Source organism: Arthrobacter sp. zg-Y238 (assembly GCF_024385525.1).
Taxonomy (GTDB): Bacteria; Actinomycetota; Actinomycetes; order Actinomycetales; family Micrococcaceae; genus Arthrobacter_B; species Arthrobacter_B jinronghuae.
Window position 1 is genome coordinate 57,672 of the sequence record NZ_JANFLU010000005.1, and the last position, 113,747, is coordinate 171,418.

A 113,747-nucleotide genomic window follows, 5' to 3' on the forward strand; every position below is an offset into this window, starting at 1 on the left:
CGCAAGGAAACGGAAGAAGCCTACGCGCTGACCCAGACCCTTGCGGCGGACCTGCCTGCGCTGCGCGCCAAGGTCCAGGACGTGGCCGAGCACTCCGAAATCCGCCTCGGCGAAACATTCGCCCAGTGGGGTGAACAGCTGGAACTGCTGGTGGCCGTGCGGGAAAGCCTGGACAAGTTCACCCCGGACATTTTCGACCGCCCGGTGACTGACCTGATCTCGGCAACCGCGTCTTCTTCCTGGCGGCGGGAGCGCGGCATCGATATGAGTTCCATGACCCGTTCCCGCCTGCGGCGCGTGGCCAAGGAATACGTCCGGCCCGGTGTGCATATTTCCGACCTGCACGCCTCCCTGGCCGAGGTCCAGCAGCAGCGTGCCGTCTGGACCCGTTACGCCACCACCCAGCGTCACCCCTCGGTGCCCACCGGCCTGGCCGAGATCAACCGTTCCTACCTGCTGGTCAAGCGCCAGCTGGATACCCTGACCGGCATCCTGGCCGAGACGCCGCTCCACCCCGACCTGGCATCCCTGCAGCTCGATGAACTCGAGAAGCAGCTCAGCCAGCTGGCGGGGGACCGGGAAACCCTCGAAACGCTGCCCGAACGGACCCTGCTGCTCGACGAGATGCGGGCCCAGGGCCTGGGTGAACTGCTGGATGACCTGAGCGCACGCGAGGTCCAGCCCCGCCACGTGGGCTACGAGCTGGAACTGGCATGGTGGCAGTCCGCCCTCGAAGCCATGATCAGCGGCGACGATTACCTTGCCATGTCCGACGGCAACAGCCTGCGCCGCCTGGAAGCGGAGTACCGGCTGGCGGACAACGCCCACATTGCCTCGGGTGCAGCCCGGCTGCGCTGGAGCCTGGCTTCGCGCTGGCGCTCAGGCGTTCAGGCCGCGAAGGGTGCTGCGGAAGACCTGCGCGAGCTGCTTAAGGACGGCGAGTTGTCCTTGGAGAGCCTGAGCCTGCAGTCCGAGGAACTCGTGTCCTCGCTGCTGCCGGTGTGGGCTGCGAGCCCCCTGGTGCTGCCGATGGTACTGCCCGAACACCGCCGCTTCGACACCGTGGTCCTCCTCGATGCCGAGTCCACCAGCCTGCAGTCCGCAGTCCCGGCGCTGGCCCGTGCCTCGCAGGTTGTTGCCTTCGGTGACAGCTGCCTGGGCGGACCGCGACCGTTCACCATCGGTGTTGAACCGGCCGGTTCAGCACAGCAGCATGTTGAGCTGCTCAGCGCCTTCGAGGCGCTTGAACGCGTCCTGCCTACACGCTGCCTGTCCACCGTTTACCGCGGCACCGACAAGGCACTGCTGCGCCAGCTCAGCGAGTCCTTCTACGGCGGGCGCCTTTCCATGGTCCCGAGTGCAGACGAGGTCACCACCGGCCACCGCGCACTCTCCGTGGAGTACCTGCCGGACGGAACCGGTATGCCCAGCGCAGACCATGAGGGCGTGGAAAGTGTCGCAGCTGAGGTCAACCGCGTGGTTGACCTGGTCTTCGAACACATCCGCCGCCGCCCGCACCAGTCCCTCGGCGTCATCACCGCCAGCCCGCGCCACGCCGTGCGGGTAGCCGAGGCCATTCGCGTCCAGATGGCCAACTTCCCCTGGGCCGCGGACTTCTTCACGGCGAAGTCCGAGTCCTTCCGGGTAGTGCCGGTGGACCGTGCCGTGGGCATGGTCCGGGACTGCGTGATCTTCTCCCTCGGGTTCGGGCGCACCCCGCACGGGCGTGCCCTGCATAACTTCGGCCCGTTGTCGGCACCGGACGGACGCAAGAAATTCGTTACGGCCATGACCCGGGCACGTTACAAGCAGCATGTGCTGACCTGCTTCCAGCCGGCAGACCTGGACCGCACTCGCCTGGGCTACGGCGCCCTTGACTTCTACGAGCTCATCAAGCGGGAGCTCGATCCGGAAGCCGCCAGGGAGGAAATCCCCGCTGCCGGAGGCATCATGGAGGAGGATCCGCTGGTCGCGGATCTGGTGGGCCGCCTGCGGGAACGCGGCGCCAAGGTCTGGGACCACTACGACGGTGCGATCGACATTGTCGCTGCGGCTCCCCACTCGGCCGGTCCGACCGGCACGCCGGCCCCGCTGGCCATCGAGTCCGACGGCACCGAACGGTACCGTGCCATGTCCGTCCGTGAACGCAGCCGGCTCCGGCCGCAGCTGCTTGAGCGGCGTGGCTGGCGCTATATGCCGCTGTGGACCATCGAGGTGTTCAGCGACCCGTCCGCCTGCGCCGACCTCGTGAGCCGCTTCCTCGAGCTGCCGGATCCTCCTGTGGGGCAGAAGCCCGTTCCCCGCAGCACGGATACCGCAGAGACGGAAACGGATGAGGCTGCCGGCCCGGCTCCGCGGGTAACCGTGACTCCGCACGGAAGCAGCCGGATGCGCGAACGGAGGTCGGGATCCGTCCCGGACGACGCAGCAGGAGAGTGAGCGATGACTGAGGAACCCGTTCCCGGGAAGGCCGCGGCGGAGGAGACCGCCGCGGCCGAGCGGAGCCGCGAAACGGCAGCCGCGGCCAAGGGGACCGGCAAGGTCCCAGCAGCGGGGGAACATCCGTCCACGGACGGCAGCACGCACGGCACCCCGGATGGCGGCACCACACACGGCCCCACGCACGGCACCCGTAGGCGCGGAAACCGCCGGGCCGTTTCGCCCGGGACCGGCGGGCCTGCCGGGCTGTTGCCCATCATCGCCAAGGAAGATGACCCCCGGGCGTGGGGCGACAGCACGGAAGACAGCGAGTCCTGGCTGCGGGAGCAGCGTCCTCCGCACTGGGGGTAGGCGGCATCCCGCGGCTATGGAGGTAGAGCACTAGCGCCGCGGTGTAACTAAAATCCTGTCCCAGTACGGCTAGCCGTCCGTCAGGACAAGGTAGATCCCGTCGTTCCCGGAAGCCGCCGTGAGGCGGGCTGCGTTCTCCCGATCCGCAGCCACCACCACCAGGCCCTCACCGCCGCCGTTGCCCGGCCAGCCGACTCCTGTGGGCTCTCCGCCGGACACCCACAGCACCGGTACCGAGGAGGCCAGCACCACCGCGCTGCTGCCGCCCTCCGCGGTCTGTCCCGGTTCCCCGCCCGTCCACGCCGCTTCGGCACCCGCAATAACGTTGACGAGTTGTCCGGGCCCCAGCAGATCGAGGACGGAGGGGTCGGCCGGGCGCAGCGGCACGGCCACGGAACCGGGCGGGGCACCGGCCAGCAGACCGGGGCCGGCCAGGGAAATGTCCGTGACCGGGCTGCCGCGCAACAGCGGCGTAGCGAGCCGCCGGCCCACCAGTGCGTCCGGCTGTCCATGGGCACCCGGAGGGACGGCTTCAGCCGGTAGGCGTACTGTTTCCAGCGTTCCGGATTCCAGCACCGTACCGGCCGGCAAATCCCGGGAGGCACTCACGATCGTCGTCCGTTCCGCCGCCGCCGGTACCAGCGCTTCGACCGCAGACCCGACGGCAGCGCAGCACGCCAGGGCAGCCAGGAGGCGGCGGTGGCGGACAATAAAGCGGCGCATCCTCGAGAACGAACTGCCGGACACTGACGGCTGTCCCCGGTAGGCAGCGGTGGCGGGGGACACCTTGGCTGAGAGGCGGCGAAAAGGCATGGCACGACGCTAGCCGCAGGCGCTGCGCAACCGGGGCGGCGCTTCGCAGGCCTTAGCCCGCACGTGGGCCGCCCGGTGGGAAGGGGCGGTGTGGAGGGAAAGTGGGTGCGACGTTAACCCGGGCCGGTAAAACGCCGGTCCGCAGGTCTGAAGGGGAAACTGCGACGGCGGGCCATAAGCCCGGCGGCACGGCTTAGGACTGTGCGCCGCCTGAGTTCGCGGTGGCTGCAGGCGCGGACGTCCCGCTGCCGGAAGTTGTTGCCGGTGCCGCGGAGCTCTCGGTCTTGGCGGGGGCAGCAGGAACCGTGGAGGCAGCGTCGCGTGAATCGGTGCGGTAGAAACCGGAGCCCTTGAAGACGACTCCGACGCTGTTGAACTTCTTGCGCAGGCGGCCGCCGCACTCGGGGCAGACCGTCAGGGAGTCTTCACTGAAGGACTGCTGGATATCGAACGAATGGGAGCAATCCTTGCAGGCGTAGGCATACGTGGGCACTCTGGTAATCCTCCTTGGGGCACTCTCAAAGCTGGCACTCTCAAGCCTTGAGTGCTAAGTATACATGTGCTCCGACGGCACCGCCCGCCAAGCTTCGGGGGTAAGCACGGCGTCCACGGGCGCGTCCAGGGGAGTGGTTTCGAAGTTGCCGACGGGGACGTATTCGTGCTCGAACACCACAGCGACGGCAGCGGCAGGATTGCCGTCCGCCCGCAGCCTGGCCAGGAACCGGTCATAGTAGCCGCCGCCCTTGCCCATCCGTCCGCCCGCGGAATCGGCGGCCAGCGCGGGAACAAGGACAAGGCCCAGCTCCGGCAGGTCGGAGGCGGCGTAGCGTTGTCCGGCCGGTTCCAGCAGGGAGCCATGCAGTCCGGGCACCAGCTCTGTCTCCGGTGTCCAGTCGCACCACGACAGCTGCCATTCGGGTTCACACACCGGAACCACCACACGGTACCCGGCCATTACCAGACCCGGGAGCAGCGCGCCCATGCCGGGTTCGGTCCCCACGGAGAGATAGCCGGCCACCGTTCCGCCGCGGGGTACCCGCTGCTGAACCCCTTGTAGTCCGACGCGGGCCAGCCCCTGGACGGCTTCGGCCCTGTCCTCCGCGGTCAACTCCCGCCGCAGCCGCAGGAAGTCCTTTCGGGCCTGGTCCTTTGCACGCGCACACATAGCCCCCATTGTCTATAAGCGTGCCTATTTGGTGCAATCAAAGACCTCTTAGGTACGCTTACGACTATGACGACGTCACGCCCCTCCATAACCAAAGCCGTAATCCCCGCAGCCGGTCTGGGTACCCGCTTCCTCCCAGCTACCAAGGCGATGCCGAAGGAAATGCTTCCGGTGGTGGACAAGCCAGCGATTCAGTACGTGGTTGAAGAAGCCGTTAATGCAGGCATGCCGGACATCCTGATGATCACGGGGCGGAACAAGCGCTCCCTCGAGGACCACTTCGACCGTGTCCCCTTCATCGAGAAGACGCTGGAAGACAAGGGCGACCACGAGAAGCTTGCGATGGTGCGGGCGGCCTCCGAGCTCGGCGAAATCCATTACCTCCGCCAGGGCGATCCCAAGGGCCTGGGCCACGCGGTGCTGCGTGCCAAGCTGCATATCGGCGACGAGCCCTTTGCCGTCCTGCTGGGCGATGACCTGATCGACGCCCGCGATGAGCTGCTGGGCAAGATGGTCGAGGTCCAGGCAAAGACGGGCGGCTCAGTCATTGCCCTGATCGAGGTTGATCCGGAACAGATCAGTGCCTACGGCTGTGCCGACATCTCCGTTGTCGAGGGCGAGGACTACGTCCGGGTCAACAAACTCGTCGAGAAGCCCGACGTCGACGACGCACCTTCCAACCTCGCCGTGATCGGCCGCTACGTGCTGCACCCCTCGGTCTTCGGAGTGCTCGAAGAAACCGGCCCCGGCCGCGGCGGCGAAATCCAGCTGACGGACGCGCTGCAGACGCTGGCCGCAGCCGACGGCGAAGGGGCCGGGGTCTACGGTGTGGTCTTCCGCGGCCGCCGCTACGACACCGGTGACAAGCTGAGCTACCTCAAGGCAGTGGTGTCCCTGGCCTCCGAACGTGAAGACCTCGGCCCGGCCCTGCGGGACTGGCTGAAGGATTTCACCGGCACGCTCGAAGATTAATTCCCCCCATGCGGGCTTCATGGCCGGTGACGCTGGAGAGTGACGATGTCATTCTCCGGCCCATCCGGCACCGGGACCGGCGGGAATGGACGGAGGTCCGTTCCCGGAACGCCCGCTGGGTAGGGCCGTGGGAGGCCAGCAATCCCGTCCCGGGCGGCGAACCGCCGACCTACGGCGACATGGTGCGCAGCCTCAACCGCCAGGCACGGCAGGAATCTGCCCTGCCGTTCCTCATTACCGAGCGGCAGGATCCTGCGCGGCCGCCGGCAATTGTGGGGCAGCTGACCGTGTCCACCATCGTGTGGGGGTCGGCGCGCATGGCGACCCTCGGATACTGGGTGGACCAGGCAAGGGCAGGGCTCGGAATTGTGCCCACGGCGGTGGCGCTGGCAACGGACCACTGTTTCCAGGCCCTGGCCCTGCACCGGATGGAAATCAACATCCGGCCGGAGAACGGACCGAGTCTCCGGGTGGTTGAAAAGCTCGGATTCCGGGACGAGGGACTGCGCGAGCGCTACCTGCATATCGACGGAAAATGGGCCGACCACCGGAGCTTTGCGCTCACCGCGGAGGAGGTGCCCGAGGGCCTGTTGAACCGCTGGAAGTCCCGCCGGGCACGTTAGGCAACAACTTTCACAGCAGACACGCCGACACACCGGACGTAATGCACGTGCCGGGCGCCCGGAGCTTCTACGGTCGTAAGTGTGGACTTCCCTCTTAACAGCTCACTGATCGGGTCACTGACCGGGTCACTGAACAGCTCACTCGTGCTGGCACTGGCCGTTGCACTGTGGCTGGTTTGGGTAGGTCCGTATTTCCTCCGTCGTCCAGCTACTTCCGCGGCCGAGACAATCGCACAGACAGCAGCACCACAGGCAGCACCACAGGCAACAACACAGACAGCAGCACCGTCTACGGCACGGGCGGCAGTTACCGCCGACCGTCCAGCCGCCAACACCATCCGCCCGCCCGCCTCACCGGACAAGGGGTCCCAGGGGATCATCATGAACAACATCAGCACTACACCCAGCGGGGGCGGGGCAGCACAGTTCCAGAGCCAGGAGCAGCCGGACGTTCGCCCGGAGCAGCCGGGACCCGCTTTCCGGATCCGCACCGGCCGGACCGTCCTGGCGGCCAGCGGCCTTCTTGGCATCCTCGCCGTTGTGGTCGGCACACTGCTGGCAGCCTTCACCTCCGTGTCATGGTTCCTTCCCGTAGCCGGCCTGGCAGTCGTGGCCGCGGTGGTTGCGATGCTCCGCTCGCTCGCCCTGCGGGACCGCAGGCGTCGGGTGGAAGACGCTTTCCGTGCCGCCATGGGCCCGGAGCCCCGCTATATGCAGAACCGGGCCGCCGCGGAGCCCGACGACGTGCAGGCACCCGCGGCACCGGAAACTGAGCCGCAGCCCGAAACCGTTCTGTTTGACCGCGAGTCCGCTGCCGTACCTGACGAAAGCACAGCGCCCCCTGCCCGCGTTACTGCCGAGGAACTGCGCACGGAGGCCCTGAAGGTGGCTGCAGCCCCCGTCCAGCCCCCGGCCAAGCCCAGCACCACGCCGTGGCAGCCCGTAGAACTCCCGAAACCCATTTACGTAGATGCGCCCAAGGCAGAGCGACCGGCGCCCGAACCGATCGTCCTTCCTGAAACCCCCCGGCCCCTGACCAAGACACCGCTGCGTCCCGCCTCCACACCCGCTCCCGCCACCGCGCAGGCGCAGCAGGCGCGCCCGGAAACCGGCAAGATCAACCTCGACGACGTCCTGTCGCGCCGGCGGGCCTAGGCGCCGAGACGCAGGCCACGGCACCCGCCGCCGTGCCAGTCGAGTCCAGGCCCGGCCGCGGACGGGCCGCGGAAGCTGTCGCCGTCCTGGCGGGCCCGGCGATGCGGGGACCCCTGCAGGACCTGCTTCGGTCCCACGGGCTGGCGCTTCAACGCTGGGAACACCTGCGGAGCCACCACCGGCCGGGAGGAGCTGTCTCGGCCCTTTACCGGGTGCAGTGCCGCCGGACGGGGCCGGGACCGGCAGAAGATGACGCCCTGACCCTGCACCTCGGTGCCACGACAGGGGACGTCGCCGCCGCACCCGCCGGACCCGAGGTCGCCACGGCACGGATTGCCGGGCTGGACCTGCGCCTGTGGTTCCACCCGCATGACCCCGTACTTAGGTCCCTGCCCTGGGCCACCGACGCCGATGCCGTGGCGAGGGACGTGTTTGGTACCGGCGAACCGGCGAGGTTATCGCTCGTTGCCTACCGGCCGCTGAGACGGGCAGTAATCCGGGCGCAGCACTTTGACGAAGCCGCTTATCTGAAGCTCCTCCCGCGGGAGCAACTGCCTGCCCTGCGCCGGCGCCACCGGCTCCTCGAGGGCAGCGGCGTGCCGGCTCCGCGGCTCCTGCCCGGCGCTTCCGGCCCGGACCGTGAGGCGGTCATCCTCAGCCCGCTGCCCGGCACCTCCCTCTTCCGGCTGCTGGTTGAGGATACCGAAGCCGCGGTGCGGCCCGAAGCCCTGCTGGACCTGCTGGAGGCGTTGCCGTCCGGTGCGCTGGACCTGCCGATGCGCCGTTCCTGGGCCGACCGGGCCGAGGATTATGCCGCAGCCGCCGCCGCAGTCCTTCCCGGGGAGCAAAACAGTATCTTCGAACTGGCGCGGCGCATCCGCGGCGTGGTGGAATCGGCCCCGGCCGGACCCCTGGTGCCGGTCCACGGCGACTTCCATGAGGGAAACCTGCTGCTCAGCGGGGGCAGGGTCACCGGGCTGCTGGACATTGACGGTCTGGGCCCCGGCCGCCGGGTCGACGATCTGGCCTGCCTGCTGGGGCACCTGGCCGTCCTGGCGGCAGCCAATCCAACACGCCCGCAGCTCGGACGGGCACTGGCCGATTTCCGCCGGGTCTTCGAGGACGCGGCGGACCCGGCCGCGCTGAATGCCAGGGCGGCCGGCGTCGTACTGACCCTCGTGTCCGGTGCCCGCGCCGCGAACGGCAGAAGCCGGACACGGAATGCCGGGATCCGGCTCGAAGCAGCACAGCAACTGCTTCGTGCCGCTGATCGATAGCAGCGGCAGCCGCCGGACTCAGGGGGCCGGCGGGACCAGTTTTTCCAGCAGCGGTTCGGTGCGGTACGGGATGTGCTCATGCAGGGCCAGGACCGTTTCCGTACGGATCACGCCCTTGATCCGAAGGACGGAGCGCAGGGCCTGCTGCAGCTGCTGGGTATCCGTTGCGGTCAACCGGCACCACACGTCACCGCGGCCGGAGATCTCATGCACTTCCAAAACCTGGGGGAGGGTGCGGAGACCGGAGATGACGCCGTCGAGTTCACGGTGGTTCACCTCGATGGTGACGAATGCCTGCACGTCATAGCCCAACTGCGTCAGATCGACGTCGCGCCCCGACCGGCGGATGACCCCGGCCCGCAGAAGGTGCCGGACGTGGGCCTGGGCGGTGTTGCGGGCCACACCGAGCCGCTCGCTCAGGTCGCTGATCTGTGCCCGGGGATCGCGCACCAGTTCCAGCAGCAGCCTGCGGTCCAGCGGGTCCAGATTGGCCATCTCGCGCATCTCCTGTCAGCTGCTCGTAACGATATTGAACAATTCGCTCAAAAGAACACTCTAATGTGCCTACCCTGCTCCGAGACACTTCATCCTGTAGAGGCATTAGCTACAAATAGGATGGAAGTGCCCCGTGACAGTGCTCAGTGAGCTGCGCATGCAGCCCGCCGCCCGCACCAGGCGGAAGGAGTGGGACGCGGCCATCCGCCCCCGGCTGCTCCTGACGCTGGCCGTAATGAGCACGCTGTTGATCGGCGCCAACCTCGCAACCCCGCTGTATCCGCTGCTCGGCCAGTCCCTGGGCCTGTCCTACTTCGGCGTGACGATGGCGTTCACGTCCTACGTGCTGGTCCTGGTTGCCGGCCTGCTGCTGGTGGGCCACTGGTCCGACTACATCGGCCGCCGCGCCGCAATGGTACTGGCCGCCGTTGTTTCCCTTGCCGGCGGATTGATCTTCGGCACCGCCACCGGAGTCGGCACCCTGATGCTCGGGCGGGCGCTGCAAGGCGCCTCGGTTGCCCTCGCCACCGGAGCCAGTTCGGCTGCGCTGCGGGAACTGCTGCCGCACCGGCCGGAATGGGCCACCCGCTTTACCCTGCTGGTTTCGGCGGGAGGTGTGGCGGCCGGGCCGGTCATCGGCGGGCTCCTGTCCCTGCTGCCCGCGCCAACCATGACTCCCTTCCTGATCCACTCGGCGGTCCTGGCAGTGCTCCTGATTCCGCTCTGCATGCTGAAGGCCCGCCCGGCCATTTCCCTGGCGGAAGGCCGGCCGCTGGCCATGCTGCGTCCGCGCAAGCCCGCAGTCTCCCACCGTGCACGCAGCCAATTCTGGATTGCCTCCACCACCGGGTTCCTCAGCTTCGCGGCCTTCGGGTTCTGCCTGTCGCTGGCACCTACCTACTTCTCCTCCATCGCGGGCACCACGTGGCGGCCCGCCATCGGACTGCTGGCCGCCCTTGCTCTCGGAGCGTCTGCGGTCAGCCAGCTCACCGGGATCCGCGGGCGGTACACGGCACCCGTCGGACTGACGGCCATGGGCACCGGCATCGCGTTGATTCCGGTGGCCGGTGCCACCGGAAGCCTCGTGCTCCTGACCGTTGCCTGCCTGATGGCCGGCTTCGGGCAGGGCATGGCGTTCCGCGTGGTCTTCAACGAAGTGGCCGCAGCCGTTGAGGCAGCCGAACACGCCCGGATCATCAGCACGGTCTATGTCATCACCTACCTCGGCAGCGCCATCCCGGTGCTGGGACTCGGAGCGGCAGGCGGGATCTGGGGGCTGGACGTCTCGGTGGCCTGGTTCTCAGGACTGATCACCGCCGCCTGCCTGACCCTGGCCGTCCTGAGCCTGCGGCGGAACCGGCGCCGGAGCACCGCCGGCTAGGTTCGCCCGGCGGCCGCGGGAAAGTAGGGTGGACGAATGCAAGCATTCCCTCCTCCGGCCACCAACGACGCCGGCCCCGACACCATCGGCCTCGACATCGGCGGTACCAAGACCCACGGCATCCGCCTGCACGGGGGCACCGTTAAAGCCGACGTCGTGGCCGGCAGCGCCAACGTGCAGAACGTCCCGGTGGAGACGGCACGGGAGTGCCTTGCGGAAGTTTTCGCCGCGCTGGGAACCGACGGCGTCGGCCGGGTGATCGCCGGGTCCGGGGGAGTGGACACCGCGCAGGACGCAGCCGCCCTGCGCGCACTCATCGCCGAGCACGTCCCCGGCGCCGTCGTGGACGTCATTCATGACACGCGGCTGATCCTCGCGGCAGGGCAAGCCTCGGAGGGCATTGCCGTCATTGCCGGCACCGGCTCCGTGGCCTGGGGCATCAACGGCTCCGGGCGGCAGGCCCGGTCGGGAGGCTGGGGCTATCTCCTCGGAGACGAGGGCAGCGGCTACTGGATTGGCCGCGAAGCCGCCCGCCACACCCTCCGCCGCAGCAACCTGGAACTCGCGCCGGATTCCCTCAGCCTTGCCCTGCTGAGCGCATGCGGCGTCGCGGACCCCGACGCGCTGATCGGCCTGTTCCACGGCGCCACCGACCGCCGCTACTGGGCCGGGAAGGCAGGACTGGTCTTCAAGGCGGCGCTGGAAGGAAACCAGCCGGCCATCGAGATCGTCAACGAGTCCGCGGAACACCTGGCCGGGCTCATCCTCGACGTGGCCGGTCTGCTGCACATCGGCGGCCCCGTAGTGATCGGCGGCGGGCTTGGCATGCACCAGCCGCTGCTGCAGGAACTGCTGACCGGCCGGCTCCCCGCAGCCGGGCTGACGGACATCCGCTTCCTCACTGCCGATCCCGTTTTCGGAGTGGCTTACCTGCTGGGGAACGGTTCCGCCGATTCTCTCCGCACCGGTTCCGCGGGCGGCGGCGCCGCCGGCACAGGCAACGGCAATGGCCGCTGACTTTGACGTCCGCGTCGGGGCGTACGCGGTGATCGTCCGTGACGGGCAGCTGCTCCTGGCGCACTGGAACCAGCACGGCAACCGGCGCTGGACCCTCCCTGGCGGCGGATTGGAACGGGGTGAGACTGCCCCGGTAGCGGCAGTACGGGAGGTCCGGGAGGAAACCGGCTACGAGGCCCGGCTCCAAGGGCTGCTGGGAGTGGACAGCATTTTCATCCCCGCGGAAAAGCGCATGCGCGGCGAACCCCGCATGCTGCATGCCCTGCGGATCATTTACCGGGCCACGCTCACCGGCGGCTCCCTGCGCCACGAACTAGGCGGCAGCACGGACGAGGCCGCCTGGATACCGCTGGACCAGGTTCCTGCCCTGGACCGGACCGAACTGGTTGATACGGGACTGCGCCTGCTGGACGCCGGACCTCCTTGACGCTGGACTACCGCCGCACGTGTGAAATACCGTGATGCTTCACGGCACGTCGCGAGCTGCACCTGCACACCGGAGCCCCCACGGAAGGCATGCACCATGACTGAGCCGCGAGAACCCGCTACCCGCCAAGGAACCGAACCCGGCACGCGGTCCAGCGCTGCCGGACAGCCGATGATCCGGTTCCGTTCGGTGACCAAGACCTACGGTGATGCTGCGCCGGCGGTCCGGAACCTGGACCTGGACATTGAGCGCGGTTCCATTACGGTCTTCGTCGGCCCGTCCGGCTGCGGGAAAACCACCTCCCTGCGCATGATCAACCGGATGGTGGAGCCGACGTCGGGCACCATCGAAGTTGACGGCCAGGACATCTCCACCGTCAAGGCCGCGCAGCTGCGGCGTTCCATGGGGTACGTCATGCAGTCCTCCGGCCTGCTGCCGCACCGGACCGTGCTGGACAATGTGGCCACCGTGCCGCGCCTCAACGGCACCCCGCGGCGGGAGGCACGGCGCCGGGCCGCGGAACTGCTCGACGTCGTCGGGCTCGCGTCCAGCCTCGGGACCAGATATCCCGCCCAGCTTTCCGGCGGCCAGCAGCAGCGCGTGGGGGTTGCCCGTGCCCTGGCCGCGGATCCGCCGGTGCTGCTGATGGATGAACCCTTCAGCGCCGTGGACCCGGTGGTCCGGGCCGAGCTGCAGGACGAGCTCCTGCGGCTGCAGCAGGAACTGTCCAAGACCATAGTCTTCGTCACCCACGACATTGACGAAGCCACCATCCTGGGGGACAAGGTGGCCGTCTTCGCCACCGGCGGCAGGCTCGCCCAGTATGCCGCTCCCGAGGAGATCCTCCGGGCGCCGGTCGATGACTTCGTGGCGGGTTTCGTAGGGAGGGACCGCGGCTTCCGGCACCTGTCCTTCCAGGACGGAAACGCCGTGCCCCTGCATCCGGTGCAGGTGATTGCCGCTGACCGGCTGGCGGACCGGAGTGCGGACCGGAGCGTAACGGCCGACGGCGGCTGGGCGCTGTGCGTGGATGCCGACGGCGCGCCGCTGGGCTGGGTGCCGCCCGGAGGCCGCCACGCAGTCACCACCACCGCGGACCTGGTGCCGGGCGGCTCCCTCTACCCGGCCGGCACCAGCCTGCGCCGCGCACTGGACGCTGCCCTGTCCTCCCCGTCCGGGCTGGGCGTGGCCGTGGACGCGGACGGGCGCGTAACCGGCGTCGTGCAGGCCACGGAAATCCTGGCCCTGATCGAGGCAGCCCGCCTGCAGCGGACCGGGAGCTGAGATGGAATGGTTCCTGGCCCACACCGACGACGTCTTCCGGCTCGGCGGGCTGCACCTCTACCAGTCGGTACTGCCCCTGGTTCTCGGCGTCCTGATTGCCCTTCCCCTGGCACAGCTGGTGCGCGGCCGGCGGAAGATCCGGGGCTTCGTCCTGTCCGCAGGCTCGCTGCTGTACACCATTCCGTCGCTGGCCCTGTTCGTTACCCTCCCGGCCATCCTGGGCACCCGGATCCTGGACCTCGCCAACATCATCGTGGCCCTGACCATTTATGCCGTGGCCCTGATGCTGCGGGTGGGCATCGACGCGTTCGACTCCGTTGACGACGGCGTCCGGCAGGCCGCGGTGGCCATGGGCTACCGGCCGCTGCGCCGGTTCCTCACGGTGGACCTGCCGCTGTCCGTTCCGGTACTCATCGCCGGGCTGCGCGTGGTCTCGGTCAGCAACATCTCCATGGTCAGCGTGGGTGCCCTGATCGGCGTCGAAAACCTCGGGTTCTTCTTCACCGACGGGCTGCGCCGCTTTTTCCTCACCGAGATAGTGGTGGGGATCATCGCCACCCTCGTCCTGGCCTTCCTGATGGACCTGCTCCTGGTCCTGGTGCTGCGGCTGCTCACGCCCTGGACCCGCGCCGGTGTATCCGGCCGCGCCGGCCGCGCCGGGCGGAGCCGCGCCAACCGCAACGGCGGCACGGATGGCGGAGGTCCGGCACCCAGCGCCCGGCCGGCGCCGGTGGCGGCCGCACCCGACGTCGCACTGAAGGGGGCATAGGCATGGTTGGCATTCCGCGCACCGACTACACCAGCACCAACCCCCTCGGGCAGGGCTGGGAATGGCTGATGGATCCGGCCAACTGGGCCGGCCCGGCCGGCATCCCGGTACGGACCCTGGAACACCTGCAGTACACCGGGCTGGCCCTGCTGATCGCCGCGCTCATCGCGGTGCCGCTGGGCCTGTTCATCGGGCACACCGGCCGCGGGCAGGTGGCCGTTGTGGCAGTCTCCGGGCTGCTGCGGGCACTGCCCACCCTGGGCATGCTCACCCTGTTCGTCCTGCTGGCCGGGCTGGGCCTGATGCCGCCCATCTGGTCACTGGTCCTCCTGGCTGTCCCGCCCCTGCTGGCCGGCACCTACGCCGGAGTCGCCTCGGTGGACCGGACCGTCGTCGACGCCGCCCGCAGCCTGGGCATGAGCGAGTTGCAGGTGCTGTTCCGGGTGGAGGTTCCCAACGGGATGCGGGTGATCCTGGGCGGGCTGCGCGGGGCCACCCTGCAGGTGGTGGCGACGGCGGCCGTGGTGGCAACGATCAACCTGGGCGGGCTGGGCCGCTACCTGATCGACGGCCTGGCGGTGGGGGACTACGGGCGGGTCTTCGGCGGAGCGGTCATCATTGCCCTGCTGGCGCTCGCCGTGGATGCCGTGATTGCGTTGGGATCACGCTTTCTGATCCCGTCAGGACTCGGCCGCCTAGAAGCGGCCGGCAAACCGACCGGCAGCGGAGTCCCCGCCGTCGGCGCACAAGGAGGAAAACAATGATGCAGCACCCGCGTCCCAATGCACGGCGGAAGGCCCTGGCCGTCCTGGCCGGCGGAATGGCCCTGGCCCTGGCCGGTTGCAGCGGAGGAGGGGATCCGCTGGAGAATGAAACCACGGCGGAAGCCTCCGGCAGCAGCACCGAGCAGACGCTGGTGGTGGGCTCGGCGGACTTCCCGGAGAGCAGCACCATCGCCGAGATCTACGCCGGGGCCCTCAACGCGGCCGGCATCGAGGCGGAGACCCGCCTCGGCATCGGGTCGCGGGAGGTCTATGTCCCGGCCCTGGAGGACGGCTCGATCGACCTGATTCCCGAGTACACCGGAGCCCTGCTGGTCCACGCGGACCCGGAAACGGACCTGGTGGACGCCGGCGAGATCGTGGATTCCCTCGGGGAGAAGCTGCCGGAGAACCTGGTGGTCCTGGAGCCTTCCGAGGCCGAGGACAAGGACGCCATGGTGGTCACCGCGGCCACCGCCGAGAAGTACCAGCTCGAGTCCATTGAGGACCTGGCGAAGGTGTGCGGTGAGCTGACCCTCGGCGCGCCTGCCGAGTTCGCGGAGCGGACCCAGGGGCTGGCCGGGCTGAAGGAGAAGTACGGCTGCGAGTTCAAGGAATTCACCGCCATCGGCGACAGCGGCGGTCCCCTGACCGTTGATGCCCTGCTGAACGACGACGTGCAGGTGGCCGACATCTACACCACCACTCCCGCCATCGAGGAAAACGGACTGGTGGTCCTGGAAGACCCGAAGCAGAACTGGCCGGCCCAGCAGGTCATCCCGCTGATCGCCGATGACCGCGTGAGCGACGAGGCCCGGGACGTGCTCAACGAGGTCTCAGCGCAGCTGACCACGGAGGACCTGATTGCCCTGAACCAGGCAGTCAGCGGTGACCAGAAACTCGACCCGGCCGACGCCGCCCTGTGGCATCCTAAGGAAATGGCAGAATTCAAGCAGTCGCATAAACTCCACAACGTCCTGTATGACATCCGTGGACCGTTGCTCGAACACGCGCAGCGGATGGAAGCAGCAGGCCACCGGATCCTCAAGTTGAATATCGGCAATCCCGCGCCGTTCGGCTTCGAAGCGCCGGAAGCGATCCTGGTGGACATGATGCGGCACCTGCCCAAGGCCCAGGGCTACAGCGATTCCCGCGGCATCTTTTCCGCCCGCACCGCCGTGGTGCAGTACTACCAGGGCCGCGGCATCAACAACATCGACGTCGACGACGTGTACCTGGGCAACGGGGTCAGCGAACTGATCACGCTCTCGCTGCAGGCGCTGCTGAACAACGGCGACGAGATCCTCGTTCCCGCCCCGGACTATCCGCTGTGGACCGCTTCGGTCTCGCTGGCCGGCGGCACGGCGGTGCATTACATGTGCGACGAATCCGAGCACTGGTGGCCGGACGTGGAAGACCTGGCCTCGAAGATCACCGACCGGACCAAGGGCATTGTCCTGATCAACCCGAACAACCCCACCGGTGCCGTGTACCCGGAGCACGTGGTGAAGTCGATCGTGGACCTGGCCCGCAAGCACGGCCTGATCATCTTCTCGGACGAAATCTACGAAAAGATCCTGTACGACGACGCCGTGCACGTCAACGCGGCCACGGTCACCGGCGACGACGTCCTGTGCCTGACATTCAGCGGCCTGTCCAAGGCCTACCGGATAGCCGGCTACCGCAGCGGCTGGATGGCCATCTCCGGTCCGAAACAGGACGCAGCGGATTACATCGAAGGCATCAACCTCCTGGCAAACATGCGCCTGTGCGCGAATGTGCCGGCCCAGCACGCCATCCAGACCGCGCTCGGCGGGTACCAGAGCATCAATGACCTGATCCTGCCCGGCGGTCGGCTGCGGGCCCAGCGCGACAAGGCGCACCAGATGCTCAACGACATCCCCGGCGTCAGCTGTGAGCTGGCGCAGGGTGCCCTGTACCTGTTCCCGCGCCTGGACCCCGAGGTCTATCCGATCAAGGACGACGAACAGTTCGCCCTGGACCTGCTGAAGCAGCAGAAGATCCTGGTGTCCGTCGGCACTGCGTTCAACTGGGTGCGGCCGGACCACTTCCGGATGGTGACCCTGCCCAACGTCGAGGACATCGAAGACGCCATGACGCGGCTGGGCGAGTTCCTATCCAGCTACAAGCCGTAGGGGGCGCTCCGTCAGGGCTGGGACAGCCCGTGAGCCCCGCATCGCCGAGCGAGGAACGAGCGAGGTGTCTAAGGGGCGGCGGGCTCTCCCCTGCCCTGACTGGACTACTCGCCGGTGGCTGAGCTGCGGGCAGCATCCAGGCGCTGGCGGGCGCCCTCGAGCCAGGATTCGCAGCGGTTGGCCAGGTGCTCGCCGCGCTCCCACAGGGCCAGGGATTCCTCCAGGCTGGCGCCGCCGGTTTCGAGCCGGCCTACAACGGTGAGGAGTTCGTCGCGGGCCTGCTCGTAGCTCATGGCCTCGATGTCTGCGGGTACTGCGGGTACTGCCGGTGTTTCACTCATGTCTTGTCCTTTACGGGCTTGCTGGGTAGGTAAACGGGGAGCGGCGGGGACGCAGGCTACCGGGTGCCTTCGGTGGCGGTCAGTTCACCGACGGCAACGCGGATCCGCAGCTGTGCGGCGGACGGCACCGTGCCGGCGTCGCGCACCACGGAGCCGTCCTGCAACTGGACCACCGCGTAACCGCGGTCCAGGGTGTTCTGCGGGGAAAGCGCGCGGACCTGGGCGCGCAGGTGCCCGATCCGGTCCGCGTCTCGCCGGACCTCCGCGGTGATGGCGGACATGGCCCGGGAGCGCAGGCGGGAGATCTCTTCCTGGCGCCGCTCCACCATGGACTGCGGCGCCGCCAGGGCGGGACGGGACCGGATGTGGTTCAGCCGGTCCGTTTCCCTGCCCACCAGGGTGTTGAGGACCCTGCGAAGCTGCTGACGGGACTGGCGGATCCGGGCCAGCTCTTCACCGACATCCGGTACCACCCGCTTCGCGGCGTCGGTGGGCGTGGAGGCACGCAGGTCGGCCACGTCGTCGAGCAGGGGACGGTCCGCTTCGTGCCCGATGGCGCTGACCACCGGCGTGGATGCGGCCGATACCGCCCGGACCAGGTCCTCATGGCTGAACGCCAGCAGGTCCTCCAGCGAGCCGCCGCCGCGGGCAATGATGATGACATCCACTTCGGGCATGGCGTCGAGTTCCGCCAGTGCGCGGCTCACTTCGGCCACGGCGTTCACGCCCTGGACCGCCACCTCCCTGACCTCGAACTCGACGGCGGGCCAGCGCAGGGCGGCGTTGCGCATCACGTCCTTCATGGCATCGGAGTTCCGCCCGGTGATCAGGCCGATCCGGCCCGGCAGCAGCGGCAGCGGCAGCTTGCGGTCCTCCCGGAAGAGGCCTTCCGCGGCGAGGGCGTGCCGCAGGCGTTCAATCCGGGCCAGGAGGTCGCCCAGCCCCACGGGCCGGATGTCGCGGGTCTGCATGGACAGCCGTCCGGTCTTGACCCAGAAGTCCGGCTTCACCAGGGCCACCACCCGCGCACCGCGCTCCAGCGGCAGCTCCAGCCGGTTCATGACCGCGCTCCACGCCGTCAGGGACAGCGAGACCTCGGCATCGACGTCGCGCAGGGTGATGTAGGAGGCGTTGGCCCGGCGGTTCAGCTCGATCACCTGACCCTCCACCCAGGTGGCGGGGGCACGGTCAATGTAGCTCTTGAGGTTCTTCGAGAGCAGCGCCAGCGGCCAGGGGTTCTCCGGGGTCGTCTGCGCGGCAGTGGCGGGCAGGGTGGACTGCTCCGGGGTATTCTCGGGACTCAACGGTCCGCTGTCGTCTTGCATGAAGATGCTCCCGCGGTGGATTGGAACTGGCTTTCGGGCCGGCGGAGGAACCGGCCCAGGCTTAATGTCTATCAGGTGCTTCCCCCGGTCCGGTTCCGCCGGCCGTCTTCAACGCCTGCGGATCCCATCGGACAAGGACCTTCTTTATGCGCACATTCGTCTCGGCCGTCTTCGGCCTGCTCGCCGTCCTGCTTACCGCGGCGGCCTTCTGCGGGGCGTGGCTGAACACGAACGTGGTCTCGGAAAACGGCTTTGCCGCCCTCGGCGAATCGCTGGCCCGGGATGAGACCTTCCAGCAGGAACTTGCCACGGCCCTGTCCGCCGAGGCCGTCGGGGCGGTGGACGTGCCTGCTCCGCTGGCCTCTGTGGTGGAGCCGCTGATCATCTCGGCCGTCGAACAGGTCCAGACACTGCCGGAATACCCGCAGGCGTGGAGCGAAACGCTGCGCCGCTCGCATGCGCTCACCTTCGGGGACGCCGCGGAGGGGACGGGAGCGGCGCTGACGCTCGACGTCGCACCCCTGGTGGCGCTTGTCACGGGCAGCGTGGGGGACGAACTGTCCGTGGATGTGCCGGCCGTGGAGCAGGTACCCGTGGAAATCGGCGGGGCCGGGCACGCGGAGCTGTTGCAAAACGCCGAGCGGGCGGGCGAGGCATGGCCCGTGCTGGCGCTCGCTGCCGCCGTCGCCGGTCTCCTGGCACTGCTCGCCGCACGACGCCGGTCCACCACCTTTGCGCTGATCGGCCTGGGCGTGGCGCTCGCCGGGGGAGTGCTGTGGCTGGGAGCGGGGATGCTGCCGGGCCAGGTCTCTGCCCAGCAGTTCAGCAGTCCCGTGGCATCCGCTTTCGCCGAGGCCTTTGCCGGAGAGGCAGCGGCAAGCCTGCGCACCTGGACCATTGGCCTGATGCTGGCCGGGGCCGCCGCGTTCGTGGCCGGGATGCTGGCGCGGGTGCTGGCGGGCTCCCGGCGGTAGGTCTGCTGTGAGCGTACCCACCGTCCACGGGGACGGGATCGCAGGCCCCAGCCGATAGCATAGGTGCATGACCAGCACAGTTATCTCCGTGCCTATGCCCACCGTGCCCCGGCGGCGCCGCACCCCCGAGGAAGTGGCAGCAGCCGCTCCCGTTTTCGGCCCGCGGCGCGTGCTGCTTGCGGCACCGCGCGGCTACTGCGCCGGAGTGGACCGGGCGGTCATTGCCGTCGAAAAGGCGCTGGAAGCCTACGGGCCGCCCGTGTACGTCCGCAAGCAGATTGTCCACAACCTCCACGTGGTCACCACCCTGGAGGAAAAGGGTGCGATCTTCGTGGATGAGACCGACGAGGTCCCGGAAGGCGCACGGCTGATCTTCTCCGCGCACGGCGTCTCACCCGCCGTCGTCCAGTCCGCCAAGGACCGGAACCTGCAGACCATCGACGCCACCTGCCCGCTGGTCACCAAGGTGCACCGCGAAGCCGTCCGGTTCGCCCGCGACGACTTTGACATCCTGCTGATCGGCCACGAAGGCCACGAAGAGGTCGAAGGCACCTACGGCGAAGCGCCGGAACACATGCAGATCGTCAACGGCCCCGAAGACGTGGACAAGGTCACCGTCCGGGACCCGGACAAGGTCATCTGGCTCTCCCAGACCACGCTGAGCGTGGATGAAGCCATGCACACCGTGAACCTGCTGCGCGAACGTTTCCCCTCCCTGCAGGACCCGCCCAGCGACGACATTTGCTACGCAACCTCCAACCGCCAGGCGGCCATCAAGAAGATCGCACCGGAAGCGGACCTGGTGCTGGTCGTGGGTTCGGCGAACTCCTCCAACTCCGTCCGGCTGGTTGAGGTGGCGCTGGAGTACGGCGCCAAGGCCTCCTACCGCGTGGACTTTGCCAACGAGGTGGACGAAAGCTGGTTCGAGGGCGTGGCCACGGTCGGCGTCACGTCCGGTGCCTCCGTTCCCGAAAACCTGGTCCAGGACGTGCTGCACCTGCTGTCCCAGTACGGTTACGGCGATGTCGAAGAGGTAGTGACGGCAGAAGAGGACATCATCTTCTCCCTGCCCAAGGAAATCCGCGCCACCCTGAAAGCCATGGGGGACTCTTCCCGAGGCCTGGGCGGCCGCCGTCGTTCCTACGAGTCCTAGGTCTGCTGGACCCGGCGGACAGAACGGTCCTTGAGCTCATGAGCGCGGTGCGGATCGGGGCTGAAGCTGTCTTGCGATGCTGTCCGGAGCATCGACAGTACTGCCGCTAACTTCGGCCGGGTCGCCGTGGATGCTTGAAGCGCCCGGCAGGGGCGGAGCCGTCGACAGATAGCGGTGACCGGTGGGCGTGGTGATTTCCACGGTGTGCCGCTCCCGCACCGGCGAGCGGAGGTTTTGCCGGTCTTGGTCCCTGCGGTCCGGAGCTTCGGAACGGTGCGTGCCCGCCGCGAATTCTTTGCTGTTGCCGGGCGGGCCCGGGACCTTTCCAGGTGTCGTCTCGACGACCTGCGCACTCCAGCCAGGGGTTTCCTTCGCGTGGTTACAGGCTTCACAGAGACCCTGGATGTTTGTGGCATCGGTCGTCCCTCCGCTTCGGTGCGGCCGGATATGGTCTTGATGCCTGACCGGTGCGCTGCACCACGGCGTTCGGCAGGTCTGGTCCCTGGCCGTGATGAGCCGGGCCAGGGACGCCGGTACGAAGCGCGCTTTGGAGTCCATAGCGATTAGTTGCCCGGATGACGGGGCAGTGTAGAGCCGCTGCAGCCAAATACCGGCTGCCGCTGCGAAGCCGCCAGGCCCGGTTGAGCCGGCAGAGCCGGAGGATCCACTGCACCTATCGTTGCCGTCGGACCCGGTGGGGCCGGTGGGGCCGGCGGCGTCGGTTGAATCTGCGGCGGAATCCGCCGGCGTCGATCTGCTCGGACCTTCGAGTCCCGCTCCTTTTCGCACAACGGCCCGCGCCCAGCCGGAGGGGACAATGCCGTAGCCGCTCAGATATGCCGGTTCAGCAGAACCCGCCAGGAGCGTCCGGTCGGTCATGACCAGTTGCACTTCGACGGGAACGTTTCCGGCGCGGGCCTGCCCGGTGATGCGTTCAACCATGGTGTCCGCCATGATCTGCCCACGCCCGCGCGAATCGCCCCGGGCCCGCAGCGAATCCGCTTGCCGGCTCAGGGCCGCGAAGACCGCTACACCCTGTGCCACCGGCAGGAGGCCGGTCAGGTACGTCATGGTGTCCGGGGCCGGGCGGCAGGAGACATAACGGTCCGCCTGCGCCTTGGCTGCGCGGCGGAGCAGCGCTTCCTGGTCGATGCGGTAGGTAAGGCTGCGGATCTTGCCGAGCAGGCGGCCGTCACCGAGTCCTTCGAGCTTTTCAGGGTCGCCGGCGATTTCCTCATCCACGAGCCGCCGGTTCTCCACGGACAAGCACGCGGTCTCCCGCACGAGAAGGGTTGCGCGCCATTCACTGATGCGCCCCTCCGACAGGGCCCGGAGTGTGTCGGGCATTTCATGGGTCAGGGCCTTGGCGAAACCCAGAATCCGGCCGCCGCGTGCCGGTGATTCACGCCGGGCGAGCGCCACCTGTGCCGCCGCACCCTTGCCCTGCTGATCGGCGGGGATTCCTGCCCGCGAATGTGCAGCACGGATCGATGCATCAAGCGCGGCAGCAGCGCGGGCCTGCGCTGCGCTCGCGGCAGCCTTCAGCTCTTCGAGGCAGCGAAGCCGGTCAATAAGTCCTGCGTCAGAGTCTGCCGCGATACCCGCCAGCGATTCTGCGGAGGAAAGTTCCCGGAGCCAGGAGGTGATTGCCGTAACGGACCCGGGTGCGGCGGCTAACGCCGTCGCCGTCGGCTGGGAAGCGGATTCAGAAGCAGAAGCCGCCGCAACTGCCCTAGCTGCCCCGCCGGCAGGTGTTTTCCTGCCGGCGGGCCCGGGATCTTTGCATCGCGCCGGCTGTAATGATTCGAGCATGTATTCGAGAGTATGGGCTGCTCGGAGCACTGGCACTGGGTGTATCGGTGCCTGGGGAAAAGTGCTGGCCTGCATTGCACAGCAGCATCTCTGTGGAGGGACTGTGCGTGTGCGGTCCGAATTCCCGTCGCTGTGCAAGGTGCAGCCTGCGCCCGGTATCATTTACTAACGTGGCTCTTACTATTGGCATCGTCGGCCTGCCCAACGTCGGCAAATCAACCCTGTTCAATGCGCTGACCCGCAACAACGTGCTGGCGGCGAACTATCCGTTCGCCACCATCGAACCGAACGTCGGCGTCGTGTCCCTTCCCGACCCGCGGTTGGCCAAGCTGGCCGAAATCCACGGTTCGGCGCGCATCCTCCCGGCCACGGTGTCCTTCGTGGACATTGCCGGGATCGTCAAGGGCGCTTCCGAGGGTGAAGGACTGGGCAACCAGTTCCTCGCCAACATCCGTGAAGCCGAAGCCATTGCCCAGGTTATCCGCGTGTTCGATGACCCCGACGTCATCCACGTGGACGGCAAGGTGGACCCGCGTTCGGACATGGAAACCATCAACACCGAGCTGATCCTGGCTGACCTGCAGACGCTGGAAAAGGCGATCCCGCGGGTGGAGAAGGAAGTCAAGATCAAGAAGCGTGACGCCGCGCAGCTGGCAGCCATGGAGGCCGCCCGCACCGTCCTGGAACGCGGCGACACGATCTTCTCCTCCGTGGCCAGCGACAAGCTGGACATGGAGCACCTGCGCGAGCTGAGCCTGCTCACCGCCAAGCCGTTCATCTACGTGTTCAACGTCGATGACGCCGTGCTGGGCAACCCGGACCGCCAGGCCGAGCTGCGCGAACTGGTGGCACCGGCGGACGCGATCTTCCTCGACGCCAAGCTTGAAGCCGACCTGGTGGAGCTGGACGAAGAAGAAGCCCGCGAAATGCTGGAGATGAGCGGCCAGGAAGAATCCGGCTTGGACAAGCTTGCACGCGTCGGTTTTCACACCCTCGGCCTGCAGACCTACCTGACTGCCGGCCCCAAGGAAACCCGCGCCTGGACCATCCGCAAGGGCGACACCGCACCCCAGGCTGCCGGCGTCATCCACTCCGACTTCCAGCGCGGCTTCATCAAGGCCGAAGTTGTGTCCTTCGACGACCTGGTCGACGCCGGCTCCATGGCCGAGGCCAAGTCCCGCGGCAAGGTCCGCATCGAAGGCAAGGACTACGTTATGGCCGACGGCGACGTGGTTGAGTTTAGATTTAATGTATAGATTCTTCGTCTGATTCAATAGAAATGCCGCCCTCACCGGAAACATTGAGGGCGGCATTTCTTGTTTACGGATCGAGGGTTGTATCGTCACCAGCCTTCGCGGATCTCGTGCGGTACCGCCCACGAGCCTTTGAAGAGGAATAGCCAACACGGGTCACGACTTAGTTCGCCTCCGGAGGCCCCGATCCCAGCGGACATTTCCGATCGGGGCCTGTAGCTTTGAGCGAACCATTTACTGAAGGCAGGTCGAATGCGATGCTTGGCACCAACGGCTGTTCTCCGTCCGGCCGACAAATCAAGGAGTCACTATGTGGGGAATGGGGCTTAGACGGCGGGCTGTTTGGCCAAAGGAAATGACCATCCGGATTGATGACCACGCGCAGAACCTGAAGATGCTTCTCTTTATCCGACAGGCATGGATGATCGCCCAGGACATCGAAATTCCGGAACTCAGCCCTGTGCCTGCGACGGGTGCATCGAAGATCCCGGCGTCAGCAAGCCGTGAGGTATGGGATGAACGCTGGAAGCAGCAATGGGACCGCAGCTGGGACTGGTTCAACGTAAGCACAGTTCAAAACGAACCGATCTCACAGGAAGAGATGCAAAAACTCTCGAGCCCTGGACAGGAACTCCACCCGATTGTGCCACCGTTCTGGCCCGTCGAATACGGCGAGGATGGGGTAGATCTGGTGGCCTTCAATACGTGGGATAAACAGACAACGCCGAACTTTCCTTCCCGGTCCGAACAAGATAGCCTTCCGGCGCTGGTTAAGGCATGGCAAGACGGGCTCACGACGATCATCGTACTGCCCTATTTGGGGTACTTTGCGCAGCGTCTCAACGGCAGTCATCTTGTCATCTCAGCTGAAACCAGGAACGACCCGAAACTCTACACTGAGGCACTCCAAACCAGTCGCTGATACCAAGAAGCGCCCAGGTGGCAAAGGACGGCGGCGCCGCTGGCAGGGTCCGGTGCCGCGCGCCGGCGGCAGGACCTCCGGCGCGGGAGCGGGGTTCCGTCAGCGGCCCATGCTGCCGCCGCCGGAGACATTCCTCAGATCAACCGGGACGTAACGCTCGGCTTCCCCTACCTCGAAGGTAATCTGACTGCGAATGTAAGAGGTTGATTGGCTACGGAACGTGGTGGAGTTTAGATTTAATGTGTAGTTCCTGACTTTCCCGGGATGTGCGGTGGCCGCTTAGAACATGAGTTCTTAGCGGCCATCGTTGTCTGCGGGATCGAAGCCGCAGAAGCGGCAATGCTCTGGCCACGTCCAAAACTGGAGATCTGGTTCGAGCATGTGTAATCCTGGCCCGGTGGTGGCCCCGCAACTTTCTATGAGTGCGGACCGCTTGCTTGCTGGAAGCTGGGAAAATGCACAAGGGAATTGGGCAAGTCCTGACTTCAAGTCGGTAGCTCCGAAAATTATTTACCGCTTCCACTCCTACTCATCCACGGAGACGTCGTCGGATCTCCGCTTGAACTAAATCCGCAAAGTGACGGGGGATCACGGAGTTACAATTTTCCGAACTGAGCCAGTAGGTTCCGCTTAGGCGCCCGTAGTCATTGAAATCTGCTTCCGCACGCCACATCGAGAGACCCGTATTGGACCTCACGTGCAGAACTATTGTCATACCCACAACCTCTGAGCGCTTAACCCGAGGCGTTCGTCGTGCGGCTTCCTGAGCTATTGCACTGAAATCTGCCGGGGTGAGGGCATCGTCAAACTGAAGCGGAGTGCCTTTTCTACGGCGAGTCTCTGCGGCATTACGAAAAATCCCTGTGGCTACGGCGCCAGCTACGGCCACTCCGCCGCCAAGTAGAACCCGATCCAGTAATCCCAATTTGAATCCAATCTGGGGCTGCGAAGTCGAGTGATTGCTCAAACTTCAGACAGGGGCCCTAAGCTAGCTTGTCCGGTGAGACCCTGATGGAATGCCTCTTTACAATGTGGCATGGGCCGTGACCAATATTACAGTGGGTAGGACTGTAAAGCTGAGCGGCTCTGAAAGCTTCGGAGATCGCTGCCAAAGATGCCACAAACGAGAAATGCAGGATCTAAGCTAAAAAGGCCGCAGAAGTTCCCAAAGGAAATGTGTCACTATGCTTCGGCGCCAGGTGATGACGCGATAGCTGCTCGTGGTGCGACGTCCGTTTGGGCGTGCGCCGCGAATGCCAGAGCCGAGTGGCTGCGTTCCAGCGCTCATCGGCATTTTCCTTCTATTCGCCTTAATTACACAGCACTCTTCGCGAGGACACGTGCGAGTCTGAGAAGCCTAACCCCTATTGGTCCGATGGCCCCGGAAACCGGATGCTCGCTGAGGAAAACCAAAAGTAAAGTGACGGCTCCCGCTTCCCTTCAGGGAGCACAAGCCTTGATGGCGATCCGAAGCCGGAGCCGCACGTTACATCTTCTCCATGCGGGCGGAACGCTCCCGTTCATCGTGCAGCGCTTCGATCTGCTGTGCACCATCAATTCCGCCGCCTTCCTGTCTAGGACCTCTCCGGTCGCCAGCCCGATAGATACCTGTCCGCGAGCTGAAGAACTTTGTCATCACCCAGCGTCATGCGCACGTTGCTTACGACCGTCCTCACTGCATCTTCAGAGCCGAATACTTGGACCAGAAGCTCCCAAGCAAGGCGATCTTCAGCGTTGACCTGTCGAGAGCCCATCGATTGCGATCGTGCAGTGGACTTGAGCGAGTGAAGAACTGCTCGTAGGAGTGCAGGATCGTCACTCGGCTTCAGCGGCGTCTTACCGGTGTGAGTTTGAAGGGCGTCATAGATGCGCCAGGCGTCCCATTCACGTTCGGGTTCAGTGGGCGGAGCCTTCTTCAGGCGTTCGACAAACTCAGTCTGTATCTGCTCGGCGAACGCTTTGCTCACGAGCTTGTGGCCGACGCCCTCCTGGTATCCCACGCTGTGGATGAAGTCCAATTGTGAGGAGTAGGTCTCGATGCTCTCGAGAATCTGCGCGACAAGCGCTTCGCGCACTGCCTCGTCCTCCACACGTCGCAGGAGTCGAAGGACCACGCGGCCAACTGTGATGTCCGGGCGACCGATGTCAAAGAAGCCTCGCTGTTCCTTCTCTGGGATAGCGTCGATGAGGTTGAGTAGCGTGATCGATCCTGGGGCGATCATGTCGGTCGTGAATTTTGACTCGTAGGAGGTGAGCCCTTCGATAACTTCCTCGAGTTCCTCAGGGTCCAAGCCAGTCAGATGCTCCTTGAGCGCTGCTCCATCGCCCAGTAGTTCGAAGGCCCTTTCAGAACTCCGGAACGCGACGAGCTCGTCGGGTGCTACTCGATCGAAATAGAGGTTCAGGAAGTCGATGTGTGCCATCCTGTGGGCAGTTCGCCACGTATTGAGCCAGTCATTCCCGTAGTGATTGTTCTCGATGTACTGCAGCGCGACGGGAAACACGCGGTTAAAGACTGCCCGGATTACATCGTCGTCATCAGGGAAATTTGCGAGCAGCGCATTCATGGTTGCCTGCGTCCGATCGTCTCTGCGCTCCGTGATGTTTCGTGTGCTCGTCAACTCACGGCGAAGCTTTGACAGCTCCTGCGTGAGTTCGGGACGGAAAACACGAAGCGCCTCCATCGCCAGGAGGTCGACAAGATTGACTTCATTGCCAAGACTTTTAACCGTGGACCTTGCGGAGATCGCGTAACGAGTGACATCACGCAGGTTTGAGAACAGCGGGTCGATTACCTCCCAGTAGACGTCACTCCATCTGTCATCGAGCGTGGCGTTTGCGACGGGGGAGAGGATTCGATTTAGTTCCTCGAAGACCTGGGATCGAAGCAGTTTTCTGGGTGCCTGCGGAACATCGAAGCTTAGCTGGACGATCTTCTCCAGATACGCCCGTCCTGGGACGCCGTCGTCGGTGAGGGCTTGCTCCACACGTTCTCGGTCGAAAGCGAGCACATAGATTATGTTCGGGAAACTGGCCGTCAGACGGACGAGTTTGAAGATTTCGCGGATCTCGATCGTGGTAAGCCGATCGATGTCGTCGATGACGACCACAATCGGTTCTGTGAGCGCCGTGAGCTCCTTAGTTATTTTTTCCCGTACCTTCTTCGCGCTGAGATCTGCATTGGTCGCGTCTGCCAACCCCACGAGCGCAGTCGCGGTCGCCTCTCCTGCGGTCGCAGCTCCCGGGATGGGAATGAATTGAGAAACGGGTTTAAGGATGCCGGCGTACTGGGCGAGCCAGTCCGCTGTCTTACCAAATCGGCTCTGACTGCGGACGTTTAGCTCGGCACCGATTTCGGTGAAGAAAAAGTTGACGAGCTGGTTCGAACCGGAAAACATCCAAGGGTTGAAGTCAACGACAGTAAGAGTTGGCTCCACCTCAAACTGTTCGCGCATCAGGTTGATGAACGAGCTCTTGCCGTGCCCCCACGGCCCCAAGATGCCCACCACCAGTCCTTGGCTCGTGTCGAGCTCTCGGATAGATGCTGCGAAGTCGTGCGCGACTGGTGCACGTCCGAGATTGTCATCGACCGACGACGCGATTGGTGCGTCTATAGGCGGTTTCTCTTGGGAGTGATCAGTGCCGCTCATATGTGCTACCTATCCGTCTTTGCCTTGAATTGTGCACGTGCACCCCAGATTCTCGCACATTGACACCCTGATACACTCTCCTTCCTCTCCCCAATATCGAAAGCGGCTGCTCCATGGAAAGTTGTATAAATCGCGTGCAGTAATGGAAGCAGTTAGTTGGCAGGTGTCGCGGCTGCGCCGACCGCCCGCACTATATTTCCCAGGATTCCGAAAAAAGAGATAGAGGTTAGTTGTGTCGTTCCCGATAGTTCACCGCCACATGCATGTCTACACGGACGAAGAAGTTAGGAGCTCCTTCGACAAAGGGATCCCGATCTACTTCGACACGATGGTGTTTCGAAACCTTTGGAAATTACACAGCAATCCGCGCGCTAGTCTGCTCGAATCTATCCAAAATCTGAGCGAAAGAACCTACCTGCCTCATCAGGTGCAAGCTGAGCTGCATCGGCAAGCCTATTCGGAAGCTGTGTTGAATAACGTTCCGCTTCCCGGCTTGTTTCAACCTCGCGGCATGCTGGAGACAGTGAAGAACTCAGTGCAGGCTGAAGTCAAGAAGGTCCGGCCTCAGGGGCAGAAGGACGGAGTCACAACGGCGCAAATCGAAGGCTTCCAATCGGACATCCTGGAAAAGTTCAACGAGCTGAACGAATGGCTTGAAGGGATCGACAGACAGCTTCGGAGCTGGCTCGGCGAGCAAGTTAATGTGACAGCAATTCGACGTGGCAGCACGACACACGCACTGTTGGACGAGATCGCCGCAGTGTTCGACGAAGGTCACCTCCTTGCCTCTCCAACAGAAGAGGAATTGGAGGAATGGAAAGCGCTGTACCTCAAGCGCGTGAACCAGGACGACCCGGTTGGTCCGGGGAAGACGGACCGAAACAAAGGGTCGATCGACGAAGCAGCGGGCGACTACTACGTCTGGAAAGAAATGCTGACGCATTGCAGACAGCGCGGATTTTCGGATGGTTTTATATTCGTCACAGAGGAACGAAAGCCAGATATTTGGGAAGTCCAGCAGGGCGATAAAGCGCTTCGACGGGTCGATCCTCGTATTCAGCTCGAGTCGCTGGAAGCGACGGGTGGTCCCATGTATGTTCTCACTTTCGACGAACTCCTAGAACTCGCTGTCGCAGATGTCGGCGCGCGGGAGATTTTGTCCAATATCTCCCAAGACGTGAAGGTTTCTATGTCAACGTGGAGTGAAAGTGCCTACGATGAATTGCTGGAACTCTTAGGCAAGCGTGGGCACGAACGTCAACGCGACGTGATCATCGGAGCCGCCCGTGCGGGTGGATACATCGAACGGGCCGAGATCGGCAAGATCCTCGGATGGGGCGATGCGAAGAAGCAGCTGACGAGGTTCCGAATGCCTGCTGATCGGGCCAAGGCTGAACTGGTCGAGCGTGGCCAGGTAAGCCAAGACGCGGGGGACCCACTCTGGGCGGTCTACGATGGCCCAGGGGAGGCGATCGGCTACGCAGTGCCTGATGTCTTCGCGGAGATCCAGCTCGAGTTGGATGGGGACAAGTCCGAATGACTGGGCGAAGATGAGAAAACGGTAGATCCTGACAACGTCTTACTCCGATGGCTATCAACTTCCATGCTGAACAATAACGGTCGTCCCTGACCGGGGCGGCACCCCGTCCTCATAGGTTGTTCGGCTACGGAACGTGGTTGAGTTCCGCTTCAACGTTTAGTCGCTTCGCCTGATTCCACAGAAATGCCGCCCTCACCAGAAACGCTGAGGGCGGCATTTCTTATAACCGGGATCGATAGCTTTCGTGAAGTGCATCTTCCGGCGGACTCCTTGGTCCAGAAGTGCGTTGGATTCCCATGGAACCCTAAACCCGCTCGGACGCAACAGGTATTCTGGGGTGGTGGAAGATGAACTCGGTGCTGAGAAGGAACACTGGTTGGGTGAGCTCACGGAGCAGGATTTCTTGTTGGGCAAAAGAGCCACTCGAATTATCGATATCCTGCGCGTTCTTGCTTTAGTGGCGTGTGCCGGGATAGGTGTATACGTTTTTTGAGTGTTCCCTTCAACACTCGTATGGATTACAGCGGACGGTTCGGCAGGAACGGGATCCCAATGCCCGTTGCAATGAGCGTGACGCTCGTTGCCCTTTTTCTTTTCTGGCGCACAGGCAGGAGCCCGATGCTCACCATATGGGGAAAGTTGAACGCGTCGGACTGTATGTTTTCGGATCAGCAATTGCGGTGGATTGTGTTGTTGGCCAGTTGGTTATGGCACAATCGATCCTTGGCTAGAAACGGAGCTCGTCCAATTGAGGTGTGCAATCCCGGTGTGGCGTGCTTGCTGAAACAGGCGGATTTATTAAAGTCTGCGCCCCTTTCGCTGGCTACGTCGACTCAACCCTGGTCGTCGAGACGAGTTCCAGCTTCATGATCTATGACTGCCACGGCAACCAGAATGGCCCGATGACAAACACGGCCCGGGCGATTAAAGGAGATACGGAGTTGATCACCGCGTATGCTCCGTTGGGGCCGGCTGACCTGCAGAAGGCCTTAGTGGAAGGAATGAACGGTGCCCGCCTTTAAGACACGTATGAGGATCTTCCCGGCCGTGGCTGCCGTGCTCATGATGGGACTGACAATGACCGGATGCGCCGGGAATGAGGCGCCGGAGGAGACCATCAGCGCCAGGGAGGGTCGGGACCGGGTGGTTGAACTCGTGTTCAATACCGCCGACCAGCTCGCGGTCACCGGGTGGTGGCCCCGCAACGGTGCGGCGGCGGCTGATGAGTGCATCCCCAAGAGCCGCAGCGGTATCGAGGATGCAACTGCCAGTTATAGCTACGACCGTTGGGCCCCCGTGGAACCGACCATGTTGGGGACGCGAAACGCGTCGCCGAGTATTGGGAGTCCCTTGGTATGAGCGTACGCACGGTGAATCCGACAACCCACCCGACTGTCTTCGCCGAGGGTGGTCCCGTCCTCCGGGCTGAATTCGATACTGATGCACCTGAACAGTCGTACAGTATCGGGGCTACTGCTCCCTGCTCGCCGGGCGACGCTTGGACCTTGAATGAGGAGGACAGTGCAGAGCGGGATCAAGGCAAAGTCCTCCCGGGAGACGAAGGCCTCGTGCTTCAGGAAGAGCCTCCGCAGTAACTCCACGAAGCGATTACCTCTCCCGGCGCCCCGCCCGCAGGTTCCGGTGGGACCGGCTGGTCTTCTAAAGCCCTTAATCGAAGGAATGAAATGTCCGCCGCTAAGCCACATATAAGGATCCTCACGGCAGCGGCTTCCGCGCTCATGATGGGAATGACAATAACGGCCTGCGCCGAGAAGGAGCCCAGTACGGCAATCAGTGCCAGGGAAGGACGGGACCGGGTAGTTGAACTCGTGTTCAATACCGCCGAACAGCTCGACGTCACCGGGTGGTGGCCCCGCAACGGCGCAGCGTGGGCGCAGGAGTGCACCCCCGAAAGCAGCCATGGACTGGGGGATGCCACTGCCAGTTACAGCTACGACCGCTGGGCCCCTCAAGGAACGGACCATGTTGAGGACGCCCAGCGCGTCGCCGAGTATTGGGAGTCCCTGGGCATGACCGTACGCACCATAAACCCGACAAGAGACCCGGTCGTGTTTGGCGAGGGGGGGCCCGTCCTCCGGGCTGAATTCGATACTGATGCACCTGAACAGTCGTACAGCATCGGGGCTACTGCCCCCTGCTCGCCGGGCGACGCCTTTACCTTGAATGAGGAGGACAGTGCAGAGCGGGATCAAGGCAAAGTCCTCCCGGGAGACGAAGGCCTCGTCCTGCAGGACCCTCCGCAGTAACTCCACGAAGCAATCCCAACACTGCCCCGGCGCTGAGCGCTGGCCGTCCGTCTACAGTTCTCATTTGGTGTGGAGAAGGGGTTATTCGGTTACGGAATGTGGTGGAGTTTAGGTTTAACGTCTAGCTCGCAACCATTTGTTTGAGGAAGGCCCGGGGCGCTTAGTGCATCCCGGGCCTTTCTGTCTTTACTGCCTCGACCGGCGTCGACCAGCCACCACCACGGGCGCTATTCACACGTGTGCTTTTTCACCCGGACCCGACAGAATCGGACCCGGAGAAGTCGGGCGGCGCGATCCTGCGCCGCAGAGAGTGAATAGCGGAGGGAATCGCCATGATAGAAATCCTCAACCGCCTCGTCGACGAGATCGAGCAGCGCCTTGGTGAAGAAGACCTCGACATCGACGAGCTCGCCTGAACGATGGGAACAACGGGTTATCACGCACGCCGCATGTTCTCGGCTGTGGCAGGCATGCCGGTGTCCGAGTACATGCTGCGATGTCGCATGACGGTCGCAGCGGCTGACGTGGTCGGGGATGAGGATCTGCTCACCATGGCCCTGCGCTACGGCTACGGTTCGGCCGAGGCCTTCGGTCAGGCGTTCCGTGCCGTGCACGACGTAAGCCATGGCGACGTACGCCGCGCCGGCGGTCCCCTTCGAGTACATTCTGAAACTCCTGAAACCGTTATGCCCGTTTTAACCCTATAATCTGGCCCTTTCAGAAGCCTCCGGCCGAATGGGTAAATGGGTGCAGGTAGCGCTGTATCACCCGGTCGACTTCCATATGCTGGGTACTCTCTTGTTCTCCGTGTGGCTATGGATACATTGGAGAATCGCGATTAGGCCGTACAGCAACCTGCCGAGGGAACTACCGAGTGCCGTTTGTTACTGTGGCAGATAACTATGAGCGTTGCTTTAGAAATGACCAGGGGGAAAATGAAGTATGAGCACGGAGTCTAAGGCCAGTTTCGACGAGAATTGGGCCACCATTACGGACCTTATGTCGCTGACCGGGGATGGGGCTACCACCCATCCTCAGCGGGCAGCACGGAATAAAGCCGCGATGGTTTTTTGCATTACAGCTTGGGAAAGCTATGTTGAAGACTTGGCCTGTGAAGGTGCGAGGTACCTCGCCGATCACTGCCCCACATTCGATGACCTGCCTTCTCAAACCAAGAGATCGCTTGAACTAGCTGTGACACCTTCGAAAGGCCCAGGGACGCTGTCGCCGTCAGGAAAGTATCCGCGAGCCATTGCCGGAGATGGCTGGCGCTTGCTTCTTGTGGAGCTGGTCGAGGAATCAGCGACAGGTAAGAGTTTCAATACCCCCAGTTCAAAGAACGTCAAGGAACTCTTCACGAAATGGTTCAGTGTTGACGTGACAGAATCCTGGGCTTGGAAAGGATTTGCCCGTCCCGGACCAGCGCGACGACTTGATGAATCAATCTCTCTTCGAGGTGAGATTGTCCACCGAGGAGGGAAGCCGAATGGACTCAACCAAAATTGGGTCTACACCTACGGTGAGGTTAATATCCGCCAATTGGTTGCTAAAACGGATGATTGTCTAATTCGATGGATCAATTCCATCACTGAGGAATTTGGCCCTTCAGCACCCTTCGGAAGCTCGACCCCGCTCATACCGGCGTAGGAAGGCCTCAAACTCTCCGCGTGATGAAGCTCAGCGATCGTTAGCAGTGTCACCGCCCGAGAAACATGAGGGTTCTTCGTCATGGAACGTGGTGCAGTTTAGGGCAGTGTGTAATTCGCTTCGTGTTATAGGGCTGGCCCGGGAACGAATGGCTGCCGGTCCGGGCCTTTTGGCTACTAGGATCGCGTCCTCTGGCTTACAGCCCGTTATGGCGGATTTCGGCGTTGCCGACGACGACGCTCGCCTGCGGATGACTGCAGGAATGGTTCGGCCGCGGGAGCCGAGCGCCTTGTGCATCGAGACTGAACGTAGTGAGCACCCGAGCGTTGTCGATAGTTCGGTCTTGGGGCACTCAGGCTGACACCTTCCAGATCCAGAGCCTCTCCACAGGTGAGCGGGAGATCGAGTTGGTCACGATCCCCACGGCGGCGAGCACAACACACCTGGAGGTTTCTCCGACGCATGGAACGGGCCGTGCGGGAGGACGCAAGGGCTGCAGCACCTGCGAAATACACCGAGGAGGCCATGGCGCTGATGGCCCGCAGCCGGGCCGGCAGCCTGCCCGGATGCTGTCCGCCGTACGAAGCGCGTCCCCACGGTGCGCCGGTCGCGAGTGCAGCTTGGAAGACCGACTGCGCCGTGAGCAGCAGGGGAGCGGCGGGGCCCGTGTCCATAACGGTCATGGAACCAGCATCGGTGCGGGTCCGCAGCCCTGACCTTGCCCGGTGTCCGGCTTGGCCGGTGTGGCATCATCTTTCAGATGGCTTCACCCCAGACCCTCAGCGATTCGAACCGGCGCGTCCTCGCGCGTTGGGCCGCAGCCTGTGCTGAGCGTGTCCTGCCGCTCTACGAAGCCGACGAAACCGCGGAAGAAACAGCCCGGGATGCACTCGCCCGCACCCGCGCCTACAGCGCAGGATCAGGCACCGCTGGCGAAGAAATCAGCAAGCGGCTCATCGTCGTAAAGATCGCGAATGCTGCGACGACGCCGGCCGGCGCTGCAGCAGCCCGCGCCGTCGCTCAGGCAGCTGCGGTCGCCCACATGGGCGCCCATGCTTTGGGTGCGGCCGCCTACGCGGCGAAGGCGGTCTCGCTCTCGAAACCGGATGAACCGGAGGCGGTCCAGCAGGAGATCCGGTGGCAGCTGGCCAACCTGAACGACGGCGAGCGAGAAGTGCTGCGGTTGCTGCCGCCCGTAGGTACTGACTCCCACGGCCCGCTGGGAGAAGGGCTGCTGTTCCGCGGCATCCTGGGGGCGACGATCCGTGAGATTCAGGCCGAGATTGCCTAGGCACGATTGTCCGGGCGGCGGTGCCGACGACACGGCACAGGGCGAAGTTGGGGCCACGTCCTGGACGGCGGCCCTGGATCAACCCGTCCCCGACGACGTCGCCCGCCTGCTCGCCACCGTGCCGGAATGGTTCGGGCAGCCGGACTCCAATGCCGAGTACATCGACGCTGCCCGAAGCAAGGAAACCTGGACCGTGCGCGACGCCGGCGGTTCCGTCGTCGGAGTCACTCTGGTCGACCGGCACTTTCCGCATGTGGCCGAGATTCATCTGACGGTGGTTGACCGTGCGGCGCACGGCTCCGGAGTAGGGACCGCAATGCTGGCGGCCATCGAAGCCGATGCGATCAGCCGCGGCGTACGCCTCCTTGAGGTGAAGACGCTCGGCCCTTCGCATCCGGACACCGGTTATGCGCGAACTCGACACTTCTATGGGAAGTGGGGATTCCTTCCCTTGGAGGAAACGGATCTCTGGGGAGAAGCCACGCCGTGCCTGATTATGGTGAAGCCGCTGGCTCCGGTGCCCTAGCTGCTGACGCCAAAGGCCCTGCCGACAGTGGAATCGTCCGTGAGGATCTCCAGCATGCAGGCCGCCAGGTCGCGGCGGGGGATTGAACCTCGCAGCTTCCCCTCACCGCCTACCTCCAAGGCACGCCACGTACCGGACGGGTCCTTGTCCGTGAGACCGGTTGGGCGGACGAGCGTCCAGTCCAGCCCGGAGCCGGTAACTGCGGACTCCTGCTCGTTGTGATCGGCCAGGGGTTTGGCCAGCGCAACCCGGGTGATCAGTCCGAGCGGGCCGGGCAGCTGCGAGGAGGAATCTCCTGCTCCCAATGAGGACTGCACAACTAGCCGGCGGACGCCTTGCGCCTGCATCGCGCCGATAACGGTCCTGGTAACAGCGTCGCGCTGATGATGGACGCCCTTTGCCCCTCCCACGGTCACTACGACGGCGTCGGCGCCCGCAACTGCGCGGGCCGCTGCATCCGGGTCGGTTGCGTTTCCGGTGACGTTCCGGACACCTTCGGGTGCGGTGCCGCTGCGCGAGAGGACGGTTACCTCGTGGCCTGCCTTCTGGGCGAGGGAAGCCAGCTCGGCGCCGGTGCCTTTCGAGCCGCCGATAATGGTGATTCTCATACAGTCCAATTTACCCCGCGGGGTTGGAGCGGCCCTTCGCGCACATCAGCGGCAAGGTGGAAATGGTTCGGCGCGCCGTGGAACTTCCAGCAAACGGCCCCGCTACATTGGCCCGATGACTCCGGAAGAACACCGCTTCAACGCCCTTGCACTCATGTTCGCCAACCTCCAGCGCCTGATGGTTTTCCATAACGCAGTCGCCATGAGCGAAGGCAAGGAACTGGACCCAGGCCTGCGCACAGAGCTCACCACGCAGCTCGACCTGGTCGGCGAGGCCATCCAACGTGCCAGCGAGACCAAAGCAGTCAGTGAGCCCGACGTCGAGGCCATGCGCCCGGTGGTCCAGTACCTCGCGAGGGAGATCCGCTCCTATTACGCAACCGAGCTCGGGAGTGATCTGGGCAAGCAGGCAGCCTTCGGTGCCGCGGAGGTCTATGCAGCCGGATACCTCGACGACGGGACTATTCAGATGGGCCGCGTCTTCGGCCATCCGGAGTGGGTTGACCGCACACTGCAGAACAAACCCGTTCTCATCACTCTCCGGAACCAGGCAAATGCCGCCGTCGCATCCGCGGCCAAGCGCGAGTTCTCCGCCGAAGTCCGCGGTTACATCGGCCACCACGTCAGTGTTGCGCTTGGCAACCGGGAACAGGCCCTGGCCCAGGTGGACGGGCTGCCGGAGATGCTGGCCGGACGGGATGCGCGCCAGCTTCAATAACGTGCCGATCGGCTTGCCCGGTCTGAGTACGGCGCAGGGGATTTTCGCCGTCGAACAGGCAATATGACATGTCATTGCATGTAATACAGCGTCCGTATGCCAAATCGTTACCAGGCCGTACGGACCGGCCTTTCCCCACGTCATCGCGCCCTTTTGCGCAGTGTGAACCACACCACCGTGTCCATGCCGGCGCCACATGCCGGACTTAGTTACCTGACGGCAACAAAGTGGGCTTATGCTTTTGGCTTTGTGAGTCGGTTCACCATTTGGCAGAGCCGCAACGCCGGCGTCATCATCGCCGGCACCGAACAGAACTAGGAGGCGGAATGCGCGTCACACGCACTTCCAAAATGCTGAGCGTAGCGGCACTTGCCGCACTTACGCTGAGCGCCTGCGGTGGAGGATCCGACGAATCGGCCGAAGGCTCGGGTGAGACCGAAGGCAGCAACAGCGCCGCGATCATCACGGCCAACGGCACCGAACCGCAGAACCCGCTGATGCCGGTCAACACCAACGAAGTTGGCGGCGGACGCATCATGGATCTGCTCTTCGAAGGCCTCGTCAGCTACGACGTTGACGGCAGTACGGTCAACGAACTCGCGGAGTCCATCGAGACCGAAGATTCCCAGACCTACACCATCAAGGTGAAGGCGGACCAGAAGTTCACCAACGGCGAGGCCGTCACGGCCAAGTCCTTCGTTGATGCCTGGAACTTTGGCGCAGCCGCCAAGAACGCCCAGCTCAACTCGTACTTCTTCGAGAGCATCGAAGGCTACGACGAAGTCAGTGCAGAAGGTGCCACGGCCGACACCATGAGCGGACTGACCGTGGTGGATGACACCACGTTCACCGTCAAGCTCAGCCAGCCGGAATCCGACTTCCCGCAGCGACTTGGCTACACCGCCTTCTTCCCGCTGCCCGCCGGTGCACTGGAAGATCCCGCCGCGTTCGGCGAGAACCCGGTCGGCAACGGACCGTACATGCTGGCCGGCGACGACGCCTGGCAGCACGAGATCCAGATCGACCTGGTCACCAACCCGGATTACACCGGAACCCGTGTACCGCAGAACGGCGGAGTAACCTTCAAGTTCTACTCCTCCTTCGACGCAGCCTACGCAGACCTGCAGTCGAACGAACTGGACATCCTCGACACCATTCCCAATATGGCGTTGAAGACGTTCAAGACCGATCTGGGTGAGGGCCGCTTCTCCGAAAAGGCGTACGCAGGCAACCAGACCATCACGATCCCCGGCTACCTGCCGGAGTTCTCGGGCGAAGCCGGAGAGCTGCGCCGCCAGGCCATCTCCATGGCCATCGACCGGGACGAAATCACCGACGTTGTCTTCTCGGGATCCCGTGAACCGGCCACTGAATTCACCGCTCCGGTCATCGAGGGCTACAACGACAGCATCCCCGGCAACGAGGTGCTCGAGTTCAACCCCGAGAAGGCCAAGGAACTCTGGGAAGAAGCCGAGAAGGTTTCGCCGTGGCCCGCCGACCAGGCCTTCACCATCGGCTACAACGCCGACGCCAACCACAAGGAATGGGTTGACGCCGTAGCCAACGGCCTGAAGAACAACCTTGGTATCCAGGCCGAAGGCAAGCCCTACGCAACGTTCAAGGAACTGCGCGCAGACGCTACCGCCAAGACCCTGACCGGTGCCATCCGCACCGGCTGGCAGGCCGACTACCCGTCGCTGAACAACTTCCTCGGCCCGCTGTACGGCACCGGGGCAGGTTCCAACGACGGCGAATACTCGAGTGAAGAGTTCGACAACCTCCTGGGCGAAGGCCTTGCCGCTGCCACCCCGGAAGACGGAGCCGAAATCTTCAACCAGGCCCAGGAAGTCCTGCTGAAGGACCTCCCCGTTATCCCGCTGTGGTACCAGGTGGCACAGTCCGGCTGGAGTGAAAACGTGGACAACGTGGAAACCGGCTGGAACGGTGTCCCGGTGTACTACAACGTCACGGCCAAGTAGCAGTATCTAGACCGACCGATCCGGGGCCCGGCCCGAAGGCCGGGCCCCGGCTTGTATTTCGGGTTCTATCAAGAACAGGCATAGAAAAAAATGCGAGACTTCAATCCCCCACAGCTGGCAGGAGGCCACCCCTAATGGCCGGCTACGTCATTCGACGCTTCCTCCAAATGATCCCCGTTTTCTTCGGGGCAACCTTCCTCGTTTACTTCCTCGTATTCTCCCTCCCGGGAGACCCCATTGCCGCACTCTTCGGCGATAAGCCGGTTAACGAGGCCGTCGCCGCACAGCTGCGCAGCCAGTACAACCTGGACCAGCCCTTCATCGTCCAGTACCTGCTGTACCTGAAGAACCTGGTCACCTTTAACCTGGGGGTCGACTTCTCCGGCCGCGAGGTTTCGGCCGTCCTGGCCCAGGCCTTCCCCGTGACTATGCGCCTCGCCGTGCTGGCCCTGCTTTTCGAAGCGGTCTTCGGTATTGCCTTCGGCCTGATCGCCGGCCTGAAGAAGGGCAAGATCTTCGACAGCACGGTCCTGGTTGTCTCCCTGATCGTGATCGCGATCCCGGTGTTCGTGCTCGGCTTCCTGCTGCAGTTCCTGGTGGGCGTCAAGCTCCAATGGACCAGCCCAACGGTTGGCGGCGACGCCAGCTGGGCGGACCTGATACTGCCGGCAGTGGTCCTGGGCCTGGCGTCCTTCGCCTACGTCCTGCGCCTGACGCGCACCTCGGTTATCGAGAACATGAACGCCGACTACGTCCGCACCGCCACCGCCAAGGGGCTTTCCCGGCCGCGCGTGGTCACCGTGCACATCCTGCGCAACTCCCTGATTCCCGTGGTGACCTTCCTCGGGGCGGACCTGGGTGCGCTGATGGGCGGCGCCATCGTCACCGAAGGCATCTTTAACGTCCCCGGAGTGGGACAGCGACTTTACCAGTCAGTCATCAGGGGAGAGGGGCCGACGATCGTGTCGATCGTGAGTGTCCTCGTCTTCGTCTACGTCATCGCCAACCTCCTGGTAGACCTCCTGTACGCCTGGCTTGATCCGAGGATCCGTTATGCATAAAGACACCACAAACATCGAGCACTACGTCGCTCCGCTGGAGGAAACCCCTCTGGCGGCGACCGACAGCGTCAAGGACGACGTCCAGCCGCTGAGCCTCTGGGGGGAGGCCTGGCGCAACCTGCGTACCCAGCCGCTGTTCATCATTTCCGCCCTGCTTATCCTGCTGATCCTCACGGTCGCGGCTTTCCCGGGCCTATTCACGAATGCGTCACCGGATGAAAACTGCCTGCTGGCCAACTCCAACGGTGCACCTACGGCGGGGCACCCGCTGGGCTTCACCTTCCAGGGCTGCGACGTTTACGCCCGCGTCATTTACGGCACACGCGCGTCCCTGATGGTGGGAGTGCTGACCACACTGGCCGTCGTAATCATCGGCGGCATCGCAGGAGCGCTGGCCGGCTACTACGGCGGATGGCTCGACGCCATCCTCGCCCGGGTCGGCGACATCTTCTTCGCCCTGCCGCTGATCCTCGGCGCCATCATCATCATGCAGCTGCCGACCTTCCGCGAGAACCGCACGGTCATGACGGTGGTCTTCACGCTGCTGATCTTCGGGTGGCCCCAGGTCGCCCGCATCACCCGCAGCGCCGTGATCTCGGTCCGCAACGCGGACTTCGTGGTGGCGTCCCGCTCCCTCGGCGTTTCGCGGTTCTCGGCACTGGTGAAGCACGTTATTCCCAACTCCACCGCCCCCGTGATCGTGATCGCCACCATCTCGCTGGGCACGTTCATCGTTGCGGAAGCCACGCTGTCCTTCCTGGGCATCGGGCTCCCGCCGGGCATCATGTCCTGGGGCAACGACATCTCGGCCGCCCAGTCTTCGTTGCGGTCCAACCCCTCAACGCTGCTCTGGCCTGCGGCCGCCCTCTCCATCACCGTGCTGAGCTTCATCATGCTCGGCGACGCGGTCCGTGATGCTCTTGATCCGAAGGCGCGCAAACGATGACCATCAATACACAAAACGCGGCTGTGAAGCCCCTGTTGGAAGTCCGCGACCTGGCAATCACCTTTGCCACCGCAAACGGCGACGTGGAAGCAGTCCGTGACGCACACCTGACGATCATGCCCGGCGAAACCGTGGCTATCGTGGGTGAGTCCGGTTCCGGCAAGTCGACGACGGCGCTGGCGGCCATCGGCCTGCTGCCCGGCAACGGCCGGGTCAGCGCAGGCCAGATCCTCTTTGACGGCGAGGACATTTCCAATGCCAGCGCCAAGCGGATCCAGGAGCTGCGCGGCAATTCGATCGGCATGGTTCCGCAGGATCCGATGTCCAACCTGAACCCGGTGTGGAAGATCGGTTTCCAGGTCAAGGAAACCCTGCGCGCCAATGGGCTGCCCCACTCCGCGGCGGACATCGCCAAGGTCCTGGAGCAGGCCGGCCTGCCGGATGCGGCAAGCCGCGCCAAGCAGTACCCGCACGAGTTCTCCGGCGGCATGCGCCAGCGCGCACTGATTGCCATTGGCCTGTCCTGCCGGCCCCGACTGCTCATCGCCGATGAGCCGACGTCGGCGCTGGACGTCACCGTCCAGCGGCAGATCCTGGACCACCTGGGCACCCTCACGGAGGAACTGGGCACCGCGGTGCTGCTGATCACTCACGACCTTGGCCTGGCCGCGGAACGTGCCCAGAAGGTCGTCGTCATGTACAAGGGACGCGTGGTGGAATCCGGGCCGGCCTTGGAAATCCTTACCAACCCCCGCCACCCCTACACGCGTAAGCTCGTGGAATCGGCACCCTCCCTGGCCTCCAAGCGCATCGACTCTGCGAAGAGCCGCGGCCTCGAGAGCGCAGACCTGCTGACCTCCGAAGACGATGCCAAGCTGAAGGCTGCGGATAACGTCATTGAGGTGAAGGACCTGACGAAGGTCTTCAAGCTCCGCAGCGGACTCGGCAAGTCGACGGATTTCACCGCCGTGGACAACGTCTCCTTCGACATCAAGCGCGGCACCACCACCGCCGTCGTGGGCGAGTCCGGCTCGGGCAAGTCCACTGTGGCCCGCATGGTGCTGAACCTCGAGACTCCCACCAGCGGCTCCATCCTGTTCAACGGGGTGGATATGACCACGCTGAACAGCAAGCGGATGTTCGAGTTCCGCCGCCGGGTGCAGCCGATTTTCCAGGATCCGTACGGTTCCCTGGACCCGATGTACAACATCTTCCGCACCATCGAAGAGCCGCTTCGGGTGCATAAGATCGGCACGTCCAAGAGCCGGGAGGCCAAGGTGCGCGAGCTCCTTGACCAGGTGGCCCTGCCGTCATCGGTGATGCGCCGCTTCCCGAACGAGCTCTCCGGCGGCCAGCGCCAGCGCGTCGCGATTGCGCGGGCCCTGGCGCTGGATCCCGAGGTGGTCATCTGCGACGAAGCGGTTTCGGCGCTGGACGTCCTGGTGCAGGCCCAGATCCTGAACCTGCTGGCGGACCTGCAGTCGGAGCTGGGACTGAGCTACCTGTTCATTACCCATGACCTGGCCGTGGTCCGGCAGATCGCGGACTTCGTCTGCGTGATGGAAAAGGGCAAGCTCGTGGAGACCGGCACCACGGACGAGGTGTTCGACGCCCCGCAGCAGGCCTACACGCAGGCACTGCTGGCGGCCATCCCGGGCTCACGCCTGGAACTGCCGCCCGAAGTCGCCTAGCGGCCTGGCAGCACATGCACTGAAGGCGGGGAACCGGACAGGTTCCCCGCCTTCAGTGTGTCCGGCACGGCCCGAGACAGCGCCTGCCCCACGCCCTGTCCGCGCCTCGAAACAGCGGGGTTTGGTTCGCCCCGCAAAGGCGTGCATTAGGGATCGTATGGTATTGCGACTAGAATGTTAGCGTGCCCGCTGACGGCGGGGCCTTCGGTGGATTCTGACTGGTGATTGAGCAAGCGATTGAATCAGCATTCGTACAGAACAGCCGGAAACGCCGGTACCCATCCGGCCGAAAAAGATACACCCCGAACTGATCTCCTATGAATTGAGTCCTCACGCATGTCAGAAACCAACACGGCTGTAAATACCGCAGTACGAAGCGATCTCCGCAACGTTGCGATTGTGGCCCACGTTGACCACGGTAAGACGACTCTCGTCGACGCCATGCTGAAGCAGACGAACTCGTTTGCCGCCCACGGTGACGTGGAAGACCGCGTGATGGACTCCGGTGACCTGGAGCGCGAAAAGGGCATCACCATCCTGGCCAAGAACACCACCGTGTTCTACAACGGTCCGGCCGCCAAGGGCGAAACCATCACCATCAACGTCATCGACACCCCCGGCCACGCCGACTTCGGCGGCGAGGTCGAGCGCGGCCTGTCCATGGTCGACGGCGTTGTGCTGCTGGTTGACGCTTCCGAAGGCCCGCTGCCCCAGACCCGCTTCGTGCTGCGCAAGGCTCTGGCCGCGAAGCTGCCGGTAGTCCTCCTGGTCAACAAGACCGACCGTCCCGATGCCCGGATCGACGAAGTCGTCAGCGAGTCCATGGACCTGCTGCTCGGCCTGGCCTCCGACCTCGCCGACGAAGTTCCGGACCTCGATCTGGACCTGATCCTGAACGTTCCCGTTGTCTACGCCGCAGCCCGCGTAGGTGCCGCTTCCCTGGAGCAGCCGGCCGACGGTTCAGCCCCCGCGAACGACAACCTGGAACCGCTGTTCCAGACGATCATCGAGCACATCCCGGCTCCCACGTACGACCCCGAGGGTGTCCTCCAGGCGCACGTCACCAACCTTGACGCTTCCCCGTTCCTGGGCCGCCTCGCCCTGCTGCGTATCTTCAACGGCACCCTGCGCAAGGGCCAGACCGTTGCCTGGGCACGTCACGACGGCACCATGAAGACCGTCAAAATCACCGAACTGCTGGCCACCAAGGCACTGGACCGCGTTCCGACCGAGTCCGCCGGACCGGGCGAGATCGTTGCTGTAGCCGGTATCGAGGACATCACCATTGGTGAAACCCTGACCGACGTCGACAACCCCAAGCCGCTGCCGCTGATCACCGTGGACGATCCCGCGATCTCCATGACCATCGGTATCAACACTTCGCCGCTGGCCGGCCGGGTCAAGGGTGCCAAGGTTACGGCCCGCCAGGTCAAGGACCGCCTCGACAAGGAACTGATCGGCAACGTGTCGCTGAAGGTCCTTCCGACCGAGCGTCCGGATGCCTGGGAAGTCCAGGGCCGCGGCGAGCTCGCCCTGGCCATCCTCGTGGAGCAGATGCGCCGCGAAGGCTTCGAGCTGACGGTCGGCAAGCCGCAGGTGGTCACCAAGATCATCGACGGCAAGGTCAACGAGCCGATGGAGCACATGACCATCGACGTACCCGAGGAATACCTGGGTGCCGTGACGCAGCTGATGGCTGTCCGCAAGGGCCGCATGGTCAACATGGCCAACCACGGCACCGGCTGGGTCCGCATGGAATTCATCGTTCCCGCCCGTGGCCTGATCGGCTTCCGCACCAAGTTCCTTACGGAAACCCACGGCGCCGGCATCTCCTCCTCCATCGCCGAGGGCTACGAGCCCTGGGCCGGTCCGATCGAGTACCGCACCAACGGTTCGCTGATCTCCGACCGCTCCGGCGTCGTCACCCCGTTCGCGATGATCAAGCTGCAGGAACGCGGCTCCTTCTTCGTGGAGCCCACCTCCGAGGTATACGAGGGCATGATCGTCGGCGAGAACTCCCGCGCCGATGACATGGACGTGAACATCACCAAGGAAAAGCAGCTCACCAACATGCGTGCCGCTTCCTCGGACACCTTCGAGAACCTGACCCCGCCGCGGAAGCTCACGCTGGAAGAGTCGCTCGAATTCGCCCGTGAGGACGAATGCGTGGAGGTCACTCCGGAGTCCATCCGTATCCGGAAGCTGGTCCTGAACGCGAACGACCGTGCCAAGGCCAACCGCGCCCGCGCCAAGGCCTAGTCATTTCCGCCACGGCTGAAACCGGCAAGAGGTCCCCGCGCTGGCGGGGGCCTCTTGTGGCTGTGATCGGGGGGATCCTGGCGGCTCTGCTGGGTACCTCCCTGCACGGCCACGTGGTGTATGCGGGCGACGACGGATTGCCCGTCGGTGCCCTGCTGGCCGTAGTGTTCAGCGGTGCCCTGGCCTTGCTGGTCGGCCTCTGGCAGCGCAGTGCGCTGTTGAGCGCCGTCACCGGCGTGATCACCTACCTGGTGCTGGGACTCTTTTCCCTGGACCTCGTCAGTGAGGTACCCCTGATCGTGACCGGTTCCTCCGCCCCGGAGCAGCCGCCGGTAGTGACTGCCGGACTGGTCTGGCTCTTCGGGCAGGCTGTCGCGACCGTGGCAGCTGTGCTGGTCTGCGCACGCGTGCTTGGCCGGGACCGGGCCGCCGGGACCGCTGCCTAGGCATCCGCAGAATTCAAGATCACGTAAAAGGCCGCTGGAACAAAAGTTCCGGCGGCCTTTTTCATGCGGTTTTCGCGGGTTACAGCGGACGTGTCCGCGCAGCGCGGCGCGGGGGAGCGGGCGGGACGGTTTTGGCCGCGGTGACCAGCGGATAGGCGATAAGGACCTCGCCGCGCCGGGTGGAGACCGTGCACCCGTCCGTCCCGACGTCGCTGAGGGTGCCCAGAGCGTCCGTGAAGCCGCCGTCGATCCGGTAGCGGACGACGACGCGCACTCCGGGCTGCAGGCCGCGCAGCAGGGCGGCAGGTTCTTCGTGCGTCATCCTTCCATCCTACGGAGGGGCCGGCGTCACCGGGACGCTCCGGCTGGGAGATAATGGACAAGGCTACTAACGTGGAACCAACACCCAGCGACCCGCCGTCCTACCGGCCGACGGTCCGCAGATCAGGAAGGCAAGGGACGTGACGTACGTAATTGCGCAGCCGTGCGTGGATGTAAAAGACAAGGCATGTATCGAAGAATGCCCCGTGGACTGCATCTATGAAGGCGAACGCTCCCTCTACATCCACCCGGACGAATGCGTCGACTGCGGGGCCTGTGAACCCGTCTGCCCGGTAGAGGCCATCTACTACGAAGACGACACTCCCGAGGAATGGGCCGAGTACTACAAGGCCAATGTCGAGTTCTTCGACGTCCTGGGCTCTCCCGGCGGCGCTGCCAAGGTAGGCAACACGCACACGGATCACCCGATCATCGCGGCCCTGCCGCCGCAGAACCAGGCATGAGCGCCGCGGCGTCCCGGGCCTTCGGGCTGGACCTGCCGGAGTACCCCTGGGACGCCATGGCGCCCTACCAGCGCCGGGCAGCAGAGCATCCTGATGGAGCGGTGAACCTGTCCATCGGCACCCCCGTGGATCCAACGCCCGCCGTCGTCCGCGACGCGCTGGCAGCTGCTTCGGATGCCCCGGGCTATCCCACAACGCACGGCACCGCGGACCTGCGCGCCGCCGTCGTCGACTGGTTTGCCCGACGCCGGAACGTGTCCGGGCTGGATCCGGCGGCCGTGCTGCCCACCGTGGGTTCGAAGGAACTCGTTGCCTGGCTGCCGCTGCTGCTCGGGCTGGGGGAGGGCGACGTCGTTGTCCGGCCCGTGGTGGCTTACCCCACCTACGACATGGGTGCGGTCTTCGCCGGCGCCACGGCGGTAGCCGCGGACCACCTCTCCGATCTGGACGAGCAGACGCGTTCGCGCGTACGGCTGGTCTGGGTGAACTCTCCGGGCAACCCCACCGGCATTGTGCGTTCCGCCGAGTCGCTGCGCACCCTCGTCGAAGAAGCCCGTGCCCTGGGCGCAGTGGTTGCCTCGGACGAATGCTATGCCGAACTCGGCTGGGGACAGTGGGATCCCGCTGAAGGCGGCGAACCCGTCCCCAGCATCCTGGATCCGCGGATCAGCGGCGGAAGCACCGACTCCCTGCTCGCGGTGTACTCCTTGAGCAAGCAGTCCAACATGGCCGGTTACCGCGCTGCGTTCACGGCGGGAGATCCGGCATTGATCGCCAACCTGGTCAACAGCCGCAAGCACGCCGGGATGATCGTCCCCGCGCCCGTACAGGCCGCCATGGCCGCTGCGCTGCGCGACGACGCACACGTGGCGGCACAGAAGGACCTCTACCGCTCCCGCCGCAACCGGCTCGTTCCGGCACTCGAGGCGTTCGGCCTGAAGATCGAGCACTCGGAAGCCGGGTTGTACCTGTGGGCGAGTGCGGGCGAGGATACCTGGACCACCGTGGCACGTTTCGCGGAACTGGGAATAGTGGTGGGTCCCGGCGTTTTCTACGGCGACGCCGGTGCCGGCTACGTGCGGATTGCCCTCACCGGCACGGACGACGGCATCCGTGCAGCCGCCGAGCGCCTGCACGCGGGTTCGCAGGAATAGTATTGGGCACTGCACCGTAATACTGCGCCCAGCCATGTTGCGCTTGTACAACGGTGCCCGCCTCGATTAGTGGTAAGGGCACTGAAACCGGTAGCGTTTTAGCGAAATAGTTTAGTGGAATGCACTATGTCCGTCGGAAGCGGATGTACATAGCGGCGGTTTCAAAAACTCCTAAAGGAGAATTAATGACTGAGCAACCAAGTGCCAAGCTCCAGTACGGGCCGAACCCGGAAGACGAGCTTGTACTGCCCCGCGTTGCCGCAGCTGAAGGAAACAACGGTTTCGACGTTTCCAAGCTGCTGAAGCAGACCGGCACCGTCACTTTTGACCCCGGCTTCATGAACACGGCGGCCACCACCTCCGCGATCACCTACATCGACGGCGACCAGGGCATCCTGCGCTACCGCGGGTACCCCATTGAGCAGCTGGCAAAGCACTCGAGCTTCCTCGAGACCTCGTACCTGCTGATTTACGGGGAACTGCCGACGCCGACCGAGCTGGAGAACTTCGACCAGCGGATCCGGCGCCATACCCTGCTCCATGAGGACCTGAAGGGCTTCTTCGGCGGCTTCCCGCGCGACGCGCACCCGATGCCGGTACTGTCCTCGGCGGTCAGTGCGTTGTCCACCTTCTACCAGGACTCCCTGGACCCGTTCGACGAAGAACAGGTGGAGCTCTCCACGGTCCGCCTGATGGCGAAGCTGCCCGTGATCGCGGCCTACGCGCACAAGAAGTCCATCGGCCAGCCGATGCTGTACCCGGACAACTCCATGAACCTGGTGGAGAACTTCATGCGGCTGTCCTTCGGCCTGCCGGCCGAGCCGTACGAAATCGATCCGGACCTGGTCAAGGCCCTGGACCTGCTGCTGATCCTGCATGCGGACCACGAGCAGAACTGCTCCACCTCCACCGTCCGTCTGGTGGGCAGCTCCAACGCCAACATGTTCGCTTCGGTTTCGGCCGGCATCAGCGCCCTCTTCGGACCGCTGCACGGCGGGGCCAACGAAGCAGTGCTGAACATGCTGCGCGACATCCAGGCCACCGGGATGCAGCCGGAGACCTTCATGGAAAAGGTCAAGAACAAGGAAGACGGCGTGAAGCTCATGGGCTTCGGGCACCGCGTCTACAAGAATTACGACCCGCGCGCCAAGATCGTCAAGGCCACCGCCCATGACATCCTCGCCAAGCTCGGCGGCAACGATGAGCTGCTGGACATCGCCATGCGCCTGGAAGAGAAGGCACTGGCGGACGATTACTTCATCGAGCGCAAGCTGTACCCGAACGTGGACTTCTACACGGGCCTGATTTACAAGGCCATGGGCTTCCCGGAGAAGATGTTCACGGTCCTGTTCGCCATTGGCCGCCTGCCGGGCTGGATTGCCCAGTGGCGTGAAATGATGCAGGACCCGCAGACGAAGATCGGCCGCCCGCGCCAGCTCTACACGGGCGCACCGGAGCGCAACTACCCGCAGCGCTGATCGGTTTTGTAAAAACAGAAAAGGGAAGGTCCCCGGAAAATTCCGGGGACCTTCCCTTTTCTAATCCCTACGGGGCGGCGTAGCCCTCGGGGTTGTTCTTCTGCCAGCGCCAGTGGTCCTCGCACATGCTCGCCAGGGAGCGTTCGGCCCGCCAGCCGAGGTCCGCGTGCGCGGCGGCAGGGTCGGCGTAGCTGACGGCGGCATCTCCCGGGCGGCGCTCGGCGAACTCGTAGGGGATTTCCTTGCCTGCGGCGGCGGAGAAGGCCGAGAGGACTTCCAGGACGGACGAGCCGTTGCCCGTGCCCAGGTTCCAGCGGTGTACGCCGGGGGCCTCGCTCAAGTAGTTGAGTGCGGCGAGGTGGCCTGCGGCAAGGTCCACTACGTGGATGTAGTCGCGGACGCCGGTGCCGTCCGGTGTGGGGTAGTCGTTGCCGAAGACCATGACCTTTTCGCGGCGGCCAACGGCAACCTGCGCCACGAACGGCAGCAGGTTGTTCGGCACACCGGTGGGATCCTCGCCGATCCGGCCGGATTCGTGGGCGCCGGCGGGGTTGAAGTACCGCAGCAGCGCAACGCTCCAGCGTTCATCGGCGGCACCGAGATCGCTGAGGATGTCCTCGATCTGCTCCTTGGTGCGCCCGTAGGGGTTCACGGCGTCCATGGGGGAGTCCTCGGTGAGGGGGACCTCCTCGGATGCGCCGTAGACGGTGGCTGACGAGCTGAAGACGATGGTCCGGACGTTATGCCGGTCCATGGCGTGCAGCAGGTTGATGGTGCCGACTACGTTGTTGGTGTAGTAGTACAGCGGTTTAGCTACCGATTCACCCACTGCCTTCAGCCCGGCGAAGTGGATGACGGCGTCGATGGAGCGGCCGTCGAATGCCGCTTCGAGCGCCGCTTCATCCAGCAGGTCGGCCTTGATGAATTCCGCCTTGCGGCCGGTCAGCTCCTGGACCCGCCGCAGCGATTCCTCGTTTGAATTCTGGAGGTTGTCCAGGACTACCACGTCGTGGCCCGCTTCGAGGAGGGCCAGAGTGGTGTGGGATCCGATATAACCGGTGCCACCGGTAACTAAAATGCGCATGGTTCTAAGCCTAAACGCTCGCTCGTCCGTATCCGCGGCGGCGGTCCCGCGGCGGACCCCTTTATTCCGCGGGGAGACTGAACGCCGTCACGGCCACCTGCCCGGGTGCGGCGTCCGATTCGGACCAGACGGCGGTACCCCGGTGCCAGGTCCGACCGTCATAGGCGACGGACTCGATCCCGAGCGCCTTGGCATTGGCGACGAACCACTGGGCCACGGACCAGCCGTAGGCACCCTCGACGTCGGCCAGATAGAGCGGGCCCAGCACGGACCCGTTCAGCGGTCCGTAGATTTCTTCGACGGCGGCAGCGCTCAGCGCGGGATCGGCGGATTCAACCGGAGCCCGCAGGGTGCAGGAGAGAGCTGTAGGGGTCTGCCCGGTCAGGGCGGAAGCGAAGGCCCGGGCAGGACCCTCATGCTTGGCGTACGCGTCCGGGAAGGCGCTGCGCTGGACCGCTTGCGCCGCCTCCGTGATCGGAAGCTCCAGGTAGCCCGGGACCTGCTCCAGGCCGTTGTAGAAGGCGGTGGCGGCGTAGGCGGGGTCCATCACCTGTTCCTCGCTGCCCCATCCCTGCGACGGGCGCTGCTGGAAGAGGCCGCGGGAGTCCGGACCGGCGTCGTCGCCGTAGTCCAGGTTGCGCAGCCCCGATTCCTGCAGGGCAGTGGCAAGGGCAATGGAGACGGCCCGCGGCGGCAGCCCGCGGGCCACCGCCACCCCGGAAATGATTGAGGCGTTCGCCGCCTGTTCCAGCGTCAGCCAGTATTCCGCGCCGCCCACAACGGCCACGCAGCGTTCAGTGATCACCGGTGCCTGCTTCTTTCCCGAGAGCGCGGAAACAGCGAACAAGGCAGCGAACGCCGCCACGCACAGCGCCAGCAGCAGGACCAGCACCCGGAAGGAACGGGTTTCATGCTGCTGGAGCAGTTGCATGGTGTCCGGCCGCTAGTTCGCGTGCAGCGCGGAGTTCAGTTCCACGGTGCGTCCGTTGCGGGGCAGTGCCTCCACCGCGCCGGTGGCGGAATTGCGGCGGAACAGCAGGTTGGGCACGCCCGAGAGTTCAGCGGCCTTCACCAGGCGGGGCTCGCCGCCGTCGAGGACGGTGACCCGGGTCCCGGCCGTCACGTACAGCCCGGCCTCAACCACGCTGTCGTCACCGATGCTGATGCCGACGCCGGAGTTCGCGCCCAGGAGGACACGTTCGCCCAGGGTGATCTTTTCCTTGCCGCCGCCGGAGAGGGTGCCCATGATGGAGGCGCCGCCGCCGACGTCGGTCCCGTCGCCCACGACTACTCCGGCGGAGATGCGGCCCTCGACCATGGACGTGCCGAGGGTGCCGGCGTTGAAGTTGACGAAGCCTTCGTGCATCACGGTGGTGCCTGCGGCGAGGTGGGCGCCGAGGCGGACCCGACCGGCGTCGGCAATGCGGACGCCGGAGGGCAGTACGTAGTCGGTCATGCGGGGGAACTTGTCCACGCCGTAGACGGTCACGGTGCCGCGGCTGCGCAGCCGCAGGCGGACCGCCTCGAAGTCGGCCACCGCGCACGGTCCGTGGTTGGTCCAGACCACGTTGGGCAGGGCAGCGAAGATGCCGTCAAGGTTGATGGTGTTGGGCTGGACCAGGCGGGCCGAGAGCAGGTGCAGGCGGAGGTAGGCGTCGGCGGTGTCGGCGGGGGCGGCGTCGAGGTCGATCCGGGTTTCCAGCACTTCGCCGTGGGTGCCGCGGATACCGTCGGCCATTGCTTCGGCGGCGGCATCGAGATCGTCTTTCAGGGCCGCGTCGAAAGCGGCATCACCCAGAGCGGGGCTGGGGAACCAGACATCGAGCACGACGCCGTCGGAGGTGACGGTGGCCAGGCCGAGGCCTGAGGCAGTACGGGTATCGGGGGTTCCAGCGGGTGTGGGGGCAGCGCTTACAGTCATGGTTCCCAGTCTACCGAGCGGTACTGTGGGAGGGTGACTGATGCATCTGTGCCTTCCTTGGATCTTTTCGGCGATGTCGCGGACCTGACCGCGGCCCTGATGGATTTCGAGAGCGTTTCCGGAAACGAGACCGCCCTGGCGGACGCCGTCGAGACCGCTCTCCGTGCCTGCCCCCACCTCGAAGTGTCCCGCGACGGGGACTCCGTGGTGGCTCGGACCCGGCTTGGCCGGGCGGAGCGGATCATCCTTGCCGGCCACCTGGACACCGTGCCGCTGCCGACGGTGCCGGGGTCGCGCGGGACCGTACCGTCGGCATGGGACGGGGACGTGCTTTACGGCCGCGGTGCCACCGATATGAAGGGCGGTGTGGCGGTCCAGCTGGCCCTGGCTGCCGCTCTCACCGAGCCCGCCCGGGACATCACCTACGTTTTCTACGACCACGAAGAGGTCGACGCTTCCCTCAGCGGGCTCGGCCGGTTGGAGCGCAGCCATCCGGACTGGCTGAAGGCGGACTTCGCCGTCCTCCTGGAGCCGACCAACGGGACCGTGGAGGGCGGCTGCAACGGCACCATGCGCTTCCACGCCACCACCACCGGCCGCGCCGCGCACTCCGCGCGGGCCTGGATGGGGGAGAACGCCATCCACGCAGCGGCGGACATCCTGGTGCGGCTGCGGGACCACTCACCGGCCACGGTGAACGTCGAGGGCCTGGATTTCCGTGAGTCCCTGAACGCCGTCCGGATCTGGGGCGGGACAGCGGGCAATGTAATTCCGGATGCCGCCACCGTCGAAATCAACTACCGCTTTGCCCCGGACAAAGGCATCGAGGAAGCCGAAGCCTACGTCCGGAAGCTGCTTTCAGGGTTCGACGTCGTGCGGACCGATGCCGCGGCCGGCGCCCGGCCGGGACTGACCCTGCCGGCTGCCGCGTCCTTCGTGGCCGCCGTGGGCGCCGAACCGAAACCGAAATACGGCTGGACCGACGTCGCCCGGTTCAGTGCGCTGGGGATTCCCGCCGTGAACTTCGGCCCCGGGGACGCCCTGCTGGCGCACACCGATGACGAACATGTACACGCTGCCGCCATCCGGGACTGCTTGGCGGCGCTGAGGTCCTGGCTGAGCTAGGCCGGCCGCGGTTCCCGCGTCGACAAGAGCCTAAGGGCAGCGAAAAAGGAGAGGACCGGCATAGTGCCGGTCCTCTCCTTTTTCGTTAGCTGTCCGGGGCTGGTGAGCCTATTTGGCCGCGCCCTTTGCCGGTGCGGCAGCCGGAACCGGAGCTTCGATGCCCTCGGGCTCGATCGTGTCTTCGATCTTCAGCACCTTGCCGGCACGTGCGCCCAGGCGCCGGGAGAGGCGCTGCGCGGCAAACGTGAGCAGCCAGTTCAGGGCGATGAAGATCGCGGCGGTAACCAGCAGTGCGGGCAGGATGTTGCCTTCACCCGCGGCCAGGCGGCGTGCGTAGTCCAGCAGTTCGGTGTAGCCGATGAAGGTACCCAGCGCGGAGTCCTTCAGGATGACCACGAACTGGCTCAGCAGCGCCGGCAGCATGGCCACCAGCGCCTGCGGCATCTCGATGCTGCGGAGCGACTGGCCCGGTGTCAGGCCGATGGCGAGGCCGGCCTCGCGCTGGCCCTTCGGGAGACCGAAGACGCCGGAGCGGACCAGTTCCGCGATCACCGAACCGTTGTACAGGGTGAGGGCTATGACAACGGCGTAGAAGGGGACCTGTTCCGGATTCACCGAAGTGGACTTGGAGAGGAACTGGTAGAAGAACACCATCATCAGCAGCACGGGAACCGCGCGGAAGAACTCCACCACGAGCCCGCAGGCCCAGCTGATCGGCTTGAAAGCCGAAAGGCGCCCGATGCCGAAGAGCAGGCCGAAGACAATCGACGTCACCACGGCCACGGCGGCAGCCTTCAGCGTGGAGAGCAGTCCCGGGAGCATGAAGTACTCCCAGGTCCGCCACTCCAGGAAGGGCGTCCACTTGGCGGCGTCGAACTGGCCCTTGTCCGCCAGCCCGGAGATCGCCACCCAGAGCAGCGCTGCGATCAGCAGCACGCCCAGGATGTTGCCGACCATGATGTTCCGGCGGGCCTTGGGCCCGGGGGCATCAAACAGGACATTCTGTGCGCTCATCGTGCGACCGCCAGTTTCTTCGAGGCCCAGGTGGTGAGCAGGCCGATGGGGATAACGATGATGACGTAGCCGATGGCAAAGGTCAGGAAGATCTGCGTCATCAGGTTCGGATTGAACTCGATCATGGTTTTCATCATGCTCGAGGTCTCCAGGGCGACGCCGGCCGTGGCGGCCACGGTGGTGTTCTTGACCAGGGCGATCAGCACATTGCCCATCGGGGCGATGGCGCCGCGGAAGGCCTGCGGCATGATGACCAGCCGGGCTGCTTCCAGGAACCCAAGGCCGATGGCGCGGGCGGCCTCAGCCTGTCCCAGCGGAACCGTGTTGACGCCGCTGCGGATGGCCTCGCAGAAGAATGCTGCGTGGTAGACGGTCAGCGACAGCACGGCAAGGCGGAAGAAGTTGGTGGTGAAGTCGCTGGACAGGCTCACGTTCAGCTGCGACCACAGCGCCAGTGAGCCGAACACCATGATGATGGTCAGCGGGGTGTTGCGGAAAATGTTGACGTAGGCGGCACCGAACCACTGCAGGCTGGGGATCGGTGAGATCCGCATCAGCGCCAGTACGGTACCGAGTATCAGCGACCAGAGCGCGGCCCAGAACGCGAGCTGGATATTGACCCAGAAAGCGCCGAGGACGTCGTACTGCTCGAAGAGGGCAGTAAAACCCTCCATGTTTCACCTCTTTACGGTGGAAGAAAACCCGCAACGGGGAAGCCGGAGGTTATCGCCGGCTTCCCCGCGGGGGTGGAACGTGCAGGAACTAGGCGCAGGCGTCAGGCGTCGGCGGGTTCAGGTCTTCATTGAAGGTGTAGTCGGCGCCTTCGGTGTTCTTCTTGATGGCTTCCTCCCACGCACCGTCCTGGACCATCTTGGTGATGGCTGCGTTGATGTCCTCGCACTTGACGATGCCGCCTTCCTTCGGCAGGCCGACACCGTACTTCTCCTCCGAGAAGGTGTTGCCGACAACCTTGAACTGGCCCTTGTTGGCGTCAGTCGAGGCCAGGCCGGCAAGGATGATGTCGTCAGTGGTGACGGCGTCAATGGAGCCGCCCTGCATGGCGGTCACGCACTCGGCGTAGCTCGGCTGCTCCAGCAGGTTCACGCCGGCGGCGTAGTTGTCCTTGATCTTCTGTGCCGAGGTGGAGCCGGTGACGGAGCAGAGGTTCTTGCCGTCCAGATCCTCGGGGCCGCTGATGTCGCTGTCGACGGGAACCAGAAGGTCCTGGCCGGCCACGAAGTACGGTCCTGCGAAAGCAACCTTTTCCTTACGGGCATCGGTGATGGAGTAGGTTGCGAAGATCATGTCCAGCTGGTCATTTTCCAGCATGTTCTCGCGCTGGGCGGAGGGACTGGAAATGAACTTGATCTGGTCCTCGGGGTAGCCCAGTTCGTTGGCGACGTATTTGGCGACGTCGACGTCGAAGCCGGCGTAGTTGCCGCCCTCGTCGAAGCCCAGGCCGGGCTGGTCGAACTTGATGCCGATACGGATCTGCTCGCCGGAGCCTTCGGTGGCGGCTTCGCTGCTGCCGGATTCGGAACCGGAATCGCCGCCGCAGGCGGACAGGGTCAGGGCTGCCACGGCGGCGATGGCCGCAGCGGCGTAACGGGTCTTGCGCATGTTTTCTCCTTGCATTGCGGTCCTCCGCGCAAAAGCGGAGGACCTAGCCTCATAAGGGTTGCCCCCAACTGGTGAAACCCCGGTACTGCTGGTGGAGCGTGTAGTGCTTGGAACGGTTCTAGTGGGAGAGGATCTTGCCCAGGAAGTCCTTGGCGCGGTCGCTCTTCGGGTTCGTGAAGAACTCCTCGGGAGTGGCTTCTTCGACAATCTGTCCGTCGGCCATGAAGATCACCCGGTCCGCCGCCTTGCGGGCGAAGCCCATCTCGTGGGTGACGACCACCATGGTCATGCCGTCCTTCGCCAGGCCCACCATGGTGTCCAGCACCTCATTGATCATTTCCGGATCGAGGGCGGAGGTGGGCTCGTCGAAGAGCATGACCTTCGGCTTCATGGCCAGCGCGCGGGCAATGGCTACGCGCTGCTGCTGGCCGCCGGAAAGCTGCGCCGGAAGCTTGTTCGCCTGGTTGGCCACGCCCACACGCTCAAGCAGTTCCATGGCCAGTTTCTTGGCCTCGGCAGGCTTGGACTTGCGGACCTTGACCGGTCCGAGGGAAACGTTGTCCACGATGGACTTATGCGCGAAAAGGTTGAACGACTGGAAAACCATGCCGACGTCGGCGCGCAGCTTGGCAAGGGCCTTGCCTTCGGCCGGCAGGACGGCGCCGTCAACGGTGATTTCGCCGTCGTCGATGGTCTCGAGGCGGTTGATGGCACGGCACAGGGTCGACTTGCCGGACCCGGAGGGTCCGATCACCACCACTACCTCGCCGCGGGCAATGTCGAGATTGATGTTCTGCAGGACATGGAGGTCCCCGAAATGCTTGTTCACGTTCTTCAGCGAAACGAGCGGTGCAGCGGATTCAGGCACGGATTTACCTGGGGATGTGTCACTGGTCATAAGGAAAATCTAACCATTGATTATTGCCGGCGTGTGTCAGGGGCCATTCGGGCACGTAATTGTGACGTAAGCGCAACCTGCCCGGAGCTAACCTCGCCGATGGAGCCCGCCGCGTTGCCAGCGGCGCCATCACGGCTAGCCTAGAAGAATGCCTATCAGCGATGCCTCAAGTCCCATGTCCGACCGTCCGCGCAAGCGGGGGCCGGTGGAGCTGCGCCGGGGCGCTGCCCTGACCCCGCAGTCGGACCGTTTCCTGCTGGACTCGTCGGATGCCACCCATTTCACGCATACCGACCCCTGGCGGGTGCTGCGGATCCAGAGCGAGTTCGTGGAAGGCTTCGGCACGCTGTCCGAGCTGGGTCCTGCCGTGAGCGTGTTCGGTTCGGCCCGCAGCGTTCCCGGATCGCGCTATTACAAGCTGGGGGAAGAGGTGGGCAGGCTGCTGGCTGAAGCGGGCCTCGCCGTGATCACCGGGGGAGGGCCCGGCTCCATGGAGGCCGCCAACAAGGGGGCCGTGGGGGCGGACGGCCTGTCCGTGGGCCTCGGGATCGAACTTCCCTTCGAGACCGGCCTGAACGAGTGGGTGGATCTGGGGGTCAACTTCCGGTACTTCTTCGTACGCAAGACCATGTTCGTCAAGTACGCGCAGGGGTTCATTGTCCTGCCCGGCGGGTTCGGCACCCTGGATGAGCTTTTCGAGGCCATGACCCTGGTGCAGACGCAGAAGGTGACCTCCTTCCCGATTGTGCTGATCGGCACTGAGTTCTGGAATCCGCTGCTGGGCTGGATCCGCGAGACCCTGTTGGCGGAGGGCATGGTCGGCGAGGCGGACCTCAAGCTCCTGCACGTAGTGGATGACCCGGCGGACGCGGTACGGCTGATGATCGCGGACAGCGCAGGACACGTTTCCCCCTAGCCGGCCGGCCCCCGCCCGGGACCGGCGCCATCTGGCACCATGGTCCTGTGACATTCCTCTTGGTCTTCCTCGCCATCGCCGTGCTGGGCCTGGCTGCCGTATTCGGCATCGGCCGGCTGCGCCCGGGACCCGCCGGCACCATTCCGGCGGCCGTACAGGGCCTGCCGGAGCCGGATCCCCGGCTGCCGCCCGTTTTGCTGCCTGAGCACCCTGTGGCCGGCGACGTTTCCCGGCTCCGGTTCTCCGTGGCCCTGCGCGGCTACCGCATGGACGAGGTGGACACGGTACTGGACCGGTTCGCCGAAGCACTCGAGGAACGCGATGCCCGGATCCGCACGCTTGAAGCAGCGGGCCGGAGCAACCTTGCTGACGGAGACGGGAATTGACTGCCGTGCCGGGCGCGGACGGGCGGCTGCGCTGCGGCTGGGCGCTGGCCAGCGAGGACTACCAGCACTATCACGACACGGAATGGGGGCGTGCCGTGGAGGGCGAGGCTGCCCTCTTCGAGCGCCTGAGCCTGGAAGCCTTCCAATCCGGCCTCAGCTGGATCACCATCCTGCGCAAGCGTGAGGCGTTCCGCGCCGCGTTCGCCGGTTTCGACCCGGAGGCGGTGGCGGCCTTTGACGACGCCGACCGGGCGCGGCTGATGTCCGATGCCGGCATTGTGCGCAACGCCGTCAAAATCGATGCGGTGATCAACAACGCCCGTGCACTGGTGAAGCTGCCGGAGAATGAAGGCCTCGGCAGCCTGCTGGACCGGTACCGCGCTCCGGCCGACCGGCCCGCGCCGCAGACACTGGCCGAGGTCCCGTCCGCTACGACGGAGTCCGCCGCGCTGGCCAAGGAGCTGAAAAAACGGGGCTTCCGGTTTGTCGGGCCCATCACCGCCTACGCGATGATGCAGGCCACCGGCTACGTCAATGACCACCTCGACTCCTGCTGGGTGCGCCATGGAAACTGAATCAGCTGAAAGGTCCTCCGTGAACCTCCGGGCAAAGACGGCGCCGGGCCGTGCCGCTGCCGCCGTCCAGCGGTGGCCGTGGTACCTCCAGGTCCTCGCCTTGTGGTTGGCGGCCCGCCTCTTCTCCTACGCCGTGCTCGCCGCCACCGCCCGGTTCCAGCCGGCGGGCCCGTGGTGGGACGCATCGCCGGCGTACTGGGACTTCATCAACATCTGGGACGCCGAGTGGTACTTCCGGATCTTCTCCGACGGTTATCCCGACAGCGTTCCGCGGGATGCGGCGGGCAATGCCGTGGAGAACGAGTGGGCCTTCTATGCTCTGTTCCCGATGCTGGTGCGGGGGCTCGACGCCGTAACGGGCCTGGGCTGGAACGTCCTGGCCCCCGTGGCGGCCACGTTGGCGGGCTTTGCCGCAGCACTTGTCATTTACCGGCTCTTCCGGCTGCGGGCAGGGAAAGGCACCGCCATGTGGGGAGTGCTCTTCGTGGCGGTCTTCCCCGTGTCCCCGATCCTGCAGATCCCCTACGCCGAGTCACTGAACCTGCTGCTTCTTGCCGGGGCCCTGTACCTCTTCCTGTCCGGGCGCTACCTCACCGCCATCCCGGTGGTGGCCCTGATGTGTCTCTCCCGGCCGGTGGGCGTTCCCTTCGCGCTCGCGGTCGGGCTGGTGCTGGTTGTGCGGTTCCTGCGACGCGGGCAGGTGCCGTTCCCAGCCGGTCAGGCATGGCGGCTGACCGCCCTGACTGCGGCGGCCGGTTTCTCGGCGCTGGCCTGGCCGGTCATCGCATGGGCCGCCACCTCGGACATCCGCGCCTACACGGACACGGAGAGTGCCTGGCGCTTCGGGGACCTGGTTCCCTTCAAACCCTGGCTCACCATGTCCCAGCACCTCCTGGGGCCGCTGTTCGGACCCGTGGCGCTGGTGGTGCTGGTGGCAGGCGCCGCGCTCTACCTGATGTCCCCGCCCGTCCGGCGGCTCGGGCTGGAACTGCAGCTGTGGTGTGCAAGCTATCTGCTTTACCTCCTGGTGTTCCTGAACCCGCAGACCAGCACGTTCCGCCTTCTGCTGCCGCTGTTTCCGCTGGCGCTTGCCACCGCCTGGCTTAGCCGGTCCAGGGCCTACCGGGGGACCGTCGCGGTTGCCTTCGCAGTCCTGCAGATCGTCTGGGTGGTGTGGCTTTGGCGGTGGACGCAATTACCCGGCGGAGGGGATTATCCACCCTGATTTGTGGCCCGCGACACACGAAATTTCGTTTGCCCGGTACTTGTACGGAATAATGACAGCAATTGCCGGGCGGATATTTTACTTCCATCGGCAGCGGATTACAGGTGATCCGGTTAAACCGGGCGCTGTGAAAGGGGAATCTCGAAATGGCTGCGATGAAACCAAGGACGGGAGACGGTCCCATGGAGGTTACAAAGGAGGGGCGCAGCCTCATCTTGAGGGTGCCGATAGACGGCGGCGGACGCCTGGTGGTTGAGCTGAATGTGGAAGAAGCAGGCAAGCTGAAAGACTGCCTTCTGGGCGTTACGGGCTAGCCTTTAATTCATGCAGCTGCCTCCGAAGCCATCAGACCGGACCGGATCCGCTCCGGCGTCGCCTTACATCACCGCATCGCTGCCGGGAGTCACTGCCCTGGCTGCGTTGAACGCACGGACTGGAAAGGCGGAGTCGGGAAGCGGACTGCATCCGGTCCCGGCTGAAGGCGTCGACGTCCTGGCAGTGGCCATGACCCCTGCGCCGGCCGGCTCCGGTCCCGAAGACGCCGACGAGGCAGCAAACCCGGTTCCCCAGCCGCGGCGCGGTGCCGTCGAAGCGGCGCTGCGGTACGGCGCCGACATCGCCGACCGGGCCCGCAGCGCGAAAGTTACCGGCAGGGCAGGGGAGATCCTTGTGATCGAGCCGCCCCGCGATGCTGCGGACCTGCCCGGAAAACTGATTTACGTGGGTGCCGGCGACGTGTCGGAGCCTGCGCTGCGGCGTGCCGGTGCCGCGTTGGCCCGCGCCACGATGGGCGCCAAGCGGGTGCGCGGAAGCGTGGTGGACGGGCTGAAACCGTCCGCGCAGGAAGCTTTTCTTGAGGGCTTCCTGCTCGGCGGTTACCGGCCGCCGCGTGCGGGTATCACCGAACCGCCGGCACCGATTGCGGCACACCTTGAACTGACCGGACTGGATGCTGCCGCAGCCGAACGTGCCACGGTTACCGCACAGGCAGTGTGGATTGCCCGCGACCTGACCAACACGCCGGCCGAGACGGCTACGCCGGACTGGATGGCGGAGCAGGCACGGGCGATTGCCGGGCGCAGCGGGCTCACGGTTCGGGTCCGCGGCGAGTTCGAGCTGCGCGCCGAAGGATTCGGCGGGCTGCTGGCAGTAGGCGGCGGATCCGAGCATCCGCCGCGGCTGGTCGAGGCCACCTACCAGCCCGACGGCGGGGACGTGCCGCACGTTGTCCTGGTGGGCAAGGGCATTACGTTCGATTCCGGTGGAATCTCGCTTAAGCCGCGGGATGCCATGATGACCATGAAGACGGACATGGCCGGTGCGGCAGCGGTCCTGGCCGTGGCCGAGGCTGCAGCCGCGTTGAAGCTGCCCGTAAAGGTCACCGCGGTGCTGGCTTTGGCTGAGAACGCCATCGGTGCAGCCTCCTACCGGCCTGCCGACGTCGTGACCACCTACAACGGGACCACTGTCGAAGTGGGCAACACCGATGCCGAGGGCCGGATGGTCCTGGCCGATGCGATGGCCTATGCCGCCGCCGAGCTGGCCCCGGATGTGCTGGTGGACGTCGCCACCCTTACCGGTGCGGCGGCCCTGGGACTCGGCATGCACCACGCAGCGCTGTTCGGCAACGCCCCGGGGCTGCTCACCCGGTTGGAGGCGGCAGGGAAGGCCTCCGGCGACGCCGTGTGGCAGCTGCCGCTGGTGGCGGAGTACGGCTTTGTGCTGGACTCCGACATTGCCGACGTTTCCCACATTGCGCCGGTGCAGGCAAAATTCGGCGCCGGTGCGATTGTTGCCGCCCTGTTCCTGGAGAAATTCACCGGCGGCGTCCCGTGGGCACATATCGACATCGCCGGACCTGCACGTGCCAACAAGGACAGCCGGGAACTCACCAAGGGAGCGACGGGCTTCGGCGTGCGTCTGCTGCTGTCCTATCTTGCCGGCTTGGGCCGGACCGCCTGACAGCAGCAGCGGTATAGCCGTTACTTCGGCAGTGTGAGGATCTCGGCCCCGTCATCGGTGATGGCGATCGTGTGCTCGCTGTGCGCCGTCCGGCAGCCTGTTGCGCTGCGCAGGGTCCACCCGTCGGCGTCGGTCACTAATTCTGCGGTGTCCGCCATGACCCACGGTTCCAGGGCCAGCAGCAGTCCGGGGCGCAGCTTGTAGCCGCGGCCCGGCCGCCCGGAGTTCGCGATGTGCGGGTCCTGGTGCATCGTGGAACCGACGCCGTGCCCGCCGAACTCGGTATTGACCGGATATCCCGCATCGGTGAGGACTGTTCCAATGGCAAAGGAAATGTCCCCGATGCGGGCGCCGGGACGGGCCGTCGCAATTCCGGCGGCAAGGGCCCGTTCGGTCACGGCGATCATCGCGGCGCTCTCCGGGGACGGGGCATTGCCGACGATGAACGTGATGGCGGAGTCGGCAACGATTCCCCTGAGTGATACCGCGAGGTCCAGTGTCAGCAGGTCGCCGTCGGCCAGCGCGTAGTCGTGCGGAAGCCCGTGCAGCACGGCGTCGTTGACGGACGTGCAGATGTAATGGCCAAACGGCCCGCGCCCGAAGGACGGCGCATAGTCGACGTAACAGGACTTGGCACCGGCCTCGGTGATCATGGCCCTGGCCCACCTGTCGATGTCCAACAGGTTGGTTCCCACCGTGCTGCGGGCCTTGATCGACTGCAAGATGTCAGCGACCAGGGCACCCGTCTGCCTTGCACGGGACAACTCGTCAGGGTTGAGGATCTCGATCATGTGGCACCTTTCCTGGGAGCCCTGGGTGCGGGCCGCTTTGGTGAGGTTGGCTAAGCGGTTTTCACGGCCAGCAGAAGGCCGTCACCGGTGGGCAGCAGGGCCGAGGCGAGGTCTTCGTTCTCCCGGATGGCCTTGCCTACCTTGCGCATGGTGTTGGTGGTGGCTTCCCGGACAGCCGGATCCGCGACCTTGCCGTGGTCCAGTGCGTCATTGACCACCAGCAGGCCGCCGCGCTTGAGGAGCCGCACCGCCTGGTTCACGTAGAGCGGGAAGGAGGGCTTGTCTGCGTCGATGAACACCATGTCGTAGGCGGCGTCCGTGAGGCGGGGGAGTACCTCGGCCGCCCGGCCGGAGATGGTGCGGGTCCGGTTGCCCGGAATGCCGGCCTCCGCATAGGCCTCGCGGGCCGCACGGAGGTGGTCGACGTCGGAATCGATCGTGGTGAGCACCGCGTTGCGGCCCAGGCCGCGCAGCAGGCAGACGCCCGAAACACCTGCTCCGGTGCCGACTTCCACTACCGTGGTGGCCTTGCTCGCAGCCGCCAGTACGGTCAACGCGGCGCCTACGCCGCTGGATACGGCACTGACGCCCAGCTCGTAGGACCGTTCGCGCGCACGGATCAGGACCTCATCCTCGGTAGGCAGGGCCTCCGTGTAGGACCAACTGGTCTGCTTGTCGGCGCGCATGGGGTTTCACTTTCGGTCCGGAGGAATTCCTGCTCAGTCAAGCTTAAGGCCAACGGAGGCATAACCGGGTACGCACTGCAGTGCTGCCTTGTCCCAGTACTAAAGGCGTGCTAACAGCCAACTCCCAGATTGATGCGTAAACATTGTTAATCGGTGATAAATGGCCCTCCGGACAACTTTGGGCCCACCCGGATTCCTTGCACCCTACGGGAACTGCTCGGGGCACACCGGGACTGCACCGGCTGCACTGATGGCACGCAGGTTGGAAGGAAGGAGGAAGACTATGGCAACGACGCCGGACACAGCAGCCGCGGACATGGCTGGGGAGTGGGTACGTCCCACTTGGGAGGAAGTGGTCCAGGCACACTCGGCGAAGGTATACCGGCTGGCCTATCGGCTGACCGGAAACAAACATGATGCCGAGGACCTGACCCAGGAAGTCTTCGTCCGGGTTTTCCGCTCGCTGGCCAACTTCCAGCCCGGCACCCTCGACGGCTGGCTGCACCGCATCACCACCAACCTATTCCTGGACCAGGCCCGGCGGCGCAGCCGGATCCGTTTCGACGGCATGACCGAGGAAACCTCCAGCAAGCTGCCCAGCAACGGGCCAGGCCCCGAACGAAGCTTCGAATTCAATAACCTCGACGTGGACATCGCCCGCGCCCTGGAAGAGCTGCCGCCGGACTTCCGCGCCGCGGTTGTCCTGTGCGATCTGGAGGGGCTTTCCTACGACGAGGTTGCCCGCGTATTGGACGTCAAGCTGGGCACCGTCCGGTCCCGGATCCACCGCGGCCGGGCAATGCTGAAGGAAAAGCTCGCCCACCGGGACCCGCAGGTGCCCCCGGCCGCCCGTTCACTGCTCAAACTGCCCCGAGTTGCGGGAGCCAGCTGAATAGTGCGACACCCCACACGGCATTTACGGAACTACATCGACGGCGAAACAACCCCGCAGCGCGAGCAGGCCATTGACGCTCACTTGACCCGCTGCGCCTCGTGCCGCGCCGCGGTCGCGGAGGAACGCCGGCTGCGCAGCCGCCTGCGTGCCTTCCGGGTGCCCGATGCCGGTCCTGAACTTTCCGCCCGGATTGCGGGACGGGTGACGGCACTGCAGTCCGGCTGCCCGGAACCCGAAGGACGTCAGTCCGGGGCGGCGGCCAAGACCCTTGACCGGCGCAGCCATGCCTTGGCCGCAGCCGGGGCGGTAGCAGCAGCCGGGGCGGTGCTGCTCGGCGGTGCCTATTTTGCCGGCAGCATCCTCGAGGTTCCGGCGCAGACCGGTGCGCGTGCCGCCATGGCCGACGGCTGGGAGGAAGTTGCCCAAAGCGGCGACCTTGGAGCGGACCAGCTGCAGCTGCTTCGTGCGCATGGCTGGACCTGCCCCGAACTGGCGGATCTGGGCTTGAAACTGGAGTCCGCCCGCTCCCTCCGGGTCCAGGGGCGTCCCGCCGTCGAAATGACCTTCGCTGCTGCTGACGGGGAACAACTCCGGCTGGTGGAACAGCATCCGCTGCCGGGAGAGGACCACCAGCCCGTGATCAACGGCGTGACCGGCCGGACCGTCTCGGAAGACGGGTTCTCGGTTGCGGGGTCGCAGGCCGGCCCGGCTGTCTTCGGTTCCGATGAGCATCCCGGCCAGAAGGTCGTGGCAGCCGGCAGCGTCACCTACACCTTCGAGTCCAGCCAGCCGGAGAAATCGCTGCCCCGGGCGGTGGAGGAGCTTTCCCTGCTCGAATCCGCCCGCCTCGCCCGCACCGGCGGCGATTCCGAGCCGATGGAACGCATTGTCCGCGGCCTTTCCATGTTCACGCGTACGGGCTGGAGCCTCTAGGGGAGCAGCGAGTGGCTCCCCGCTCCCGGGAAAAGGTAGTCTTCAAGAGTGGTAGGAATCAACGGTTACGAGTTCATCCTTCTGGCAATAATCGCCGTGGTGATACTAGGTCCCGAACGCCTGCCCGAATACGCTTCGCAGTTGGCCCGGCTGGTGCGGGAAGTGCGTCGGATGGCCTCCGGCGCCCGTGAACAATTGCGTGAAGAAGTGGGCCCCGAGATTGACGAAGTCGACTGGCGGAAGCTGGATCCACGGCAGTACGACCCGCGGCGCATCATTAAGGAAGCGTTGCTGGATGATTTCGACGACGCCGCCAAAGCGGTCAGCGGACGGCCGTCCGCAGCGCCCGCCCCTCCGGTACCGGCGGCCCAGCCGGCCGCGGCTTCTGCCGCACCCGTCGCTGCTGCCGCGTCGGCAGCAGCGAGCCGGCCGCCTGCGGTGAAACCGCTGGAACGCCTCGCCGAGGGCCAGCCTGCACCGTTCGACATCGAAGCAACGTAGCGGCCACCGCTAAACCGTCACGCCCGCTGCCTAGACCGGGCTGACCCCGAGGCTGCGTCCGGCCAGGCCTCGCGGCCGGTGTGCCAGCTCCCGGGCAATCCGCCGCAGTTCGGCTGCGGCCGTTTCTGCGTCCTCCCGGGTGGTTCCCTCGGCGCCGACACCGCCGTCAGCAGTACTGACCGCACCTGTATCCGCCACCGTGGCGGCAGCGTCGGCCAGCACTACCGGCAGGCCGCCGTCGCCGCCTTCACGGAGGGCAACGTCGAGGGGGATGCTGCCCAGCAGCGGAACCGGATAGCCCAGCGTGTCGCCGAGCCGGCCGGACACCGCGGCACCTCCGCCGGAGCCGAAGATCTCCAGACGCTCACCGCCGGGCAGTGCGAGCCAGGACATGTTCTCGATCACGCCGGCCACCTTCTGTCCGGTCTGCCGGGCAACGCTGCCGGCGCGTTCGGCAACGTCCGCCGCGGCGCTCTGCGGCGTGGTGACCAGCAGGATCTCCGACCCCGGCAGGAGCTGCCCTACGGAAATGGCGATATCTCCGGTACCGGGAGGCAGGTCCAGGAAGAGGACGTCCAGGTCCCCGAAATACACATCGGTCAGGAACTGCTCCAGGGCACGGTGCAGCATGGGTCCGCGCCAGGCCACGGGCTGGTTGCCGTCCACGAACATGCCAATGGAGATGGTCTTGATGCCGTAGGCCACCGGCGGCAGGATCATCTCATCCACGCGGGTGGGCGGCCGGGTGATTCCAAGGAGGCCGGGAACCGAGAATCCGTGGACGTCGGCGTCGACAATTCCCACCCGCAGCCCGAGCGAGGCCATGGCCGCTGCGAGGTTGACGGTGACGCTGGACTTGCCCACGCCGCCCTTGCCGCTGGCCACTGCATACACGCGGGTCAGCGAATCTGGGCGGTTGAAGGGGATGGTCCGCACCGGGTCGCCGCCTCGCAGCCGGTCCTTGAGCGCGTTGCGCTGCTCGGGAGTCATCACGTCCAGGTTCACGCCCACAGTGTTCACTCCGGGCACCGCGGCTAGCGCGCGCTCGACGTCGGCCGTGATGGTCTCCCGCAGCGGACAGCCGGCGATCGTGAGGAGTACGTCGACTACCACGCCGCCTTCGGCGTCGAGCCGTACGTCCTTGAGCATCCCGAGTTCGGTGATGGGCCGGCGCAGTTCCGGGTCCTGGACAGTGTCCAGGGCACGGAGCACCTGTGCTTCCAATGCGGAAGCTGGTTCGGATACTGGCACGGCTTTAGCGTTCCCTCCCGCCGGGATTCAGTTTGGGCATGCTGTCGGTGCTGTCCGAACTGCGGCGGCGGCGCCGCGTCCCGCCGTCCTCGCGGTCGTCATTGGCCTCGAGGAGTTCCTCCAGCAGCCCGCGGATTTCGGAGCGGACATAGTCACGGGTGGCAACCTCACGCAGGGCGATCCGCAGTTCGGCGATTTCCCGGGTGAGGTATTCGGTATCCATAAGGTTGCGCTCGGCGCGTTCGCGGTCCTGCCGGACGGAGACGCGGTCCCGGTCGTCCTGCCGGTTCTGTGCCAGCAGCAGCAGGGGAGCGGCGTAGGAGGCCTGCAGCGAGAGCATAAGCGTCAGGACGGTGAAGCCCAGGGCGGCACTGTCAAAGCGGGCGGATTCCGGCCCCCAGGTGTTCCAGGCCAGCCACACGAGGCAAAAGACCGTCATGTAGACCAGGAACTGCGGGGTGCCCATGAACCGGGCGAAATTCTCCGTGGCATGGCCGAAGGCGTCGGGGTTCGGGGAGAGCCGCGGCAGCCATCGGGTCCGTGCAGAGCGGGGAGTGTCGAGGCCGGTGGTCGTTGACTTGATCTTTTCAGCCATTTGTCCTTCCCTGCTGCGTTATCGGGCCGGTTTCGTCGGAGATGCGCCAGTCGTCCGGCAGCAGGTGGTCCAACACATCGTCCACCGTGACCGCACCCACCAGGCGTCCGGCGTCGTTGATTACCGGCAGTGAATTCAAGTTATAGGTGGCCAGCATCCGCGATACTTCGCTGATGGTGGCGTAGTCGCGGACCGGTTCCAGGTCCGTATCCAGGATGTTGCCCAGTGCCTCGGGCGGTGCCGAGCGCAGCAGCTGCTGGATGTGCACCACGCCGAGGTACTTCCCCGTGGGGGTTTCCAGCGGCGGCCGGCAGACGTAGATGGAAGAGGCAAGGGCGGGGGTGAGCTCTTCGCGGCGCACGTGTGCCAGCGCCTCCGCCACGGTGGCCTCGGGCGGAAGGATGACCGGCACGGGGGTCATCAGCGACCCGGCGGTGTCTTCCTCGTAGTTCAGCAGGCGCCGGACGTCGCGGGCGTCTTCGGGCTCCATGAGGGCAAGGAGCTCTTCCTTCTGCTCTTCGGGCAGTTCGTTGAGGAGGTCCGCGGCGTCGTCGGGGTCCATTTCCTCCAGCACGTCGGCGGCGCGTTCCACGTCGAGGGACTGCAGGATCTGGACCTGGTCGTCGTCGGGAAGTTCCTGCAGGACGTCGGCGAGGCGTTCGTCCTGCAGCTCGCTGGCCACTTCGATCCGGCGTTTGCCGCTCATCTCATGCAGGGCATCGGCAAAGTCGGCTGCCTTGAGGTCATCATTCTGGGCGACGAAGGACGTGGCGGCCTGCGGGCCGGTGGCGTCCCAGTGCGCAATGTCCTTCCAGTCCAGGATCATCTGTTCCCCGCGCCGGCGCAGGGAGCGCAGGCGGGAGGCAGAGCCGCCGCGGCGGACGAAGAGGTTGGAGACGTACCAGTCCCCGGCGCGGTTCTGCTCAATGGCGATGTCTTCAATGGTGGCCTCGCCGCTGCCGTCGCGCAGCTGTACCCGGCGGTCGAAGAGTTCCGCGACCACCAGCATCTCTGCTCCACGCTGTTCGAAGCGGCGCAGGTTGACCAGGCCGGTGCAGATGATCTGCCCGGGGTCCATGGAGGTGATGCGGGTGAGGGGGACGAAGACCCGCTTCTTGCCGGGAACCTCCACCACGATGCCCACGGCCTGGGGCGGGAGGCCCGGCCCGCGGTCCAGCACGACCGCATCGCGCAGCCGGCCGAGACGGTCACCCAGCGGGTCGAAGACGTCAAGGCCGAGCAGGCGCGCAATAAAGACTCGGGTTGGATTTGTACTCACCTTATAAGGCTACTTTGTGCCCGCCGGTAACGCGTTATCACGGGGTACGAGGGAGGTGAGTCCGTTCACTGCGAGCGATACGTTCACCGTCCGGGGCAGGTATGCGCGAGAATGGAGCAATGTCGAACCTATTTGGTGCCACCCCTCCGCGTGATGCGGGCCGCAGCTTGCCCAAGGGTGAAACGGTGGGCCGGTATACGGCCTACCTCGACGCCCAGAAGGCCGTGGACTACCTTGCCGACAGCAAGTTCCCGGTCCAGCTGGTCTCGATTGTCGGCAACGAACTCAAGTCCGTTGAACGGGTGACCGGCCGGCTGACCTACCCCCGGGTGGCGCTTTCGAGCGCACTCACGGGTGCCTGGTTCGGCCTCTTTGTCGGGCTTGCCCTGATGCTGTTCGGGGGCAGTGCCGCCGCGATCTCCCTCCTTCCGTCCATGGCCCTGGGTGCCGTGTTCTGGGTACTCTTCGGGGTCCTGGCCTATGCCCTGCAGCGCGGGCGCAGGGACTTCACCTCCACCAGCCAGGTCATTGCCACCAGCTACGACGTCATTGTGGCCCCCGAGGCGGCCAACGACGCCCGGCAGCTGCTGCACCGGCTGCCGATGGTCGGACAGGCAGGGCACCCGCAGGCGCCGGCCGGCCAGCGCCGGGACCCCCAGCGCCCGCCCGCAGGCGGACCTCAGGCCCCGGAACGTCCCTCCGGCTGGGCCAACCCTTACGGCCAGCCCGCTCCGGACTCCGATCCCGCAGGGCAGTCCCCGGCCGATGCCGGGCGGCAGCTGCCTGCAGGAGCAGACGCCGCAGCCAAGCCCACGACGCCGCGCGGCCAGTTCCCCGACCTTCCGGACGGCCGCCCGCAGTACGGTGTCCGGCGTCCGGCGCAGCCTGCCGTGCAGCCTGAATCCGTGCAGCCCGATTCTGCGCAGCCCGCCGCTCCGGAACAGGATTCGGGTTCTCCGCAGGGTTCAGAGCAGCCCCGCCAGTAGGTCTCCCGGCGTATCGCGTGAGGCCCGCGCCCCCAGGGGTGCGGGCCTTTTTCGTGCCTTCGCTTCGGATTGGGTAAAGCCCCTCGCTTTGTCCGGTTCCCTGCGCCGCGCGGCGAGGGGATCCGGACACACCGCAGGGATCCGGACACACCGCAGGGATCCCGACAAACCGCAGGAGTATGTCCATGCGGTCGGCGGGAACGCAAAAAGGTCCGCATCCTTTCGAGGATGCGGACCTCTTTTACCTAAACTTTTACCTAAACCGGAAACCGGAGGTTACTCGGCAGCGTAGATGCCTGCCATCCAGTCTTCGACGTCGCCCGGGTTACGCGGCAGGGCGTCGCTGAGGTTCACGGGGCCGTCGGCGGTGATGAGGACGTCGTCCTCAATCCGCACGCCGATGCCGCGGTATTCCTCGGGCACGGACAGGTCGGTGTCCTTGAAGTAGAGACCCGGTTCGATGGTGAAGACCATGCCCTCGGTGATGGTGCCGTCCAGGTACAGCTCGGCCCGGGCCTGGGCACAGTCGTGCACGTCCATGCCCAGGTGGTGGCTGACGCCGTGGGGCATCCACCGGCGGTGCTGCTGGCCTTCGGGGGACAGTGCTTCCTCGAGCGGCACGGGCAGCAGGCCCCAGCTGTCCAGGCGTTCGGCCAGGACCTTTACGGCTGCAGCGTGGACGTCGCGGAACTTGGCGCCCGGCTTGGCGGCTTCGAATCCGGCGTCTGCGGCGTCGAGTACTGCCTGGTACACCCGGCGCTGGACCTCCGTGTAGGTTCCGTTGACGGGCAGGGTGCGGGTGACGTCCGCGGTGTAGAGGCTTTCGGCCTCCACGCCGCCGTCCAGCAGCAGCAGGTCCCCGGCATGGACGGCGCCGTTGTTGCGGATCCAGTGCAGGACCGTGGCGTTGTTGCCGGAGGCGGCAATGGTGTCGTAGCCGAGGTCGTTGCCCTCTTCCCGGGCGCGGGCAAAGAAGGCGCCTTCGACGACGCGTTCGCCGCGGGGGTGGGAAATGGCGCGGGGGAGTGCCTTGACCACTTCGGTGAAGCCGTTGACCGTGGCGGCCACGGCAGCCTTCATCTGCTCGATCTCCCATTCGTCCTTGACGAGGCGGAGTTCCGACAGGGCTTCGGTCAGTTCGCCGTCGAGGGCATCCAGGGCGCTGAGGTCGGCGTTCTCCGGGTCCAGGGCGGTATTGTAGCGGACGGTGTCCACCAGGGCGTCGACCATTTCGTCGACACTGCGCAGCAGGCGTACGGAGATGCCACCGAACTGCGGGTCTCCGACGTTGTTGGTGATGGCGGTTTCCGCCTCGTCGAGGTGCCGGGTGGGCAGGCCGATCAGCGCGCTGATCTCCGCCAGGCCGAGCCGGTTCCCGATCCAGAAGGAGCCGTAGCGTGCGTTGGAGTAGAACTCGTCGCTGTCCGTGCCGGCGAGCGGGCGGAAGTACAGCACGGCGGTGTGGTTGCCGCCGTCGTCTCCTGCGCCGGGTTCGGTGGGCTCCATCACGAGCACGGCATCGGGTTCGCGGTCCACGCCGAGGCCGGTCAGGTGCGCAAAGCCGGAGTGCGGGCGGAAACGGTAATCGGTGTCGTTGGACCGCACCTTCAGCGGGCCGGCCGGAATGACCAGCCGTTCGCCGGGGAAACGCTCGGAAAGGGCCCGACGGCGGCGCGCTGCGAACGGCGCCACAGCGTCGGCTTCGGGCAGCTCACCGGATTCCGCGGCCCAGCCGGAAGACATGAACTTCTTGAAGGCTTCCGAGGAGGGCCGCTGGGACCGGTTGTTGATCCGGTCTTCGAGCGGCTGGCCTTCGGAAGGCTCGGGCAGGGATGTCGTCGAATTCGCTTCAGTAGTCACCACTCCATCGTCTCACTGCCTCCGGGAGGGGCAAAACACCCCTCCGATGCCCGGCCTTTCCCTTCCGGCCTCACCGGACGGGCGTAGGCCGCCCGGGGGCGTAGATTGAAAGCGTGAGAATTGACCTGCATACCCACTCCTGCGTCTCCGACGGCACCGAGCAGCCGGCAGATGTTATCGCCTCCGCTGCGAAGGCCGGGCTGGACGCCATTGCACTGACCGATCACGATACGACGGCGGGCTGGGCCGACGCCGCCGCTGCCGCGCAGGAGCACGGGATCACCTTCGTTCCGGGTATGGAGGTGTCCTGCCGCAGCCGCGAGGGGATCAGCGTCCATGTGCTGTCCTATCTGCACGATCCGGCCCATCCGGGACTGCTCGAGGAGATCGCCCGGTCCCGCGCTGCCCGGGTTACCCGGGCAGAACTGATGGTGCAGCGGTTGGCGGAGGATTTCCCCATCGACTGGGACTCGGTGCAGGAGCAGGTGGCCCCGGGGGCAACCATCGGACGGCCGCACATTGCCGACGCACTGGTAGCTGCCGGTGTGGTTCCGAACCGGTCGGCGGCCTTCAGCGGCATCCTGACCGCGCGGTCGCCGTACTTCGTGGCGCATTACGCGCCGGACCCGGCACGGGCAGTGGAGCTGGTCCGGCAGGCCGGCGGAGTCCCGGTCTTCGCGCACCCGGTGGCGTCCTCCCGCGGCCGGGTGGTGGGGGAGGAAACCTTCACCGAAATGATCGACGCCGGGCTGCTGGGCGTGGAAGTCAACCACCGGGACAATCCCGAGCAGGGCAGGGAATGGCTGCGCAGGCTGGCGAAGGATAATGACCTGCTGGTCACCGGCTCCAGCGATTACCACGGGACCGGGAAACCCAATCTCCTGGGCGAATTCACCACGGAGCCGGCAGTGCTGGAACGCATAGCCGAGCTCGGGACCGGTGCCGCCGTCGTCGGCCCCCTGCCGCGGTAGAGGGCGGGCCGCCGCGCCAGGCGGCGGACCCGCGCGGCGCGCTGACCCGCCAGCAGGCGGCGGCCCGCCCCGAAAGCAGGGCCTAGGGACCGGCAGCGGGAAGCGGTGAACCCGTTTCGGCGGAGACCACGGTGGCCGCGGAACCCAGCCGCCGGGCCATAACCTCGATCGCCTGCGGATTGGCGTCCACGCAGACAAACTTGCGGCCCAGCTTGGCCGCAACGGCACCCAGCGTTCCGGACCCGGCAAAGAAATCCAGGACCCAGTCGCCCTCACGGCTGCTGGCAGCGACGGCACGCCGAAGCAAGCCCTCGGGTTTCTGGGTGGGATAGCCGGTCTTTTCCCGGCCGGTGGGGGAAACGATGGTGTGCCACCAGACGTCGGTCGGCAGCTTGCCCAGGGCCACCTTTTCGGGTGTCACCAGGCCCGGAGCCATGTACGGTTCCCGGTCCACTTCGGCGTTGTCGAAATGGTACGCATCCGGGTTCTTTACGTAGACCAGGATGTTGTCGTGCTTGGCCGGCCACCGGTTCTTCGCCCGGCCGCCATAGTCGTAGGCCCAGATGATTTCATTCAGGAAGCAGTCCCGGCCGAACAGGGCGTCCAGCATGACCTTCGCGTAGTGCACCTCGCGGTAATCCAGGTGCACGTACAAGGTGCCGTCGTCGGCCAGCAGGCGCCAGGCCTGCGCGAGCCGGGGTTCCAGGAACGCCCAGTAATCCTCGAAGGCGTCGTCGTAGCTGGAGAGCAGGCCCTTGACCGTGCTGTAGCTGCGGCCCTTGAAGCCGATCCGGTCGCCGCTGCCGTCGGCGCTGCGGACCATGGTGGTCTGCTGCCGGCGCTGGGACCGCCCGGTGTTGAAGGGCGGGTCCACGTAAATCATGGTGAAGGAGCCGTCCGGCAGGGTCGGGAGGAACTCCGCGTTATCCGCGTGTACCACCAGCGACCCGCCGTCAGACGTCCACAAAGGGGTGCTCATGCAGGCCTACGTCGGCGCTATTCGGCGGCCGGGCCGGTCTTGGGAACAACCTCGCCGTTGCGGCGGCGGGTCCGGCTGCGGCGCGGACGGTCCGTGGCTGCGCCGTCCGCGGCAGGTGCCGCGGTCCGGGTTTCAGCCGGGCGGGATTCCGCGGTCCGCGCCTCGCCGGTGCGTGCCTCGCCGGAGCGGGCGCTGCTGCGCCGCGATCCTTCCCGTGCTCCGCCGCGGGAGTTGCCGCCGCGGGATCCGGCACCCCGGTCGGAACCGGAACGGTTGCCTTCGCGGCTGGAGGAGCTGCTGCGGCCGCCGGACTTGCCGGTTTCGCCGAGGTCCTCGATCTTTTCGGCATCAATGCCTGCATGGGTGCGCTTGTTGCGCGGCAGGCGTCCCTTGGTGCCTTCGGGGATATCGAGGTCCGTGTACAGGTGCGGTGAGGAGGAGTAGGTTTCCACCGGCTCCGCCTGGTCCAGGCCCAGGGCCTTGTTAATCAGGCCCCAGCGGGGGACATCGTCCCAGTCCACGAACGTCACGGCGGTGCCCTTGTTGCCGGCACGGCCGGTGCGGCCAACGCGGTGCAGATAGGTCTTCTCGTCTTCGGGGCACTGGTAGTTGATTACGTGGGTGACGTCGTCGACGTCGATGCCGCGCGCGGCGACGTCGGTGGCCACCAGCACATCCACCTTTTCATTGCGGAAAGCGCGCATGGCCTGCTCGCGGGCGCCCTGGCCGAGGTCGCCGTGCATGGCGGCGACGGCGAAACCGCGGTCCACGAGTTCTTCGGACAGCTTGGCGGCAGTGCGCTTGGTCTTGGTGAAGATGATGGTGCGGCCGCGGCCGCGTGCCTGCAGGATGCGGGAAACCACTTCGCTCTTATCGAGGTTGTGGGCCCGGTAGACCACCTGGCGGATGTCCTTCTTGGTCAGGCCTTCGTCATCGGGATCCGCGGCCCGGATGTGGGTGGGCTTGGTCATGTAGCGGCGGGCCATCGAAACGACGGCGCCGGGCATGGTGGCCGAGAACAGCAGGGTCTGGCGCACGGCCGGCGTGGCGGCCATCAGTGTTTCGACGTCGGGCAGGAAGCCGAGGTCCAGCATCTCGTCGGCCTCGTCAAGGACCACCAGCCGCACGTTCTTCAGCGAGAGGTGCTTCTTGTTGTAGAGGTCGATCAGGCGGCCCGGGGTGCCGACCACGATTTCGACGCCGGCGGCCAGGGCCTCCGTCTGCGGCTCGTAGGCACGGCCGCCGTAAATGGTGACGATGCGGGCACCGCGCCGGCGGGCAGCGGTGGTGAGGTCGCCCGCCACCTGGACGGCCAGTTCACGGGTGGGCACCACGATCAGGGCCTGCGGTGCGCCGGGGACGGCGAGTTCGGCGTAGCCCTTGTCTTCCGGGCCCACCACGCGCTGCAGCGCGGGAATACCGAAGCCGAGCGTCTTGCCGGTGCCGGTCTTCGCCTGGCCGATGATGTCGTGGCCGCTGAGGGCAACGGGCAGGGTCATCGACTGGATGGGGAAGGGGTGCGTGATGCCGGCGTCGGCGAGGGACTCGACGATGTCTGACCGGACACCGAAATCGGCGAAGGTCAGTTCGGGGATTTCCTCGGCCCGGGCCTTAACGGCCAGGGAATCCGCGACGGTCAGTTCTTCGGTGCTGTCATCGGCAGTGAGGTGACGATCGTCATCAACCTGGGAAAGTTCAGTGTTCAATTAAATACCGTTCAGTTTAGGCAGCGCGGGGGCGCCAGGCTCGACGAGTGGCTGTTACAGCCCATTACGGAGCGGATGGCACGCACGCGGTGCGTCCAGCGGAAGCCGATCGCGGGCTAACAACTGCGGGCCGCCTGTGCTCCATTGGCCACGGCGGCGGCCGATAATTCAAGATCGCGTAGGGTTTGCGGGTCTGGTCAATACAGCAACAAAATGACACTTCTCATGCACTTCACATGACAATTCATACGACAGACGACCGGGCATCCAGTTTCTACCTCCCCAGTCTACCCGCCAGCCGCTGATCGCTGCGCATCCGGCGGCCCGGCGCGGTCCCGGGCGGCGCCGGCAGGTACGCTGGCGGGTATGACTAACGGGCACCATTCGGATCATCCGGCCGCTCCCGGGGCGGCCCCGCAGCACACCGGCGAGACCTATCAGCGGTTCCTCACGGATCTCTTCGGCGCGATCGCCTACGGCGAACTGTCGGCGTTTGAACGGATGTCTTCCGACGCCCGGTTTTCCCCCACGCTGCACGACCGTGCCACGCTCGGACGCCTGGCCGTGCATGAATACGCGCATTTCGAGTTGATCTGCGCCCGGCTCAGTGCCATGGGAACGGACCCCGAAGAAGCCATGCGGCCCTTCCAGCCCTCGGTGGACGCGTTCCACGACCGCACCCGGCCGGCCGACTGGTACGAGTCGCTGATGAAGTTCTACGTCACGGACGCCATTTCCGACGATTTCTACTCCGCGGTGGCCTCCCGGCTCGATGCGGAAACCAACAGCCTGTTCCAAGGCCTGAAGGCTACGGAACAGCCCGGCGAAATCCTGCTCGGCAGGTTGCGGGAGGCCCTTGCGGATGACCCGCGGCTGGCCTCGCGGCTGGCCCTCTGGGGCAGGCGGCTGGTGGGCGAAGCCCTGACCCAGGCCCAGCGGGTCCTCATTGAACGGGCCTTCCTGGGCGGGCTGTTCGACGACGGCGGCCAGGACGCCGTCGACGCCGAAATCAAGTCGCTCACGGCGCAGCTGACGCGAAACCACTCCAAGCGGATGAGTCTCCTCGGCCTGACGGCTTAGCCCTGCGGTACGCTTCCCCCGTACGGAAGCGCTGGCTGCGGCCGGAGACGGCTGCAGGGAGAATCTATTGCGGGGGAAAGCAACACGGAAGTGGGCGCGGGGTGCCCTGGCCGCAGCGGTTTCTGCGGTCCTGCTTCTGGCCGCCGCACCGGCTGTCCTGCCGGACCCCGGAGCCGGCGGGACGGCGTCGGTACTTCCCGCGGGCGGCGCTGCCTCCGCGGAAGCTTCGCCCGAGCCGGCGGTGATCCGGCCCAGTGAAACAGCTCCCCCCGCGGCCCCGGCTGCCGGATCGCTGGTTTATATGCCCCAGACCGGCCGGACGATGTCCGTAGTTCCGGGAGTGGAGGACTCGGCCCTGGTGATCGGCGACTCGCAGGCCGGTCCGGACACCTGGGTGGGGCAGGGGCTGGAGCAGGCCGGGTACCCTGCAATCATCAGGGGTGCAGGCGGAACCGGTTACGTCCAAGGGAACGGCTCAGTGGCGGGATACGCCCGGGCGCTGGAAGCACACCAGTGGCTGCTCCCGTGGGGCACGCCGCGGCTGATCGTGCTGCAGGGCGGCGGGAACGACACCGCCCATCCAGCCGCAGACATCCGTACCGAAGCGCTCCGCCTAATCGGCGACCTGCGGCAAAGCTACCCGTCCGTCCGGATTGTCATGGTGGGGGTCATCGGTGACGGCACGGGACGGCGTAGCGAGGTGGACGGGGTGCTCGCCGCCGTGGCCGCCGAACAGGGAATCGACTTCCTTACCCCGGGGGACTGGTGGGCGCGGTATGGACTGAACGGCCAACTGCGGCCGGACGGAAGGCACCTGAGCCCGGAAGGACATCGGGTAGCGGCCGGCGTCTTCGCACGCGAACTGGCCCGGATGATGCCGCCTGCCGTCCCGCAGGCGCGGCCATATCGTGCGGTCCCGTAATCCCCGTTGCCGTAACCCAGGAACGGACCCTATGGGACACGAAGAAAGGGCGGTGCCGAAGCACCGCCCTTTTCTCTTATCCTGTTGCCGTTTCCGGGTGACACCGAACAACGGGAGTTACAAACGCAGGATGCGTTCCGTCTCCGCCGTGTCGGCCCTGGCGCGGCTGCGTCCGATCGGAACGGCCGCCACGAGCGGCGCCAGAATGGACACTGCCACCGGGACGGCCCAGCCGATCCAGTCCGCTTCGAAGGCAGTAACTCCGGCTGCGCGCAGTGCCAGCCACGTGATGAGCGCAGCGCACACGGCGATGCCAGGGAGCAGCAGCGCGCCGTATAGGGCACGGTGGCGGTCCGCAGCCCACACTGCGAACCCCGCGGCAACCGCGGTCAGCGTGACCAGGATCAGGCTAAGCATGGAAGCGGCGGGTCAGAGGGCGCCGAAACCGACGCGGCGGACTTCCTCGGCACCGATCTCGACGTAGCCGATGGATGCACCGGGAACAACGATCAGCCGGCCCTTGACGTCCTTGAGCCGGAGCAGGGCGCCGTTGGCGAGGGACTGCTCCACTGCGTCGGCAACCTCATCAGCGCTCTGGCTGGATTCGAAGACAATTTCGCGGGCTACATTCTGAATGCCGATTTTTACTTCCACCGTGGTGCCTCCTGATTAACGATTTACGAACTGATCGAAATCTACTCTAGATCTCCTTGGGGAACCGGCTGATTCCGCGCCAAGCTAAACGGTAAACCAGCTCGCTCGCCGCATCGATGTCCAGGCCGCCGTCGGTTTCCAGCCAATACCGCGCGCTCACCTGCGCCATTCCGGCCAGGGCGCGGCCGAGCAGGGTGGCCTCGAGATGGGACAGCTTGGTGTCTTCGGCAATCACGCCGGCAATGCTGTTCGCGAAGCGGGCATTGAATTCCTCAATGCGGGCGCTGACCTCGGCGTCATTGGTGAGGTCGGATTCAAAAACCATCCGGTGCCCCTGGCTGTCCTGCGCGACGAAGCGGAAATAGGCCCGCATGGTCTCGCGGACCCGAAGCTTATTGTCCGTGGTGGAGTTCAAAGCGGTGCGCAGGAACTCCGTCAGCGTGTTCAGGTGGTTGTCCAGCAGGGCCATGTACAGCTCCCGCTTGCCGGGGAAGTGCTGATAGAGCACGGGTTTGCTGACGTGCGCCGCTTCGGCGATCTCGTCCATGGCTGCACCGTGGAAGCCGTTACTGACAAACACTTCCTGCGCTGCGCTTAGCAGCTGCCGGCGGCGTTCCTCCCGGGGGAGCCGAACCGGTTTACCGGCTGCCTGGTTACTCACTGGTGGACCTCTCAACAGTTCCGGAGCCCTGAGCTGCACGGACAATGACCCTTAGTTTACCCGCGGGTATTCCAAGCGACAGGTCCCACCGCCATACCTGTGGCTTAGATTGGACTTCATGACCTTAGCAAGTGCATCCGTCCCGGTCGGGGAACTACCTGCTTTGGTGGCGCCCGGCGCGGACCTCACCCGCGACGAAACCGAACGCTACTCACGGCACCTCATCATCCCGGGATTCGGGTCCACGGCGCAGCGCCGGCTGAAGAACGCCAGGGTGCTGGTGGTCGGGGCCGGCGGGCTGGGCTCTCCGGCGCTGCTGTATCTGGCTGCGGCGGGAGTGGGCACGCTCGGCGTGGTCGACGACGACGTCGTGGATGTCTCCAACCTTCAGCGCCAGGTTATCCACGGCGTATCCGACGTCGGTACCCCCAAAGCGGAGTCCGCGGCCCGCTCCGTGGCGGAGCTGAATCCGCTGGTCGAGGTGGTCCTGCACCGGGAGCGGCTGGACAACTCCAACGTCCTGGCGATCTTTTCCGGTTATGACCTGATTGTGGACGGCACTGATAATTTCGCCACCCGCTACCTGATCAACGACGCCGCCGAAATCCTGGGCAAGCCGTACGTCTGGGGTTCGATCCTCCGCTACGACGGGCAGGTGAGCGTCTTCTGGGGCAAACACGGGCCCACCTACCGCGATCTGTTCCCGCTGGCGCCGCCGGCCGGTTCCGTTCCTTCCTGCGCGGAAGGGGGCGTGCTCGGGGTGCTCTGTGCGCAGATCGGCTCGGTCATGGTCAATGAGGCCATCAAGCTGATCACCGGAACCGGCAGGACCCTGCTGGGCCGGGTCCTGGTCTTCAACGCCCTGGAGATGAGCTGGCGCGAACTTCGGGTCCGGCGTGACCCGGAGGCCCTGCCGGTGACTGAGCTAAGCGATTACCAGGCGTTCTGCGGCATTACGCCGGCGGAGCCTGTGCCCGCCGGGGCGGAAGTGGACGTGGCCGTGCTGCGGGACCTGCTGGCCGAACGCTCGGCCGGGTTCCGGGACTTCGAACTGCTGGACGTCCGGGAGCCGGGGGAACACGACATTGTCCGCATTGAGGGGGCCCGGCTGGCGCCGCGGGGGGCCGTGCTGGCGGGGGAGTTCCGGCCGGAGCCGGGACGGCCGGTATACGTGCACTGCAAATCAGGGGTGCGGTCCGCCGAGGTCGCGGCCTACCTGCGCGGCGCCGGCTATCCCGAGGTCTACAACGTCACCGGCGGGATCCTGGAATGGGTGCGCCGGGTGGAACCGGAGAAACCGGTCTACTGAAACGCCCTACGCGGACTTCGGTTCGGCGTCGTCGGATTCGGCGGCGCCGTCGTCCGCAGCCGAACCGGCATCCTTGGCGGGCGCTGCGGGCTCGCTGCGCTCCACCGTGATCCCGTACAGGGCTTCAAGGCCCCGGATGTAGTCCTCCTGCTGGCCGCTTGCGGCCAGTTCCCGGGCGCGGACGGTGGGAACGTGGAGCAGCTGCTTGACCATGCGGCGCATGGCGAACTCCACTTCCTGGGCGGCGCCGGTGCATCCGTGCTGGGCGCGGACCTTCTCCAGCTCCGATTCCAGTACGTCCAGGGTGTGCCGGCGCAGGGCCACGATGGCTGAGTCCATTTCACGGCTGAGCTGCTGCTTGGAAAAGTTCTTCGCGGCATCGGCAACAATGGTGCTCGCCTGCTTCAGCGACTCGGCCTGCTCGGCCGGAGCGGCCAGCCGGACGGACTCCAGGGTGATCAGTTCGACGCCGTCGATCTCGCGGACGGCCGGATCGAAGTCGTGCGTCAGGGCAAGGTCGATGATGATCAGCGGCTTGCCTGCTTCGGCGCGGACGCGGCGGACATCTTCGGCGCTGACCTGGCTGTCGCTGCCGCTGCAGCCGATGACGACGTCGGCCCGGGTCAGGGCCCCGGGCAGGGACGAACGGGTCAGGGGCTTCCCGCCACGGGAGGCGGCAAAGGACTCTGCGCGGTTGGAGGAGGAGTAGACGCTGATGTCGGTGCAGCCGCGCTCCTTGAGCAGGGCCATGGTGGCGCCGGCGTAGGCGCCGGTGCCGAAAACCACCACTGACTTCTTTGACCAGTCGCGGTTCTCGGACAGGTCCGTGGCCAGGCCCAGGGCAACCGAAACAATGGAAAGCCCCCGTTTACCGAGGGCTGTAAGGGCACCGACGTCCTTGGCGGTGCGGGAAGCGGTCTGGAATAAGCGGGTGAGTCCGCCGCTGGCGGTCCCGCTCTCCTGGGCTTCAATAAGGGCCCGGCGGACCTGCCCGGCGATTTCGCGTTCGCCTACGACGGCGGAATCCAGTCCCGCGCCGACCGCGAACAGGTGCTGGGGAACGGACTCGCCGGTGTTCGTGGCAAAGGAACGGGATACAAGGTCTTCGCTCATGCCGGAGTGCCGGCTGATTTCTGCAACGACAGCGGAGCGGGCGGCTTCAATATCCGCTTCCGAGCCGGTCTCGCAATACACCTCCAGCCGGTTGCAGGTAGCGAGGACAACGGAGCCGGAGACGGCGCTTCCGGAATCGACCAGCGAAGACGCGACCTCGGATGCGCCGGCACTCAGCCGGGCGACAGTCTCCAGGTCTACGTCGGTGTGCGTAGCAATGAGGGAAAGTAGAACCACAGTAGGTCAATACTAGCCACGCCGGGGAGGATACCTTCAATCGGACTGCCCGATTTCAGCCTTTAGGAGTGTGAGAAGCGCCACGGCGGCCGCCGGGAGGGGCCCGGTTATGGCTTGTCCCGGATTTTGGGGAGAATCAAGGTATGACTCTTAGCGCCACGCACCCGCTGCTGGACGGCCGCACGGCCGATTCCCCCCTGATCACCGCGTACCGCGGCGGAACCCCCGCCCGCCGCCCGGTGTGGTTTATGCGTCAGGCCGGCCGTTCCCTGCCCGAGTATCTGAAAGCCAGGCAGGGCATCGGGATGCTGGAATCCTGCCTCCGGCCCGAGCTGGCGGCGGAGATCACCCTGCAGCCGGTGCGCCGCCACGACGTGGATGCCGGCATCTTCTTTTCCGACATCGTTATTCCGCTGAAACTCGCCGGCGTGGACGTGGACATCGTTCCCGGCGTCGGACCCGTGCTGGGCAGCCCGGTGCGTACCGCCGCCGACGTCGCCGCCCTGCCGCGGCTGACCGAAGAGGCGCTGGAGCCGATCCGGGAAGCCGTGCGGCTGACGGTTGCCGAGCTCGGTTCCAAGCCGCTGATCGGATTCGCCGGCGCGCCGTTCACCCTGGCCGCCTACATGGTCGAGGGCAAGCCGTCCCGCGACCACCTCGGCCCGCGCACCATGATGCATGCTGACCCCGATGCCTGGCAGGCGCTGACCGCCTGGGCGGCCGACGCCTCCGGAATGTTCCTGCGCGCGCAGCTGGAAGCGGGCGCCAGTGCCGGCCAGCTCTTCGATTCCTGGGCCGGTTCCCTTGGCCTGGCCGACTACGTCAAGCACGTAGCACCGGCCTCCTCCCGTGCCTTGGACCATGTGCGCGGCCTCGGTGCCCCGCTGGTGCATTTCGGCACCGGCACGTCCGAGCTGCTGGTGGCCATGCGCGACGTCGGCGTGGACGTTGTCGGCGTGGATTACCGGCTGCCGCTGGACGAAGCCAACCGCCGCCTCGGCGGCACGACGCCGCTGCAGGGCAACATTGACCCCGCACTGCTGAGCGCGCCGTGGGACATCCTGGAAGCACATGTCCGCGAAGTCCTTGCCGCAGGCGCAGCCGCTCCGGGCCACGTGGTCAACCTGGGCCACGGCGTGCCGCCGGAAACCGACGCAGCCGTCCTGACGCGGGTGGTTGAACTGATTCACTCGGTGGAGCCGTAGGCATGCCCCACCGTTTCCTCGCGAAGCCGGAGAAAGCCGCTAAAGCTGAAAACGCTGCTCAAAGCGCGGCTCACCAAGCCGGCGGCCAGACCCCGGGCGGTCCCACCGCAGTCGTTATAGGCGGCGGAATTTCCGGCCTCATCGCGGCCCGGGACCTGCAGCGGGCAGGTGTCCAGGTGACCGTGGTGGAGGCCTCGGACCGGTTCGGCGGCTGTGTCGGCCGGCATGAGGTTGCCGGCGTGCAGCTGGACAGCGGTGCGGAGTCCTTCGCCACGAGATCACCGGCCGTTCCGGAGCTGATTGGGGAGCTTGGACTGGCGGACGCGGTGGTCCAGCCCAACCCTGCCGGGTCATGGCTGCAGCTGGCCGCCGAGGACCTGCCGTCGGGAGCGCAGCAGATGCCGAGCAGCGGCCTGCTCGGCATCCCCGCAGACCCCCGGCACCCGGACATTGTCCGTGCCTTGGGCCGCGCGGGAGCAGCCCGGGCAGCCATGGACAAGGTCCTGCCGGTGGGTAACCTGCCCCGGCGCCCGTCCATGAGCCTGGGCGACGTGGTGCGGGCCAGGATGGGTGAAGCGGTGCTTCGCCGGCTCGTCACTCCGGTGGTCGGCGGCGTCTATTCCGCCGACCCCGACGTGCTCGACGTCGACTCCGTGGCACCGGGCCTGCGCGCTGCAATCTCCAGGCACGGTTCCCTGGGCGCCGCCGTCGGTGCCATGCGCGCAGCAGCACCTGCAGGTTCGGCAGTGGCCGGGCTCGACGGCGGAATGGGCCGGCTGACCGAGGCGCTGGTCTCCGATCTGGAGACCTCCGGTGCACGCCTGCGCTCCGGCATCCGTGCCGAATCCCTTACCCGCGGTGCCGAAGGGTGGCGGATCCGCTGCAGCGGCGGGCAGGAACTGGCAGCCGACGCCGTGGTGGTTGCCGCCGAAGGCCCCGCAGCTGTTGACCTCCTGGCTACCGCGCTCCCCGAGGTGGCGGACTACCGGCCGCAGCCGGGCCCCGGCGTCGCCCTGGCAACCCTGGTGGTGGACCTGCCGGAACTGGACGCCATGCCGCGCGGCACCGGCGTCCTGGTGTCGCGGGAGGTGGAAGGCATCGATGCGAAGGCCATGACGCACGCCACCGCCAAGTGGCAGTGGCTTGCCGATTCCACCGGCCCCGGAACCCATGTGCTGCGCCTTTCCTACGGGCGGGCACTGAATCCGAAGGACTCCGCCGCGGAACCGGTGCACGTGGACCGCGCCGACGATGACCTCTTCCGGCAGGCCGTGGCCGACGCGTCCGGCCTGCTGCAGGTGGAAATCAAGGCCGACGACGTCGTCGGGTGGGATGTAGTCCGGTGGGTGGGCGCATTGCCCTCCGCCGCCGTCGGGCATAAGGACCGGGTGGGCGCCGTCCGCGCGGCGGTGGCCGAATCGCCCGGACTGGAAGCGGTGGGAGCCTGGCTGGCCGGAACCGGTCTGGCCGCGGTCACCGCCGATACCCGCACCCGAATGGCAGCGCTGGCCAACGCACTGCTGTGATGTTCCGCACTTTCTACACTTTGTAGAAGTGCGGTGTTTCGACTTACCTATATGCAAAGGGCAGACTGTTAAACATGAGTGAGACGATGGACCGCAGCGCCGCCGGAACGGCCGGCAACGACGAACAGTTCTTTACCCTTTGGACCGTTTTCAAGCGGTCCTCCATGCCGAAAGCGCCCGTCTCGAACGGTGCCGTTGATGCCTTCGAGGCCCTCACCAAGGACCTGGCTGCCAGCAATGTCACGCTCCGCGGCCTCTACGACGTGTCCGCCATGCGCGTGGACGCCGACGTGATGGTGTGGCTGCACGGCAGCGCGCCGGAAGCGCTGCAGGCGGCCCTGCGGCAGATCCGCCGGACGGAACTGTTCGCCGGCACCGAGATCGCCTGGTCCGCCATGGGCGTGCACCGCGACGCCGAGTTCTCCAAGAACCACTGGCCGTCCTTCGCCCGGGGCATCGATCCTGAGACCTGGATCTGCGTTTACCCGTTTGTCCGCTCCTACGAGTGGTACCAGCTGCCCGCCGAGGAACGCGGCAAGATGCTGCGCGACCACGGCATGCTCGGCCGCGAATTCCCCCAGGTCCTTGCCAACACCGTGGCCTCCTTCGCCCTGGGTGACTGGGAATGGATCCTGGGCCTGGAAGCTCCCAACCTGGTTGACCTTGTCGACATGATGCGCCACCTGCGCGCCACCGAGGCACGCAACCACGTCCGTGAAGAAGTCCCGTTCTATACCGGCCGGCGTATCCCGGCCGCAGAAGTTGCCGAGGTACTCAAATGACATCCGCTGTTTCCCACGAGCCTGCCTTCGACCCCTTTGAGGGCGTCGATGAAAACGGCCGCATGGCCCCGAAGCACTACGACGCCATCCTGCTGGCCTCCTTCGGCGGCCCGGAAGGCCAGGAAGACGTCATTCCCTTCCTGCGCAACGTCACCGCCGGCCGCGGCATCCCCGATGAGCGGCTGGAGGAAGTGGCGACCCACTACCGCGCCAACGGCGGCATCAGCCCCATCAACGAGCAGAACCGCGCGCTGAAGGCCGCACTGGAAGCAGAGCTGGCACGCCGCGGCGTCGAACTGCCCGTCCTCTGGGGCAACCGCAACTGGGCGCCCTACATCAAGGACGTCCTCCAGGAGGCGTACGACACCGGCTACCGCCGCATCCTGATGGTCACCACCAGCGTCTACTCCTCGTACTCGAGCTGCCGCCAGTACCGCGAAGACCTGGGCATGAACCTCCTGAAGACCGGGCTGGACAAGAAGCTGCACGTGGACAAGGTCCGCCAGTACTTCGACCACCCCGGCTTCGTGGAGCCCTTCGTCGAAGGCGTCCGCGAGTCCGTGGCCAAGGTCCGCGCGCAGCTGGCCGCCAAGGGCGTGGACAACGAGAAGATCGAGATCCTCTTCTCCACCCACTCCATTCCCACCGCCGACGCCGAAGCCTCCGGCCCGCGTGACCGCGAGTTCGAAGAAGGCAGCGCCTACGTCGCCCAGCACCTGGCCAACGCCCGCGCCATCATGGAGCGCGTCCCAGAAGCCGCAGGCATGGACTGGCAGCTGGTCTACCAGTCCCGCTCCGGTGCACCGCACATCCCCTGGCTGGAACCGGACATCAACGACGCGATCGCCGAACTGCCCGCCAAGGGCGTCAACGGCGTGGTCATTGTTCCGCTGGGCTTCGTCAGCGACCACATGGAAGTGATCTGGGACCTCGACACCGAGGCCATGGACACCTGCACGGAACTGGGCCTGGCGGCGGACCGCACGCCGACCCCCGGCATCCACGAGACCTTCGTGTCCGGCCTGGTGGACCTGCTGCAGGAACGCACCCTGGAAAACAACATTGCCATCCGCCCCGCCATGACGGACCTCGGTCCGTGGTACGACGTCTGCCGCCCCGGCTGCTGCGCGAACCTGCGCGGCGAAAAGCCGACCATCGCGGGCGCCGACTCCACCGTGGGCGTCGAGTAGTGGCGCAGTCGCCCGTCCTCATCGGCACCCGCGGCAGCGCCCTGGCCGTTACCCAAACCACCACCGTCGCCGAGGCGCTGTCCGGGCTCGGCGGTTTCGACGTCGAACTGGTCCGCGTGCGGACCGAGGGTGACATCAACCGTGCCGCCCTGTCGCAGATCGGCGGAACCGGCGTGTTCGTTGCCGCGCTGCGCGACTCGCTGCTGCGCGGAGACTGCGACGTCGCCGTGCACTCACTCAAGGACCTGCCCACCTCCCCGGCGGACGGCCTTGTCCTGGGCGCCATTCCGGAACGGGTGGATGTGCGCGACGTGCTGTGTGCCCGTGACGGGCTGACCTTGGCACAGCTTCCCGCCGGTGCGAAGATCGGCACCGGCTCCCCGCGCCGGGCAGCCCAGCTGCGGGCCGCCCGCCCGGATCTGGAGATCGTGGACATCCGCGGCAACGTGGATACCCGCCTCGGCCGGGTTGCCGGCCTGGTGGAAGGCGCGCCCGGTGACCTCGACGCCGTGGTGCTGGCGGCCGCCGGCCTGGCCCGGCTGGGCCGGCTGAACATGGTCACCGAATTCATTGATCCCGCCGTGATGCTTCCCGCCCCCGGGCAGGGAGCGCTGGCAGTGGAATGCCGCACGGCCGACGCCGCCGAAGGGCAGCTCGCGGCCGCACTTGCCGCGTATGACCACCTCGACAGCCGCCTCACGGTGGCAGCCGAACGGGCCATGCTCGGCAGGCTTGAGGCCGGGTGCACGGCTCCGGTCGGTGCGCTGGCCAGCGTCGGAGCCGACGGCATCACGCTCGAAGCCGTGGTCTGCAGCGACGACGGCACCCGGCTGATGCGCCGCACCGGCGTCGTCAGCGAACGCAACGAAGATGCCGCCCGCGCCTTGGGCGTGCAGGTTGCCGAGGAGCTGCTGGCGGCCGGCGCCGCGCAGCTCACGGATCTTCCTGCCAGCTGATGCCCGGCTTCCGGAGCTGCTGAAATGGCAGCCAGACACCAGGGTCCGGACCTCGCCGGACTGAACGTTGTCCTTCCACGCACCCCGGACCGGGCTTCGGCCATGGTCCGGGAGCTGCAGGACTGCGGGGCATCGGTGACGCTGATGCCCCTGATCGATTTCCAGTTCCCGGCGGACACCGCCCTGCTGGACCGCGCACTCAATTCGCTGAAGGCCGGCCGGTTCGCCTGGGTGGTCTTCACCAGTGTCACCACCGTGCGGGCCGTGACCCGCCGGTGTGCAGCCCTGGGCATCTGCCCCGTGGCCCTGGTGCCCGCCGATACCCGGATCGCGGCCGTCGGCGCCGGAACGCGGCAGGCCTTGGAGGAAGTCGGCTTCGATATCGATTTCCTGCCGGACACCGACCAGTCGGCCCGCGGCCTGGCCGCCTCCTGGCCGGATCCTTCCGGATCGGATCCCGAGGGCGGCGATCTGCGGGTGCTGCTGCCGCAGGCCGATATCGCCGACCCGTCCCTGCACGAGGCGCTGACCGCCCTGGGCTGGGAGGTCCGCGCCGTGACCGCGTACTGCACCGTTGACTACCCGGCCACCGGCGTGCGCTTCACCCCGGCGGTTACCGGGGGAGGACTCCTGGACCCCGAAGCCTTCGCCGCGTCGGCACCGGCCGGACGCCGCGCCGTCGTCCTCACCTCCCCGAGCATCGCCCGCCGGTTCGTCCGGCGCTGTGTGCCGGTCCCGGCCGGAACACTGCTGGTGGCCATCGGCGACAGCACAGCTGCGCGGATGCGCGAACTGGGCGCGGGACCGGATGCCGTGGCGAAGCAGCCAACCCCGGCGGGAATAGCCCACGCACTCTCCGTTGCTATGTCTACGGGTCCTACTCCCTAGTTCCCCATCATTACCGGAAGGCAGAACCATCCCCATGAGCTTCCCCCAGCACCGTCCCCGCCGCCTCCGCACCACCCCCGCCATGCGGCGGCTGACCGCAGAATTCCGGCTGGATCCGGCCGAGCTGATCCTTCCGGCCTTCGTCCGTGAGGGCATCACTGAGCCGAACCCGCTCACGTCCATGCCCGGCGTCGTCCAGCACACCCTGGACAGCCTGAAGAAGGCCGCTTCCGAAGCGGCAGAGCTGGGCATCGGCGGCATCATGCTCTTCGGCATCCCCGCCGAGCGCGACGCCGTCGGCAGCGCAGGCACCGATCCCAACGGCATCCTCAACCGCGGCATCGCCGCCGTCCGCGAGGAAGTCGGCGACGAGCTGGTCATCATGAGCGACGTCTGCCTGGACGAATTCACCGACCACGGACACTGCGGCGTGCTGGATGAAAACGGCGTGGTGGACAATGACACCACCCTGGAGATCTACGGCCGGATGGCCGTGGAGCAGGCCCGCGCCGGCGCGCATGTGCTGGGCCCGTCGGGCATGATGGACGGGCAGATCGCCGTGATCCGCCACGCCTTGGATACCGCCGGTTTCACCGACGTTTCCCTGTTCGCCTACGCCGCCAAGTACGCCTCCGCGTTCTACGGCCCCTTCCGCGAAGCCGTGGACTCCCAGCTGCAGGGCGACCGCCGGACCTACCAGATGGATGCCTCGAACCGCCGCGAGGCACTCCTCGAAGTGGAGCTGGACCTCGAAGAAGGCGCCGACATGGTGATGGTCAAGCCGGCCATGAGCTACCTCGACGTGCTGGCCGATGTGGCCGCCATGTCCCCGGTCCCGGTGGGCGCTTACCAGATCTCCGGCGAGTACGCGATGATTGAAGCTGCCGCCGCCAACGGCTGGATTGACCGCCGCCGGGCCATCGAAGAGTCCGTGCTGGGCATCAAGCGGGCCGGCGCCAACATGATTCTCACCTACTGGGCCACCGAACTGGCGGCCTGGCTGAAGGAAAGCAAGTAATGTCCTCACCTGTCTCACCGTCTTCCTCCGAAGAACTCTTTGACCGCGCCCGGGCCCTGATGCCGGGCGGCGTGAACTCCCCGGTCCGGGCCTTCGGCTCCGTGGGCGGCACCCCCCGTTTCATGGTTTCCGCCAGGGGCCCGTACATCACCGACTCCGAGGGCCGCGAATACGTGGACCTCGTCTGCTCCTGGGGCCCGGCACTGGTGGGCCACTCCCATCCGGACGTCCTGGCCGCCGTACACGCAGCCGTGGACAACGGACTGTCCTTCGGCGCGTCCACCCCGGCCGAAGCCGAACTGGCGCAGCTGGTGATGGACCGCGTGCCGGGCGTGAAGCGCCTGCGCATGGTCTCCACCGGCACGGAGGCCACCATGACCGCGATCCGGCTGGCCCGCGGCTACACCGGCCGGAACCTGGTCATCAAGTTCGCCGGCTGCTACCACGGCCACCTCGACGGACTGCTGGCCTCCGCCGGTTCCGGCCTGGCCACCCTGGCACTGCCCGGCTCGGCCGGCGTCACCGAAGCCACTGCCGCCGAGACGCTGGTGCTGCCGTACAACGACGTTTCCGCCGTCGAAAAGGCGTTCGCCGAGCACGGCGCCAACATTGCCGCCGTCATCACCGAGGCCGCTCCGGCGAACATGGGCGTGGTCACTCCGGATGAGGGCTTCAATGCCGCCCTGTCCCGGATCACCGCCTCGCACGGCGCGCTGCTGATCCTCGACGAGGTACTCACCGGCTTCCGCACCGGCCCGGCCGGTTACTGGGGCCTGACCGGCGCGAAGGAAGGCTGGACGCCGGACCTGTTCACCTTCGGCAAGGTGATCGGCGGCGGCATGCCCGTCGCAGCGCTCGGCGGCCGCGCCGACGTGATGGACTACCTCGCCCCGCTGGGCCCGGTCTACCAGGCCGGCACCCTCTCGGGTAACCCGATTGCGATGGCGGCCGGCGTCGCCACGCTCAAGGCCGCCACCGCCGAGGTTTATGCCAACGTCGACGCCCGTTCCGCGGAGCTCTCCGCCGCCGTGTCCGCCGAACTGGACAAAGCCGGCGTGGACCACAGCATCCAGCGCGCGGGCAGCCTCTTCAGCGTCGCCTTCGGCACCTCCGCCACCGGCGTGCACAACTACGAGCAGGCCCAGGCGCAGGAAGCCTTCCGGTATCGGCCGTTCTTCCACTCGATGCTCGACGCCGGGGTGTACCTGCCGCCGTCGGTGTTCGAGGCCTGGTTCCTGTCCGGCGCCCACGACGACGCCGCTATGGACCGGATCTACGCCGCGCTGCCGGCCGCCGCGAAGGCCGCTGCTGCGGCCCAGCCGTAAGGCCGGGTTCAGGCAGTAAAAAAACCCCGCACCTCCCGTTGAAACGGGAAGTGCGGGGTTTTTCGTTGTCCCGCTCTAGAAAGCAGCAGTCACGTCGCCGTTCGGCCAGGTCTCTTCGATGAAGGCCTTGGTTTCGGGGGAGTGGAGCAGTTCCTCGAGCTTGTCGATCCGTGCGTCCTTGTTGCCGGTCTTCCAGACCAGGAAGTTGGCGTACGGGTTGTCCTCGGCGGATTCCACCAGCAGGGCGTCGTCGGTGTTCAGCCCGGCTTCGAGGATGTAGTTGCCGTTGATGATGGCCAGGTCCACGGTGGGATCACTGAGGTCGTTGACCAGCAGTTCCGGCTGGTTTTCCTGGAAGTCCAGGTCCTTGGGATTCTGTTCCTCGGTCAGGGTCAGCACGGAGGAATCGTCCGCGATGTCCTTCACAAGTCCGGCTTCCTCAAGCATCTTCAGGGCGCGGGCCTGGTTCGAGGGGTCGTTGGTGACCATCACCCGGGCGCCCTCCTTGATGGTGGAGACGTCCTCATGCTTCTCCGAGAACGCGGCGTAGGGCTCTACATGGATTCCGGCGCCGTGCTCGAACTCGTAGCCCTGGCTCTCCATCTGGGATTCCAGGTAGGGCAGGTGCTGGTAGAAGTTGACGTCGCTGTCGCCGTCGTTCAGGGAGATGTTCGGCGTGACGTAGTCGTCAAACTCCTGGATCTCGAGTTCCAGGCCGGTGTCCTCGGCGAGGTTGTCCCGGACAAATTCGAGGATCCGGGCGTGCGGCGTGGGGCTGGCGCCCACGGTCAGGGTGACCGGGTTTGCGGGATCAAGGCTGTCCACGGAGCTGGAGGCGGAATCGGATCCGCCGCAAGCCGTCAGCGCCAGGGCAGTGGCCACACCGGTGGCAACGAGGGTAAGTGCTTTACGCATCTAGTGCGTTCCTTTCACGTGACCCGGGAAGCGGTGCTTCGCCGTCCGGGGAAGGTGCAGCTAGCGGCTACTGGCTGCAGATCCGGCTGGTCCGGGCAGAGCCCGGACCAGCCGAAGACTGAAACTAGACAGTGGTCCTGTCGGGTTCCCGGGCGGAGCCGGCGGGTGCGGCGGCGGGGCTGATGCCTTCTGCCGCGGCAGCCGGGCGGCTGCGCCGTCCGGTACCTGACGCGGACCGGTGGTCGACCCGGCGCGAGGCGAAGTCGCCGGCCAGCTGGATGATCTGTACGAGGGCCACGATGATGATGATCGTGACCACCATGACCTGGGTGTCGAAGCGCTGGACGCCGTAGTTGTAGGCCAGCCGGCCGAGGCCGCCGCCGCCGACGATGCCGGCCATGGCGGAGTAGCCCACGAGGGTCACCAGCGTGGTGGTCAGGGCGGCGACGAGTCCCGGCAGGGCTTCGCGCAGCAGCACCTTGGTGACCACCTGCATCTTGGTTGAGCCCATCACCAGGGCTGCATCGATCTTGCCGCCGGAGACGTCGCGGAGCGCGTTTTCCACCAGCCGTGCAAAGAACGGGATGGTGGCGATGCTCAGCGATACGGAGGCGGCCACCGGCCCGATCGAGGTCCCGGTGATGAGGCGTGCCAGCGGAATCAGGGTGACCATGAGGATGGCGAACGGTACCGACCGGGTGATGTTGACGATGATGTCGCTGACAATCCGGTTGACGATCTTCATCGGGAGCAGGCCCCCGGGCGCGCTGACGTGCAGGAATACGCCCAGCGGCAGGCCGATCAGTAGGGTGAAGAACCCGGCGATGCCGACCATCTGGAGGGTCTCCACCACGGCTTCGGGCAGTGCCTTGGTAATCCCGGGGTTGTCGAAGAGTCCGGTCAGGAAGTTCATGCTGCCACCTCCACGGTGACGCCCTGCAGGGCGAGGTATTCATGGACGGCGGCCATGTCGGTGTGCGTGTCCAGCTGGATGCGCAGCCGTCCGAAGCGGGTGCCGGCCAGCAGTTCGACGCTGCCGGCAAGGACGTTGACATCGGTGTCGAACCGGCGGGTGAGGGCGGAAAGCACCGGGTCCGAGGTGGTCTGGCCCGTGAACAGCAGTTCCAGGACCGGACCGCCGGGAGACGGCGGCGTCACGGGCAGCGGGATCAGCTGTTTGGCCAGCCGGCCGCGCAGGTCGGAGGCGACCTCGCGCAGCGGACCGTGTTCCACCACCCGTCCTGCCTCGAGCAGGGATACCGAATCGCAGATCCGCTTCACCACGTTCATCTCGTGCGTGATGATCAGCACCGTGAGGTCCAGGCGCCGGGTGAGGTCCGCGATCAGGTCCAGGATGTCGTCCGTGGTGCTGGGGTCCAGGGCCGACGTCGGCTCATCGCACAGGAGCACATCGGGATCGGAAGCCAGCGCCCGGGCGATGCCCACGCGCTGCTTCTGTCCGCCGGAAAGCTGGGCGGGGTACGCCCCGGCGCTGCCTTCGAGGCCCACGAGGGCCAGGAGCTCCTTCACCCGGGCATCGATGACGCTCTTCTTCGTGCCCACCAGCTCCAGCGGGTGGGCAATGTTGGCGGCGGCGGTGCGGGAGTCCATGAGGTTCGCGTGCTGGAACACCATGCCGATCCGGCGGCGGGCCGCGCGGATCTCGGAGTCCTTCACAGCGGTCAGCTCACGGCCGTCGATGGTGACCGAGCCCGACGTCGGCCGGTCCAGCAGGGTCAGGCAGCGGACCAGGGTGGACTTCCCGGCACCGGAGTGGCCGATGATCCCGTGGATCGAACCCTTGGGCACGCTCAGGCTCACGCCGTCCAGTGCAGTGACCATGCGGTCACCCTGCCGGTAGACCTTGCGAAGGTCGGTAACTGTGATCATTCGTCCTCGTCATATGCGTTCAATGGCCGGACCGGAGCATGGGAAAAGGGGCACGGTTCTGTGCCGTGCCCAAATGCCGGCTGTGCGGAGGGTGCCTGCCAATCTCGTGGCGCGAGACGGTACGCGCGCGTAAGAACGCGGGTACGCCTGGGGCGCCATCAGCGCCAAACACAGTTACCAGTATCGCATGTTGGCTGCCGCGCTCCGGCCAAAGTGACGGCCCGTGAAGAGCTGTCCGGACCCGCGGGCCCTAACGGATCAGGCCGGGTCCAGGACCGACCCGGGCTCGTGGTCCGGCGCGGCACGGAACGGCCAGCTGCCGTCGATCACGGCTTCCGGCTCGCGGCGCCGCAGGTATTCCTGGAAGCTGGCAGCCTGGCCTGCGGCCCAGCTGACCTGGGACTCGTGCAGGGTGCGCGCATCGCACTGCAGCTCCGGATACTTCTCGGCCATGACTGCTGCCACGGACAGGGTGGCCGCGACGTCGGCCGCTGAGGTGTGCGCGTTTTCGAACCCCACGCCGTAGTGCTCGGCCATGGCGGTGAGGGTGCGCTTGCCGCGGCGGAACCGGTCCACCTGCTTGTCCAGGATGTACGGGTCGATCACGGGAACCGGATGGGGGACCGCCAGTCCGAAGCGTTCGCATTCACGGGCCAGGACCGTGAAGTCGTAGCAGGCGTTGAAGGCCAGGACCGGAATGCCGGCTGCGAACATGCCGGCCAGCACCTCGGCCACCTCGGCCGTCACGGCGGCCGGGTTCCCGCCCTCCGCCTGGGCGCGTTCATTGGTGATGCCGTGGATGGCTGCCGCCTCGGCCGGGATCGGAATCTCGGGGCAGGCTATCCACTCGTGGTGCTGCAGGGTTTCGCCCCGGCCGTTGACCAGGATGATGGATGCGGTGACGATCCGCGCGGTCTGCGGGTCCCGGCCAGTGGTCTCCAGATCGAAGGCCGCCCGGGGAAGTTCATGCCAGCTGTTCATGCCTCAAACCTATCGGGGAGCGCTGACATTCCCGGGATTGGCCGCCGCCCGGCCGGCGTCGGTACCCTACTGCTTATGCGCAGGGACTACGCCGACGCGGTGCTGGCTGTGGCCGATCTCATACCGCCCGGACGCGTGCTCTCCTATGGCGACATCGCCGAACTGCTCGCCGCCGGCGGACCGCGGCAGGTGGGCGCCGTAATGTCCGCGCGCGGCTCCGAGGTGTGCTGGTGGCGGGTCCTGCGATCGTCGGGACAACCGCCGCGCAGCCATGAAGGGCGCGCCTGGGAACACTACCGGCTTGAGGGCACCCCGGTGCGCGGGACGGCGGACGACGACGGCGCGGGTTACCGGGTGCGTATCGAAGCCGCCCGCTGGCAGCCCGACGAGGCGGAGTGGGACCGCCTGGACAGCCTCCGGACCGGCCTGCAGAACGCCCTGCGGACCGCCTCGGAGGTTCCGGACCCCACCGGGCAGCAAACACCGGGGCGCCGATATCAGGAATGTCGGAGGGACATGATGAAGTGGAACCATGAGCGTTGAACTCCAACTCGTCGGGCCGGCTGCAAGCGCGTTGTCCGCGCCCCGGCTCAGCGCGGACCAGCAGGCCGTGGTGGACCTGCCGACGGGCAGCGGACCCGTCCTCGTCCTCGGAGCGCCGGGAACCGGCAAGTCCACCGTCCTGGTGGAAGCCGCCGTCGCACGGATTGAACGAGACGGGCTTGACCCTTCCCATCTGCTGATGCTGGCCCCTTCAAGGCTTGCCGCTGCCGGCCTGCGGGACGCGCTCTCGGCGCGGCTGCAGGGAACCCTGAGCACCGCACCCGCCCGCACCTGGGCCTCCTACGCCTTCGACCTCATCCGGCGCGCCAAGACCGAAGGCCGCCTGCCCTACATCACGCGGGCTCCGAAGCTGCTCTCCGGCGCCGAACAGGATGTCATCATCAAGGAACTGCTGGCCGGGCACGGACAGCACGGGGTGCCGGAACTGCCTTGGCCGGACAGCCTGGACCTTGCCCTCGGCACCCGCGGCTTCCGGCAGGAAATCCGCCAGCTCTTCGACCGCGTCATTGAATACGGCATCTCCGCCGAGGAACTGCGCGAACTGGGACAGCGGCACGGCCGTCCGGACTGGGTGGCCGCCGCGGAACTCTACGCCGAGTACCGGGACGTCCTGGACCTGCGCATGCCGGAGTCCTTTGATCCGGCTGGCATCATCACTTCAGCCCTGAACATCCTGCACTCCGATCCGGAATTCCTGGCCGCCGAGCGGGAACGCCAGCAGCTGGTGCTGGTGGATGACCTGCAGGAGGCCAACCCGGCCATCCACAGCCTTTACGCGCTGCTGGCCGGCACGGGGGATTCCATCGCCGCGGCCTGCCCCGACACCGTGGTGCAGGGCTTCCGCGGCGCCCGCCCGGACCTGGTGGGCCAGCTGGGCAGGCGTTTTGACGGACACCTCCAGACCCGCGTCCTGACCACCTCGCACCGGCTGACCGGTTCGCTGGCCGGAGCCTGGACCCGGACGGCTTCACGGATTTCCGTGGTCGGCTCCCTGCCGTCCTACCGCACTGCCGTGGCCGACGCCCGGTTCATCGGGAGGCTGCCGGTCAATGCTCCAGCCGACGGCGGCCCCGCCGACGCACCGGGCTCTGAAACACCGGGGCCCGACGCACCGGGAGCCGGAGTACAGGAATCCGGCGCTGCTCCGGTGGCGGGCACAGCCGAGGCCCACGTAGTGGACACTCCCATGCATGAGCAGCGTTACGTGGCGCAGCGGATCCTCGAAGCCCAGCTCCTGCAGGGCCGTTCGCTTGAGGACATCGCCGTCATTGTCCGGACCGGCGCCCAGCTGGCTGCCCTCCAGCGCTACCTCACCGGGCAGGGGATCGAAGTCAAGGTTCCCGTCGCCGAGCGGGCGGTCCGTGATGAAGCCGCCGTCCGCCCGCTGCTGGACGCGTTCGCCGTCGTACTGGATCCGGACCTGCTTACCCCCGAGCTGGCAGTGTCACTGCTGACCTCGCGCATCGGCGGCGCCAGCACGCTGGAACTGCGCCGGCTGCGGCAGGCACTGCGCCGGGAAGAGCGCAGCGCCGGCGGCGGACGGACCAGCGACGTGCTGCTGGTGGAGTCGCTGCTGGACCCGGAATCCGAATCCGGCCGGGCCCTTGCGGGACTGAGCTGGGACGCCCGCCCGGCCGCCCAGCGTATTTCCGCCATGCTGTCCGCAGGCCGGGCAGCCGCGAAGGAGCCGGGAGCGACGGCGGAGACCGTCCTATGGGCTCTGTGGTCCGTTTCCGGCTGGTCCAAGCGCTGGGCGGAAACGGCATTGTCCGGAGGCCCGGGTGCCTCCCGCGCGGACCGGGACCTGGACGCGATCATGGCCCTGTTCCAGACTGCAGAACGCTATGTCGACCAGCTGCCCGGCTCCACCCCGGCCCAGTTCCTGGATTACCTCACCAGTTCCGAGCTGCCCATGGATACGCTGGCCGCGCGCGCCCAGCGCAGGGAGGCAGTGGAGCTGCTCACCCCGGCCAGCGCTGCCGGCCGCGAATGGCCGATGGTGATAGTCGCCGGCATCCAGCAGGACGTGTGGCCCAACCTGCGCCTGCGCGGTGAACTGCTGGGCAGCGGCGAGCTGGTGGCGGCAGTCGAGCACGGCGACAATTTCCGGGCGCACCGCAGCCCGCTGACGCTGATGCAGTCCATCCGCTTCGACGAGCTGCGCAGCTTCTCCACCGCCATTTCGCGTGCCCGCGAAGTGCTGATCTGCACGGCGGTTTCCTCCGAAGACGAGCAGCCCTCCGCCTTCCTGGACCTGGTGGCACCGCTGGAGCCGGGGGCGGAAAAACGGCAGCGCACCGAAGTCCTGCGTCCGTACACGCTGCGCTCGCTGGTGGCGGAACTGCGCCGTTACGCCCAGCAGCCCGGGGAGGACCGGGACGCAGCTGCCGAAGCCGTCCATCATCTGGGGACCATGCTGAACCACCCCGTGCGGGTCCCTGGAGCCCATCCCGAGCAGTGGTGGGGGCTCGCCCCGCTGTCCAGCACCGCTCCCATCCTGCCCCCGGATGCGCGGATCCCGGTCTCGCCCTCCAAGGTCGACGCCGTGCTGAAATCGCCCCTGAGCTGGTTCGTCTCCGCTGCGGGCGGCGAGCAGGCCACCGACTTCGCCCGCTCCCTGGGCACGCTGGTGCATTCCATCGCGCAGGACATGCCCGACGCCGCCGGCAGCGAGTATGTGCAGGAGCTGCAGAAACGCTGGCCGTCCCTGGGCATGAAGGACAACTGGGAGGGGCAGATGGACTACCAGCGGGCCGAAACCATGGTCCGCAAGCTCGCCGAATACGTCATCACCATGCGCCGCAGCGGCCGGTCCCTCGTGGCCGTCGAAAAGGACTTCGAGGTGGAGCTGCCGGTGGAGATCGACGGCGCCGTCCGCACCGCCCTGCTGCGCGGCCAGATTGACCGGCTGGAAGTCGATGCCGACGGCCGGCTGTTCATCGTGGACCTGAAGACCGGCAAGTCCGCGCCGAAGAAGGACGACCTGCAGGGGCATCCGCAGCTGGCCGCCTACCAGGAGGCCGTGCGCGAAGGTGCGCTGCCGGACGCCCCGGCGGTGCCCGGCGGAGCCGCCCTGGTGCAGCTCGGCACCACGAACAAGGGTGTTTCCGTCCAGGAGCAGCAGCCACTGGACCCCGAGGACACCACGGCACGCGACATGGTCCGCGACGCGGCGGCCCTGATGTCCGCGGCGTTCTTCGAAACCGTCCACGACCCCGGCCGCAGCGGCTTTGGCGGCAACGGCTGCCGGCTGCCCGAAATCTGTCCCATCTGTGCTGAAGGAAAGCAGGTCACCGAGTGAGTGCGCCCGTAACGGTACCGGGGGAGCTGCCGGAAGCGGCGCCCGTCCCGAAGTACTCCGCCCGGGAACTGGCGGAACTGCTGCACACTGACCCGAACTCGCCGGTGCAGTACCCCACCGAGGACCAGATCGGGATCATCGAGGGCCCCCTCGAACCCCTGCTGGTCATTGCCGGGGCGGGCTCGGGCAAAACCAAGACGATGGCGGACCGGGTGGTCTGGCTGGTGGCCAACGAACTGGTCCGGCCCGAGGAGATCCTTGGGGTCACCTTCACCCGCAAGGCGGCCGGTGAGCTGGCCTCCCGCATCCGCGCGCGCCTGAACCTGCTCTACCACCAGCTCGACGCCGGACCCGGCGGAGCAGCGGATCCGGACACCGCCGGCGGCGGCGAGGAACGGATGGAGCCGAGTGTCTCCACCTACCATTCCTACGCGAACGGCATCGTGAACGACTACGGCCTGCGGATCGGCGTCGAGCGCGATTCCGTGATGCTTGGCGGCGCGCAGTCGTGGCAACTGGCCAATGAAGTGGTGGAAGCCTATTCCGGGGACTACGAACACTTCACCGCAGCCAAGTCCACCCTGGTCGGCGCGGTGCTGCAGATGGCCGGCGAATGCTCCGAACATCTGCGGACTCCGGCCGGGGTCCGTGCCGAACTCGAAGCGCACGTAGCCGCCGTCTCGGCCCTGCCGTATCAGTTCGGCAAGCCGAAGGAACCCACCCAGGCAGCCAGGAAGCTGATCAACCGCCTCCGCACGCGCATCTCCGTAACCGAACTGGTGGAAGCGTACCGGCAGGCCAAGGCGGAGCGCCGGCAGCTGGACTTCGGCGACCTCGTGGAACTGGCCGCCCGGATTGCCGCCACTATCCCCGAAGCCGTGGAAATGGAGCGCGCCAAGTTCAAGGTGGTGCTGCTGGACGAGTTCCAGGACACCTCGCACGCCCAGATGGTGCTGTTCTCGAACCTGTTCGGCGACGGCCGCTCCGTTACCGCCGTGGGGGATCCGCATCAGTCCATTTACGGGTTCCGCGGGGCTTCCGCGGGCCAGCTGGGCACCTTCCGGGAGAAGTTCCCGCTGTTCACCGACAACGGGCGGGAGCTCGCACCGCTGGCTAACCTGTCCGTGGCCTGGCGGAACTCCACCTCCGTGCTGGCGGCCGCCAACACCGTCTCCACCCCGCTCAACGGGGTTGCCCCGTGGCTTAAGCACCAGCGCCTGCCGCACGTACCCGAGCTGCAGGCCAAGCCCAACGCCCCCGTAGGCGAGGTGTACCTGGGCCGCTACCTCTGCGATGTCTCGGTGGAACCCGGCAAGGGCACCCCGGAACGGATCCTGGGTGAAGCAGAGGCCGTAGCGGAGCAGGTGGCGTTCCACCGCAGCAGGATCTTCGAACGGGACGAGCGCAACCAGCCGGTGCGGCCCACCGTGGCGGTGCTGTGCCGCGGACGCAAGCAGTTCGACCCCATCCGCAAGGAACTGGAGCAGCGGGGGATTCCGGTGCAGATTGTCGGACTGGGCGGTCTGCTGTCCACTCCGGAAGTGGTGGACCTGCTCGCTGTCCTGCGGGTTTTGGGCGACCCGGGACGCTCCGATTCGATGCTGCGGATCCTGGCCGGAGCACGGTGGCGGATTGGACCGGCGGACCTCATGGCACTGGCGGACTGGTCCCGACACCTGGTCCGCGTCCGTGAACGGGCCGTCCGGGTTGCCGACGCCGCCGATATCCACGGCCCGGACGAAGGTCCGGACCTCGTGGTGGAGGCGGACCTGGTGGAGGCCGGCAGCCTCGTGGAAGCCGTGGACTCCCTGCCGCGTCCCGGCTGGGTGTCCAATGCCGGACGCTCCCTCTCCGAGGAGGGGCTGAAGCGCCTGACACAGCTGCGGAACGAGCTCCGGGACCTGCGCGGTTTTGTCGGCGAGGACCTGACCACGCTGATCGGGGAAGTGGAACGCCGGATCCTGCTCGACATCGAGGTCGCGGCCAAGCCAGGCGTGACCCTGCACGAGTCCCGGCGGAACCTGGACGCCTTCATCGACGCCGCAGCCACCTTCAGCTCATCCGCCGAACGGGTGGATCTGGCCGCGTTCCTCGCGTGGCTGGAAGCGGCCAACTCCGAGGAAAACGGTCTGCCCGTGACGCCGCTTGAGCCGAGCCGGGAAGCGGTCCAGCTCCTCACGGTCCACGCGTCCAAGGGCCTGGAATGGGACATCGTGGTGGTTCCGGGCCTGAACGAAGCCTCGTTCCCCAGTGACAAGGATTCGCGCTGGAGCAGCGGAGATGCCGCCATCCCGTGGACCCTGCGCGGCGACAGCCTGGACCTGCCGCAGTGGGACTGGGAACAGGTGGACCAGAAGTCCTGGCTGGAAAGCGAAAAGCTCTTCAGCGAAGACGCCAAGGGCCACGCGGAACGTGAGGAACGCCGGCTTGCCTACGTGGCGTTCACCCGCGCCAAGTCCGTGCTGATCTGCACCGCCTCCGCCTGGGGCGGGGGACGGTCCAAACCGCTGGCACCCTCGCGGTACCTGCAGGACCTCTATGACCTGGAGCAGTCCGGCGCCTCCGGCTACCGGCTGCTGAACTGGGTTATGCCCGAAGATGACGGGACGGAAAATCCGGCCAACGCCGAGGCGGAGCGGGCAGTATGGCCGGTTGATCCCCTTGGACCGCGCCGGCAGGCAATGGAAGCCGCGGCGGAAGCCGTGCTGGAATCTGCCGGACGCCGGGCGGCGAGGACTGTGCGGCAGGCGGATGACCGGGGTGAGGAAGACGCTCTGGGCCAGAGGGAAGAAGGTCTGCCCGAGCGGGATTCCGCGCCCGCTGACACCGCCGCTGGGTCCCCGGCCGGGCGTTGGAGCCGCGAAACGGAACTGGTGCTGGCCCGGCACCGTCCGCCGAACGAGGTGGTGCAGGTGGAACTTCCCGCCCACATTTCGGCATCCATGCTGGTGGACCTGAAGGACAACCCGGCGGAGGTCACCCGGCAGCTCCGCCGTCCGGTGCCGCGCCAACCGGGCATGGCCGCCCGCAAGGGCACCGCCTTCCACGCCTGGGTCGAGGAATTCTTCGGTTCCAGCGGCATGCTGGACATCGACGAATACCCCGGCGCCGCTGACGCCTACGTGGATGAGGCCTATCAGCTGGAGGACATGATTGCCACGTTCGAGGCCTCGGACTGGGCACAGCGGACGCCGGCCTTCATCGAGGTGCCGGTGGAAACCAAGGTGGACACCGTCGTCGTCCGCGGCCGGATCGACGCTGTGTTCCAGGATGCAGACGGCACCTGGGACCTCATCGACTGGAAGACGGGCGCGCCGCCGTCGTCGCAGAAGCTCGATGTGCGCTCCGTGCAGCTCGCCGTGTACCGGCTGGCGTGGGCGCGGCTCAAAGGGGTTCCGCTGGAGCAGGTACGGGCCGCCTTCTACTACGTGGCGGCCGACAAGCTGATCCGGCCGTACAACCTGGCCGGTGAAGACGAACTCGAGGAGATCATCCGGGAGGCAGCAAAAACCCCGTCCGCCGGGTACTGATTCGGCGGACGGGGTTCGGGGAGCTGGACCGGTTGGGGGCGGATCAGGGAACGGCGCGCCGAAGCGTCGCGTAGGACGTGAGGGCAAGCAGCGCACCGGCGGTGAGCAGCCAGCCGGCCAGGGAGAGCGGCGTCAGCTGCACTAGCCAGGCGCCGACGGAGGGCCAGGCCTCCCGCCAGGTGATCAGGGCGATGACTCCCAGCAGGACTGCGCCGGCGCCCACCAGTGCTGCCGTCAGTCCGACGGTCCGCCACCGCTTGTAAATGGTCGAGCTCCAGAAGCCAAGCAGGAACAGCAGGATGGCGACCGCGAAATAGAAGAGGATCTGGGTGTACCAGGCGCCCTCGGCGATCCACGGGATGGCGAAGATGGCGCCCTTCATGCCCCAGCCGTCGGTCGCCTGCTCCACCAGGCCCAGCACCCAGTACAGGACCGCGAGAGCCAGGGCGACCAGGGAGAACAATCCGATGGTGCCGATGTAGAAGGCGCGCCGGCTTACGCTGAGGGCCTGCGAGAAGGGGAAGAGCAGGGTCATGGCCTGGATTCCCAGAGCGAAGAAGTACCACATCACGGCCTGCCCGGAGCCGGAAATGACGTTCGAGGCGTCCCCCGGGATCATCGCGAAGATTGCCAGTGATATCAGCGTGGAGGCGACCAGGATGATCAGCGGAATCCACAGGTAGATCCATTTGTTGGTCAGCTGCATTCTCGCCACGGCTACTGCACGGTTCATCGAAACGCCTCCAAGCTGTCTGTTGCTGCAGCAGCGCCGGACGGCGGCTTCTCTGCGCCGTCAGCATGCAGCGTCTTGCGGACAATGAGTTGCTGCAGGGATACAGGTGTCAGCTGCAACCCAAGCTCGGCGGCTTCCCGACGCCCGGCGTCGTCGAGCCGGTACTCCACAGTGACCGAGACCAGGGACCCCAGGGATTCGCGGTGCAGCACCGGATACCCGGCGATGAAGGCCTCGACGACGTCCGCAGCGCCGGTGACGGTTACGGCGCTGCCCCTGATGTTCTCTGCGTCGTCATCCAGGACAATCCTGCCGCTGTCGATGACGATCACATGCTCCAGGAGAAGGGCGACCTCGTCGATCAGATGCGAGGAAAGCACGATGGTGCGCGGATGCTCTGCGAAGTCTTCGACCAGCCGGTCGTAGAAAATCTGCCGGGCCACGGCGTCGAGCCCCAGATAGGGCTCGTCAAAGAAAGTGATTTCCGCCCGCGAGGCCAGTCCGAGAATCACTCCGACGGCGGAAAGCTGGCCGCGGGAAAGTTTCTTCAACCGGCGCTTGACCGGGAGGCGGAATTCCTCCGCGAGCGAGGCGGCGAACCCGGCATCCCAGTTGGGATACAGCAGCCCGGCGGATGCAAAAGCGTTGGCTGCGGTGAAATCATCCGGGTACTTCTGCGATTCGCGGACGAAGCACAGCCGGCGCAGCACACGGTCATTTTCGAAGGGGTGTTCTCCGAAAACCCGTACCTCGCCGGAAGACTCAAAGCCCTGGGCCGTGAGGATGGACATCAGGGTGGTCTTGCCCGCCCCGTTGCGACCGAGCAGCCCGTAGATGCGGCCGCCGGAGATATCCAGGTCAACGTTGTCGAGTGCTAGCTGGTCCCGGTAACGGCGTGTGAGGTTCCGGGTTTCTATCACGTTCGTGGTGCCGGCATTCATGGCGCCATGCTCCCTTCGGTGTCGACGGCGCTGCGCTGAATCAATCCGGCGAGCTGGGTGCCGTCAATACCCAGCTTCCGCGCTTCGATTGTCAGTGGACGGACGTACTGCTCGTAGAACTGTTCCCGCCGCTTTTTGAGGACGGCTTCCCTGGCTCCGGGCGCCACGAACATGCCGATGCCCCTGCGCTTATAGAGGATCCCCTCATCCACGAGGAGATTGATGCCCTTGGCCGCCGTCGCCGGGTTGATCCGGTAGAAGGCTGCGAACTCATTGGTGGAAGGCACCTGGCTTTCCTCCTTGAGGGTTTCGTCAAGGATGTCGCCTTCGACGCGTTCGGCGATCTGTTGGAAGATCGGCCTGCTGTCATCTATCAAAGCGGCTCCCGTGGTTGGATCCCCGGGACCAAGTGCCCGGTTCGCTACTTACTTGGTTCATTACTGATGTAACTAACCTACGGCCGGAACCTGGACATGGCAAGCGGGTGATGAAAGAAAAAGGTGCCCCGCCGAAAATCGGCGGGGCACCGGAGTGCGGGGTGCGGAAACCGGTTACTTGTCCGGAACCGGAGTCAGCGGGAGGGCAGTGGTCTCGGTGCCCGGCTGACTGCTGTTTCCGTCGCGCGGGGCGCCGTCACCGGAAGCACCGTCCACAACAGGTTCGTTGCCGGTATCCGGATCGTTCCCGGAATCAGTGTCCACGCCGGAGGCGGCGGCTTCATCCGCTTCACCTTCCTGCTGTGTTCCCGCTGCGCGAGCCGTTACCGGCTCCGATTCGCCGGGTTCGTGGCCGTCCGTTGCGGCGTCGGCACTGTTTTCCGTGGCCGGCCCTGTTTCGGCACCAACTACCCGGCTGACGCTGCCGGTGTCCGGGGCGGCGTCGTCGGCGCCTGACGCCGTGGGGGCCGCCTCCGGAGCAATCGGGACAACGGTAACCTTGGCGGCAGCCGGCCGGACTGCCGCCGCGGCGGCTTCCGCCGCCCGGGCATCGGCAGCGCGGGCCTGGCTGTCGCGCCGGTCAGACGCTTCCTGCGCCAGTACGTCTTCTTCGAGGGTGCCGAGCATCTCCACGGCTTCGTCGACCATGGTGGAGTTCTCTGCGGCGACGCCGCGCACCAGCCACTGCGCCAGGGCGAATTCCGCAGACAATGCCGCCCGGCGGATCAGGTGCGGATCCTCGGGATCGTTGCTGGCTTCCAAGTAGGCGGCGTGCACGGTCTCGGTGAACCGGGGATCGTTGGCCGCGATCAGCCACGCGAAATCATCCGCCGGGTCGCCCACCCGGAGATCGGTCCAGCCGGTGACGGCGCTGACCCGTTCGCCGGTGAGCAGGATGTTGTCTTCATGCAGGTCGCCGTGGACCACGGTGGGCTTGAAACGCCAGAGCGAGACGTCTTCCAGCGCGTGCTCCCAGCGCCGCAGCAGTACGGCGGGGATCTTGCCGGTGGTGGCCGCCTGGTCCAGCTCATTCAGGCGACGCTGCCGGAACTCGTTCGCGCTGTAGCTCGGCAGGTCCGCGGAGGTAACCAGTTCCCGGGGGATGGCGTGGATCGCGGCCATGGCCCGGCCGATCTCCGCGGCCACGGAACTCCCGGCCGTCACCAGGGCATCAATGCTCCGGAGGGCGCCGGGAAGGTGGGAATAGACAAAAGTGCAGAGCTCGCCTTGGCGGACGGTGCCGGCAACGTAGGGCAGGGCGAACGGCAATTCGGCCCTCACCGCCGGGACGAAGGTGCGCAGGACCAGCAGTTCGGTCTCCAGGCGCATACTGGCCTCGAGATGTTTGGGGGACCGGACGCGCCACCTGCGCCCGGCGTCGTCAAGCAGCAGCGCCGCGTCAAAATCCGCAGCGTCGTCCGGGGAACCGGCAACGCCGGTAGGGGTCAGCCCTGGGACGGCAGCGCTGGCCATTGCAGCCAATTCCATGGGGGTCCGTTTCACATCTTCAACCGTATGGGCAGATGTGGTCCGAATAACCATTGCCGGGCGGCGAGTCGTCTAAACCGTGAGGAAAACCTCAGACCGGGCACGGCTCCACGGGCCAACTACAGTTTGGGGGGAGGGAGTCAGTACGGTAGGTGGTATGAGTATCCCGGCACCGGCAGCAGAAGCATCTCCATTGGGTTTATTACCGCTGGCGCGCACGGCCGTGGACCGGGGCTCCGAGCGCCGCGTGGCACCGGATCTCTTCGAAACCATCCGGGCCGACGGCGGCACCCGGGTCATGTACCTGGCCGGCGGCCGGACCCTCGTCCGCGACGGCGTCCTGGTGCTCTTTGAACCGCCGGCGGCGGGCTTTGGCGAGGATCCCGTCTATCTGGGCCGGACCCTTGAAGATGCGCAGGTGCCGCTGGGAACCGACGTCGTACTGGTGACCCTGCCCGAACCGGATGAAGCGCTCGCCGTGGAAGGCGCCGCCTGGGTGAGCCTGCGTGAAGCCGCAACGCATCTGGGTGCCCTGGACGCTGGACTGTTCGTCGAGGCAGCGTCCATCGCCAACTGGCACGCCGTGCACACCCACTGCCCCCGCTGCGGCGCACGGACTGTTCCGGAGCAGGGCGGCTGGGTCCGCCGATGTCCCGAGGACGGCAGCTCCCACTTCCCGCGCACCGACCCCGCCATCATCGTTGCCGTGGTTGACGAGCAGGACCGCATCCTGCTGGGTTCGGCGGCGGCCTGGCCGGGGAACCGGTATTCCACCCTCGCCGGTTTCGTTGAGCCCGGAGAATCACTGGAGGCCGCTGTCATCCGCGAGGTGGCTGAAGAGTCCAACGTGGTTGTCCACAGCCCGCAGTACCTCGGTTCGCAGCCGTGGCCGTTCCCGTGTTCACTGATGCTGGGCTTCACCGCCCGCGCCGAGAACGCAGAGGCGAAGGCCGACGGCGTCGAAATGTCCGATGTCCGCTGGTTCAGCCGGGCGGAACTCACCGATGCCGTGGCCAGCGGCGAAATCACCATTGCAGGCCCCATTTCCATCGCCCGGAACCTGATCGAGCGCTGGTACGGCGGCACCATTACCGAACCGGAGGCCAACGCCCGCGCATGAGCAGTGAATCACCCGAAGCACGAATCCTTGCAGGGCTCGACGACGAGCAGCGGGCGGTAGCCACCACCCTCACCGGTCCCCTCTGCGTCCTGGCAGGTGCCGGTACCGGTAAGACCCGTGCCATCACGCACCGGATGGCCTACGGCGTGGCCACCGGTGTCTACAAGCCGCAGCAGGTGCTGGCGGTGACCTTCACTGCGCGGGCCGCAGCGGAAATGCGGACCAGGCTCCGGGACCTCGGGGCCGGCGGCGTCCAGGCCCGGACATTCCACGCGGCCGCGCTGAAGCAGCTGCAGTACTTCTGGCCGCATACCGTGGGCGGAGCGATGCCCGGCCTGCTGGACCACAAGGCCCAAATCATCGCGGAAGCCGCGCGGCGCCTGAGGCTGTCCACCGACCGGGCCGCGATCCGCGACGTCGCCGCGGAAATCGAATGGGCGAAGGTGTCCATGCTTACCCCGGACAGCTACGTCCGGGCCGCCGGGGACCGGGAACCCCCCGCAGGCTTTGACCTGACGGCCATTTCGCGGATCTTCCAGTCCTACGAGGACGTAAAAGTGGACCGCAACATCATCGACTTCGAAGACGTCCTGCTCATCATGGTGGGGATCCTCCAGGAAGACGAGCGGGTGGCGGCCATGGTGCGGGACCAGTACCGGCACTTCGTGGTGGATGAGTACCAGGACGTTTCACCGCTGCAGCAGCGGCTCCTGGACCTGTGGCTGGGCGCCCGCAACGAACTGTGCGTGGTGGGCGATTCCAGCCAGACCATCTACTCCTTCACCGGCGCAACCCCGCGGCACCTGCTGGACTTCACCAAGCGGTTCCCCGGCGCCGACGTCGTCAAGCTGGTCCGCGATTACCGTTCCACGCCGCAGGTGGTCGGCCTGGCGAACCGGATCCTCGCAGCCCGCACGGCCGAGGGGGAGCGGAACCGGATGGCACCGGCCTGGCCCACGCCGCTGGAACTGGTGGCGCAGCGGCCGGCCGGCCCGGAACCGACGTTTACCGAATGCGCCGACGACGAAGCAGAAGCCGCGCACGTGGCCTCCTCCATCAAGGCACTGATCGAACAGGGCGTCCAGGCCAGCGAGATCGCCGTCCTCTTCCGTACCAACGGGCAGTCGCAAGCCTATGAGCAGGCGCTGGCGTCAGCCGGTATCGGCTACCAGCTGCGCGGCGGCGAGCGGTTCTTCGCCCGCCGGGAGGTCCGCGACGCAGTGCTGCAGCTCCGTGCGGCGTCCCGGTCCGTGGGTAACGAACCCGTGCCCCAGATGGTGCGGGACATCCTGGCTTCCCTGGGCTACACGTCCGAGGCGCCGGCAGGCGGCGGCGCCACGCGGGAGCGGTGGGAATCCCTGGCCGCGCTCGTGGCGCTCGCCGAAGAGCTGCAGGTCACCCGCACCCGTGACCCGGACAGTATCTTCACCATGCAGGACTTCGTGGCGGAACTGGAGGAACGCGCTGCGGCACAGCACGCACCCCGGGTCCAAGGGGTAACCCTGGCGTCCCTGCACTCCGCGAAGGGCCTGGAGTGGGACGCGGTGTTCCTGGTTGGACTGAGCGAAGGTTTGATGCCCATTTCCTTTGCCGACACCCCCGAAGCCGTCGACGAGGAACGCCGGCTGCTCTACGTGGGCATTACCCGTGCCCGGGAACACCTGGCGCTGTCCTGGTCCACCGCCCGGACACCGGGCGGACGCGCCAACCGGAAACCGTCACGGTTCCTGGACGGACTGCGTCCCCGCACGGAGCGGGATGCCGGACGGACGGCAGGACCGGCCAAGCAGACCCGGCGCAAGGTCACCGGACCGGCAAAGTGCCGCAGCTGCGGTGCCCTGCTGAACACCGGGGCCGAACGCAAGGTCGGGCGCTGCGGAGACTGCCCGGTGACCTATGAGGAAGCTACCTTCGACGCACTGCGGGAATGGCGCCGGGAAGCGGCCGCCGAAGCAGGCATCCCGGCCTTTGTGGTGTTCACAGACGCAACCTTGGTCGCCATAGCGGAAGACCGGCCGCCGTCGCTGAACCGGCTGGCCACCCTGCCCGGCGTCGGGCCGTCGAAACTGGAGCGCTACGGCGAGGCCGTACTGAAGGTGCTCGCGGAAAGCGCCGGAGCCTAGCCGCGGTTGCTTGGCAGCCGGCTATGCCACCCGGTTGCTGCTGCGTTGCAGGCGGCAGCCGCAGGCGGGGTGGTAGTCCAGTTTTCGCAGCTGCGGGTAACCGTCCGACGTCCGCAGCCGCAGGACCGCGGAGAACACTGCCGGTTGATTGATTCCATCCAGGAAGACCAGTGCCGCCATGGCCGCAGCCCCGGCGGCCAGGACCGACCCGGCCAATTCCTCGCCCGAGGGACCCGATGAGTCCGGCGTGCCCGCATGCCCCTGCCCGTCGGCTTTATCCTTGTCCGCCGCAAGGGCCTCCATTGCGGCGTACCACCCCGGATCGGTATCCGCGCGGTGCCGGTCCAGGCATTCAAGGCAGGGCGTGACGCCCGGAACCACCAACGGGCCGATATCCCATCCGCCTTCCTGGGCGGTCAGCACCATCCTGGGAACGCCATCGTCACCGTCCGGCAGATCCGGCTGCCGTCGGGGCCGGCTGGGCCCGGCTCCCACCGCACGGACGGTCACCGCCAGATCCACTGCCGGCGGGACCTGGCGGCTCCCGCCCGCCGCCATCGTCAGCACCTGAAGGGTGGGGTCCACCCGGAACAGGTGCCGTTTGACGGCAGCCGCCCGGTTCATGCCGATATCAGTCATGGCATAAGCCGTGCCGACGTCTGCCGGGCAGACCACCCCGGGGTCGGTGAGCAGCAGGGTGCCAATACCTGCGGAGGCAAGGGTCCGGGCCACCAGGGCGCCTGCACGCCCCAATCCATCCACCGAGACGGCTGCAGCGGCCCGCCGCCGGATCGATTCCTCACCGTTGACCCGATAAGCGGAGGAAAGACGCTGTGCGTCCGGGAGGAGCCGTTCCGAGCGCAGCGAGGGAATGGGGTCCGCGGTTCCCTCCTGCGGTACAAGCAGCGGGCCCAGGACCTGCAGGAGCGCCGCTGCGCGGTCCGGTGGAAGGGACAATCCAGCTGCGGCGGCCGCTTCGGCACCGTCCGGAACGCCTTGACGCAGTGCCCCCAGGAAAGCGATATCGGCGTCCTGGAGGTTGCGCAGCAGAAGCGATCCTGAGCCGATCCCCAGCTGCCGGGCTCCCGGTGAAATTTCCAGCACATGTATTCCAGGATTGATCCGCATGGCCTGCTCCCGTGGTCCGGTTCTTCCTGCCTGTTGTCCGCCCTTGCCCTCCGGGCTGCCGACACCGCCCGATCAACCGGGCTGCTGACCATGCTGGCACGGGGTTCACCGAGGTTCCGGGTTATCCACAGGCTGCAGGGCTGTCGGCGGCGACGGCTAGGCTTGGAATATGCCTTCCCCGCACCGGCCTGTTTCAATCCCGGCCACCACCAGCACCGGAATACCGATTCAGGTCCGTCGGTCCGCCCGGCGGAAGCGGACGGTCAACGCCGTCTTCCGTGACGGGGTGGCGCTGATTTCCATCCCTGCGCATTTCTCTGCTGCGCAGGAGGCGGAATGGGTGCGGCGGATGGTGGCGAGGCTGGAAGAGCGCGCAGCCGGCGTGCCGGATCCGGAAACCAGCGAGAACGAACTGATGCAGCGTGCCGCGGAACTATCCCGGACCTACCTCGCCGGACGTGCCCGCCCGCAGTCCGTCCGCTGGGTGAGCAACCAGAACTCGCGCTGGGGATCGGCCACGCCCGGCAGGGGCACCATCCGGCTCTCCGACAAGCTGCAGGGCATGCCGGAATGGGTCATCGACTACGTGCTGCTTCATGAACTCGCACACTTGCTGGTGCCCTCGCACGGTCCGGCGTTCTGGCGCCTGCTGGAAAGCTATCCGCAGACGGAGACCGCCAAGGCCTTTCTCTCCGGAGCAGCGTTCGCCAGTGCCCGCGGACTGAAGGGCGAGATGGGAGAGGACTAAGCACTCCTTAAACGCGGCTGCTCCAGAGGCTGTTGCCTCCGGAGCAGCCGGGGTGTGCCGGACACTAGGAGCAGCCGGACAATGCCGCTGCCCCCATCGGGTTAGCTGGCGCCGGGCTTGCCTTCGTCGCCGTTGTCGCCGTCGCCGTCGGCGTTGTCCCCGTCGGCCTTGCCGCCGTCGCCGTCGGTGCTTTCGGCTGCCGGCGTATCCGTTGCGGCTTCCCCGGAACCTTCTTCTTCAGAGCCCGATTTCTCGGCAGGCGTGTCGAATCCGCCGTCGAGGAGGCGCTTCAGGGCGGCGTCGACGTCGGAATCGGCCGCCTCGAGAAGCTCGCGACGCCGGCTGAAGCCCTTGGGATCGTCGAGGTCCTCGGAGGTCGGCAGGAGATCCGGGTGCTGCCAGATGGCGTCGCGGCCCTCAACGCCGCGTTCCTCCGTGAGATGCGCCCACAGTGCAGCGGCATCGCGCAGCCGCCGCGGCCGCAGCTCCAGGCCCACCAGGGAAGCGAACGTGTGTTCCGCGGGACCGCCGCTGGCGCGGCGGCGGCGGATCATTTCCCGAAGGGCACCCGCAGAGGGCAGGTTTACGGTGGCGGCGGCCGTGACCTCATCCACCCAGCCCTCCACCAGGGCCAGGGCGGTTTCCAGCCGTTCAAGGGCTGCGTCCTGGGCCGGCGTGCGCTGGGGCTGGAAGACTCCGCCGGACAGGGCAGCCTGAATGGACTCGGGATTGGACGGGTCAATCTCCCGGGCGGCTTCCTCGATCTTTGACATATCGATATGGATGCCGCGGGCATAGCTTTCGATGGTGCCGAAGAGGTGGGACGCCAGCCAGGGTGCCTGTGCGAAGAGGCGGGCGTGAGCTGCTTCCCGGACGGCAAGGTACAGGCGGATTTCCGCCTCCGGGATGTCCAGGCCTTCGCCGAAGGCCGCAACGTTGGCGGGCAGCAGTGCCATGGTTCCGGCGGCGAGCGGCAGGCCGACGTCGGTGGAACTCACCACTTCCTTGGACAGTGCCCCTACGGCCTGGCCGAGCTGGATGCCGAACATTGCTCCGCCCATGTTGGCGAGCATGGAGGACGCCCCGCCCATCATCGACTTCATTTCTTCGGGCATCTGCGTGGTGATGGCGTTGGAAAGTGCTTCTGAAATGCTCACCGCCACCGGTTCCGTCAGGCGGCGCCAGGAATCCATCGTGGCTTCAACCCACTCCGCCCGCGACCAGGCGCGGCCAAGGCTGGCGGTGGATGCGAAATCGGTGACGGGGTCCAGCCAGAGTTCGGCCAGGTGCAGTGCCTCGTCAACCTCGCGGGCCGCCGTCGGGCCGGTGGACGGGTCGCTGCCGGTTGCTGCCACCCGTCGGGCGTTGTCCTTGGCCAGTTGCCAGTTCACCGGACCGTCCGAGGAAGCGCTGAACATGGCCTGGACCTGCTGGAAGATCATCGCCATGGCGTTGGGGTCCGAGGGCAGCCCGGCCGCCTTCGCCAGCTCGGTAGGATCCATGCCGCCCGCACCGCCGGCGCCGAACAGGCGCGCGAGCATTTCGGACAGCGGATCCTGCGGGTTGTCCCCGCGGTCGGATGGATTGGAACTCATGGGATACCACCGGTCCTGTGGAAGAAGATAAAGCGGAAAAATACTGCGGAAGATGCTGTGTGCGATGCCCGGCACCTGCCGACCATATTCCCCTTACGCTACCCGCAGGGTCCAATCCCTGTCCTGCACAGGCCGATTTCGTTCGCTGTAGGCAAAGCCTGCCCTGCACGCTGCGGCCGGGGGCCGGGCGTAGGCTTGCAGGGTTGGCAGCCCGACCGCGGGCGCCGGCTATGTACACACACGAGCGCAGGAAAAGGTTGGTCAGTTGCGCCCCTCCCATGACGACAGCAGGACCGCGGCGCAGGGCCGGCCAGGCAATCCCGTACCCGGGCAGTCTCCCGTCCCGGCCCCGCAGCCGGACGGAAGCTATTCCGTCTATCCGTACCAGGGCCTGGGTGCGGGCCGCCCCGCACCGGCCAAACGCTCCGCCCGCTCCCGGGCCATGATCGCCTCCGGTGCGCTTGCCGGCGTCCTCGGCGCCGCCGGCCTGCTGCTGCCCGCCCAGTACGTGGTGGAGTCTCCGGGACCTACGTTCAACACGCTGGGCAGCGCCGGGGATGCGAAGATCATCGAAATCGAGGGGCGCCAGAGCTATCCGACGGAGGGGGAGCTGGATCTGACCACCGTCTACGTTTCCGGCGGCCCGAGCACCAACATCAGCATCTTCCAGGCCGTGGGAGGCTGGGCAAACAACGACGACGTCGTCTATCCCACCGAATTCCTCTACGCACCGGGAACCACCAGCGACGAGGTGGACGAGGAAAACGCCGCCGCCATGACGTCGTCCCAGGAATCCGCCGTCGCCGCCGCCCTGACGCAGCTGGATATCGGTTTCACGCAGGAACTGACCGTGGCAGCCGTGGTTGAAGGCTCGCCGGCCGAAGGCGTGCTGCAGACCGGAGACACCGTGGTTGCGGTGGGGGACACCCGGATCGACGGCATCGAGAGCCTGCGCGCAGTCCTGAACGACGGCGGCGGCTCGCCCGCGGAAATCACGGTACGGCGGGACGGGCAGGAAATAACCGAATCCGTGACGCCGCGGCAATCAGATTCCGGTACTTATCAGCTCGGCATCGAACTGGCGACCTCCTTCGAGTTCCCTTTCGAGGTCAGCATCGGTGAAACCCTGGAACGGGTCGGCGGTCCGTCTGCGGGGATGATGTTCGCCCTGGGGATCGTGGACCGGCTGACCCCGGAACCGCTGACCGGGGGTAAGCACTTCGCCGGAACCGGAACCATCGACGCGGCCGGGAACGTGGGCCCCATCGGCGGGATCCGGCAGAAACTGATCGGAGCATCCGACGCCGGTGCCGAGTATTTCCTTGCCCCTGCCGACAACTGCGGGGAAGTTGTCGGTCATATTCCGGAAGGCTTGGAGGTGGTGCGGGTTTCCACCCTGGACGAGGCTATCCAGGCGGTCGAGAAGCTCGCCGCCGGCGGGAATGCGGCAGACCTGCCTCAGTGCACCCCCTAGTAGTAGACGGCCCGCCCTAGTTACGATCGGGACAAGGTTGTTTGCGGCACCGGATCTGAGTGGCAGCCAAAGAGCAATCCAAGGCAGAATGATTTTACGGACGGCTTCCGGGTCAACCGGTGGGGAACAGGGCTGGAAAAACGACCCGAAAGCATTCCCGCCGGTGCATCCCGGAGAGGCCGCGAGCCGACGCACCGAACGATGAGGTAACTGTGACTTCCGGACCAAACGGCCCATTTTCCCGACCCGGCACGGCCACGGCCGTCGGCAGGCGACGGCGGCGCAGCCCGCTGATCGCAACGCTGATCGTAGTTGCCGTCCTGGTCATTGGATTTGTGTACTTCTCCCAGGTTTACGCAAATGTCCTCTGGTACAACCAGCTGGGGTATCTGGAAGTCTTCGTCAAGGAGAACCTGACCCGTATCTCCATGTTCCTGGCGGCCTTCCTCGTCATGGCAGCCGGCGTGTACACCAGTATCCGGGTGGCTTACACCTCGCGGCCGATCTATGCGCCGGACAGTGCACTCCAGGACAACCTCAACCGGTACCAGGCCCAGCTTGAGCCCATCCGCAAGCTGCTGATGATCGGTATCCCGATCGTCGTCGGCGGCTTCGCCGGCACGGCTGCCATGTCTATGTGGCAGCAGGCCCTGCTTTTCTTCAACCGGCGCGATTTCGGACAGACAGATCCGCAGTTCAACATGGACTACAGCTTCTATCTGAACACGCTGCCCTTCATCGGGTTCCTGGTGGGCTTCCTGATCAGCGTTGTCGTCATTGCCGGTATCGCCGGCCTGATGACCCACTACCTTTACGGCGGCATCCGGCTGGAGGAGAAGGGCG

Annotated in this window: 104 protein-coding genes and 2 pseudogenes (2 of these 106 cut by a window edge); 67 read left to right on the forward strand and 39 right to left on the reverse strand. The window is 66.1% G+C overall.

From position 1 onward, the window contains the following. Together NNX38_RS05300 and NNX38_RS16890 are read left to right on the forward strand one after the other, a co-directional pair. A protein-coding gene (locus NNX38_RS05300; RefSeq protein ID WP_370646370.1) for a DUF4011 domain-containing protein crosses the window boundary here: on the forward strand, positions 1–2,439 show its 3' portion. Its footprint begins 1,407 nt before the window's first position; 2,439 of the gene's 3,846 nt are visible here — the last part of the coding sequence; its start codon lies off the left edge, out of view; its stop codon occupies positions 2,437–2,439. Between the two features lie 3 nt (positions 2,440–2,442). Beyond that, positions 2,443–2,790 (forward strand): hypothetical protein, encoded by a 348-nt coding sequence (locus NNX38_RS16890; RefSeq protein WP_370646371.1) that lies wholly within the window; start codon positions 2,443–2,445, stop codon positions 2,788–2,790. Positions 2,791–2,859: 69 nt separating this feature from the next. Here the strand turns inward: NNX38_RS16890 and NNX38_RS05305 are convergent, their stop codons facing one another. From NNX38_RS05305 to NNX38_RS05315, 3 genes are all read right to left on the reverse strand, one after another. Beyond that, positions 2,860–3,603, reverse strand: a complete 744-nt coding sequence (locus NNX38_RS05305; protein WP_255797062.1) for a Flp pilus assembly protein CpaB — start codon at positions 3,601–3,603, stop codon at positions 2,860–2,862. Between the two features lie 193 nt (positions 3,604–3,796). Then, on the reverse strand, positions 3,797–4,096 hold the full coding sequence (locus NNX38_RS05310) for an FmdB family zinc ribbon protein (protein ID WP_255797063.1): 300 nt from the start codon (positions 4,094–4,096) through the stop codon (positions 3,797–3,799). A 54-nt stretch (positions 4,097–4,150) separates the two neighbouring features. Beyond that, positions 4,151–4,768, reverse strand: coding sequence for a 5-formyltetrahydrofolate cyclo-ligase (locus NNX38_RS05315; protein WP_255797064.1), 618 nt, complete (start codon positions 4,766–4,768; stop codon positions 4,151–4,153). 66 nt (positions 4,769–4,834) lie between these two features. Here NNX38_RS05315 and galU point away from each other — a divergent pair, with 66 nt between their 5' ends. The 4 genes from galU (at position 4,835) to NNX38_RS05335 (ending at position 8,795) form a co-directional block, all read left to right on the forward strand. After that, positions 4,835–5,740, forward strand: coding sequence for a UTP--glucose-1-phosphate uridylyltransferase GalU (gene galU, locus NNX38_RS05320; protein ID WP_255797065.1), 906 nt, complete (start codon positions 4,835–4,837; stop codon positions 5,738–5,740). Positions 5,741–5,748: 8 nt separating this feature from the next. Continuing rightward, complete coding sequence (locus NNX38_RS05325) at positions 5,749–6,363, forward strand: GNAT family N-acetyltransferase (RefSeq protein ID WP_255797066.1); 615 nt, start codon at positions 5,749–5,751, stop codon at positions 6,361–6,363. 81 nt (positions 6,364–6,444) lie between these two features. Then, positions 6,445–7,518, forward strand: coding sequence for a hypothetical protein (locus tag NNX38_RS05330; RefSeq protein WP_255797067.1), 1,074 nt, complete (start codon positions 6,445–6,447; stop codon positions 7,516–7,518). Between the two features lie 32 nt (positions 7,519–7,550). Further along, entirely contained in the window at positions 7,551–8,795 is a 1,245-nt protein-coding gene (locus tag NNX38_RS05335; protein WP_255797068.1) for a phosphotransferase, read from the forward strand. An 18-nt stretch (positions 8,796–8,813) separates the two neighbouring features. On the opposite strand, the gene NNX38_RS05340 is transcribed toward NNX38_RS05335, so the two are convergent. Next, positions 8,814–9,290, reverse strand: a complete 477-nt coding sequence (locus NNX38_RS05340; protein ID WP_229949877.1) for an Lrp/AsnC family transcriptional regulator — start codon at positions 9,288–9,290, stop codon at positions 8,814–8,816. 133 nt (positions 9,291–9,423) lie between these two features. On the opposite strand from NNX38_RS05340, the gene NNX38_RS05345 reads away from it, so the two are divergent. From NNX38_RS05345 to NNX38_RS05380, 8 genes and pseudogenes are all read left to right on the forward strand, one after another. Continuing rightward, the gene (locus NNX38_RS05345; RefSeq protein WP_255797069.1) at positions 9,424–10,671 is read left to right on the forward strand and encodes an MFS transporter; all 1,248 of its coding nucleotides are present in this window, start codon (positions 9,424–9,426) and stop codon (positions 10,669–10,671) included. Positions 10,672–10,707: 36 nt separating this feature from the next. Continuing rightward, complete coding sequence (locus tag NNX38_RS05350) at positions 10,708–11,688, forward strand: N-acetylglucosamine kinase (protein ID WP_255797070.1); 981 nt, start codon at positions 10,708–10,710, stop codon at positions 11,686–11,688. After that, complete coding sequence (locus NNX38_RS05355; RefSeq protein WP_255797071.1) at positions 11,678–12,115, forward strand: NUDIX hydrolase; 438 nt, start codon at positions 11,678–11,680, stop codon at positions 12,113–12,115. The genes NNX38_RS05350 and NNX38_RS05355 overlap by 11 nt, the downstream gene beginning before the upstream one ends. A 171-nt stretch (positions 12,116–12,286) precedes the next feature. Further along, positions 12,287–13,399: an ABC transporter ATP-binding protein gene (locus tag NNX38_RS05360; RefSeq protein WP_255797214.1), complete on the forward strand. Its 1,113-nt coding sequence runs from the start codon at positions 12,287–12,289 to the stop codon at positions 13,397–13,399. Position 13,400: 1 nt separating this feature from the next. Continuing rightward, positions 13,401–14,168 (forward strand): ABC transporter permease, encoded by a 768-nt coding sequence (locus NNX38_RS05365; RefSeq protein WP_255797072.1) that lies wholly within the window; start codon positions 13,401–13,403, stop codon positions 14,166–14,168. 2 nt (positions 14,169–14,170) lie between these two features. Further along, positions 14,171–14,932: an ABC transporter permease gene (locus tag NNX38_RS05370; RefSeq protein ID WP_229949870.1), complete on the forward strand. Its 762-nt coding sequence runs from the start codon at positions 14,171–14,173 to the stop codon at positions 14,930–14,932. Positions 14,933–14,988: 56 nt separating this feature from the next. Continuing rightward, positions 14,989–15,840 (forward strand): annotated as a pseudogene (locus NNX38_RS05375) (ABC transporter substrate-binding protein); the annotation flags it as partial. A 27-nt stretch (positions 15,841–15,867) separates the two neighbouring features. Next, entirely contained in the window at positions 15,868–17,085 is a 1,218-nt protein-coding gene (locus tag NNX38_RS05380; RefSeq protein ID WP_255797215.1) for a pyridoxal phosphate-dependent aminotransferase, read from the forward strand. A 104-nt stretch (positions 17,086–17,189) separates the two neighbouring features. On the opposite strand, the gene NNX38_RS05385 is transcribed toward NNX38_RS05380, so the two are convergent. Together NNX38_RS05385 and xseA are read right to left on the reverse strand one after the other, a co-directional pair. Beyond that, a complete protein-coding gene (locus tag NNX38_RS05385; protein WP_229949868.1) occupies positions 17,190–17,426 on the reverse strand; it encodes an exodeoxyribonuclease VII small subunit in 237 nt (78 codons plus the stop codon). Positions 17,427–17,482: 56 nt separating this feature from the next. Continuing rightward, complete coding sequence (gene xseA, locus NNX38_RS05390; RefSeq protein ID WP_255797073.1) at positions 17,483–18,751, reverse strand: exodeoxyribonuclease VII large subunit; 1,269 nt, start codon at positions 18,749–18,751, stop codon at positions 17,483–17,485. A gap of 146 nt (positions 18,752–18,897) precedes the next feature. Between xseA and NNX38_RS05395 the strand changes: the two genes are divergently transcribed. Further along, positions 18,898–19,725, forward strand: coding sequence for a hypothetical protein (locus NNX38_RS05395; protein WP_255797074.1), 828 nt, complete (start codon positions 18,898–18,900; stop codon positions 19,723–19,725). A 67-nt stretch (positions 19,726–19,792) separates the two neighbouring features. After that, positions 19,793–20,878, forward strand: a complete 1,086-nt coding sequence (locus NNX38_RS05400; RefSeq protein WP_255797075.1) for a 4-hydroxy-3-methylbut-2-enyl diphosphate reductase — start codon at positions 19,793–19,795, stop codon at positions 20,876–20,878. 36 nt (positions 20,879–20,914) lie between these two features. On the opposite strand, the gene NNX38_RS05405 is transcribed toward NNX38_RS05400, so the two are convergent. Beyond that, positions 20,915–22,690 carry an HNH endonuclease signature motif containing protein gene (locus NNX38_RS05405; RefSeq protein WP_255797076.1) on the reverse strand — a complete coding sequence of 592 codons (1,776 nt, stop codon included), beginning with the start codon at positions 22,688–22,690 and terminating at the stop codon, positions 20,915–20,917. 170 nt (positions 22,691–22,860) lie between these two features. Between NNX38_RS05405 and ychF the strand changes: the two genes are divergently transcribed. Both ychF and NNX38_RS05415 read left to right on the forward strand, forming a co-directional pair. Further along, a complete protein-coding gene (gene ychF / locus NNX38_RS05410) occupies positions 22,861–23,946 on the forward strand; it encodes a redox-regulated ATPase YchF (protein ID WP_255797077.1) in 1,086 nt (361 codons plus the stop codon). A gap of 352 nt (positions 23,947–24,298) precedes the next feature. Next, positions 24,299–24,865: a hypothetical protein gene (locus tag NNX38_RS05415; protein ID WP_146361237.1), complete on the forward strand. Its 567-nt coding sequence runs from the start codon at positions 24,299–24,301 to the stop codon at positions 24,863–24,865. A 1,574-nt stretch (positions 24,866–26,439) separates the two neighbouring features. On the opposite strand, the gene NNX38_RS05420 is transcribed toward NNX38_RS05415, so the two are convergent. Beyond that, positions 26,440–28,515 carry a P-loop NTPase fold protein gene (locus tag NNX38_RS05420; protein WP_255797078.1) on the reverse strand — a complete coding sequence of 692 codons (2,076 nt, stop codon included), beginning with the start codon at positions 28,513–28,515 and terminating at the stop codon, positions 26,440–26,442. A 259-nt stretch (positions 28,516–28,774) separates the two neighbouring features. On the opposite strand from NNX38_RS05420, the gene NNX38_RS05425 reads away from it, so the two are divergent. From NNX38_RS05425 to NNX38_RS05460, 8 genes and pseudogenes are all read left to right on the forward strand, one after another. Beyond that, complete coding sequence (locus NNX38_RS05425) at positions 28,775–30,055, forward strand: PIN-like domain-containing protein (RefSeq protein WP_255797079.1); 1,281 nt, start codon at positions 28,775–28,777, stop codon at positions 30,053–30,055. A 340-nt stretch (positions 30,056–30,395) separates the two neighbouring features. Then, positions 30,396–30,548 (forward strand): hypothetical protein, encoded by a 153-nt coding sequence (locus tag NNX38_RS05430; protein WP_255797080.1) that lies wholly within the window; start codon positions 30,396–30,398, stop codon positions 30,546–30,548. Positions 30,549–31,084: 536 nt separating this feature from the next. Beyond that, complete coding sequence (locus NNX38_RS05435) at positions 31,085–31,414, forward strand: hypothetical protein (RefSeq protein ID WP_255797081.1); 330 nt, start codon at positions 31,085–31,087, stop codon at positions 31,412–31,414. A 326-nt stretch (positions 31,415–31,740) separates the two neighbouring features. Next, a complete protein-coding gene (locus tag NNX38_RS05440) occupies positions 31,741–32,322 on the forward strand; it encodes a hypothetical protein (RefSeq protein WP_255797082.1) in 582 nt (193 codons plus the stop codon). 332 nt (positions 32,323–32,654) lie between these two features. Then, positions 32,655–32,981: pseudogene (locus NNX38_RS05445) on the forward strand (helix-turn-helix domain-containing protein); the annotation flags it as partial. A gap of 283 nt (positions 32,982–33,264) precedes the next feature. Continuing rightward, a complete protein-coding gene (locus tag NNX38_RS05450) occupies positions 33,265–33,969 on the forward strand; it encodes a HEPN domain-containing protein (protein ID WP_255797083.1) in 705 nt (234 codons plus the stop codon). Positions 33,970–34,729: 760 nt separating this feature from the next. Next, positions 34,730–35,260 (forward strand): putative immunity protein, encoded by a 531-nt coding sequence (locus NNX38_RS05455; RefSeq protein WP_255797084.1) that lies wholly within the window; start codon positions 34,730–34,732, stop codon positions 35,258–35,260. Next, complete coding sequence (locus tag NNX38_RS05460; RefSeq protein WP_255797085.1) at positions 35,253–35,786, forward strand: GNAT family N-acetyltransferase; 534 nt, start codon at positions 35,253–35,255, stop codon at positions 35,784–35,786. The genes NNX38_RS05455 and NNX38_RS05460 overlap by 8 nt, the downstream gene beginning before the upstream one ends. Here NNX38_RS05460 and NNX38_RS05465 read toward each other — a convergent pair. Next, positions 35,783–36,394 (reverse strand): NAD(P)-dependent oxidoreductase, encoded by a 612-nt coding sequence (locus tag NNX38_RS05465; RefSeq protein WP_255797086.1) that lies wholly within the window; start codon positions 36,392–36,394, stop codon positions 35,783–35,785. The genes NNX38_RS05460 and NNX38_RS05465 overlap by 4 nt on opposite strands. Before the next feature lie 115 nt (positions 36,395–36,509). Between NNX38_RS05465 and NNX38_RS05470 the strand changes: the two genes are divergently transcribed. From NNX38_RS05470 to NNX38_RS05500, 7 genes are all read left to right on the forward strand, one after another. Then, positions 36,510–37,112 (forward strand): hypothetical protein, encoded by a 603-nt coding sequence (locus tag NNX38_RS05470; RefSeq protein WP_255797087.1) that lies wholly within the window; start codon positions 36,510–36,512, stop codon positions 37,110–37,112. A 326-nt stretch (positions 37,113–37,438) separates the two neighbouring features. Further along, a complete protein-coding gene (locus NNX38_RS05475; RefSeq protein WP_255797088.1) occupies positions 37,439–39,091 on the forward strand; it encodes an ABC transporter substrate-binding protein in 1,653 nt (550 codons plus the stop codon). A 134-nt stretch (positions 39,092–39,225) separates the two neighbouring features. After that, entirely contained in the window at positions 39,226–40,152 is a 927-nt protein-coding gene (locus NNX38_RS05480; protein WP_255797089.1) for an ABC transporter permease, read from the forward strand. Continuing rightward, positions 40,145–41,098, forward strand: a complete 954-nt coding sequence (locus tag NNX38_RS05485; protein ID WP_229949830.1) for an ABC transporter permease — start codon at positions 40,145–40,147, stop codon at positions 41,096–41,098. Before NNX38_RS05480 ends, NNX38_RS05485 begins: the two co-directional genes overlap by 8 nt. Further along, positions 41,095–42,789 (forward strand): ABC transporter ATP-binding protein, encoded by a 1,695-nt coding sequence (locus NNX38_RS05490; protein ID WP_255797090.1) that lies wholly within the window; start codon positions 41,095–41,097, stop codon positions 42,787–42,789. The genes NNX38_RS05485 and NNX38_RS05490 overlap by 4 nt, the downstream gene beginning before the upstream one ends. Before the next feature lie 336 nt (positions 42,790–43,125). Next, positions 43,126–45,048, forward strand: coding sequence for a translational GTPase TypA (gene typA / locus NNX38_RS05495; RefSeq protein WP_229949826.1), 1,923 nt, complete (start codon positions 43,126–43,128; stop codon positions 45,046–45,048). A gap of 56 nt (positions 45,049–45,104) precedes the next feature. Beyond that, a complete protein-coding gene (locus NNX38_RS05500) occupies positions 45,105–45,494 on the forward strand; it encodes a hypothetical protein (RefSeq protein WP_255797091.1) in 390 nt (129 codons plus the stop codon). A gap of 79 nt (positions 45,495–45,573) precedes the next feature. Here NNX38_RS05500 and NNX38_RS05505 read toward each other — a convergent pair whose 3' ends face one another. Continuing rightward, positions 45,574–45,816, reverse strand: a complete 243-nt coding sequence (locus NNX38_RS05505) for a hypothetical protein (RefSeq protein ID WP_255797092.1) — start codon at positions 45,814–45,816, stop codon at positions 45,574–45,576. A gap of 139 nt (positions 45,817–45,955) precedes the next feature. On the opposite strand from NNX38_RS05505, the gene fdxA reads away from it, so the two are divergent. From fdxA to NNX38_RS05520, 3 genes are all read left to right on the forward strand, one after another. Then, the gene (gene fdxA, locus NNX38_RS05510; RefSeq protein ID WP_227918473.1) at positions 45,956–46,279 is read left to right on the forward strand and encodes a ferredoxin; all 324 of its coding nucleotides are present in this window, start codon (positions 45,956–45,958) and stop codon (positions 46,277–46,279) included. Beyond that, complete coding sequence (gene dapC, locus NNX38_RS05515) at positions 46,276–47,433, forward strand: succinyldiaminopimelate transaminase (protein WP_255797093.1); 1,158 nt, start codon at positions 46,276–46,278, stop codon at positions 47,431–47,433. The genes fdxA and dapC overlap by 4 nt, the downstream gene beginning before the upstream one ends. 185 nt (positions 47,434–47,618) lie before the next feature. Beyond that, positions 47,619–48,911: a citrate synthase gene (locus NNX38_RS05520; protein WP_229949818.1), complete on the forward strand. Its 1,293-nt coding sequence runs from the start codon at positions 47,619–47,621 to the stop codon at positions 48,909–48,911. Positions 48,912–48,978: 67 nt separating this feature from the next. Here NNX38_RS05520 and galE read toward each other — a convergent pair whose 3' ends face one another. From galE to dapD, 3 genes are all read right to left on the reverse strand, one after another. Then, a complete protein-coding gene (gene galE, locus NNX38_RS05525; protein WP_255797094.1) occupies positions 48,979–49,995 on the reverse strand; it encodes a UDP-glucose 4-epimerase GalE in 1,017 nt (338 codons plus the stop codon). A 61-nt stretch (positions 49,996–50,056) separates the two neighbouring features. Continuing rightward, positions 50,057–50,926, reverse strand: a complete 870-nt coding sequence (locus NNX38_RS05530) for a hypothetical protein (RefSeq protein ID WP_255797095.1) — start codon at positions 50,924–50,926, stop codon at positions 50,057–50,059. Positions 50,927–50,938: 12 nt separating this feature from the next. Further along, on the reverse strand, positions 50,939–51,916 hold the full coding sequence (dapD, locus tag NNX38_RS05535) for a 2,3,4,5-tetrahydropyridine-2,6-dicarboxylate N-succinyltransferase (protein WP_255797096.1): 978 nt from the start codon (positions 51,914–51,916) through the stop codon (positions 50,939–50,941). A 33-nt stretch (positions 51,917–51,949) separates the two neighbouring features. On the opposite strand from dapD, the gene dapE reads away from it, so the two are divergent. Then, positions 51,950–53,041: a succinyl-diaminopimelate desuccinylase gene (gene dapE, locus NNX38_RS05540; RefSeq protein WP_255797097.1), complete on the forward strand. Its 1,092-nt coding sequence runs from the start codon at positions 51,950–51,952 to the stop codon at positions 53,039–53,041. Positions 53,042–53,149: 108 nt separating this feature from the next. Here the strand turns inward: dapE and NNX38_RS05545 are convergent, their stop codons facing one another. The 4 genes from NNX38_RS05545 to NNX38_RS05560 all read right to left on the reverse strand — a co-directional run bounded on the left by NNX38_RS05545 (position 53,150) and on the right by NNX38_RS05560 (position 56,573). Then, positions 53,150–54,055, reverse strand: a complete 906-nt coding sequence (locus tag NNX38_RS05545) for an amino acid ABC transporter permease (protein WP_255797098.1) — start codon at positions 54,053–54,055, stop codon at positions 53,150–53,152. After that, the gene (locus NNX38_RS05550) at positions 54,052–54,729 is read right to left on the reverse strand and encodes an amino acid ABC transporter permease (RefSeq protein WP_227918455.1); all 678 of its coding nucleotides are present in this window, start codon (positions 54,727–54,729) and stop codon (positions 54,052–54,054) included. The genes NNX38_RS05545 and NNX38_RS05550 overlap by 4 nt, the downstream gene beginning before the upstream one ends. Before the next feature lie 88 nt (positions 54,730–54,817). Further along, positions 54,818–55,675: a glutamate ABC transporter substrate-binding protein gene (locus tag NNX38_RS05555; protein ID WP_255797099.1), complete on the reverse strand. Its 858-nt coding sequence runs from the start codon at positions 55,673–55,675 to the stop codon at positions 54,818–54,820. 118 nt (positions 55,676–55,793) lie between these two features. Further along, positions 55,794–56,573 carry an amino acid ABC transporter ATP-binding protein gene (locus tag NNX38_RS05560; RefSeq protein ID WP_229949810.1) on the reverse strand — a complete coding sequence of 260 codons (780 nt, stop codon included), beginning with the start codon at positions 56,571–56,573 and terminating at the stop codon, positions 55,794–55,796. Positions 56,574–56,721: 148 nt separating this feature from the next. On the opposite strand from NNX38_RS05560, the gene NNX38_RS05565 reads away from it, so the two are divergent. From NNX38_RS05565 to NNX38_RS05590, 6 genes are all read left to right on the forward strand, one after another. Continuing rightward, positions 56,722–57,489, forward strand: coding sequence for a TIGR00730 family Rossman fold protein (locus NNX38_RS05565; RefSeq protein WP_255797100.1), 768 nt, complete (start codon positions 56,722–56,724; stop codon positions 57,487–57,489). Positions 57,490–57,536: 47 nt separating this feature from the next. Beyond that, positions 57,537–57,875 (forward strand): DivIVA domain-containing protein, encoded by a 339-nt coding sequence (locus tag NNX38_RS05570; RefSeq protein ID WP_255797101.1) that lies wholly within the window; start codon positions 57,537–57,539, stop codon positions 57,873–57,875. Further along, positions 57,872–58,450 (forward strand): DNA-3-methyladenine glycosylase I, encoded by a 579-nt coding sequence (locus NNX38_RS05575; protein ID WP_304661519.1) that lies wholly within the window; start codon positions 57,872–57,874, stop codon positions 58,448–58,450. Before NNX38_RS05570 ends, NNX38_RS05575 begins: the two co-directional genes overlap by 4 nt. Beyond that, on the forward strand, positions 58,440–59,675 hold the full coding sequence (locus NNX38_RS05580; RefSeq protein ID WP_255797102.1) for a hypothetical protein: 1,236 nt from the start codon (positions 58,440–58,442) through the stop codon (positions 59,673–59,675). The genes NNX38_RS05575 and NNX38_RS05580 overlap by 11 nt, the downstream gene beginning before the upstream one ends. Positions 59,676–59,821: 146 nt before the next feature. Next, positions 59,822–59,989 carry a DUF3117 domain-containing protein gene (locus NNX38_RS05585; RefSeq protein WP_146361313.1) on the forward strand — a complete coding sequence of 56 codons (168 nt, stop codon included), beginning with the start codon at positions 59,822–59,824 and terminating at the stop codon, positions 59,987–59,989. 10 nt (positions 59,990–59,999) lie between these two features. Next, positions 60,000–61,637 (forward strand): M17 family metallopeptidase, encoded by a 1,638-nt coding sequence (locus tag NNX38_RS05590; RefSeq protein ID WP_255797103.1) that lies wholly within the window; start codon positions 60,000–60,002, stop codon positions 61,635–61,637. Between the two features lie 20 nt (positions 61,638–61,657). On the opposite strand, the gene map is transcribed toward NNX38_RS05590, so the two are convergent. After that, the gene (map, locus tag NNX38_RS05595) at positions 61,658–62,428 is read right to left on the reverse strand and encodes a type I methionyl aminopeptidase (protein WP_255797104.1); all 771 of its coding nucleotides are present in this window, start codon (positions 62,426–62,428) and stop codon (positions 61,658–61,660) included. A gap of 50 nt (positions 62,429–62,478) precedes the next feature. Then, a complete protein-coding gene (locus tag NNX38_RS05600; RefSeq protein ID WP_227918438.1) occupies positions 62,479–63,114 on the reverse strand; it encodes an O-methyltransferase in 636 nt (211 codons plus the stop codon). Positions 63,115–63,397: 283 nt separating this feature from the next. Here NNX38_RS05600 and sigE point away from each other — a divergent pair, with 283 nt between their 5' ends. From sigE to NNX38_RS05615, 3 genes are read left to right on the forward strand one after another with little or no spacing between them, the layout of a single operon-like run. After that, complete coding sequence (gene sigE, locus NNX38_RS05605) at positions 63,398–64,006, forward strand: RNA polymerase sigma factor SigE (protein WP_255797105.1); 609 nt, start codon at positions 63,398–63,400, stop codon at positions 64,004–64,006. Between the two features lie 3 nt (positions 64,007–64,009). After that, positions 64,010–64,942 carry a zf-HC2 domain-containing protein gene (locus tag NNX38_RS05610; RefSeq protein ID WP_255797106.1) on the forward strand — a complete coding sequence of 311 codons (933 nt, stop codon included), beginning with the start codon at positions 64,010–64,012 and terminating at the stop codon, positions 64,940–64,942. 48 nt (positions 64,943–64,990) lie between these two features. After that, entirely contained in the window at positions 64,991–65,443 is a 453-nt protein-coding gene (locus NNX38_RS05615) for a Sec-independent protein translocase TatB (protein ID WP_255797107.1), read from the forward strand. A 30-nt stretch (positions 65,444–65,473) separates the two neighbouring features. Here NNX38_RS05615 and NNX38_RS05620 read toward each other — a convergent pair whose 3' ends face one another. Genes NNX38_RS05620 through NNX38_RS05630 form a run of 3 tightly spaced genes read right to left on the reverse strand, consistent with a single transcriptional unit; the run spans position 65,474 to position 68,568 of the window. Then, on the reverse strand, positions 65,474–66,694 hold the full coding sequence (locus tag NNX38_RS05620) for an Mrp/NBP35 family ATP-binding protein (RefSeq protein ID WP_255797108.1): 1,221 nt from the start codon (positions 66,692–66,694) through the stop codon (positions 65,474–65,476). 4 nt (positions 66,695–66,698) lie between these two features. After that, positions 66,699–67,289, reverse strand: coding sequence for a DUF1003 domain-containing protein (locus NNX38_RS05625; protein WP_255797110.1), 591 nt, complete (start codon positions 67,287–67,289; stop codon positions 66,699–66,701). Beyond that, positions 67,282–68,568 carry a magnesium transporter gene (locus tag NNX38_RS05630; RefSeq protein WP_255797111.1) on the reverse strand — a complete coding sequence of 429 codons (1,287 nt, stop codon included), beginning with the start codon at positions 68,566–68,568 and terminating at the stop codon, positions 67,282–67,284. Before NNX38_RS05630 ends, NNX38_RS05625 begins: the two co-directional genes overlap by 8 nt. A 119-nt stretch (positions 68,569–68,687) precedes the next feature. Between NNX38_RS05630 and NNX38_RS05635 the strand changes: the two genes are divergently transcribed. Beyond that, positions 68,688–69,554, forward strand: coding sequence for a general stress protein (locus NNX38_RS05635; RefSeq protein WP_255797112.1), 867 nt, complete (start codon positions 68,688–68,690; stop codon positions 69,552–69,554). 276 nt (positions 69,555–69,830) lie between these two features. Here NNX38_RS05635 and NNX38_RS05640 read toward each other — a convergent pair whose 3' ends face one another. Next, on the reverse strand, positions 69,831–71,414 hold the full coding sequence (locus NNX38_RS05640) for an aminopeptidase P family protein (RefSeq protein ID WP_255797113.1): 1,584 nt from the start codon (positions 71,412–71,414) through the stop codon (positions 69,831–69,833). A 113-nt stretch (positions 71,415–71,527) separates the two neighbouring features. Between NNX38_RS05640 and NNX38_RS05645 the strand changes: the two genes are divergently transcribed. Further along, positions 71,528–72,385 (forward strand): PHP domain-containing protein, encoded by an 858-nt coding sequence (locus NNX38_RS05645; protein ID WP_255797114.1) that lies wholly within the window; start codon positions 71,528–71,530, stop codon positions 72,383–72,385. 82 nt (positions 72,386–72,467) lie between these two features. Here the strand turns inward: NNX38_RS05645 and NNX38_RS05650 are convergent, their stop codons facing one another. Both NNX38_RS05650 and NNX38_RS05655 read right to left on the reverse strand, forming a co-directional pair. Next, positions 72,468–73,364 carry a site-specific DNA-methyltransferase gene (locus tag NNX38_RS05650; protein WP_255797115.1) on the reverse strand — a complete coding sequence of 299 codons (897 nt, stop codon included), beginning with the start codon at positions 73,362–73,364 and terminating at the stop codon, positions 72,468–72,470. Between the two features lie 17 nt (positions 73,365–73,381). Next, positions 73,382–75,070 (reverse strand): DEAD/DEAH box helicase, encoded by a 1,689-nt coding sequence (locus NNX38_RS05655; protein ID WP_370646372.1) that lies wholly within the window; start codon positions 75,068–75,070, stop codon positions 73,382–73,384. A 366-nt stretch (positions 75,071–75,436) separates the two neighbouring features. On the opposite strand from NNX38_RS05655, the gene NNX38_RS05660 reads away from it, so the two are divergent. Continuing rightward, positions 75,437–76,150, forward strand: coding sequence for a ferritin-like fold-containing protein (locus NNX38_RS05660; RefSeq protein ID WP_255797116.1), 714 nt, complete (start codon positions 75,437–75,439; stop codon positions 76,148–76,150). A gap of 67 nt (positions 76,151–76,217) precedes the next feature. After that, positions 76,218–77,072, forward strand: a complete 855-nt coding sequence (locus NNX38_RS05665) for an SGNH/GDSL hydrolase family protein (protein ID WP_255797117.1) — start codon at positions 76,218–76,220, stop codon at positions 77,070–77,072. 117 nt (positions 77,073–77,189) lie between these two features. Here NNX38_RS05665 and NNX38_RS05670 read toward each other — a convergent pair whose 3' ends face one another. Genes NNX38_RS05670 through NNX38_RS05680 form a run of 3 tightly spaced genes read right to left on the reverse strand, consistent with a single transcriptional unit; the run spans position 77,190 to position 78,387 of the window. After that, positions 77,190–77,489 carry a hypothetical protein gene (locus NNX38_RS05670; RefSeq protein ID WP_255797118.1) on the reverse strand — a complete coding sequence of 100 codons (300 nt, stop codon included), beginning with the start codon at positions 77,487–77,489 and terminating at the stop codon, positions 77,190–77,192. Between the two features lie 12 nt (positions 77,490–77,501). Further along, positions 77,502–77,726 carry a DUF3107 domain-containing protein gene (locus NNX38_RS05675; protein WP_255797119.1) on the reverse strand — a complete coding sequence of 75 codons (225 nt, stop codon included), beginning with the start codon at positions 77,724–77,726 and terminating at the stop codon, positions 77,502–77,504. A gap of 46 nt (positions 77,727–77,772) precedes the next feature. Continuing rightward, positions 77,773–78,387 (reverse strand): TetR/AcrR family transcriptional regulator, encoded by a 615-nt coding sequence (locus tag NNX38_RS05680; protein ID WP_229949779.1) that lies wholly within the window; start codon positions 78,385–78,387, stop codon positions 77,773–77,775. Positions 78,388–78,505: 118 nt separating this feature from the next. On the opposite strand from NNX38_RS05680, the gene moeB reads away from it, so the two are divergent. Continuing rightward, entirely contained in the window at positions 78,506–79,696 is a 1,191-nt protein-coding gene (gene moeB / locus NNX38_RS05685) for a molybdopterin-synthase adenylyltransferase MoeB (RefSeq protein WP_255797120.1), read from the forward strand. A gap of 6 nt (positions 79,697–79,702) precedes the next feature. Here moeB and NNX38_RS05690 read toward each other — a convergent pair whose 3' ends face one another. Continuing rightward, positions 79,703–81,046, reverse strand: coding sequence for a glutamyl-tRNA reductase (locus tag NNX38_RS05690; protein ID WP_255797121.1), 1,344 nt, complete (start codon positions 81,044–81,046; stop codon positions 79,703–79,705). A gap of 143 nt (positions 81,047–81,189) precedes the next feature. Here NNX38_RS05690 and hemE point away from each other — a divergent pair, with 143 nt between their 5' ends. From hemE to hemL, 8 genes are all read left to right on the forward strand, one after another. After that, complete coding sequence (hemE, locus tag NNX38_RS05695; protein WP_255797122.1) at positions 81,190–82,251, forward strand: uroporphyrinogen decarboxylase; 1,062 nt, start codon at positions 81,190–81,192, stop codon at positions 82,249–82,251. Positions 82,252–82,253: 2 nt separating this feature from the next. Beyond that, positions 82,254–83,777 carry a protoporphyrinogen oxidase gene (hemG, locus tag NNX38_RS05700; protein WP_255797123.1) on the forward strand — a complete coding sequence of 508 codons (1,524 nt, stop codon included), beginning with the start codon at positions 82,254–82,256 and terminating at the stop codon, positions 83,775–83,777. A 74-nt stretch (positions 83,778–83,851) separates the two neighbouring features. Further along, on the forward strand, positions 83,852–84,559 hold the full coding sequence (hemQ, locus tag NNX38_RS05705) for a hydrogen peroxide-dependent heme synthase (RefSeq protein ID WP_229949769.1): 708 nt from the start codon (positions 83,852–83,854) through the stop codon (positions 84,557–84,559). Beyond that, positions 84,556–85,749, forward strand: coding sequence for a ferrochelatase (locus NNX38_RS05710; protein ID WP_255797124.1), 1,194 nt, complete (start codon positions 84,556–84,558; stop codon positions 85,747–85,749). Before hemQ ends, NNX38_RS05710 begins: the two co-directional genes overlap by 4 nt. After that, positions 85,749–86,705: a hydroxymethylbilane synthase gene (hemC, locus tag NNX38_RS05715; protein ID WP_255797125.1), complete on the forward strand. Its 957-nt coding sequence runs from the start codon at positions 85,749–85,751 to the stop codon at positions 86,703–86,705. Before NNX38_RS05710 ends, hemC begins: the two co-directional genes overlap by 1 nt. Positions 86,706–86,729: 24 nt before the next feature. Next, positions 86,730–87,593 (forward strand): uroporphyrinogen-III synthase, encoded by an 864-nt coding sequence (locus NNX38_RS05720; RefSeq protein WP_255797126.1) that lies wholly within the window; start codon positions 86,730–86,732, stop codon positions 87,591–87,593. A 34-nt stretch (positions 87,594–87,627) separates the two neighbouring features. Continuing rightward, on the forward strand, positions 87,628–88,611 hold the full coding sequence (gene hemB, locus NNX38_RS05725) for a porphobilinogen synthase (RefSeq protein WP_255797127.1): 984 nt from the start codon (positions 87,628–87,630) through the stop codon (positions 88,609–88,611). Further along, positions 88,611–89,936, forward strand: coding sequence for a glutamate-1-semialdehyde 2,1-aminomutase (gene hemL / locus NNX38_RS05730; protein ID WP_255797128.1), 1,326 nt, complete (start codon positions 88,611–88,613; stop codon positions 89,934–89,936). The genes hemB and hemL overlap by 1 nt, the downstream gene beginning before the upstream one ends. 75 nt (positions 89,937–90,011) lie before the next feature. On the opposite strand, the gene NNX38_RS05735 is transcribed toward hemL, so the two are convergent. From NNX38_RS05735 to NNX38_RS05750, 4 genes are all read right to left on the reverse strand, one after another. Further along, the gene (locus tag NNX38_RS05735; RefSeq protein ID WP_255797129.1) at positions 90,012–90,851 is read right to left on the reverse strand and encodes a MetQ/NlpA family ABC transporter substrate-binding protein; all 840 of its coding nucleotides are present in this window, start codon (positions 90,849–90,851) and stop codon (positions 90,012–90,014) included. A gap of 124 nt (positions 90,852–90,975) precedes the next feature. Next, a complete protein-coding gene (locus NNX38_RS05740; protein ID WP_255797130.1) occupies positions 90,976–91,764 on the reverse strand; it encodes a methionine ABC transporter permease in 789 nt (262 codons plus the stop codon). Further along, positions 91,761–92,741 carry a methionine ABC transporter ATP-binding protein gene (locus NNX38_RS05745; protein WP_255797131.1) on the reverse strand — a complete coding sequence of 327 codons (981 nt, stop codon included), beginning with the start codon at positions 92,739–92,741 and terminating at the stop codon, positions 91,761–91,763. Before NNX38_RS05745 ends, NNX38_RS05740 begins: the two co-directional genes overlap by 4 nt. A gap of 258 nt (positions 92,742–92,999) precedes the next feature. Further along, positions 93,000–93,722 carry a 3'-5' exonuclease gene (locus tag NNX38_RS05750; protein WP_255797132.1) on the reverse strand — a complete coding sequence of 241 codons (723 nt, stop codon included), beginning with the start codon at positions 93,720–93,722 and terminating at the stop codon, positions 93,000–93,002. A gap of 75 nt (positions 93,723–93,797) precedes the next feature. Here NNX38_RS05750 and NNX38_RS05755 point away from each other — a divergent pair, with 75 nt between their 5' ends. Genes NNX38_RS05755 through NNX38_RS05765 form a run of 3 tightly spaced genes read left to right on the forward strand, consistent with a single transcriptional unit; the run spans position 93,798 to position 101,117 of the window. Next, a complete protein-coding gene (locus tag NNX38_RS05755; protein WP_255797133.1) occupies positions 93,798–94,265 on the forward strand; it encodes an MGMT family protein in 468 nt (155 codons plus the stop codon). Beyond that, entirely contained in the window at positions 94,255–97,587 is a 3,333-nt protein-coding gene (locus tag NNX38_RS05760) for an ATP-dependent DNA helicase (protein ID WP_255797134.1), read from the forward strand. Before NNX38_RS05755 ends, NNX38_RS05760 begins: the two co-directional genes overlap by 11 nt. Next, positions 97,584–101,117 carry an ATP-dependent DNA helicase gene (locus NNX38_RS05765; protein WP_255797135.1) on the forward strand — a complete coding sequence of 1,178 codons (3,534 nt, stop codon included), beginning with the start codon at positions 97,584–97,586 and terminating at the stop codon, positions 101,115–101,117. Before NNX38_RS05760 ends, NNX38_RS05765 begins: the two co-directional genes overlap by 4 nt. A 43-nt stretch (positions 101,118–101,160) precedes the next feature. Here NNX38_RS05765 and NNX38_RS05770 read toward each other — a convergent pair whose 3' ends face one another. From NNX38_RS05770 to NNX38_RS05785, 4 genes are all read right to left on the reverse strand, one after another. Further along, a complete protein-coding gene (locus NNX38_RS05770; protein ID WP_255797136.1) occupies positions 101,161–101,850 on the reverse strand; it encodes a hypothetical protein in 690 nt (229 codons plus the stop codon). Continuing rightward, entirely contained in the window at positions 101,847–102,791 is a 945-nt protein-coding gene (locus NNX38_RS05775; RefSeq protein WP_255797137.1) for an ABC transporter ATP-binding protein, read from the reverse strand. Before NNX38_RS05775 ends, NNX38_RS05770 begins: the two co-directional genes overlap by 4 nt. After that, the gene (locus tag NNX38_RS05780; RefSeq protein WP_227918398.1) at positions 102,788–103,168 is read right to left on the reverse strand and encodes a GntR family transcriptional regulator; all 381 of its coding nucleotides are present in this window, start codon (positions 103,166–103,168) and stop codon (positions 102,788–102,790) included. Before NNX38_RS05780 ends, NNX38_RS05775 begins: the two co-directional genes overlap by 4 nt. Before the next feature lie 174 nt (positions 103,169–103,342). Beyond that, positions 103,343–104,731: a phosphotransferase gene (locus NNX38_RS05785; protein ID WP_255797138.1), complete on the reverse strand. Its 1,389-nt coding sequence runs from the start codon at positions 104,729–104,731 to the stop codon at positions 103,343–103,345. A gap of 142 nt (positions 104,732–104,873) precedes the next feature. On the opposite strand from NNX38_RS05785, the gene nudC reads away from it, so the two are divergent. Both nudC and NNX38_RS05795 read left to right on the forward strand, forming a co-directional pair. Beyond that, positions 104,874–105,836 (forward strand): NAD(+) diphosphatase, encoded by a 963-nt coding sequence (gene nudC / locus NNX38_RS05790; protein WP_255797140.1) that lies wholly within the window; start codon positions 104,874–104,876, stop codon positions 105,834–105,836. Continuing rightward, the gene (locus NNX38_RS05795) at positions 105,833–107,959 is read left to right on the forward strand and encodes an ATP-dependent DNA helicase UvrD2 (RefSeq protein ID WP_255797141.1); all 2,127 of its coding nucleotides are present in this window, start codon (positions 105,833–105,835) and stop codon (positions 107,957–107,959) included. Before nudC ends, NNX38_RS05795 begins: the two co-directional genes overlap by 4 nt. 21 nt (positions 107,960–107,980) lie before the next feature. Here NNX38_RS05795 and NNX38_RS05800 read toward each other — a convergent pair whose 3' ends face one another. Further along, complete coding sequence (locus NNX38_RS05800) at positions 107,981–109,087, reverse strand: ThiF family adenylyltransferase (protein ID WP_255797142.1); 1,107 nt, start codon at positions 109,085–109,087, stop codon at positions 107,981–107,983. A 169-nt stretch (positions 109,088–109,256) separates the two neighbouring features. Here NNX38_RS05800 and NNX38_RS05805 point away from each other — a divergent pair, with 169 nt between their 5' ends. Then, the gene (locus NNX38_RS05805; protein ID WP_255797143.1) at positions 109,257–109,835 is read left to right on the forward strand and encodes a M48 family metallopeptidase; all 579 of its coding nucleotides are present in this window, start codon (positions 109,257–109,259) and stop codon (positions 109,833–109,835) included. 101 nt (positions 109,836–109,936) lie between these two features. On the opposite strand, the gene NNX38_RS05810 is transcribed toward NNX38_RS05805, so the two are convergent. Continuing rightward, entirely contained in the window at positions 109,937–111,430 is a 1,494-nt protein-coding gene (locus tag NNX38_RS05810) for a zinc-dependent metalloprotease (protein WP_255797144.1), read from the reverse strand. Positions 111,431–111,695: 265 nt separating this feature from the next. Here NNX38_RS05810 and NNX38_RS05815 point away from each other — a divergent pair, with 265 nt between their 5' ends. Together NNX38_RS05815 and NNX38_RS05820 are read left to right on the forward strand one after the other, a co-directional pair. Continuing rightward, positions 111,696–112,904, forward strand: coding sequence for a PDZ domain-containing protein (locus NNX38_RS05815; protein ID WP_255797145.1), 1,209 nt, complete (start codon positions 111,696–111,698; stop codon positions 112,902–112,904). Positions 112,905–113,116: 212 nt separating this feature from the next. Continuing rightward, a protein-coding gene (locus NNX38_RS05820; protein ID WP_370646373.1) for a UPF0182 family protein crosses the window boundary here: on the forward strand, positions 113,117–113,747 show its start. Its footprint extends 2,375 nt past the window's final position; only the first 631 of its 3,006 coding nucleotides appear in the window; it begins with the start codon at positions 113,117–113,119; the stop codon falls past the right edge of the window.

What these genes read in the sequence shown, in the direction of transcription:
- NNX38_RS05355 (WP_255797071.1), top strand. Translation starts at nt 11,678, where the DNA reads ATGGCCGCTGACTTTGACGTCCGCGTCGGGGCGTACGCGGTGATCGTC.
- hemE (WP_255797122.1), top strand. Translation starts at nt 81,190, where the DNA reads ATGACTCTTAGCGCCACGCACCCGCTGCTGGACGGCCGCACGGCCGAT.
- NNX38_RS05550 (WP_227918455.1), bottom strand. Translation starts at nt 54,729, where the DNA reads ATGGAGGGTTTTACTGCCCTCTTCGAGCAGTACGACGTCCTCGGCGCT.
- NNX38_RS05590 (WP_255797103.1), top strand. Translation starts at nt 60,000, where the DNA reads ATGCAGCTGCCTCCGAAGCCATCAGACCGGACCGGATCCGCTCCGGCG.
- NNX38_RS05530 (WP_255797095.1), bottom strand. Translation starts at nt 50,926, where the DNA reads ATGCAACTGCTCCAGCAGCATGAAACCCGTTCCTTCCGGGTGCTGGTC.
- hemG (WP_255797123.1), top strand. Translation starts at nt 82,254, where the DNA reads ATGCCCCACCGTTTCCTCGCGAAGCCGGAGAAAGCCGCTAAAGCTGAA.
- NNX38_RS05555 (WP_255797099.1), bottom strand. Translation starts at nt 55,675, where the DNA reads ATGCGCAAGACCCGTTACGCCGCTGCGGCCATCGCCGCCGTGGCAGCC.
- NNX38_RS05670 (WP_255797118.1), bottom strand. Translation starts at nt 77,489, where the DNA reads ATGCTTAGCCTGATCCTGGTCACGCTGACCGCGGTTGCCGCGGGGTTC.
- NNX38_RS05545 (WP_255797098.1), bottom strand. Translation starts at nt 54,055, where the DNA reads ATGAGCGCACAGAATGTCCTGTTTGATGCCCCCGGGCCCAAGGCCCGC.
- NNX38_RS05400 (WP_255797075.1), top strand. Translation starts at nt 19,793, where the DNA reads ATGACCAGCACAGTTATCTCCGTGCCTATGCCCACCGTGCCCCGGCGG.
- NNX38_RS05380 (WP_255797215.1), top strand. Translation starts at nt 15,868, where the DNA reads ATGGCAGAATTCAAGCAGTCGCATAAACTCCACAACGTCCTGTATGAC.
- NNX38_RS05360 (WP_255797214.1), top strand. Translation starts at nt 12,287, where the DNA reads ATGATCCGGTTCCGTTCGGTGACCAAGACCTACGGTGATGCTGCGCCG.
- NNX38_RS05795 (WP_255797141.1), top strand. Translation starts at nt 105,833, where the DNA reads ATGAGCAGTGAATCACCCGAAGCACGAATCCTTGCAGGGCTCGACGAC.
- NNX38_RS05625 (WP_255797110.1), bottom strand. Translation starts at nt 67,289, where the DNA reads ATGGCTGAAAAGATCAAGTCAACGACCACCGGCCTCGACACTCCCCGC.
- nudC (WP_255797140.1), top strand. Translation starts at nt 104,874, where the DNA reads ATGAGTATCCCGGCACCGGCAGCAGAAGCATCTCCATTGGGTTTATTA.
- NNX38_RS16890 (WP_370646371.1), top strand. Translation starts at nt 2,443, where the DNA reads ATGACTGAGGAACCCGTTCCCGGGAAGGCCGCGGCGGAGGAGACCGCC.
- NNX38_RS05635 (WP_255797112.1), top strand. Translation starts at nt 68,688, where the DNA reads ATGTCGAACCTATTTGGTGCCACCCCTCCGCGTGATGCGGGCCGCAGC.
- NNX38_RS05455 (WP_255797084.1), top strand. Translation starts at nt 34,730, where the DNA reads ATGGCTTCACCCCAGACCCTCAGCGATTCGAACCGGCGCGTCCTCGCG.
- NNX38_RS05650 (WP_255797115.1), bottom strand. Translation starts at nt 73,364, where the DNA reads ATGAGCACCCCTTTGTGGACGTCTGACGGCGGGTCGCTGGTGGTACAC.
- NNX38_RS05465 (WP_255797086.1), bottom strand. Translation starts at nt 36,394, where the DNA reads ATGAGAATCACCATTATCGGCGGCTCGAAAGGCACCGGCGCCGAGCTG.
- NNX38_RS05305 (WP_255797062.1), bottom strand. Translation starts at nt 3,603, where the DNA reads ATGCCTTTTCGCCGCCTCTCAGCCAAGGTGTCCCCCGCCACCGCTGCC.
- NNX38_RS05350 (WP_255797070.1), top strand. Translation starts at nt 10,708, where the DNA reads ATGCAAGCATTCCCTCCTCCGGCCACCAACGACGCCGGCCCCGACACC.
- NNX38_RS05770 (WP_255797136.1), bottom strand. Translation starts at nt 101,850, where the DNA reads ATGAACCGTGCAGTAGCCGTGGCGAGAATGCAGCTGACCAACAAATGG.
- NNX38_RS05405 (WP_255797076.1), bottom strand. Translation starts at nt 22,690, where the DNA reads ATGCTCGAATCATTACAGCCGGCGCGATGCAAAGATCCCGGGCCCGCC.
- NNX38_RS05395 (WP_255797074.1), top strand. Translation starts at nt 18,898, where the DNA reads ATGCGCACATTCGTCTCGGCCGTCTTCGGCCTGCTCGCCGTCCTGCTT.
- NNX38_RS05755 (WP_255797133.1), top strand. Translation starts at nt 93,798, where the DNA reads ATGCGCAGGGACTACGCCGACGCGGTGCTGGCTGTGGCCGATCTCATA.
- galE (WP_255797094.1), bottom strand. Translation starts at nt 49,995, where the DNA reads ATGCGCATTTTAGTTACCGGTGGCACCGGTTATATCGGATCCCACACC.
- typA (WP_229949826.1), top strand. Translation starts at nt 43,126, where the DNA reads ATGTCAGAAACCAACACGGCTGTAAATACCGCAGTACGAAGCGATCTC.
- NNX38_RS05415 (WP_146361237.1), top strand. Translation starts at nt 24,299, where the DNA reads ATGACCATCCGGATTGATGACCACGCGCAGAACCTGAAGATGCTTCTC.
- NNX38_RS05745 (WP_255797131.1), bottom strand. Translation starts at nt 92,741, where the DNA reads ATGATCACAGTTACCGACCTTCGCAAGGTCTACCGGCAGGGTGACCGC.
- NNX38_RS05750 (WP_255797132.1), bottom strand. Translation starts at nt 93,722, where the DNA reads ATGAACAGCTGGCATGAACTTCCCCGGGCGGCCTTCGATCTGGAGACC.
- dapC (WP_255797093.1), top strand. Translation starts at nt 46,276, where the DNA reads ATGAGCGCCGCGGCGTCCCGGGCCTTCGGGCTGGACCTGCCGGAGTAC.
- NNX38_RS05600 (WP_227918438.1), bottom strand. Translation starts at nt 63,114, where the DNA reads ATGCGCGCCGACAAGCAGACCAGTTGGTCCTACACGGAGGCCCTGCCT.
- NNX38_RS05720 (WP_255797126.1), top strand. Translation starts at nt 86,730, where the DNA reads ATGGCAGCCAGACACCAGGGTCCGGACCTCGCCGGACTGAACGTTGTC.
- dapD (WP_255797096.1), bottom strand. Translation starts at nt 51,916, where the DNA reads ATGACTGTAAGCGCTGCCCCCACACCCGCTGGAACCCCCGATACCCGT.
- NNX38_RS05760 (WP_255797134.1), top strand. Translation starts at nt 94,255, where the DNA reads ATGAGCGTTGAACTCCAACTCGTCGGGCCGGCTGCAAGCGCGTTGTCC.
- NNX38_RS05315 (WP_255797064.1), bottom strand. Translation starts at nt 4,768, where the DNA reads ATGTGTGCGCGTGCAAAGGACCAGGCCCGAAAGGACTTCCTGCGGCTG.
- NNX38_RS05485 (WP_229949830.1), top strand. Translation starts at nt 40,145, where the DNA reads ATGCATAAAGACACCACAAACATCGAGCACTACGTCGCTCCGCTGGAG.
- hemB (WP_255797127.1), top strand. Translation starts at nt 87,628, where the DNA reads ATGAGCTTCCCCCAGCACCGTCCCCGCCGCCTCCGCACCACCCCCGCC.
- galU (WP_255797065.1), top strand. Translation starts at nt 4,835, where the DNA reads ATGACGACGTCACGCCCCTCCATAACCAAAGCCGTAATCCCCGCAGCC.
- NNX38_RS05660 (WP_255797116.1), top strand. Translation starts at nt 75,437, where the DNA reads ATGACTAACGGGCACCATTCGGATCATCCGGCCGCTCCCGGGGCGGCC.
- NNX38_RS05490 (WP_255797090.1), top strand. Translation starts at nt 41,095, where the DNA reads ATGACCATCAATACACAAAACGCGGCTGTGAAGCCCCTGTTGGAAGTC.
- NNX38_RS05775 (WP_255797137.1), bottom strand. Translation starts at nt 102,791, where the DNA reads ATGAATGCCGGCACCACGAACGTGATAGAAACCCGGAACCTCACACGC.
- NNX38_RS05325 (WP_255797066.1), top strand. Translation starts at nt 5,749, where the DNA reads ATGCGGGCTTCATGGCCGGTGACGCTGGAGAGTGACGATGTCATTCTC.
- NNX38_RS05560 (WP_229949810.1), bottom strand. Translation starts at nt 56,573, where the DNA reads ATGACCAGTGACACATCCCCAGGTAAATCCGTGCCTGAATCCGCTGCA.
- NNX38_RS05735 (WP_255797129.1), bottom strand. Translation starts at nt 90,851, where the DNA reads ATGCGTAAAGCACTTACCCTCGTTGCCACCGGTGTGGCCACTGCCCTG.
- NNX38_RS05340 (WP_229949877.1), bottom strand. Translation starts at nt 9,290, where the DNA reads ATGGCCAATCTGGACCCGCTGGACCGCAGGCTGCTGCTGGAACTGGTG.
- NNX38_RS05370 (WP_229949870.1), top strand. Translation starts at nt 14,171, where the DNA reads ATGGTTGGCATTCCGCGCACCGACTACACCAGCACCAACCCCCTCGGG.
- NNX38_RS05505 (WP_255797092.1), bottom strand. Translation starts at nt 45,816, where the DNA reads ATGACGCACGAAGAACCTGCCGCCCTGCTGCGCGGCCTGCAGCCCGGA.
- NNX38_RS05420 (WP_255797078.1), bottom strand. Translation starts at nt 28,515, where the DNA reads ATGAGCGGCACTGATCACTCCCAAGAGAAACCGCCTATAGACGCACCA.
- NNX38_RS05470 (WP_255797087.1), top strand. Translation starts at nt 36,510, where the DNA reads ATGACTCCGGAAGAACACCGCTTCAACGCCCTTGCACTCATGTTCGCC.
- NNX38_RS05520 (WP_229949818.1), top strand. Translation starts at nt 47,619, where the DNA reads ATGACTGAGCAACCAAGTGCCAAGCTCCAGTACGGGCCGAACCCGGAA.
- NNX38_RS05565 (WP_255797100.1), top strand. Translation starts at nt 56,722, where the DNA reads ATGCCTATCAGCGATGCCTCAAGTCCCATGTCCGACCGTCCGCGCAAG.
- NNX38_RS05740 (WP_255797130.1), bottom strand. Translation starts at nt 91,764, where the DNA reads ATGAACTTCCTGACCGGACTCTTCGACAACCCCGGGATTACCAAGGCA.
- NNX38_RS05810 (WP_255797144.1), bottom strand. Translation starts at nt 111,430, where the DNA reads ATGAGTTCCAATCCATCCGACCGCGGGGACAACCCGCAGGATCCGCTG.
- sigE (WP_255797105.1), top strand. Translation starts at nt 63,398, where the DNA reads ATGGCAACGACGCCGGACACAGCAGCCGCGGACATGGCTGGGGAGTGG.
- NNX38_RS05365 (WP_255797072.1), top strand. Translation starts at nt 13,401, where the DNA reads ATGGAATGGTTCCTGGCCCACACCGACGACGTCTTCCGGCTCGGCGGG.
- NNX38_RS05450 (WP_255797083.1), top strand. Translation starts at nt 33,265, where the DNA reads ATGAGCACGGAGTCTAAGGCCAGTTTCGACGAGAATTGGGCCACCATT.
- NNX38_RS05425 (WP_255797079.1), top strand. Translation starts at nt 28,775, where the DNA reads ATGCATGTCTACACGGACGAAGAAGTTAGGAGCTCCTTCGACAAAGGG.
- moeB (WP_255797120.1), top strand. Translation starts at nt 78,506, where the DNA reads ATGACCTTAGCAAGTGCATCCGTCCCGGTCGGGGAACTACCTGCTTTG.
- NNX38_RS05805 (WP_255797143.1), top strand. Translation starts at nt 109,257, where the DNA reads ATGCCTTCCCCGCACCGGCCTGTTTCAATCCCGGCCACCACCAGCACC.
- NNX38_RS05800 (WP_255797142.1), bottom strand. Translation starts at nt 109,087, where the DNA reads ATGCGGATCAATCCTGGAATACATGTGCTGGAAATTTCACCGGGAGCC.
- NNX38_RS05480 (WP_255797089.1), top strand. Translation starts at nt 39,226, where the DNA reads ATGGCCGGCTACGTCATTCGACGCTTCCTCCAAATGATCCCCGTTTTC.
- NNX38_RS05435 (WP_255797081.1), top strand. Translation starts at nt 31,085, where the DNA reads ATGAGGATCTTCCCGGCCGTGGCTGCCGTGCTCATGATGGGACTGACA.
- NNX38_RS05710 (WP_255797124.1), top strand. Translation starts at nt 84,556, where the DNA reads ATGACATCCGCTGTTTCCCACGAGCCTGCCTTCGACCCCTTTGAGGGC.
- hemL (WP_255797128.1), top strand. Translation starts at nt 88,611, where the DNA reads ATGTCCTCACCTGTCTCACCGTCTTCCTCCGAAGAACTCTTTGACCGC.
- map (WP_255797104.1), bottom strand. Translation starts at nt 62,428, where the DNA reads ATGATCGAGATCCTCAACCCTGACGAGTTGTCCCGTGCAAGGCAGACG.
- hemQ (WP_229949769.1), top strand. Translation starts at nt 83,852, where the DNA reads ATGAGTGAGACGATGGACCGCAGCGCCGCCGGAACGGCCGGCAACGAC.
- xseA (WP_255797073.1), bottom strand. Translation starts at nt 18,751, where the DNA reads ATGCAAGACGACAGCGGACCGTTGAGTCCCGAGAATACCCCGGAGCAG.
- NNX38_RS05585 (WP_146361313.1), top strand. Translation starts at nt 59,822, where the DNA reads ATGGCTGCGATGAAACCAAGGACGGGAGACGGTCCCATGGAGGTTACA.
- NNX38_RS05440 (WP_255797082.1), top strand. Translation starts at nt 31,741, where the DNA reads ATGTCCGCCGCTAAGCCACATATAAGGATCCTCACGGCAGCGGCTTCC.
- NNX38_RS05475 (WP_255797088.1), top strand. Translation starts at nt 37,439, where the DNA reads ATGCGCGTCACACGCACTTCCAAAATGCTGAGCGTAGCGGCACTTGCC.
- NNX38_RS05385 (WP_229949868.1), bottom strand. Translation starts at nt 17,426, where the DNA reads ATGAGTGAAACACCGGCAGTACCCGCAGTACCCGCAGACATCGAGGCC.
- NNX38_RS05580 (WP_255797102.1), top strand. Translation starts at nt 58,440, where the DNA reads ATGGAAACTGAATCAGCTGAAAGGTCCTCCGTGAACCTCCGGGCAAAG.